Here is a 108437-nt window from a genome sequence, read left to right on the forward strand (position 1 = left end):
TGCATGGTCGCGTGCTGTACGCCGAGGAAGCCCGCCTTGCCCGACGGGGAATACGACACGAGCACCCAGGGCTCGGCCGTCCATCCGAACGACAGTGTGGCCGCTCCCGCGCCCGTGACGACGTGTGCTGCCGCGCTAGCGCGGCACGAGCAAGACCGCGCATGTTATCGTACCGCCGCAGCCGGTGCATGTGCGCATCCACTTCATCGACATGGCGAAAGCAACCATTGCGGAAACCACATCATTAACTGGATCAGCGCGGACAGCGCGGCGACCAGCATCGCCATCAGCGCGAAAAAAGAAGCATGCCTTGACCTCGGTTCGCCATCGCCAGCGCGTGCATCCGACACATACCGCCAACGCGCAAAGCCGAGCGCCGCCGCTGCCACCGAGAACATAAATGCGACGGCGCTCACGATGGAAAGCGCAAGCGTGCTCCGCTGCGCGCAGGCCGGCTGCACGAGCGCGTAATTGAGGCTTTGTGCGCCGAGCAGGACAAACGGCGCGACAACGAGCCCAAGCCAGGAAGCGAAAGAAGTCCGGATCATCACGACATCCGTGGCGCAAAGTAGATCACGAGATAAATCGGCAGCCAGGTCAATACGACGAAGTACCCTTTGAAAGAACAGGTCATCGTCGTCACCGGTGCGACGAGCGGCATCGGCCTCACGACTGCACGCGAGGCCGCGAAGCGCGGCGCGCGCGTGATGCTTGTCGGCCGCGACGAAGCCGCGCTGAAATACGTCAGAGACGATCTGATCCAGACGGGCGCGCAGGCTGACTATGCCGTTGCCGACGTGCGTGAGGCAAGCAGTTGCAAGCGGCCGCGGATCGCACGATTGAGCGGTTCGGCGGCTTCGATACGTGGGTCAACAATGCAGGCGGCTCAATCTACGGCGGTCAAAGGCTTTACGGATGCGCTGCGGCTCGAACTGATGGATGCCGATGCGCCCGTCTCAGTGACGTTGATCAAGCCTGCAGGCATTCACACGCTGTTTGTCCAGCACGCGCGCAATCACATGGACGTCGAGCCCAGATTGCCGCCTCCGCTCTACGCGCCGGAGATCGTCGCCGACGCAATTCTGTATGCTGCCGCCACGCCGAAACGCGATATCTATGTAGGGAGCGCGTCGGCGGGCACGGTCGGCCTGGCCCGTAGCGCGCCGGGCATTCTGGATCGCTTCATGGGTCGCCTCGGTGTGCGCATGCAGCGCACCGACCGGCCCGCTCACCACGACGGCGGCCATTGCCTCGAATTGCTGCGACGTTCGCCGCACAAACGCATCGTGCGCGAGAGCAGTCTGTACACGAGCGCATCGCTGCACCCCGGAAGGACAGCGGCGCTCGCGCTAGGCGCGGCGATGTTGGGTGTGCTCGCATGGAAGCGGCGTCATTGACGCGCACTGCGTCAGAAGCGCGCCACGCGTTGAGGCGCCCCGCCGATGGAATCACGCGTCACTCGGGCGGCTGCATTCAGTGCGCTCAACTGCCGTCGCCCGTTCGATCCAGCCACGCGCTGACGGCAAGTCCTGCCGCGAGCGCAATGTAGATGCCGGTGAGCGAAGGCCGAGACACATGTGCGTCGAAGCCGGGCTGCAGCCGTTCGGGCACGACGTGATAATCGACGACGTATGCAGTCGCCGCCGTCGCCGCGGCTGCCGTCGCAACGGCAACGGGATCGGCATGCGGCGCATCGGGTGACAGGCGGTTGCAGAGTGCCTCGAAAAGTGTCGCCCAGAAAACTGCGGACCCGGCGTGGATCGCGGCCCCGGACAACGTATATCGGACACTGGGTCGGGTCTGCTGGAACGCACGTCGCGGCCACAGACAGTGAGTCACCGCATTGAGCGGAGCGACCGCCGTCGCGCCCTCCGCTGAGGCCCGCCACCCGGCAAACGCGGCTGCGAAAGCACCTGAGACCAGCCCCGAACGCAGCGCGCGACGCGTGAGAACCAGAATGTTGACGTTCATTTCTTCCCTCCTTGAAAACCTCGAAGCGCTGTTGCGCACCACGGCTGGAGCATCGCGTGTTCCGCGTTTGCATCGGAGGGCGATTGCCGGGCGCCGCGCATGGGAATAGCCATTGCTGCTTCAATCGACTCACCCCTATCAAGGAGCAACCATGGCAGGCGATAACTCTTTCCAGCCGGGCGAGATCGTCAAGACGTCCGGTATCTATTCCGTCGTCCACGACGACGGTAAACAAACGTTTGAGGTGACGTGCGTCGAAGGAAAGCACTTCCCGCCTTCTCGGACTGGCAAGGGCACCCACTATGAACTGAAATACGCCGCGACGCACTCGCACCGACATGCTGAATTGAAGGGAACGGAAGCGCGTGACTAATCCGGCCCGGCAGTGCTTACCTGATGGAAGGCTGCAATCGGGCAAACGTAATGGAGATCATGATGGCAGGCGATAAAGCGAAAGGCATCAAGCAGGAAATCAAAGGCTACGTGAACAAGGCAACCGGATCGCTAACGGGAAACGAGGCACGCAAAGCCCACGGCGAAGCGCAGATCACGGAAGGCGACAACAGGAAGGACCTGGCCGATCAACAGGAGAACGGGAGGAAGGGCAAAACCGATCCGGGCAATCCTACGAATCTGTGAATCGGCGCTTGACCGAACCGGCCAGGAGACGGTGACATCGTTGTGTCTCCTGACGGGCTTTTTGCGTCAGCCGGTGCAGGTGGCTGGTGCCCGGTGCCCGGTATTTCCTATTGCGGATACGCCGAAGGCGGGCAGCCGGCGCGATGCTCACAAAGCCAGTAATAGCAGGCTGCCTCGTGCGAGGAAAAGCCGTCGCCGCGCTTATGAAGGCAGTTTCGCCATTCGATGACGTCGAGAATCGTTGGATGCGGTCCATCGATACTCCAGAGCGTCGCCATGAGATACCTGTCGACGTCGATTGGCGTACCTGTATAGATAACGGCAGGGATTGATCGCGATCCGTTCAGCATAGCTTTGGGCGTGACGCAGGCTGGAATACAGTTCAGTCTGAACTGACATATCCCATGTTTCACCCCGTAGGCGAGTCCGTAACTCCCAGGTACCGGACACCCGGGCAAATACGCCGCGCGGCGGTCGAGCGGACCACCCGCCGATGTCCCAAAGCTTTTTTTGCCGATGTCCGCAGTGAAAGTGCCAGAACATAGGCGACGGGGTGGAAGCGATCCCGCATCAGCGGCGCGCGTTTGCAAGCTCATCACGCTCTTTTGCATTGCGCTGCGGTCGGCAGGAAACAGCCTCGGTTGCTGCAGAAAGGGCCGCGGTTATGCGGGCCGCTTAAGGAGACAACCGGCAGCATGGCGCGCCACCAGACGGGAGAGCGAGCAATGCTGTCTCGCGATCCAACTAGCATCCTGCGTTCCGCACAACACCCGATGCGGGCCGCCCTACCCCCGCCGGAGGGCGTTCAAGAAGCGGTAACCAGCCGGGCATAGCCATTGCGCGTTCGTCGTTTGTCCAGCGCCCGTAACGCACGCCAAACCCAGCACTACTGGGGCAAGCCTGTCCACGGTGCTCGAAACGTGTCCACCTTGCATCTGGCGACTCGTTGACGCTGAGCGTCGGCGCGAAAGGGAAAGCCTCAAGTAGTGGCGCTCCCGGGTTTTCCGTCGAGCGTTGCGCGGCGTGGCGTGCGCAGGGGTGTTTTCGCACATTCATTGGAGAATCGATATGACCGAGACTCAGCCGCAAACGAACGCCGGTACCGTGCCACTCGAGGCAGCGCCCGCACATGAAGCTGCGAAGGACACCGGGCATCCACGCCTGCGACAGATCGCGGCGTTCGAGCATCAGGTCACGGGTGTCGCCGTCGCTGGCGACGGCCGTATCTTTTTGAACTTCCCGCGGTGGACAGAAGATGCGCCCATCTCCGTCGGCGTGTTGACCAGCGATGGCAGCGTGCAGCCGTATCCCGACAATGCCTGGAATAGTTGGCGCAACGCAAAGCGCGACGAGTTAAGCCCAAACGATCACTGGGTGTGTGCGCAGGCTATGTTATGCGACAGACAGGGTAATCTCTGGGTCCTCGATCCAGGCGCGCCCGCCCAGTCCTTCGTTGTGCCGGATGCGCCGAAGCTCGTGCGAATCGATCTCTCCACGAACAAGGTTGTGCAAATCATCGCCTTCGGGCCAGACGTTGCGCCGCAAGGGAGCTACCTCAATGACATCCGTGTGACCCCGGATGGCCGGTATGGCTTTATCACGGAATCGGGCGTCAAAGGCGCGCTGGTCGTCGTCGATCTGCAGTCGGGACAGGCGCGGCGGTTTCTGGACGGTCATTACTCGACGCAAATGGATGTGAACGTCGTCGTGCACGCCGACGGTAAGCCTTTGCGACGCCCAGACGGACGCGGGGTCGAATTTTCTGCCGATGGCATCGCGCTGTCACGCGATGGGCAGTATCTGTACTGGCAAGCCGTCAAGGGTAGAACGCTCTACCGGATCCACACTGACCTGCTGATCGATGCATCGCTGGATGACGAGCGTCTTGCTGCGGCGGTCGAAAAGCAACTTGAACACGGCCCGGCAGACGGGCTGCATATCGACAGGAACGGAAAGCTCTATATCACCGCGGTCGAAGAGCACGCGGTAAAGGTATGGGACGGTAAGCACCTGGAAACATTGATTCGTGAGCCCGGACTGCGATGGCCCGACACGTTCGCCGAAGGTCCAGACGGAAGCATCTATCTCACTGACTCCCGCATACCCGACATGCCGTGGTTCAAGCCCGGCCAGCCTGCTGCCGTCCCGTCAAGCCTATTGATGATTTGAGGCACAGCCGGCTGAGCGGCGCGCGCGTTTTTTACGGTTGGACCGCATAGCGTTGGGCGAGTCCAAATCACGGAGCTTACGCGCGGCGGTGGCGTCAATAGCGAGCAGGCTTTGATTGACAATGCTGCAACATCAACCGCCAGGCTCTGCCCGCTCAGGCCATCGCGCTCTCACCCCAGTCACCCCGAGAATGGGTGTCAGCGCCCAGCGGCATAACTGGACACGCGCCCGTTGGTGACAATTGAACTACTGCAATGCTTGAGTAGACTTTTATCAAAGCTCGCTTTGAGGATTGTCCGCCGGTCCCGGTCCTGACGGGGTCTCGTGGCTATGAGAAGAGGAAGCTTCAACGGCGAACCGCTACTCTTCGCGGAAGCGATCCCCCACCTGCCGCCTCCTCCCGCCGGGCGGCAACTTCGGCGCCGCATCCGTAGCGGCAATCGATGCCTGCTCACGACCGCCTGGTTGACAACTAGTAATCACAAACCGGAAATCGCACACCGCAAGGTGCGTGACGACTGGAAGCTACGGATCGCCGGAACACCATTTGCTCACTACGCCTTGCACTCACTGACGGAGGCATAAGGTGGGCAAGAAACTGGAAGAAGTGCACCCGACGAGCGAACGGCCCGAGCACGCCGTCGACAAGGCGGTCGAAGATACTTTCCCCGCAAGCGATCCGCCCGCGACGGGGGGCACGACGCGAATCGAGGACGATGATGCCGATGGCTCCGGCGAGGAGCAAAACAGGCAGCAGTGAGCAGTGAGCCATCGCGCGACAGCAGGCGGCAGTATCCGCGATCCAACACAGGAGAGTTACCATGAAGGCTGATATAAAACCACCAGACGAAGATTCCGCTGCAACGCGAGTCGACGGCGTGACGGAAGCGACTGTGCAAGCCGCCGTGCCGGCCGTATTGGATAAACCTACCGCCCAAACATTTTCCTTTCCGAAAAGCGAGAATTCAATCAGCCGGGAGGATGGCCGGGCATCTGCACCGTCGTTGCGGCTAATCAAAGGAGGGATCGGTGACGTCCGCGATGCGGTAGTCAGCGGATATGAGGAAATGTCGGCCTCGACCGACGCGTTTGTCCATGAAAGCCCCTGGAAGTCGATCGCGTTCGCGGCCCTCGGTGGCATCATCGTGGGCATGCTGGCAGCACGTTAGAAGAAAGACTTTTGTTGGATGCGCGGCCCGACGCACGCCGGAGGGCCGCTCGATCCGTAAGAAATTTTTTAATGGCCGCTCGATGAGAGTGTTGCTGTTGATGTCCATGCAGAACTGACCCACTGAGGGCCGTAATTTTCATCGAATTTTGACCCACGTGATTGAATGTCCTGCTCAATCTTTGAGCAGGGGATACAGAGGTGATCACGGTGGGCATATTGGCCAAGATCAGGCGGATGTATTTCCGCGAGAAGGTCCCGCTGCGCGAGATTGCGAGGCGAACGGGCCTGTCCCGAAACACGGTGCGCAGCTGGCTGCGGCAGACCGATGCTGTCGAGCCAAAGTATCCAAAGCGCGTCAGCCCGAGCGTCGTCGACGAATGGGCCGCACAGCTGACGGGCTGGCTGCGGGCGGACAGTCATCGCCCGAAGCGCGACCGGCGCACCGCGCGGTTCATGTTCGAGGCGATCCGCGGCGAGGGTTACGCGGGTAGCTACGGCCGCGTCAGCGCGTTCGTAAGGCGCTGGCACGAGGAGCAGGCCGAAGCCCCGCGCAGGAAGGCCTACGTGCCACTCGCCTTCGAACCCGGCGAAGCCTTCCAATTCGACTGGAGCTGCGAATACGCCTTCATTGGCGGGCTGCGGCGGCGCCTTGAGGTCGCTCACGTCAAACTCAATGCCAGCCGCGCGTTCTGGCTCGTCGCCTATCCCACCCAGAGTCACGAGATGCTGTTCGACGCACATGCCCGCGCATTCGCCGCATTCGGCGGTGTGCCCCGGCGCGGCATCTATGACAACATGAAGACCGCCGTGGACAAGGTCGGCCGCGGCAAGGAGCGTGCAGTCAACGCGCGCTTCGAAGCGATGTGCAGTCACTACCTGTTCGAGCCGGATTTCTGTAACCGGGCGGCAGGCTGGGAGAAAGGCATCGTCGAGAAGAACGTTCAGGACCGCCGACGGCAGATCTGGCACGAAGCGGCACTACGGCGCTGGGAGACGCTCGAGATCCTGAACGAATGGATTGCCGGCCAGTGTCGCGAAGCCTGGCACATGCGGCACCCGCAATGGCCCGAGCTGACAGTCGAGGACGTGTTGCAGGACGAGCGCACCCGGCTGATGCCCAATCCACGGCCATTCGACGGCTATGTCGAGCAGACCCTGCGGGTCTCGTCGACTAGCCTGATCCACTTCCAGCGCAACCGCTACAGCGTGCCCACCGAGTACACGAACCAACTGGTGAGCGTGCGCTGCTATCCAGCGTATCTCAGCGTCGTTGCCGGCTCCCAGGAGATCGCTCGCCACGAACGCAGCTTCGAGCGGCACATGACCTTCTACGACTGGCGACACTACATCACGCTGGTCGAGCGCAAACCCGGCGCGCTACGCAACGGGGCGCCGTTCAGCACGATGCCGCAGCCGCTGCAGCTTTTGCAGCGGCACTTGCTGAAACACCCGGGCGGCGATCGCGTCATGACGCAGGTGCTCGCAGCGGTGCGCGAACACGGACTCGATGCCGTGCTACTCGCTGTGCAAGCTGCGCTGGATTCAGGGCGTCCAAGTGGCGAGCACGTCCTGAACGTGCTGAGCCGGCTGAAGGCTCCTGTCACGAGTGCCAGCCTCGCCGATACGAAACTCCAGCTCAAGGAAGAGCCGGCGGCTGACGTGAGCCGCTACGAGACACTACGCGCCAACCCACCGGAGGATCGTCATGTCTAACGACATCATTGCCCAGCTCAAGGGCCTCAAACTGCACGGCATGGCGAGCACCTGGCCGGAGCTGCTGGCACAGGCGCGTCACACTGACTTCGAGCCGGAGCGCTTCATGAAGCAGCTGTTGATGGCGGAGACCGCCGAACGGCAGGTGCGCTCGATCGCCTACCAGATGACCGCCGCACGCTTCCCGGCTCATCGCGACCTGAAAGGCTTCGACTTCGCACAGGCGCAAGTTGATGAAGCGCTGGTTCGTGAACTCAGCGAACTATCGTTCCTTGCGAGCGCACACAACGTTGTGTTCATCGGCGGCCCCGGCACCGGCAAGACGCACCTCGCTTCGGCAATCGGAATCGAGGCCGTACAGCGCCACGGCAAGCGTGTGCGTTACTTCTCGACCGTCGAGCTGACCAACGCTCTGGAGCAGGAGAAATCCACCGGCAAACAAGGCCAGATCGCTCACAAGCTGATGTACGTCGACCTGGTGATTCTCGATGAACTGGGCTATTTGCCATTCAGCCAGACCGGTGGCGCCTTGCTGTTCCACCTGCTCTCAAAGCTGTACGAACATACGAGCGTCGCGATCACCACCAATCTCAGCTTCGGCGAATGGGCGACCGTGTTCGGGGATGCAAAGATGACGACAGCGCTGCTGGACCGGGTTACGCATCACTGCCACATCGTCGAGACCGGCAATGAATCGTGGCGCTTCAGGACCAGTTCTGCCAAGGCAAATGCAACGAGAAAAAGAGCAGCAAAACCGGCTGGAAACGAAGAGTTATCCACACCGGAATAGATGTACTACGCTGTCCCTGGGTGGGTCAGATTTAGATGAAAACGGTGGGTTAAGACTGCGTGAAAATCAACAGCCGCCTTCTCCTCGCGGAGATTTCGCTCTGTACGCCCTGGTGTCAGACTGGTGCAGCCTGGTAGTAAGGGCTGACCCAATACTTTTCGCGACAGTGGGCTGGACGATGCGCGCCGCTCACGCCTGTGAGAATGTGATCATTCGCAAACTGCCGCCGGAGCCGATCGCTAACATCGATATACGAGGCGTGCGGCCGCAGCCCCGGGGTAGTTCGCGGTCCGCGACGATACGTGCCTATTCGCGGGACCGCTCGGATTGGATGATGCGCAGCGCATCGGCCAGCGCCTGAAGCGAGAACGGCTTGGGCAGAATGGCATCAACGCCGGCCGGGCGGGCGTCGGTGGATTCCTCGCCAACCAGTCGCCCCGTCACTGCCACAATCGGTACGTTCCTGAACGATGTGAGCTGGCGCAGTTGCGCCGCGAGCCGATAACCATCCAGGTCGGGCAGGTTGACGTCGGTGACCACGACATCAAAAGCAGCGGTGCGCGCCGACTCGAGCGCCTGCGCTGCGTGGGTCGCTGAAGTGACCTGCGCGCTGTAGAGCGCGAACAGCTCCGACATTGCGGATAGCGACTCTTCTGAATCCTCGATCAACAACACACGTGCCCCCCTGAATATCGAAAGGTCGGCTGGCGCCTCGCCAGACTTCCGCTGGGCGAAAGAAGCGTCGGCGGGCAGCGTGACGACGAAGCGTGCGCCCCGACCCTCGCCGTCGGACCAGGCCTCGGCCGTTCCGCCATGTAATTCCGCGAGCTGGCGAACCAGCGACAGCCCGATTCCAAGCCCGGTCGTGCGAGGCCGTGATGGTACGTTCGGAGCCTGCCGGAAAACGTCGAAGATCGCATCGAGCAGCTCCGGCGCGATACCGACGCCCGTATCGGCGACTTCGAGGGAAACCTTCTCGGCCTCGAGCTTGAGCCGTGCCCGCACCATTCCGTGCGCAGGCGTGAACTTCAGCGCGTTCGTCATCAGGTTCCAGACGATCTGCTCAATGCGGACTGCATCCGCGCGGATGAGTACAGGGTGCGCGGGTAGATCGAGCTGCAGGCGCACGCTCTCGCGCTCGAAATCCTTGCGCATCGCCTCTGCGATCGATCGTGTGATCTCAGCGATGTCGGTCGGCGCGAAATGCAGCGAGAGCTTTCCCGTCTGGATGCGGGAAAAATCCAGCACATCGTCGATGATCTGCGCCTGCGCCATCACCGACTTCTGGATCGCATCGGCAATTTGCTGAATGCGACTGATGCGCTGCGCTTCGGGCATACGGGCGAGAATTTCCGCCTTCACGTGGATCAGGTTGAGCGGATTTTTTAACTCATGTGAAAGCACCGCAATGAATTCATCCTTCAGGCGACTCTGCTTGCGAACCTCGGAAGAATCGGCGCGCTCCCGTGCCAATGCGATGTTCTGTTGCCCTTCGGCAAGCTTCCTTCGCGTCGCGTCGTGCACAATCTTGGCAAAGCCTGAAAAGCCAGGCGCCTCCAGACGGCTGAGAAAGCCGCTGCAAAAGACACGCTCGCCGCCCTTCGCCACATGCCAGCGCTCATCCTCGGCGCGTCCGTAGCTGCGCGCCTTCCGGCTTTCCTGTGCCGGCACCCCGGCGGCGAGATCCTCGGCCGTAAAGATGACGTCAAGGGCATGTCCCAGCATTTCCTCGGCCGTGTACCCGAATATGCGGGTGGCGCCCGCGTTCCAGCTGACAATCGACCCGCCTTCGTCGAGCACGATGATGGCAAATTCATGGGTTTCCTGCGCAGCGAGCCTGAGCTTTTCCTCGCTTTCGCGGGCACGGCTCTGGGCGGCCTTCTGCTCGGAAATATCGATGAGTGCCAGGACTGCACCATCGATGCGGTCGTCGTCGGTTCGGTACGGGATGACGCGCGCCAGGAAAGTCCGGCCATCGTTGCCCTGCACTTCCTTTTCAACCGTCCGGAGCCTTTCGAAGGCTGCGCGCAAATCCTCGATCATCTCCGGATATCGGAGCCTGTGCGTCAGATGCTGAAGCGGCCGGCCCGTATCGCTGGGCAGGATGTTGAAAAGCGTCTCGGCAGGTGACGTGTACCGCTTGATGTTCAGCGTTCGATCGACGAATACGGTGGCAACGCCGACGAGGGCAATCAGGTTCTTCAGGTCGTCACCGACCCTGGCTGCCTCCTGGACCTTCACCATCAGTTCGGAGTTGACGGTGACGAGTTCTTCGTTGAGCGACTGCAGTTCCTCACGACTGGCTTCGAGTTCCTCGGATGCGGAGCGCAGCTCCTCGTTGGTCGCCTGAAGCTCTTCGTTCGATGCCCTGAGTTCCTCGGTCGAGTTCTGCGCGTCGCGCACGGAATTTCGCAGGCGGTCTTCACTGCCGGCGAGTGCAAGCTTCAGGGTATCCACGATTTCGCCGGGCCTGGCGTCTGCTACCCTTTCCGCTGGCGCAAGACCTGCCGTCGCGGGCATGTCGCACGTAATGGCGATCAGTTGCTCGTCGCGCACCGCATCGCGGTAAGTCCGCAGCGACAATGCTACGGGTAGCTCGCCCGAGGCAGTAGAGAATGGCAGGGACGCTGCGTCCTCACGCTTTCCCGACTCGAGACAGACCTGGATCGCCTTACGCAATCTGCCGTGAGCGTCATCGCGTACAACGTCGAAAAGATTCGCGACTCGCCTGTGCCGTACGTCTTCAATGAGGCAGTTCGCCGTTGCCGAGTGATGGACGATGGTGCCATCCGCGTCTACCACAATGACGGGCGGACCGAAGAGGTCAAGCGAATGCTCATGAGGAATGGTCACCTCAAGGGGCCGGTTTTCAGGCAATGTGAAGAAGCTCGGACCGGCGACAAACGGCTGGAAGGTGAAATGCGCGTACTCCGACAATCCGCCCGTTGGCGTTTTGGGCGTCGCCCGATAGAGTTTCCTCTGCTTGTTCACCGGCACAAAGTGATTTTCGGCGAGGTCAGCCGACTCAGCCGAGCCGAGCAAAAGCAGGCCGCCCGCGCGCAGCGCAAAGTGAAAACCCTCGAGTACCCGCCCCTGAGCGCGGCGGTTCAGGTAGATCAACAGGTTGCGGCACGAAACCAGGTCCATGCGCGAAAACGGCGGATCACGCAGAACGTTGTGAGGAGCGAAGATCACACGCTCGCGCAGCGATTTGACCAGCCGGTAGCGATCGCCGTCCTTCGTGAAATACCGGGCAAGACGCTCGGGCGACACATCGTTGGCAATTGCCGCAGGGTAGCTTGCCGCCCTGGCGATGGCGATCGCACGCTCGTCAATATCGCTTGCAAACACGGTCACATGAGGGATGTTGGGCAGGCGCCTCGATACTTCGTCCAGAACGATCGCAACCGAGAAGGCTTCTTCCCCCGTTGCACAGGCCGGCACCCACGCCCGCAACTCTTCCGGTTGGGGCTTCCGTCCGAGGAGTTCGGCGTACAGCCGTTCCCCGAGCGCCTCGAAGGAATCGTGGTCGCGAAAGAAATTCGTCACACCGATCAGCATGTCCGCCAGAAGTCTCGACGTCTCTTCAACCGTTTCGTCAAGGAATGCCTTGTACGCGTTCACCGACGTGAGACCGTTGACCTGCATCCGACGCTCGATCCGGCGCACGACGGTGCCACGCTTGTAACTGGAAAAGTCGTGCCGCGTCCGTTTGTGCAGCGTTTCAAGGACGGCGCCGATCGCATCCGCGTCCGCAAGAGGCGCGGCATCGCCGCGGGCGGCATCATCGTCCGTGTCGGATCCTGCCGGCAACGCGATCTGCGCCGCGCTCTTCACAAGCCCCAGAAGCCTTGGAACGATCTCGGCCACCGGAAGCACGAGATCGACGTCTCCGCTCGCAATAGCGTTACGGGGCATGTCGCCATACTCGGCTTCTTCCGGTTGCTGGGCGACCGTGATTCCGCCCCGTTCCCGAACGCGGGCAATGCCGACCGTGCCATCCGTTCCAGAGCCTGAGAGGACGACGGCGACGGCCCGGGCGCCATGGGCGTCAGCCAGGCTGCGAAAGAAAACGTCAATGCTTGTGGGCGGTAGTCGGGGCGGCTTGGGGTCGCTCAGCCGGAGGTAGCCGTCCACCATCGAGAGGTGCTTGCCCGGAGGAAGGACATAGACCGTATTTTTCTCGAGCGGAACAGGACTGTCGACCTGCCGGACCCGCAGACTGGTGACAGTCTGGATGACGTCGTGCGCATGGCTGGCGTGATCGGGCGAAAGATGCAGAACGACAACAAACGCCACCCCCGGCGAGGACGGCACTGCCTCGAAGAGCCGCAGGAGCGCCTGCACGCCCCCCGCGGAGGCGCCGACTCCGACGACTGCAAAGTCTGGCCCCACGGACGCAGGTCGATCCTTTTTTTCCATTTCCGGTTACACCTTTGGATGACATTCTTCAATTATGCATCTTCCAGCGTTCTTAAATGACAAGCAAGCGCGCTTGACACTGGGACCAGGTTCCGTTCCTCTCAGCGAGGCAGGGCCGCCACTTTCTATACCGAAGGAACTGAAAGTCCGGATTCGCAGATTGATCCTCTCGGTTCGCGCCCCGTGGGCATGGCGTACCAGGCGGCGAGAAAATGTCTCTGGATCAAAGTTCTCCATCTGGCCCGGCATGACCCGCTGACGGTTCGCAAAGCGCGGCGCCAGTTCCAGGATGGGCGCAAACACGTGCTTTGGCGCAGGACGAGCCGTATTACCGTACCGGCGCTACTCTATGTGGATCTGGATAGGTTCAAGCAGGTCAACGACCGGCTGGGTCATGGTGCCGGAGACGAAGTGCTGATTACAGTCGCAAAACGATTGCAAAACGCGATCCGGCAAGGCGAACTCCCCAACAGGCTCGGCGGCGACGAATTTGCGGTCCTGATGCTGGAGTCCAATCCTCTCGCTATCCAGGCCATCGCTCGGCAGGCGCCGACAAACATCCAGTGACAACCCATGACTGGATAACCACCGACAATCGCCCCGGTCGACCGGTCAGATGGTTGTCGAACCCCTGCTTGACGCTATCCAGCTCATCTTCCGTAGTGCGTCGTTCCGGCGCATCCGCTCAATGCTCCTGGCCCACACCGCCAGCAAGGGCAAAAGCGACGATCGAATCGCCGGACTTCGTGCGCAGACCGCCGTGCCCGCCCGCCGCAATGACGACGTACTGGCGGCCATCGTTGCCGACATAGGTGATCGGCGTCGCTTGCCCACCGGCGGGCAAGCGGGCTTTCCATAACTGCTGCCCGGTACGCTCGTCGAACGCACGGATGTAGTTGTCGGCCGTCGCGCCCATGAAGATCAACCCGCTCGCGGTAATGATATTCCCGCCGATCATGAAGATTCCCGTCGGCAGCGGCGCGTTCGTGTGCGTGTTGAACAGGTTCATATCCCGTGTCGTACCGACGGGTCGCTCCCAGGCGATCTTCCGGGTCTGCAGATCGATGGCGACGAGTTTGCCCCACGGAGGCGCGCTGCACGGGGCGTTGAGCAGGCCAAGCCATGGCTTGACCACTGCCGCATATGGACTGCCGTATTGCGGACCGACCGCGAACTCCTTCGGCTTCGGATACGCCTGTGTGCTATCCCATCCGCCCCATGGTTTCATCAACCCCCGCCGGATTGCTTCGGCCGTAGGCATTGCCTCCATCATGAAGGGAATATAGCTGGTGTTGGCGATCAACAGATGATGAACAGGGTCGATGGACGCGCCGTACCAGTCCACCACACCGTCGAACGCCGGATAGGCGATACCCGTGCCGAGCGCTGGCGGCGTGTACTGGCCGGAATAATGCGCCCGACGAAACTGTATCCGGCACCAGAGCTGGTCAATCGGTGTTGCACCCCAAGTGTCGCGCGCCGACAGATCGGCGGGCGCTAGCGACGGCATGCCGACCGAATAGGGTTGAGTGGGCGAAAGCCGCTCGCCCGGCAATGCCGGCGCAGTCGGCACCGCCTTTTCGACAACGTCGGCGAGGGGCTTGCCTGTGCGGCGGTCAAGCAGGAATAGCTGTCCCATTTTCGTGGTCTGCACAAGGGCGGGAACCCTTCCGCCGCCGGCACGCGGCAGATCCACCAGCGAAGGGCCGATCGGCAGATCGAAGTCCCATACGTCGTGATGGACTGTCTGGAAATGCCAGCGCTCGCGTCCGGTCTCGATATCCAGCGCCACGAGTGCACTCGAATACTCGTCGTCGAACGGACGGCGACCTGCTCCGTAATAATCGGGCGTTGCGTTGCCCAGCGGCACGTAGATCATGCCCAGCGAAGGGTCGGCCGTGTAGGTGCCCCAACCGTTCGGCGTGCCGCGCGTATAGGTATCGTCCGGACGCAGCGGCGCAACGGGATCGGCTTTTCCCATGTCCCACGCCCAGGCAAGTCGCCCGGCCAGCGGATCGTAGGCGCGTATCACGCCGGAGGGCTCTCCGCGCGCCTGATTGTCGTAGATCCAGCCGCCCAGTACGACTCGGTCACGGATCACAAGCGGTGGTGAGGTGATGAAGTGAAAACCTGGCGGCACCTTGCCGAGATGATCGGTCAGGCTGACGAAACCGTGAGCACCGAAGCTGTCGCAAGGTCGGCCAGTATCCGCATCGACCGCGACCAGCCGCGCGTCGCCCGTCGTTGTGATGATGCGGCGCGGACAGGCACTGCCCGCTGGCGCCTCGTAGTATGCAACGCCACGGCAGGCCAGATATTCATTGGCCGACGTGTCGGAGTGCGGGTCAAACTTCCACAGCGGCCTGCCAGTTGTCGCATCCAGCGCGATCACCCAGCGATGCGGCGTGCACAGGTAAAGCCGGTTGCCGACCTTCATGGGCGTCACCTCGAAGTTGAACTCGCGGCCGGCCGTCGTTTCGCCCTTGCGCGGCACGTCACCGGTGTCGTAGCGCCAGACCTCGCGTAGACGTCCGACGTTCGTCGAGGTCAACTGCGTGAGCGACGAATAACGGTCGCCCGCCGGTGTGTGGCCGTAATAGCGCCATTCGTTCGCGTCCGGTCCGTCGGGCGGCTGTGCCGCAGAGACGGCGGCCAGGTCGTCACCCGGCGCGGAAGACGATGCCAGCGTTTCGTTATGAATGAAGCGTTGCGATGTAACGTTCACGCCCGCCCAGAAAACGCCCGCAATGGCCAGCGCGTAGACAGCTCCCGTGCCCATCGCGGCCCGCCGCATGGACCCTTTGCCGGACAACGGGAGCACGATCCACGGCATGCTGCACCACAGGCCCAGTAGCGCCAGTGCAAAAAGGCGCGGCATCAGCTTCCAGCCATCGAACCCGACCTCGTAGAGCGCCCATGCAACGGTGCCGGCAAAAGTTGCAAAGTAGAGCCACAGGCCGGTCACGCGACGCAGCGTGATCAACGCACCCGAGACGACTAAGGCAAGGCCAGCGACGGCGTAATAGGGCGTGCCGCCAAGCACCAAGAGCCAGCCACCCGGCACTGCAAGTAGCAGGCCAACCAGTGCAACGAAGATGCCGGTAAGGCCAGGAAGGGACACGATGCGAGGCGACGCCATGATGGCAAACCGGAAGACGTGGAATGTAGATTTCAGCCTGAGCAAACAGCGCGCCCGGTGTGTCGCCGCGAGTACGCCGCACGCACAGCGGCGACGTGAGGGCCGAGTCAGTGTGCATTCGGTTGATGGATCGCGACGATCGAACGGGAAGATCCGCACGGGAAGGGAGGCCTTTGGCCTTGCACCGGAATGGTCAGCACTTATGCATTTTCGATCTGGTTCTGGTCGTGACGGCATCCGACACTCGGCGAGCCGCCGGTATGGCGTTTTCTTCGCCGCAGTCGCCGTCGCGCCACCGCACGCCTTGACCGTGGCCGCAACCAGCTCCGATTTGCATCACCGAGCGAAGTACCGACGCAGATGGTGTATGCGGTTCCGGCGCGTGGCCCGAAAACGTGACCGGGACGGGCACGATGGCTGTACTTTCAGAATCTTTGCCTGACATGACGTGCGCACGCTGGACATCGTTCCTCAGCTCGCGTACGTTGCCGGGCCACGGATACGTGTAGAGCATCTCTCGCTGCCCTCCCGGAATGCTTTTCCTGGTGCCATGCTGCCTGTTGAGCTCGTCGACAAACGCGAAGGCAAGCAGTTCGATATCTCTGCCACGCTCGCGCAACCGCGGCAAGCAGATCGGAAAGACATTGAGCCGGTAGTACAGATCGGGCCGCAGCTTGCCGCTGCGGATGGCGTGCTGAGGATCGCAGTTCGTCGCAGCGACGACGCGCATATGAGTCTGGATTTCTTCGGTCGCACCGACGGGTGCGACCCTGCCCGTATCGAGGACACGAAGCAGCTTGACCTGCGTCGAGCCCGGCATTCCGGTGATCTCGTCGAGGAACAGCATGCCGCCGTCTGCACGTTCGAAGAATCCCAAATGCTGATGATCGGCGCCTGTGAACGCGCCGGCCACGTGGCCAAATAATTCAGACTCCGCCAGATGTGGAGAAATCGCTCCACAATTCACCGCCACAAATGCGCGATCCCGCCGAAGATTTGACCGATGCAGTGCCTGTGCTGCCACGTCCTTCCCCGTACCCGACTCCCCGAGCAACAGACGGAGGTTGTTGAAGGTGCGACACGGGTGATGTGCTCAAACACTTCACGCATGCAGAGAGACTCGCCGGTCAGCGTGCTGATATCGTCCGCATCCTGCCATTCGAGGCGCCGGTCGCACTCCGCTGTCAGGCTTCGCAAGGACGCAAGGCGGGCGAGAATCGACTCAATCCGCTGAACATTGACCGGTTTGCCCAGATAGTCGCTTGCGCCCAGTTTGAGACATGCAATGGCTGACTCGACTGTAGCGTCAGCGGCAATCACGACAAACTCCCATTCGCTCGCGCCCGGACTGTTCTCTCATCAGGTCAAGCCCGATCCCATCCTGTAGTTCCGGACTGACGAACGCAACATCGGGCGGGCGCTGCAGAAGCGATGACGAGAGAAAAGCGTGCGGGACGCTCGACCACGAGCGCACGCGGCATAGAATGCCTCTCTCTCGTTCCAACGGATGTCGGCGGCCAAGCTTTTCCGCCCACCATGTCCTGCGGCTCACCAAGCCTCGTTCCGCCCGGCTCTATCGCGCCCGCGTATATGCATCGCGATCCGGGGCAACGTTGCCGGAGCGGTCATTGACTCCCTCTTGAGGACTATCGCGGGCTTGGCAACACCCGCTAACATAGAATTGCGTTGACCGACGGCTGGGCCGCGCGACGCGTACGTGCGAAATCCGTGCGTTTCGTACGCCGGGCGATGATTGAAAAGCGGCTGGCGGGCGTTCACACTCTTGCTACCGATTGCCGTATCACTCACACCATGTCTGCGCAAATTCCGGCTGTGATAGCCACCGGAACACCCGTTGAGGTGGACCGGTACCTTGTCGCTGCACTTTGGGCGGCGGAAGGTTGCCGGCCGTCCTTGTCTGATGTCGCGGACTGGCTCGCATGCCTGCAACGACGTGGAGAGGAGTTTATGCCTCATGAGTCAGCCTGCTACTTTTGGCTCTGCGAACATCACGCCGGTTATCCGCCTTGGCTATATCCGCATTAGTTCCCCCGAGTTGCAGAGACCAGGTGTCAGTTCGGCATATGCAGAGCTTAACGGAAGTGACCTGATGGACGGGCTAGATGCATCACTGAAGACCGGTGAACGTATCGTAGGTGTCACCGTTCAGGCGGCCTGCGGCGAGTTGCACATCATTTCACTGTGGCGCCTGCTAGCAGCAGCCGGCATACAAATGCAGAGCGCCAGCAGCAATTGCGCAAAGCACGCAGACTCTGAGCGGATCACGATCAGCTTTACGCCGGTCGATGCGACAAGAGCGGATTCGATTCTGAAAAGCCTTGAGGCTGAGCGCTGGATAACCCACGCGATGCTTCACGTCCTTTCGTCGTGACATGCAGTCGCTTTAACGTTACCGATGCCGCTTGCGGTGAACGCCTGGTCGATCTCAGAAAATATGCTGCATCGACAGAACGACGGCATTCGCCGAGCCGGCTGGGTTGCTGATCGGGTGTGATTGATCCCACGCGCTACGTGGGGCGGTTGCTGTGATCAGTGGATGCAGCCGGTTTGCTAGCTCGCGGCAGCAGCAAGTGTGTGCCTCATGGGTCTGTGCATCACGATGAGAGCGACTCCGCATGTTGGTGGGAGTGCATGTTACGCCTGATACGCAGAGTTCAGCGGTTGGGCTAACTTCGATCCGGACATGAGCGCGTTGCGGATGCGTCCCGATCCTGCAACGCTCATCTCCCCAATGCCCGTCTCACCCGTCCGACATCGCGACTCGTCACCGGCGACGCATCGTTGCCCCACGCGACGCGCACGAATGTCAGCACGCGTGCCATTTCCAGGTCGGTCAGCTTCCCGGCGAAGGGCGGCATCTTGTCAGGCTCAGGTCCAGTCTGCGTATGCGGCGCTTCGCCCCCTTCGATCAGTAGCCGTACAAGTGAATCGGCACTCGCGCTCAAGACGACCGGATTGCCTGCAAGCCGCGGATATCTGAGTGTTTCGCCCATACCGTTCGTTTTGTGACACCGGGCGCAGAAACTCTGGTAAACACCCGCACCGGGTAATTCGACATTCCCTGTATCAAGCGCGCGCACGCTTTTTAGCCCTATCGGCGATCGTGCATCGAAATGTCCTGACGATACGCGCGCCGGCAGGCTCTTGAGATAGAGGGCAATGGCATGCAGATCGTCATCGCTCAGATATTGCGTGCTGTCCTCGACCACCTGAACCATGCTGCCAAACGTCACGAGTCCGCCGCCATGCCCACGCCGCAGGAACGACACGATTTCGTCCTGAGAAATGCGGCCGAGTCCCGCGCCCTGATCGCCTGTCAGATTCGGCGCGAACCAGTGGTCGTTCGTGCCGCCCGTCAGGTAGCGCTGCGAATGTTCGTCGTAGCCACGCTCCTCATAGGCCGGGCCGCGCGGCGTGTGACACGCGCCGCAGTGTCCAAGCGACTGCACCAGATAGGCGCCGCGATTCCCCTGTGCGCTGCGCGACGCCTGCGGGAGGAAAACCTTGTCCGATGCGAACGCGAAGCTCCAGAATGCCAAAGCCCAGCGCTGATTAAATGGAAACGGCAGAGTGGTATGCGGCGCGGCTTTCGACACGGGCGCAACGCCATGCATGAAGTATGCGTAGAGCGCCAGCAAGTCGTCGTCATTGATTTTTGCGAATGACGGGTACGGCATTGCCGGATACAGCCGACGGTTGCCCGGCGCGACGCCCTTGCGGACCGCACGTTCGAAATCGTCGTAGCTGTACCGCCCTATTCCCGCAATGGGATCCGGCGTGATGTTCGACGACCAGATCGTTCCAAACGGCGAGCCCATCGGCAGGCCGCCCGCAAACGGCGCCGACGGATGCAACGGCGCCTTCCCCGACACACCGCCCGGCGGCGCCGTATGACAGCCTGCGCAATCAGCGGCCTTCGCAAGATATTCCCCTTTTGCGATCAGCGTCGGATCCCGCGTATCGATGCGCGCGACGAACGTTTGTGCGTGTGTACGCTGAATGAAGTCGATTCCAGTCGGTATCGCAAGCAGCAGCGCAAGCGCGCTTGCCGCAATCACGATCATGGATACGATGCGCGGCTTCATCGGTGTCACCATCGACCGCACGGCGCGACAATGATCACCGCGAGGTCGGTCGACAACAGTCCGAACATGAACATCGCACTCGACAACACGCTAACCCTTGCGAGGAACCACTCGAGTTCAACGGCACGACGCGTGCGGCGGTCCAGCGCATGCCATCGGCGGGCGCGCGTGAGCACAACGGTGCGCCACGCGAATCCGACGCCCGCCACGCCAAGCACGAAGCACCCGACGCTCAACGCGATGAGCGCTGACATCGCCCACGCAGGCGGCCCGGACGGCCGCCCTGCACTGGCGAGCGAACAGGCGCGCGTCGTCAGCACTTCGCCGATGAACATCTGCGCGACCCACGCAAGCGGTGTCGCGAGCGTGCCGAGCAGAAGCCGCCAGGAGCGAAAGCGTGCGGTGTCCTGGAGCGTGCCGTCCTCGCCTCCTCTGTTGCCGTCTTCATCGCGTGCCGGTGTCGTCGGTCCCATCATCCGCGACCTCTCAACACATACGGCGACAGGTAGAGCGTGCTGAAGATGAACAGCCACACAAGATCGACAAAGTGCCAGTACAGTCCACCGATGGTCAGCGCGAGACAGCGGCGTGCGTCGAAATAGCCGAGCGCTGTCCACAACAGAAGCAAGGCGAGCACGACGAGACCTACCGCAACGTGGGCAAGGTGAAAGCCTGTGATCGTGAAGTATAGCGAACCATACAGATGCGTCGTCAGACCATACGGGTGGTCGCGCCATTCCTTGAACTGGATGCCGGTAAAAGCCACGCCGAGCAGCAGTGCAATGCTCATCGACGCCACCGCCCGACGCAAACGCCGCCGCTTGACGTTTCGCTCGCACAGCCACACGAATAGGCTGCTGGACAACAGGATCGCCGTGTTGACGAGGCCCAGTCCGAGCTTCGGCAGCCCCTCGGGCGGCCACATGTTTCCGCTTTGCGACGCGAGATACAGATACGAGAAAATCAGATAGCCGAACAGCGACCCTTCCGTCACGATCAACGCGAGACAGCCGAACCATCCGCCCGAGCGCTGCCCGGCGCTGCCTACGGGCAGGCGTTCCGGCAGTGCGTTGTCATGCATCATTTCGCTCATGTCAGCGCCCTGCCTCGTGCACGCGCCGCGGTTCGCGCTGGATAAGGCCGCGCTCCGGCCACAGCCACACAACGAGTGACGCCGCACAACCCAGCAGCATCGTCGCTGCAACCCACCACGCCAGCATTGCGAGCGCGGCGAAAAAAAGCGTCGCGAAGACACCCAGTAGAAAAGGTATGTACGAGTCCTCGGGCATCTTGAGAATCACGTCCGGTCGTGCTTCGAGCGCGGTCGTGCCGAGCGCTTCGCGGCCATGATCGAGGATAAAGCCTTCGCGCAACGAGGACCGCCCGCCGTTCTGCCCTTCGTCTTCGATACGTCCCTCCCACAATGGATGCCTGCTCGCAATAGCCGGTACGACCGCGAAGTTATAGGCTGGCGGTGGCGATGGCGTCGACCATTCGAGCGTACCGGCATCCCACGGGTTGGCGCCGGCCACTTTGCCCCGCCGCAGGCTGTAAAGCAGGTCGGACAGGAAAACCAGAATGCCGAGTGCCAGCACGAACGATCCCGCGGACGTCACCAGATTCACCGTACTCCAGCCCATATCCGGCGCATACGTATAGATGCGACGCGGCATGCCGAGCAAGCCCGCGATGTGCATCGGGAAGAATGCAACGTTGAAGCCGATGAACATGATCCAGAACGCGAGCTTACCGATGCGCTCGCTCATCATGCGCCCCGTGAACTTGGGAAACCAGAAATACACACCGCCGATAACAGGAAATACATTGATGCCGAGCAGCACGTAATGCAGATGCGCGACTACGAAGTAAGTGTCGGTGACTTGCCAGTCGAACGGCACCGATGCCGTCATTACACCGGATACGCCACCGATCACGAACAGCAGGACGAATCCCGCAAAGTAATAGAACGGCACACGAAACACCGGACGTCCCGTCCATATCGTCGCGATCCACGCAAATGTCGCGATAGCGCTAGGTATCGAAATCGCCATGCTTGCCGCACCGAATAGCGACAGCGCGAGTGCGGGAATCCCCGTCGCGAACATGTGGTGAATCCAGACGACGAACCCGATCAGCATCGTCGCGATGGTCGACAGGGCGACGGGGCCGTAGCCAACCAGTGGCCGGCGACAGAACACAGGCAACCCATCGGAGACAATACCCATGGCAGGAAGCACGACGACGTAGACCCATGGGTGCGCGAAAATCCAGAACAGGTGCTGCCACAGCAGCGCCCGTCCGCCGTTCGCGACGTCGAAGAAATGCGTGCCGATGCGGCGATCCATCCATAGCATCAGAAACGCGAGACTCACGGACGGCACCGCGACGAGGTTGCCGCATGAAGCGGTCATCGTGCCCCACACCAGCACGGGGACGCGATCGAGCGACATGCCGGGCGCGCGCATTCGCAGCAAGGTCACGGCGAAGTTCACCGAACCCACCGTTGTCGAAATGCCGAGCAGCAGCATCCCGAGCGCGTACACGTCGATGTTCGGACCCGTGTCGTAGGCGAGGTTCGAAAGTGGCACATAGTTGAACCAGCCTGCATCGGGCGCCTGCCCGAGCGGAAAGCTCGCATACAGGAAGACCGCCGCGAACAGAAAAATCCAGTATGAAAACGCGTTGAGGCGCGGAAACGCCATATCGCGAGAGCCGAGTAGCAGTGGCCATAGGTAGTTCGAAAAGCCCGACAACACGGGCAGGGCGTAGAGAAAGATCATCGTCACGCCGTGCATCGTGAAGAGCTGGTTGTACTGTTCCGGAGTGAGGACGGTGCTGTCCGGACGCGCAAGTTGCACACGCATGATCAGCGCTTCGATCCCGCCTGCGATCAGAAAGATGAACGCGGTGACGATATACCGGATGCCGATGCGTTTGTGGTCGACTGTAGAGAGCCAGCCGCGCCAGCCAGCAGGCGTTTCCCACAGTTCGCGCAGCCGTCGCTCGTCGGCACTGCCCGGGACAACCTCGCCGCGTAACAGCGTTCGCTCAAGTTGTGGCGTCGTGGTCGATGATGAATTCACCATGTCGGTCATGCGTCTCGTGTCAGTGCAGTGTTGCAAGATACGCGGACAGTGCAGTCGCTTCGGCCGTCGTCAGCGCGATGCCTGGCATCAACGAATCGGGCTTGATGCGCCGTGCGTGCTCAATCCAGTCGAGCTGATTCGCGGGCGTGTTGGTTAGTGCGCCTGCCGCTATCAGTCTGCGTGAATTCAGGTGCGTAAGATCGGGCGCCTGCACGCCCAGCGCGTCGGTGCCGCGTATTGCATGGCAACCCGCGCAACGTTCCTGAAAGATCTGCTGGCCGTGTGTCGCGATTCCAGCGGGAACGGATGCCGCGGCCCGCGCCTGCTGCCGACGCCACGCATCGAAATCCGGGCGATCCTGTGCAACCACCTCGAAAGCCATATGCGCATGCTGCGCGCCACAAAACTGCGAGCATTGCCCGCGATAGATGCCCGGCGAATCGGCCTGAATCCATTGTTCGTTGGGTTCACCGGGTATCGTCTGTGTCTTGCCTGCAAGTTGCGGCACCCAGAAGGCATGAATCACGTCGGCGCTCTTCAATATGATCTTTACGGGTTCGCCGACAGGAATGTGGATCTCGTTCGCGGTCACGACGGCCGGGCCTGCGGCTGAGTTGTCATAGTCGATCTTCCACCACCAGTCATAAGCCGTGACGGTCAGCGTGAGCGCCGGGGCGCGGGGTGGCGCCGCCACCGAATCCAGCGTGACGAGCGTGTAGGCAAGCGCTGCGATGAGCAGCACCGACGACACGCCCGTACCGGCATAGATCCAGCGCAGCGCGACCGTTTCGCCTTGCGCGAAACGCTCATTGGATGGCGCATGCCGGTGGCGGAAAATCGCAATCGCGAGTAGCAGCGCAACGATCGCGATTACCGACGTCGACAATGCAGTGAGCGCCCATCCCAGATGCATCGACGGTTCTGCGGCGGGGCCATGCGCGAGCAGAAAGTAATCAAGGGGCGCGGCCGATGCATCGCAAGTTGCAGCCTGCAGCGCGAATGTCAGCGCGACGGACGCGGCCATTCTCGTGGCCAACGCAGTATCTACACGGACACGAGCGATGTCTTCGGGTTGTAGACGCATTCCATTGCACTCCGACATTCAACATCTGGTCCTTCGTGACGCGACGCGCGCCCGCCTGTTCCAGCAAGAAACGGGCTCGACCCCAGTCGTGCTCGAATGAATGCTTACCGAAAGGAAGAAGACCGCAAAGTCGTTCGTTTCCGTGTAAACCGGGGTATCCGAGCAGGAGGTCATCGCCCGATTTACGTCACAACGTGCGTTATTTACACGCGATGGAACGCGGGGGCGGGCTCAGCGTCGGGTGGTTTCCCGAGCGCCCGTACGGTGCGAAGAGCGGCACGTTAAGTGCTAACTGGAGAAATTCGCCACGCAGAGGCGGTGAATTCCACGACGCGATTCAGGCGGCATTGATAACGCCGTCTCCTCCCAACCACTCATTCTTTTCTGGCGTAATCTATGTCCGCCCATCCAGGCTCAGCCGAACATGAACACGAACCGCCGCGCCACGCTAGCGAGTCAAAGGATCCGGCATCGCCTCAGAGCAGCCAGAACACGAGCGATAACGACGAACATGGTGACAACGGAAAAGATAACGGCAACGGCAAATCGGGCGAGCGCAAACGCCCCGGCAAACTGCCGCTGATCATTCTGGCTGTCGTTGTGGTCGTGCTGCTGATCATCGCATTCATCTGGTGGTTCGCCACCCGCAACCAAGTCAGCACCGACGACGCTTACACCGACGGCAACGCGATCACGCTCGCACCGAAAGTCTCGGGCTATGTCGTCAATCTCGCAATCGACGACAACGTGTATGTGCATGCCGGCCAGCTTCTGCTCGTGATCGACAAACGCGATTACCAGGCACAGGTCGATGCCGCGCAGGCGCAGTTGGGACTGGTCAAAGCTCAGTTCGACGCCGCACAGGTGCAGCTCGACATTGCGCGCGTGCGTTTCCCTGCCGAATACAGGCAGGCCAAAGCGCAGGTCTCGTCGGCGCAGGCAAGTTTCAGACAGGCGCAGGCCGCCTACGACCGGCAACACGCTGTCGACCAGCGCGCGACGTCGCAACAGAACGTCGACACAGCCGATGCGCAATGGCGCAGCGCAAGCGCCAGCGTTACTCAGGCACAGGCGCAGGCCCAAACCGCTAGCCTCGTGCCGCAGCAGATCCGCCAGGCGCAGGCGACGGTCGAAGAACGCCGCCGTCAGGTCGAACAGGCTCAGGCGCAACTGGAGCAGGCCCAGCTGAATCTGTCTTACTGCGAAGTGCGCGCGCCCTCGGATGGGTGGGTCACGAAGCGTAACGTGCAGCTAGGCACCTTCCTTCAGGCAGGCGTGTCGCTCTTTTCGATCGTAACGCCGCGTGTCTGGGTCACCGCCAACTTCAAGGAATCGCAACTGGAACGCATGCGCCCAGGCGACAAGGTGAAGATCGAAGTTGATGCATACCCGAAGCTCGATCTCGAAGGCCATATCGATAGCGTGCAGCTCGGTTCGGGTTCGCGCTTTTCTGCATTCCCGGCGGAGAACGCGACCGGCAACTTCGTGAAGATCGTGCAGCGTGTGCCGGTGAAAATCATCATCGACAGCCAGATGCCGCAGGGCCAGCCGCCGCTTGGGCTTGGGCTGTCCGTCGCACCGAAGGTATATCTCCGATGACGGACAACCCATCCGCCAACAACGGTGGTGCACAGTCGAACTGGCGGCCCGCAGCGAACCCGTGGTTTATCGCGATCGCCGTCACGCTCGCCGCATTCATGGAAGTGCTCGACACGACTATCGTGAACGTCGCGCTACCGCATATCGCGGGCACAATGTCGGCGAGTTACGACGAGGCGACCTGGACGCTCACGTCCTATCTCGTGGCGAACGGCATCGTGCTGCCGATTTCCGGCTTTCTGGGCCGCATGCTGGGTCGCAAACGCTATTTCCTCATCTGCATCGTCGCGTTCACGATCTTCTCGTTTCTATGCGGGGTGGCGACGAACCTCGGGCAACTGATCATTTTTCGTGTGCTGCAAGGGTTCTTCGGCGGCGGTCTGCAACCTAACCAGCAGTCGATCATCCTCGACACCTTTCCGCCCGAACAGCGCGGACGCGCATTTTCGATCTCCGCTGTCGCGATCGTCGTGGCGCCTGTGCTGGGGCCAACGCTCGGCGGCTGGATCACAGACAATGTTTCGTGGCGCTGGGTGTTTCTGCTGAACGTGCCCGTCGGCGTGTTGACGTCGCTTGCCGTGATGCAGCTTGTCGAAGATCCACCGTGGCGTGACAAACCGGGCACGAAGGTGTCGATCGACTATATCGGCATTACGCTGATTACGATCGGCCTCGGATGCCTTCAGGTCATGCTCGATCGCGGCGAGGATGAAGACTGGTTCGCGTCACCTTTTATCTGTACCTTTGCGGTGCTGGCCGTGGCAGGGATTGTCGGCGCAGCGTTCTGGCTGCTGTACGCGAAAAAGCCGGTTGTCGACCTTGCGTGTCTAAGAGACCGTAATTTCGCACTCGGATGCATCTGTATCGCCGCATTCGCGACAATCCTGTATGGCAGTGCCGTGCTCGTGCCGCAACTCGCACAGCAGCAGCTCGGATATACCGCGATGCTCGCGGGACTGGTCCTCTCGCCCGGTGCGCTGCTGATCACGATGGAAATTCCCATCATCAGCAAGCTGATGCCTTACATACAGACACGTTTCTTCGTGATGACGGGCTTTATTCTGCTCGGCTGCGCGCTGGTCTATTCGCACACGCTTACGCCCGACGTCGACTACATCACGCTCGTGAAAATGCGCAGCGCGCAATCGCTGGCAATCGGATTTCTGTTCGTGCCGATCACCACACTCGCCTATCTGACCGTGCCGCAACGCCTGAACGATGACGCATCCGCGCTATTCACGATGTTTCGCAACGTGGCGGGATCGATCGGCATTTCGCTGTCGACGGCCATGATCCGCGAGCGGACACAAGCGCGCATGGCACACCTGAGCGTGCACATGTCGCCGTTGTCGCAGAACTATAACGACGCGCTGCAGCAGAATGCGCATGCGATCACTGCGCTGAACGGCGCGCCGACGCCGCAGGCGCTGCAATCCGCAATGGGCCGGCTGTACGAGACGTTTGTCCAGCAGTCGACCATCCTGGCTTACGTGGACGTGTTTGCGATCCTCGCCGTGTTCTGCTTTGCCTGTGCGCCGATCACCATGCTGTTCTCGCCTGTAAAAGCGTCTGGCGGCGCCGGGGGACACTGAGATGCGACTGGCCTTCCGCCCATTGATGCTTACGACAGCCATCGCTGTAGCCGCAAGCGGGTGCAGTGTCGGGCCGAATTTCAAGGCACCCGACGCAGATGCGCCTGATGGATGGCACGATATCCAGCAGAGCGCGGTGAAGCCTGATGCACGGTCTTCACCCGTCTCGGTTCCCACCGTCGATGCAGACCCCGACCCGGACTGGTGGCGCAGCTTCAACGACCCTACGCTGGAGAGCCTGATCGCGCGCGCGATGCAGGGCAATCTGGATTTGCAGCAGGCGGTATGGCGCATCGTCGAGGCACGCACGCAGGTACAGGGTGCAGCCGCACATGGCCTGCCCAACATCAGCGCGACGGCGAGCTATACGCGCGAGCAGCTCGGCGCCAAGGGCTTTCTGCAATCGCAAGGCGTGTACGACGATGTGAACCGGCTTGGCGCACCCGACTCACCCATCAATACGATCGCGCCCGGAACTGGCACACAGGTGCAGCAGGCGGCCAACGGCGCGCTAAACCAGATCACCAGGCCGATCAATCTGTGGCAGGCTGGCTTCGACGCGTCATGGGAACTGGACCTGTTCGGGCGCGTGCGGCGCTCGGTCGAATCGGCGAACGCGCAGGTGCAAGGCGCGGAGGAGAGTCGCAACGATGCACTGGTCTCGCTCGAAGCGGAAGTGGCACAAACGTATATCCAGCTACGCGGCGCGCAGACGCTGCGCGCCGTCACGTCGAGTCTCGTCGACGAACAGGGAACGATCGTCGCCTTGACGCAGAGCCAGGCGCGCGTCGGCCTTGCAAGCGAACTCGATGTGAAAACCGCGAGCGCACAACTCGCGCAGACCCGTGCGCAACTGCCACAATACGACCAGCAGATCGAGCAGGCGATGAACGGCCTTGCATATCTGATCGGCGCGGCGCCCGGCGCGCTCGACAGCGAACTGGCAGCACCGTCGGCGATTCCGCCCGGCCCCCCAACGATTCCCGTCGGACTGCCATCGACGCTCGCCCGGCGCCGGCCGGACATCCGCCGTGCGGAAGCCGCACTGCATTCAGCCACCGCAAACGTGGGCGTGGCCGTCGCGCAATTCTTCCCGGATGTGGCGCTGACCGGGCAGATCGGCACGCGGTCCACGAACGCACGCGATCTCGCGCGCTGGTCGCATCTGTTCTGGTCGTTCGGACCGTCGGTGTCGCTGCCCGTTTTCGAGGGCGGTGCGCTCGTGTCGAACCTGCAGCTCTCGAAGGCCGAGCAACGCGTAGCCGCGCTTGACTATCGCAAGACGGTGCTGGGCGCGCTGCGCGATGTCGACACTGCGCTCGCCGTCTATCGCACGGACCAATCACACCAGAATGCGCTTGCTGACGAAGTCGTTACGCAGCAGGCCGCCTTCGATCTTGCCCGCGATAGCTACAGGAAGGGCCTGGTCAGCTTCATCAACGTGCTCGATGCGGAACGTCAATTGTCCCAGGCGCGTCAACAGCAGGCTCAGGCAACCATGCAGGTTTCGACGGATCTCGTCGCGCTCTATAAATCGCTCGGCGGCGGCTGGCAGGAGACGGCGATCGGCCGTTTGTCGCCACGCTGACGCGTGAAACAGCCGGCCGCACGATGCAAACGGGCGATATCCCGCGGTGCGCCGCTTGCTGCATGTCAGGTTCATGAAACAGGCAGAAAAACCCATAAACTCAAACTTGTGACGACTGGCGCAATCGTACTGACTGGTGCGCTCGCCATCGCTCCGCTCGCTACCGCACAAGCCGAAGCCGCATAGACCACAGCCACGGATCCGTTGGCGCAGTCAGACAAGGATTTTGTGCAGACGGCGTCGATGGCGTCATCGATTAAAATCGATGCAGCCAAACTCGCCACGGCAAGCTCTGAAGACAAGGATGTGAAGTCTTTGGTCCATCATATGATGCTCCACCATTCCAAACTGACAAGCCAGCTGAAAACGGCAGCCCGGCGCGGCGTGACATTACCGAAGGACAATTCGGATACTCCTCGGGCCGCTGAAACGCTTAAAGGCAAGGCGATCGACTAGGCGTATATATCGAAGGTCGGTGTAGAGGGGCGCAAGGAAGCGATCGCTGTGTTCCAGAAGGAGATTGCAGAAGGCCATGATCCGAAGCTCGAGAAGTCCGCGCAGGATACCCTGCCGACTATTCAGAAACACTGTCAGATGGCGCAGGACCTCGCCGCGAAAAAGGCGTAGCGCAATAACTCGCGACGCGCATCTGAAGAAAACCCGTGCTGATCGAGGACCTGCTTTACCTTGTGTCGAACCTGAAGCGACAACGGCGGAAGAAGACATTCTTCCCCGTTCGATGACGACGCGTTCGTTCGCACATCTTCACCATCCAACGTCGTTTCAAAATGCGCGGACCAGACGACGAGGCGAGTGTCTTCCGAGGAACCTTCGGGCCGAGATTCCGCGGAGTAGTTGCGCACCGCCATCGGCGTTGATTCGATCGGTACCGGTAGAAATGCCGCTCAGAAGCGTTTTCGATCAGCCGCTCGATCTGCTTGCTGCCATCTTTTTCTTCTGCCATACGCAGGCTGCCTTCGATTTGACGCTCCTTCGCCCAACACATTGCGTGCGGCATGAGTGAATGCCAATACGACGAGTTTGCATGCGTCGACCAGCTGCTCGCGGCGGCCTAGCGGGCGGAGTTGCGCAGTTTCTCCGCGCGGGCCACGATTACCGCCTCAAGCTTCGTCAACGAATATCACTGAGGCGCTCTCGTTTCGAGAAAGCGTTCGAGGGCATGGATGTCGATGACTGGCGCATCCTCGACGGGTCCTTCAACGATAGCTCAGGCGAACACGTCCGCTTCCCCGAGGAGATGGGTGGTGCGGGGTGGATGACGCGCCTGATGCCAGTGCGCGACGAGCTGCTCGGCGGCGATGCTCGCCCACTTTATCTTGGGTGGCTCGAGTGGGAGTGAAGACAGTCGCTTTGATCCAGTTAAGTGTGTTGCCGGTTGAGGAAATGCGGGCGAAACTGCGCATACTGCTACAGGGAGGCAGCCGTGAAGCGGGGCGAACGCTTCGAAACGCTTTTCTCAAATGGTAGAATTTCAGGAATGCAAAGCAATTGAATTTGCCCGGGCGCCGCCGAATAATCAAAATGGAATCAAGGGTCGCCTCTCATCGTGCCATCCGTAACAAAAGAGAGCAGCAAGCACGCCAGGCGGCCAAGCCCCGTCGTCGTGCGGGACGCACGCAGTAGCTCACACACTTCTCGAGCAGGAAGACACGGCGTGGTCAGGCATCCATGCACAACTGCGACTCACAGCGGGCAGCGCCCAGCATCAGGCATTCCAGAAGTCGCAATATCTCGGCGAAGCCTACACACACGCCACGCGGGACACCGTATTCCAACGTCGTCTGGCACAATTGATGTCGAGTCGCGGCAATCGGTGAGCCTGGCTTCCCAAGCTGCAAAAAGCGGGGCTATTTGGGAAACTCACCCCTTCGGCTCCGTCGCCTGCTACATCATTTCCGCAAATCTGGGATGAACGCCGAGCCCGGATCGCACGTCGGCATTGCCAATTTTCGGCGATTTGAGCAAGTCCTAATAACTTGGATGCCTGATAGAAAATTGCGCTTGCCTTGTTCGCCGCCCCGATTGCGTGCACCCGTACCAAAGGGCTGACATCTGGACGGTTCAGAAGACTTCAAGGGAGGTTTGAGACATTCGGTAGGCTGACGCATCGCCCGACATGCGCCGTCGATACTGGAGGCATCAGCACATGCCCGGTCATGCAGGCGCTCGCGACAGCGATCTCTTCCTCCCTGCCTTCTGTCGATCTTCTGCCTCTCGCCTCGCATCAGTACCCATTGCATCTATCGCATCGACCGTTCGACTCAACGAACATCATTGGAGAAAATACGACGCAGCGTGTACTTATTACAGCGATCCGCCGGTCATGCATATGCGAGACATCGCCATTGAACGGGATCTGCAGCGTGCCCATAGAGTGAGGCAGATGCTCAGTCGCAATCACGCGGTTCACGGCATGCCGGATGCTCCCGCCGTGTGCATCGATCACGCAGCCCTCTAGCTGGGAGATTCCATGAAGACCTTGCAAATCTCGCCCGGCCGGCGGGCCTTCGTGCGCACTGTTGCCTTAACCGTCCCCGCTGTTCTGGGTGCAGCCGCTGTCGCGAGAGGGGCACATTCCGCAGGGGACCCCGACGCGGCAAGCTCCACCGAAAGTGGCTATCGACCGAAGTACTTCCGCCCGGACGAATGGAACTCCCTGAGCGCGCTCGTCGATCGGCTGATACCGGCAGACAACGAAGGCCCCGGTGCAATCGAAGCGGGTGTCCCCGAGTTCATCGACCGACAGATGAACACACCATACGGCCATGGACATCTGTGGTATATGCACGGACCCTTCGTGCCCGATGCGGGTCCTGAGTTCGGCTATCAACAGCCGCACGCACCGCGCGAGCTCTACCGGCTCGCGCTGAAAGATCTCGAACAGTACGTCGCAGACAACCACGGTGGCGCGACTGTATCTCTGGACGCAGCGCAGCGCGATGGACTGCTCGTGCGACTCGAGCAGGACAAGCTGACACTGGCGGGCGCGCCGTCGGGTGTGTTCTTCAGTCAGCTGCTGCAGAACACATATGAGGGCTATTTCTGCGACCCGGTGCACGGCGGCAATCGCGACATGGCAGCCTGGCAAATGATCGGCTTCCCGGGCGCGCGCGCCGACTACATGGACTGGGTTCGCCAGTACGGCGCGAAATATCCGCTTCCGCCTATCTCCCGGCGCTGATTCGTCACGACGCCGTCCCGCACGGCTATGTTTGCAAGAAAGGAAGCTATATGAGCGATACCACGATGAAGGCCATCGACGTTGCCATCGTTGGATTCGGCTGGACCGGCGCCATCATGGCAAAAGAACTCACAGAGGCTGGTCTGAGCGTGGTGGCGTTTGAACGCGGACATTATCGCGACACTTACCCCGACGGCGCATATCCCGACACCATCGATGAACTCACCTACCTGCAGCGCTGGAAGCTGTTCCAGGACATGTCGATGTCGTCCTTCACGTTTCGCCACAAGATTGCGGATGTGGCGCTACCTTACCGGCAGATCGGCGCATTCAAGCCGGGGGAAGGTGTGGGCGGCGCGGGCTTGCACTGGTCGGGTCAGCAGTGGCGGGTTTTGCCCGAAGAACTGCGCCTGCGAAGCCATTACGAAGAACGTTACGGCAAGCGCTTCGTTCCCGACGACATCACGATTCAGGACTGGGGTGTCACGTATGAAGAGCTGGAGCCGCATTTCGACTTCGTCGAGAAGATGATGGGCACATCTGGCAAGGCCTATTGCATCAATGGTCAGGTCACTGGCGAAGGCAATTTCTTCGAGGCAAGCCGCTCGTCCGATTACCCGCTGCCGCCGCAGGCCGACCACTACACCGCACACCTCTTCAAGGTCGCGGCACGCGACGCGGGGCTGCATCCGTTCTCCGAGCCATCGGCGAATGCCGCCGCGCCTTATACTAACCCCTACGGTTGCCAGATGGGACCATGCACGTTTTGCGGATTCTGCTCGGGATTCGCATGCTACAACTATTCAAAGGCGTCGCCTAACGTCAACATCCTTCCCGCTTTGCGACGCGAGCCGAAGTTTGAACTGCGCGACCGGTGCTTCGTCAGCCGAATCGATCTCGACAACGACAGGAAGCAGGCGACGGGTATCACGTATGTCGACGCGAACGGCAACACCGTGCATCAACCCGCGTCGATTGTGATTGCGAGCACGTTCGCCTACAACAATGCGCGGCTCTTTCTGCTGTCGGGCATTGGTACGCCTTACGATCCGGTCGCGGGCAAAGGTGTCGTGGGCCGCAATGTTGCATACCAGACGATGTCGACCGTGCAGATGTTTTTTGCACCCGGCAAGAACACAAACATGTTCATCGGCGCCGGCGGCAACGGCGTCGCGCTCGACGACTTCAACGGCGACCACTTCGATCATGGCCCTCTGAACTTCGTCGGAGGGGCTCCGGTATGGTGCAATCCCGCGGGCGCCAAGCCTATTTCGGGAATCGCCACGCCGAAGGGCTCGCCCAGATGGGGCAGCGCGTGGAAGAAAGCGGTCAAGGAGTCGTATCTGAACTATGCGTCGTTCGACGTGCACGGTGCGAACATGGTGTACCGCGACGTCTATGTCGACCTTGACCCGACGTATCGCGACCATTTCGGCATGCCGTTGCTGCGCTTCACGTTCGACTGGAAAAACAACGATATACGGATGAGCCGCTACGTGACCACGCAGATGCTCGAAGTCGCCCGCGCGATGAATCCGCGGTCGATCAATGTGAGCGTGAAGAATATCGGCGATCACTTCGACGTTCGTCCTTATCAGACGACGCACTGGGCCGGCGGTGTCGCAATGGGTACCGATCCGTCCATCAGCGTGCTGAACCGCTACCTGCAGAGCTGGGACGTCCCGAACGTTTTCGCGGTGGGTTCCGGCGTGTTCCCGATAGGCATCGGCTACAACCCGACCGGCCTCGCAACCGCACTCGCCTACTGGTCGGCGAAAGCGATCCGCGAGCAATACCTGCGTGATCCGCGCCCTTTGATGTAGCGCCGCGGAGGTGCAGTCATGAACCGTCCACGCCTCGTCGCGATGGTATATGCGGCCGCCGTCGCGGGGCTGCCCGGCTATTTGCGCGCCGACCCCGCATCCATTCCTGCCAACGCAACCGCACCAATCTCGCCCGGATCCGCCTCATCGAGCGGGCCAGGTGAATCGTCCGTCGACCGGCGAACGCGCGCCGAGCAGCCGAACTCCGCCGATCCTGCGGCCGCGCTGACGGGCAAAACCTCGCCGCCCGCCGCCGTGATGAAGACCCCGCCCCCGGACGCGACGCTTGCCGCGCAGGCCGCCGTTGGTCATGCGCCCGACCCGCTTGTCGCGCGTGGAGCGTATCTCGCACGTGCTGGCGATTGCATTGCCTGTCATACCGCAAAAGGCGGCAAGCCGTTCGCCGGCGGACTGGCAATAGGCTCGCCGCTTGGCACCATCTACTCGACGAACATCACGCCGGACCCGCGCTACGGCATCGGCAACTGGAGCTATGACGACTTTTCCAGGCTGATGCGTCACGGCGAAGTCAAATCGGGCTATGTCGTGTATCCGGCCATGCCTTACCCGTCCTACGCGCGTCTCACCGACTATGACATGAAAGCGCTGTATGCGTATCTCATGCATGGCCTGCAACGCGTCGCCCAGCAGAACCGCAACAACGACATTCCGTGGCCTCTGTCGATGCGATGGCCGCTCAAGCTGTGGCGGGCCGCCTTCGCGCCGGATGCCGCGCCATTCCGAGCGTCGCCGCATATGTCGCCGGAAGTATCCCGCGGCGCGTACCTCGTGCAAGGGCTCGGCCACTGCGGCAGTTGTCACACGCCGCGCGCAATCACGCTGCAGGAGAAGGCGCTCGACGATGCGGGCGGCAGCGTTTATCTATCTGGAGGCGGCTCAATCGACGGATGGATTGCGCCGTCCTTGCGCGCCGAACACGGCGGCGGACTGGCGCGCTGGTCGACCGACGACATCGTGCGGTTCCTGAAAACCGGCCGCACCGAAGGCACCGCGTCATTCGGTGCGATGAACGATGTAGTGGTCGATTCGACGCAATACCTCACTACCGACGACGTGAAAAGCATCGCCCTGTATCTGAAGTCGCTGGGACCACACGCTGGCGATGCGCCCACCTACGCCTACGATCCGCGCATTGCCGACGCGATGTACCACGGACGCCCGCCGGACGAAGGCGCGCGCATCTATCTGGACCGCTGCGCGGCTTGTCACCGCTCCAACGGCACAGGCTACGGCAAGGCGTTCCCCGCTCTCGCGGGCAATCCTGTTCTGCAGACTCATAACCCCACGTCTGCGATTCATATCGTGTTGTCGGGCAGCGCACAGCCGGGCACAGCCACCGCGCCTTCGTCTTTGACAATGGCACCTTATGCAAACCTGCTGCACGACGACGAAATTGCCAGAGTCGTCACATTCATCCAGACCGCGTGGGGCAACCGCGGCGGACCTGCATCAGCCACCGACGTCGCAAAGATGCGCGAGAAGGCCGAACCCGTTCAAGCCGCAGGATTTACCGCGCCGATGCAGCGCGACCTGCGGCGCGCTGAGCCGGGCCGCAGCGCCGAATCGTTTTCGAGCGGCGTCGCGCCGGGTCAATGACATTGCGCTGGCGACGGGCAGATCCGTCTACGCTGACGAGGCCGACATCGGGGCAGTGCTCTGAGCGGCTTGAGCGGCTTCTGCGCCTTAGGCAGTCTGCGGCGCACTTTCCGCGAGCGCTTTGATGTCTTGTGCGGTGGCGGCATCCAACGGCCTATAAACGATCATGCCCAGGTCGGGTCGGCCATCCACCGAGAACGCCGAATACTCGAGTTCGATCGGCCCCAGCGTGGGGTGCGATAGACGTTTCGCGCCGCCATCGGCATGGCTGTGCGAGCCGTTCTCGCGCCACAGAGCTTCGAATTCGGCACTGCGGCTGCAGAGTTCCTCGACGAGTGCACCCGCCTCCGAAACGAGCCCGGCTCGCGCGACAACGGCTCTGAACGCAGCCACCACAAAGCGTGCGACGCTGGGCCAGTCGTGTTGCTTCGCACCCACATGCGGATCAGTGAACAGGAAGCGCAACAGGTTGCGCCCGTCGGGCGGCAGCGCGCCGTAATCCGTCAGCACGACGGTGGCCGCGCGATTCCACGCGACCACGTCCCACATCGCGTTCTTGATGATGGCAGGACTGGATGGCCGCGAATCGAGAAAGCGCTGCAACCGCGGATTGACGTCGCTGACTCTCTCCACGCGCTCCGTGGCCCGCAGCAACGGCTCCCAAGCGCGAACATGCCGCCGGGCGCAGATGCTCAAGTAACTTCACCATATTATCCATCCGCCTTGAGCCGCAGACACGAAGCTTGCCCACGGACGATCGGCGAACTGCGTGCGAAAACTACAGTGCCATGCACCTGCCCGAACAAGAACTGCGCTTTGGCAAATCTGCTATGCTGATTTTCACGACGATGAACATTTCCCTTCCGGACACGCTGAAAAGCTTCGTCGACGAACAGGTCTGCGAGCGGGGCGAAGGCACCAGCAGCGAATATGTCCGCGAACTCATCCGTCGCGACCAGCAGCGGCAGCATTTGCGTGCTCTTATGCTTGACGGCGCGGCATCGGGCGCGATAGCGCCTGTCGATGCACGGTATTTCGACTCACTGCGCGCTCACGTGTGTAACGCGCGTAAATGAAGTCGAAACCTGTCGTTCCGACCCGACAGGCGCAGCAGGATCTGGAAACCGAGATCGACTATTACCTTTTCGATGAGAGTTCGGAGGCCGCTGCGCTGGGATTCATCGCTGCTGTCGAGGAGGCCTCCCAGAAACCAGGCAAAAATCCCGACCTGGATCTCCATGTTACGCCGAACTCGACCTGCCCGGACTCCGGTCATGGCCACTTAAGCGTTCCGCACCTTGTCTTTTACGTGGATCGTGATGATCACGTTGAAATATGGCGCGTGATTAATGCCGTACGTGTTATTCCGACGTGGCTGCTCAACCAGAACGGGTAAAGGCGGACAAACGGAGTCGGGCGTACGTTAATCTGACGCGTGCGCGGCCCCGTATGGTGAGATTTTTCGGGATTACCGCGGCCGGAGCGAGACACATTGAGCAGTGAAACGGTATCCCGATATTCATGCCACATTCTGTGTGCAACAATCACTCATCCGCTTCTATCGCATTCCCTGCCGATTCCCATGGACACGCTTGCAGTTACCCCTCAGGTGCTCACCGGTCGCGGCGTCTCGTTCTTCTTTCCTGGTCCTCGAGGGATGGTCGAATGCGTGGTCACGATCAGGGCCCTGCAGGACTGCTTCTGGCTTGAACCCCACGCCGACGACATCAGAATCCTCCGTGCGTTCCGGGATGGCTACGGACGTATCCGCGCGATCGCCGAGCGAAAGGTGCTTACGCATCCAGCCACCCACCTTGAACTGACAGCCGCCGATTTTGCGCGCCCATGAACGTGTAACCATGCCGATAGTTTTCGACCGCGAAGCTCGGGCAGAAATGCTGTGTTACCTCGTAGTCGGCGAACTTGTGGCCATGGCACGCACCAGTCACGGGCTCAGGACGGATCATCTGGTCGAACTCTCGCTCGTCTGGATGCGCGCCAACGGCGCCGATCCAGAATGGCGGGACCGTATCAACATCGTCCGCATGGCGGTCGACCTGGCACCCGACGTTCTCGTGACATTCGAACTCACGACCGAGAAAGCCGTGGCATCGCTCTTCACGAATGGCGGGCGTCTCGACTATCGCGTGCCACTCGTTGGGCAGATTCACAGCCACTGGGCTGCGAGGCTGCAGTGTACGTAGACAGGCTTCGTAGCCCGACATGCGTTACAAGTTTTTCCTGAGAAATCCTCGCCACAAAAAAATGCCCACAGCCTGTGCGACGGTGGGCTTCAACACACATCAAAAGTCACGAATACCCGCTTCTCTAGGATCTGTCCACACCACATAGAGTCCGCCAACAGAGCAAGCCGTACGGCCGAAAGCGGTCAGGCGATCCGCTTTGCCGCGTTATCCGGGCTCGTCCGTCACGTCCGGCCGGTCTACCGGCATTGACAACGTCCTTGAATGCCTTGCCTGCGGTGAACTTGACCGTCTTCGCCGCCGGAATGGTGATGGTTTCGCCTGTAGAGGGATTGCGACCAGTGCGTTCGGCGCGGGCACCTGTCTAAAACGAGCCGAATGCGATCCGCTGGACTGTTTCGCCACGCGTTACCGCCGCCATCACGGCCTCGAGATTGACGTCAATGATCTCGCCCGTGCTGGCCTTGCTTGCGGCCACCGTCGCCGCAACTGCATCAATCAGCTCGTGTTTGTTCATCTGTATGCCTCCCCCGAAGCAACTACGTCCTCGATGCTGGCGGACCGGACGCGACCGACCGCACGTGCGCTGGCCCGGCAACCCGCGAGTTCAAACGAGGCACCCGTTCGTCTGAAGCCCCCTTACTGTCGGCAGGATTTTTGGCGGAGCTGGACTGGTCGTTCGGTTGATCAGACAGTTAGTTGCGCTCACCTGCCGAGCGGCGTTGAGTCTGCACGGGCAGAGCGGTCTGCTTCGCGCCGGAATCTTGAACCGCGATGATTAATCACACACACAACCGGGCTTCACACATGCAACAGCGACGCCTATCCGCACGACGCTCGTGGGTGCACGGCAAGGGACTCTTCACGGTACGCCCCATCGCGGCCGGCGAGCGGCTTATCGAGTACACAGCCGGAGGCAGGCCGCAGCGCGCCACGCTGGCCACACTTTCGTCTTCGGACTCTCGGACGGTCGCGTGATTGATGTGCAGTCGCGGTGGCAACAGCGCACGCTTCCTGAATCACGCATGCGCACTGAACTGCGAAGCAGTCGGGTCGGATAATCGTTGATCGGGCAACAGTATAGGTGCCGCCGTCACTCACCCGGATATCGGCAAACCATGCTCAGCTTTTCAGACGGTTGACGTCGGCTGCACCGAATGACCCTTGCCGGCGTTGCTGGATGCCCCTTCGCAACTCGTTACCGCCACTCATCCGGTTCGCCTCGGCGGCCGATTTCAGAACCGCAACGGCCGACTGTGCGAGACGACTACCATCTGGTGTAACGCCTAGTCGAACTGTCCGCGTCCCTGCTCTAAATCCTCTCCTCCGCGGCGTGCTCACGATCGAATTCCGGCTCACTATCCCATAGCGCGACATTTTTCTGCGCAACGGCGACAGGCCTCCGCGCATTGCTTACAGTGTTCGTGCTGGTGCTGGTCGCACTCAGCCGCGCACGCATCGCATATCGACGCGCATAACGCGCAAACTTCCTTTGCACGACTGCTGTCGCGAGCCATGACAGCGGACGCCAGGCGGCATATGTCCGCACAGTCCATGTCCAACCTGATGCATTCAGCCATTTCGGAAACGTTCTGTTCCGAAAGGCATGCGGCTGCGCAATGGTCGCAAGCGCTAGCGCATTCGTCACAGGCTTCAATGCAAGATTGCTGTTTCTCGAGTGCCATCTGGTCCTCCGCAATGTCTATGATTTTCCGTGCCTTCCTGCCGGTCTCTTGACCGCCGCATGACGCGTACCCGGAATCGCAAACCTCACCTAGTTGGTAGGATCTATCCCGCACGCCGCAGAAGTAGATTTACATCTTTTCCTTTACGCCAGAACGGATCAACCACCAGTTGACCGGGTAGCTGGTCGCAAATCCTGCGAGCATGGCGAGCTGCATGGCAAACCAGAATTCTGGACTGGCAACTTTCGCGATTCCCCCGTAGGCCGGCTTGAACCACAGGAACTGGATGATGGCCATAAGTCCATACATGCCCAACTGCCATGCAGTAATCGACGCGATATCCGCTTTGACGGCCGCCACCAGACCTGCGCCTATCGACAGCCCCCGCATTGGCTTAATCGTGAAGTACTGAAAGACGATGCCGAGCAGAAAGGCGACGATGAAATCGGGGATCCAGATGGCAAACGTTTTTTCGTTAAACACCGTGTGCCAACCAAACCAGACCGCCAAGGCGGGGAAGGCAAAAGCCGACCACTCTACAATGATGTCTCCTAGGATACAGCCCGCACCGCAGTGGCTCGTCCCTTTCATCACCATCGCGGCGAACGGCTGCCCGTCGGCCTTCAGGCTGGCGTCCACGGTATTTCGTCCCCACGCGTAGTAGGCGGCAAACCAGACGACTGTGCCGAACAACGCTGTCAGGGGCCAGACGACCTTCATGATCCACATTGTCTGGGGGTGTCGAACTTCATCAACGACGATCGCAACGGCACAGATCGCACCCAAAATGATCCACGTTGCCGATAGCGTATTCGGCCAAGGTGGGAAGGTTCCGTAAATCATCGGTATTTACTGCTGGCGCGTGAAATGCCTAGCCGACAGCAAGGCGCGTTCCGTTCCCTAGGCCGACGTTTTCCGTCGCGAACCATCGGCGCCACCGTGTTGCGCGATGTCCTCCGACGTTGATATAGCGGAAGGGAGAAGAAGGCCAAGCTCCGGGCGTCGAATCACTGGCTGGAAGGTTGCGCACAAAACCTACATAATTCTTGGCGAGTTTCATCGGATACCGCAAGGCGCAATGTTTTCGGCGGTTATCTCGAATCAGGAGACCACCGTGACCTTTCTGGCTGAGAAAGAATCCGCACTGGCGCTCGCGGATCGCCATATTCGGGAAGCAGTGCAGCGCATTGCCCTGCAGGAAAGGCGCATTCAGGACCGTCAGGGGGACTGAACGAGCAATCGGCGAGGACAGCGGCATGAGGATTACATACTTTTCAAGTTGGCTCGCAAAGCTGCGGAGCATCATCCGTTCCGGAGCCTTGCAAGACAAGAAGCATGGGACGGCTTGGTTATTGCTGCGGGGAAACCAGAGCATGGATGGACGAGGGAACTAAATGACTCTGTCGGACTTCATCGAAACCAACCTGGCCCCGCTCGTCGAAGACTGGACCGCATTTGCGCGCAAACTGACCCCCGCAGACGGACAACTCGACGAGGAGCAGCTGCGAAACTCAGCGCGTGCGCTCCTGATGGGGATTGCAGCCGACATGCGGGAGCCGCAGACATCAGAGCAGCAGCAGATAAAATCCTACGGCCAACGTCGGCACCCAGACTCGGACTTCAACCAGATCGGTCGCGGGCACGCCGACGAACGGCGCGCGCACGGCTTCGGGATCAATGCCCTGGTAGCGGAATATCGTGCGCTGCGGGCAAGTGTCCTGCGCAGATGGCAGCAGACCTGCCGGCTCGATGCAGCAGCATTTGAGGAGATGATCCGTTTCAATGAGGCAGTGGATCAGATGGTTGCTGAGTCGGTTCAGCAGTTCTCGAAGACGACGGAGCGTATCAGGGATATGTTCGCGGGCGTCCTTGCACACGACCTGCGCTCGCCAGTAGGCGCGATTGTCAATTCGACCTATGTGATTCTGAAGGACGAGAATCTGTCGCCAACCAGCGTTCGGGCGGCTGCGAACCTGCAACATGGCGCGGAGCGGGTAAAGATGATGATTGATGATCTTTTCGTCTTCACGCGCACACGCCTCGGAGACGTGCTTCCGGTTGATCCCGCCCGGCACGACCTCGAGCGCATCTGCCATGGCGCGGTCGACGAGGTGTGCGCCACGCATCCCGACTCACATATCAGGGTGCAAGCCCGGGGCGAGCTCATGGGCACATGCGACGGCGCACGCATGAATCAGCTCGTCGTCAATCTGGTCGCAAACGCCGTTCAGCATGGCTCAGGACCGGTCCGCGTCGAAGTGGTGGGCGACGGCGAGCGCATAAGGATTGCTGTCTCAAGTGGAGGGGAACCAATACCGGCTGACGCACTGCCCACCCTCTTCGATCCGTTGACGCGCGCAGCCCCTTCGCCTGAGCGCAGGCGCGTTTCGCCCGGCATGGGACTTGGCCTGTATATCTGCCGCTGCATTGCGCACGCCCACCGGGGAACGATTACGGTTGCATCTGATGAGCGCGCAACGGTTTTCACGGTGGACATCCCGCGGTTCTTCGTGCCGAAGCGTTGATCCGGGTTACGACGCGGGGCTTTCCCGTCCGTTGCCGCCTTTCGTTCTTCAGCCACTGAAAGAATACGCATGATGCTCGCCGGTGCGATCCGCAACCCGTCCCTGCATACTCGGTAATTGATCACCACCGATTCCTACCATAGGATTCGACAACGAGACGCGCGGCACTATCGTCGCAACCACTGCCTTCACTTCTTCCGCGACTATTGCGATGGCTGAATTCATGCGCATCGCGGTCCACGAGGTAAGCACCTCCATTAACCGCTTGTGGCCGGCTCGAGGCCGTGCCAGCGGCAATTAGCTTACCGAACAACGGCCATTGAGCGAGGGCGGACGAGGCCACGGTCAGCCAAACTGGACGACGACGTTCATCGGCGGATCGTGGCGCCGCATGCTGCCGGACGCGGTTTGGGTACGGAGCGAACAGCAGCGATCCGGCCCGAAGCGGCCCCTCGCATCGTCGCGCCGATGCCCCTTGTTCGCCAAGGATGGTCTCCTTGATATTGAGTCGCCGCGATCTCTCCCTAGCGAAGCGGATCCTATTGTCCGTGAGCGGTTGTGGCTCGCCTCCGTACGCCTTCCAGCATCGCTGGTACCCATTGCTCGGCCGGGCAGCGGCTCCAGGTGTCGGGAAGGAAAATCATCGAATCGTCACCACTCGCCTGCCGGGCCTTCTCCAGCTCGAACAATAGCAGCGTGCCCGCGGCGTAGGGGCAACCACTCACCGTTCCACTCGATGTCGCTTGACGAAGGACCACGCCCGGCGCAAAAAGGCAGCGTCGGCTGGCCATCTCGGGTGTGAGTCTGCCGCACCGTGGCGTCGAGATAAAGACCGCGCATTTGATTCAGGCCGAGCGCGCCACGGAAACACGATGAACCCCTCGCCGAGTGTCAGCGGTTCCGCTTCGGCAGTCGAAAGTGCCTAGTAACGATCTGCAATCAACCACGCGCGGCGGTCGGACTCAGCGGACGCCGGGCGCATGGGATGCGCTTTAGTGAGCACTTCGACGCACATCAATCCTGGAGGATATATGGCAAAACCCAAGGTCGGCGGACCGCAAACAGGCGAAGGCGCTTCTCGCGACACGCCGACGCGCAACGTGCCCTTAGTGAGGGCGACAAGGAAAGATCGACCGAAAGCTTGATGAACTTGACTAAGCGTCCGGTGAAGTCAGGTTGAGGTTCGTGGCCTGCGCATAGGAGCATCGTGTCCATCATGAAGCGTGATAGAGACGTGACACGATGGCGGACGACGATCGGATAGATGATGGAGTGGTGCGGGCAATAGAGCGTCGCAAACACAGCCGGGAATTCAAGGAGATGGTGGTGCGCGCGGCGATGCAACCGCACGTATCGATTGCGGCGGTGGCGCTGCATTACCGCCTGAACGCGAACCTGCTGCGCCGATGGGTGGTGGCAGCGCGACAGCGTGCGGGCGACGATCCGGCGCCGGATGAAGCACAGCCGCCATCGACGGCGGCATTCGTGCCACTACAACTGCAAGCTCCAGTTGCTGCAACTGATCGGGCGAGATCCGCATCGAGATTCGTCGCGGTGCTGCCACGATTACGCTCTACTGGCCCGTGTCGGCGGCCGATGATTGCGCGGCCTGGCGACAGGGGTGGTTGCGATGATTCGCATCGACGCGATCTGGCTGGCAACTGAGCCGGTTGACATGCGTGCGGGCGCCGATACGCTGCTCGCACGCATGGTCATGGTATTCGGCGCGGCGCGCCCCGCACCATGCCTATCTGTTTGCCAACCGACATGCGACGCGAATGAAGGTGCTGGTCTACGACGGCCTGGGAATCTGGCTGGCCACGCGGCGCCCGAATCGCGGGCGGTTTATATGGAGCAACGGCGAGCAGTCCGTTGCATTGCCGCTGAATCAGTAATAGTTACGGGCACTGGTCACCGGGCTGCCGTGGCGGACGAGCATGGCGAATAGGCATGAGATAGCGCGGTTGTTACCTTCATCGACTGGCAGCCCGACCCGGAATCCGCCGCGAGTGACCCTGTGCCCGCGCTAGCGGGCCGATGTCATGGAACTCCGATTTGATAAAATCGCGACCGCTTTTCACGCCGACGATAGTTTGAAACACGACCTATATGCTGTCGCTGACGCAAGCTGGTCGCTCGCGAGCGCCGTTTCGACACCGGCGCGATTTGGCGCGTCTGAATGGCGCTTCGTGCGCAAGCGACACACGACTTTTCGCTTAACCTGGTGTGTTGACTTGAAGGGGAAACGCCTCCGCGGGCCGTGTCGTACCCACTATCCCCCATCGGCTACTGCGCCGACACACCCTTCTTCGAGGCGAGATGCTGCGCCATCTGCGAAAGCTTCTGGATAGTCGGCAGCGCCTCCGTGGCGGCCTTCTTCAGCTTCGCGTCGTGACCGTCAGAGATTTCCCTCTGGAACGCGGCGACGGCTTTCGTATGTCCCTGCACGCCGACCTTCAGGATGTACGTCTGATCTAACGCCTTGCCGTGCACGTTTTTTGGCGATTCGAGTATCGACCTATCGGAATTGTCTTTCGGCACAGTCACGCCGTGCGGCGCGGCCATCTCCAACTCGACCGTGAGCTTGGTGTGATCGACCATCATGTGCTGCGCGAATGATTTCACGTCCTTGTCTTCGGAGTTTTTCATCGCGAGCTTCGCTGCGTCGATTTCGGTCGATGACGACATCGACGCCGCCTGCACGAAGTCTTTGTCGGGCTGCGCCAGCGGACTGACGGCGGTCGTCGAAGCAGCTTGCGTTCGCGCTAAGACGGGCAATGTGGCGAGAGGCAGTACAGCGAGCACCGCGGTAGTCAGGCACGACCGGACGAACGGATGTTTCGCCTTCGTCATCATTGACCTACGTTACATGAAAAGTTGCGGACGCATGTGGTGAGCCCGCTAAGGTTGACGCCTTCGTGGCCAGCAAGCGTCGCGCCGCTGGTCGCTCGACGCGTTCAGCGCGGGGCCGTTACGCATCGATATTTCATCCAAGTCCTTTATTTGCATGCGTGCGTTACTGAACGCGTATCAACGTTCGTGTGTGGTTCCGGGCGGCACGGGGTTTTTATCCTGCGTTGATTTCAAGGCGTTCTCCGATTGTGAGTGTTTCTGCTTCTCCCTCTCGTCTTGCCGATCCTGATCCGTCTCGTCGTGCTCATGCCAAGACAATCCATCGGGCTTCCGAGACGTTGCGGGGACTAGTTTGCCGGGCCAATTGGTTTCTTTTGCCCGGGAAAGCTGCGAATGCTTTTCCATCGCTCACGCTCCATCAAGATGTAAAAATTTCGAGGTCCATGCATTTCCCTGGTCACCAAGGCAGCATGAACATGTTCCTACCGGACAGTCGGCCTGCCCTTCGTATAGCGCAGCATTTCGCATGCCGCGAGGTCTGCTCCAATCGCCGCGGCGCGATGATCCCCAATGCTGCAGGCTTCGCCCCAGCGAATCTTAGCCTCGCCGCATTCCGCTTTCAATCGTACGACGGATGCGGGGACCGGCTCGTGCCGGACGCGGAGGAGCGCGCGGGCTCAAGTGGCACTAAAACTTCGCATTGTTTAGCAACTTATCGCTCCCCATTCTGATACCATAGGATTCCTACGCTAAATGGTTAAGGACACGTGGAACTACAGAGGTCCGAGTTCGGTCCCATTGAGGACGGTCATCATCGTTTTTCCTGAAATCAGAGGTCAGGCATCGGCCGGCCATCGGGTCAGGCCAATGGCCACGTCCAGCAATCATCGGATGTCGGCCCTTTCTGTTTCGATATATTCGTAATTTTTGGGACAACGTTCCAGCGTGCGCAGGCTGACCACCGACGCGCGTTCAGCGGTGATCCAGCTCCAGGTGCAGCGACCGCGCGCCCTGCTTTGTCCACGAAATCGCCCGCGCTGCAAGCCGTTTTCGTCGACAAGGTAGAACGCTATTTACCGCGACAGCGACTCCGGCCAGTGAGTCGCTTGCGTGAGCCCCGGGCTTCGAATAGCGGCCAAGACCGAGGAAGACAGACACGAGGCCAGCAGCAGAAACGGAGCAATCTGCATGGGTAGCACATACGACCTGGTGACATCGAAATAGTGGCAGGTAGCCAGTGGACCCAGCACGGCGCCGAGCGAATATCCCGAAAAGACAATCCCATAGAACAGACCAAACTTTTCCATACCAAGGTAGGCGCGCGTCAGAAAAGAATGGAGGTCGCCCTCTGCTCCAATCGCAAGGCCGACGAGAATGAATGCGGGAACGCCCTCTCATACGACTCGAGACGCAAAGTACAGGCACGCTGCGAGGGGCGCGTGCGATCGCAAGCGCCAGCTGCGGCACAAAAACTGCTCATAGCCTGCAAGGGTCCTTCCGGCGAGCGCATTCGCGGCGACGAGCGTGATCATGAAAGCCTACGAAAAGGAACAGACCGACCCGGAATTGACCGTTGAAGACGACGCCGAGCGTTCATGGATGAAACGCCTCGGCCCGGGATTGATCGCAGGCGGAGCAGACGACGACCCAAGTGGGATTGCCACCTACATACAAGCTGGCGCGCAGTTTGGACTTGGTCTGCTCCTGACCATGTTACGTACCTACTCGTTGATGGTCGCGATCCAGTCTGTCGGCGGGCGGCTCGGACGTGCTACTGGCCGTGGTCTGGCGACCAATCAACGCCGCCACTATCCGGCGCCCATTCTCTATGCGGCCGTCATGGTGCTGATCTTTGCAAATACGGTGATGCTGATGGCAGGCAGTCGCACTGTGATGGGACAGTTTGCGCTAAACGGCATGCTGCTGTGGATCGGCCGGCTCGCGACGGTCGTCATGGGGCTCGCTGCAATCGGAATGTTCTGGCCCACCTGACCATGGACACGAGCCGATGATGGATGCACGATGAAGGTCAACAGACGACATCACACCTCCGGCCCGCCTCGCGCGATTTACTATGCCCTCGCATCCAACATTGCCGTTGCCACCTGCAAGTATGGCGTCGCGTTGCTGACCAACTCGGGTGCCGCACTGGCCGAAGCGATCCATTCCAGCGCCGACTGCCTCAACCAGATCATCATGCTCTACGGCCACCGCCGGGCGCGCGCCCGGCCTGACGAACAGCATCCATTTGGCTTCGGACGGGAACAGTACGTCTATGGCATGCTCGTCGCGATGCAGCTTTTTGTTGTCGGTGGTCTCGCGTCGGTTGCGGTTGGTGTGTTTCGTGCGCTTCATCCTTCGCCGCTCGACAGACCATGGCTGGCAGTGGGCGTATTGTGCGCTTCGGGTGTCATCGAAGCCATTGCGTTGCGGGCGACCATTCGTACCATCGAGCCACGCCATCGCGCGCATGGCCTGTTCAACTGGTTTCGCGAAAGCGGACGCGCGGCAGTGATGCTCGCGGCGGGAGAAGATTTCGCGTCAGTCGTTGGCGTGGCAGTATCCCTTATCGCCGTCGTCGCATCCATGCTGAGCCAAAATCCCCTTTTCGACGCGCTCGGCGGTATTGGCGTGGGCCTCGTGCTGATGGGGACGGCTTTATTCTCAATGCGCGAGATCAAGTCATTGCTCGTTGGCGAGTCCGCACATCAAGGCGTCCGCGACGAGATGGACGCATGGCTGCGAACACGGCCCGAGATACGGAACGTGGTGAGTCTCGTGGCACTGAAGTGGGCAGACGATCTTGTCATCGCCGTGCAGGCAGAACTTGAGACTGAAGGCCGTGCGAGCGACCTCGTGCGTACGATCGGCCGCATCGAAAATGACTTGAAGTCGCAATTTCCCGCTGCGCGGTGGATCTACTTCGAACCGGAACTGCGGGAGCACGGACGCAACCCGCTTTGAGGCATGTACGTTGCTGGGCGCAAGATACAACCCGTGGGTCGTTGCAGCGAGGCGAGCGAGGGGCAGAAACACGAGAACAGTCGCCATCAGAAGCGTACGTCCGCCCCAAATGACGCACGGGCTGGGCGAAATCATCCGAAAGATCCGCTTCTATCAATCGCTGTCCGGACATGAACTGGAGATGGCGATCGCAGAAACGCCGCTGCCCGTTGTTCCCGGACCAACCGGTGCGCTCTTCGCGATTGATCGCCATCACGTCGCGGCCGCGCTGTGGCGTACCGGAATCAAATCGATGCCTGCATTGCAGGTCGCCGAGCTGTCGTGGCTGTCACATCACGCGATTTCTGGCTGACGATGGGCGACCACCGCTGACAGATCCCGACGACGCAAGGGGTAACGCATGAGCTTTGCGGATATGCCCGCGCATGTGTGGGATCTTGAGGGTGTCCATACCGCAGCCTTGCGGCGGTCGTGCGTGATGCAGGTAGGTACAAGAAAACCGCCGTTCGCTCGAAGGATTCCGATGGGCGGACTTCTTCCGCACATATATGTAACGCCCGGAAACCGAACACAAATTCGCTTTTGCACAGCGACGGGTGGTCAAACTCGCCAAAAAGGCGCGGCGGCCGTCGGACTGCCTAATTTCATTGGAAAGATGGCTGCCTGGGAAAGCTCTGGCCACAGCGTGCGTGTTGCCGTTCGGCTCTCAACGTCGATAACGGAGGCTGACATGAACGCATTCATCACCCTATTCAGCGAGGTCAGTGGCGTTAATTGCATTACTTCGCCCGGGGCGTCCCGAGGTTCGCGTCCCGGCTCTTGAGTCTGCCCGCGCGGATGGCGGTGACCGCGTTCGCAACGGCAAGCGCAACGTTGACAACTTCTTTCTGCATGTCCTCGTCCGCATCAAGCGTCACGTGACTCGTCGCGTAGGGTTCGTAATAGCCGACAAACCGGTCGAGCCGCGACTTGCCTCCAGCTTCGAGGAAACCCATCCAGTCCAACCAGTCCGTCAGCGCGCGGCGCGACTCTTCGATGCCAGCCACGTCGCCATGCACGACCAGTCCATAGGCACGGCCCGCGAGGTGCTTGGGATAGTCCCATCCGGCAAGCTCCAGCTGTTTCGCTTCCTTCGGGTCTTTACCGTGCGTACTTGTCGGATCGGGATTTCCGCCATCCGCACACACTAGCCTGTCCATGAGCAGCTTGAGCGGGCTGCTCACCTGATACCAGTAGACCAGCGTGACGAAAATCACGGCATAGGCTGCCACGAAGCGCTCATAAATTTCGTTCATCCAGTCATTCACCATGCCTAGCGAGTGGTTGGGATAGCAGCTACACGGCCAGTGACACAGTGGCATAGCGGTCGATACACATCCCTTGCATGGGTGGATATGCAGATCTCGGTCCGACGTGAGAATCGAAAGGTCCAGAAGGTCGACGTGGAAGGTCTTCGATTCGAGTGTGGTCTGGACCAGCTTCGACATGCGAAAGCTTTTCGACATCTCGCCAGGACATGAATGATCGTTACGCGACGATGCATTGACTATCAGGACTCGACTCGCCGATGCCGGGTCGGCCTGCCTGCGCTGCGCGCCCTTGATCCGCTCACTTGCATCACGCCATTCGACGGACAGGTCGTAATCCGGGTCCGCGAATCCGGGACCTGCCTTGACCGTAACGGGGGCCTTGCGTCCTTCCTGATAAGCGTTCCACGCGATTTCTTCGAGCCGGGCAAGCGACGCGTCCTCGATACGAAATGCGGGGTCATAGAAACGGTTCATGAACCGTTGCCGGAAAGGCTCGCGCGACATCTTGTCTGTTACCTGCCCCTTACGAACTTCCACCGTCGAGCCCTGCACAGGCTTTTTTTTACTGTCATCGTTGCTTGCTGACATCGCGTTCCCCGGACCTTCAAACTGCCATGACGCGGCATTTCCCAGTTTGCCAGCAATCTCTGGACCAGTTAGCGGTCAATTACGTCAGTCGCTTTGGAATATTCCTGACGTGAAGTTCTTTCAGACGATGCCGATCGGATTTTTGCTGAAAGCCGAGATCGACAGGAGTCACCGATGCAAACACGAGAAATCAGGTTCAGAAGCACGGCCGGCTGGGCGGCCCGCAGGCCTGCTTGCCGAAGTTCTCGACCTTTTCTCTCGGCATGGTTGAAGGCATAAGTGTGTCCATATGGGTCCAGGCGCAACACAGTTGACTCGAATTCCGTCCTTGGCGAGTAACTGTGCAAGACTACCAGTGAAATTCTGGAATGCGCCCTTGGTCGCCGCATGTGCGAGTATGCCCCGAGGTTGTCTGCATTCATCGATGTTGTATTGATGATTGATCCACCGGTTCATATGTTTCCGACTGTTGAACGCACGATCTCTAACATCGCACCGATGTTTGTATCGAACGTCCTGTTCCATTCTTCGTCCGTGGCCTCATCCAGCGAGTAGGTCACCTGATAGGCCGCATTGTTGACGACGGCGTCGATCCGGCCAAATTCCCTCATCGCTCACTCGACGAGCGCATCGCATTGCGTGGTATCAAGGTTGTATTGAAGCGAGCAGCCTGATGCCGTTGTTGTGAACAGGAGGCTTCGACACGCGAAGCCTCTCTCGCTTCTGCACGCGGAAGCAATCCGGCTTCGGCTGTATGCGCGTATCCGTACGCCGCAGCCCGCATTCGCACGAATTCCTCCTGATCGCGTGCCTGCTGCGAAATCCCATGGTTAGGACGGAAATCTGGGCGACGCAGGGAGAGCCGACGATACGATCGCTCGCGCAATGCATTGCCCAGCTGTCGTCAACTTGAGATGTCGCGTACCGTCAACCGATATCTCGCACGTAACAAGCTGCATCTGTAGGAGTGAGGTGAGATCGGTGCCATCGAAATCGATCGAATCGTAGGCGCTTTTGATGAGAAGCAAGGTCGACATCTCGTGCGGGCTTAACATTACCGTCTCCTCATTTTGTCATGCGACTGTAACGGTCATTGCAGAGTACGTGAAAACTTCCTCACCGTTAAGTCCGTCGACCTGTCTGAATCGCATGGGTTTCGTACATGTTTGCCTTGCTTGCTTCTGCGGCTTACGTGCTGGTAAAAAAATTAATATCATGGAACGGCGTTGTGCTTGCTCGCATACGGACTCTGGATATTGTCAAGTCCTGCTTTAATAAAGGCACGAACGGTCTCAGCAGTGGCCTCCCCATCCGATGTCGTTTCGAACTGCGCAGACCGGACGACAACGCTAGTGTCGTCCGAGGAATCTTCGATCCGAAACTCCGCGGTGTAGTTGCGCACCGCCATCGGCGTCGATTCCATCTGGTAACGGAGAAATGCCGTTCGGAAGCGCTTTCGATCAGCCGCTCGATCTGCTTGCTGCCATCATACGCGGGCTGCCTTCGTGCTCGGCTTCGCTCTCGACCTTCTCCAGCATGGGGTTCCATGCCCCCACCACGCCGAACCGGCCGATGTCAATCCAAAGCACATCCGGCATCTGCGAGACCTGTGCTCGTTTCATGGCGGTATTCATTTGAAGCTACTTCGTTTAACTCATCGCGTGCGGAGAAATGCGCAAACGTCGATCCTGCGCGGTTTATCGCAACCTGCGGGATACCGAGCCGTATAGGGTACTGATGAGAAATATGGCGACCAGCGATTACTCCGGAATTGGGTACGTCCATTGCACACCTTGACGCAAGATCGATCTCAGAGAGCCCATCATATTCAAATCTGTTAATTCCGTCGAAGAGCGCAGCGCCAAGGTCCTGTCCGAGCTCAATCATCTGGTCAACATGACCGCAGTCGAACTGGGACTACTGGTTAGAGACAGACGAGTCGCGCCGCGTTAGCCAGAGAGGCAGCAACACCAACTCTACGCGGCACCGATCAGGGCGATGGATCGTCGCCTTTTGCGTAAGAAAAAAATGAACTGAACGACAGCGATACGCAACACATGCCCGAGGCAATCGGATACATCAAGCGTCATCTGGCGCAGACGCCGGAACAATCCGGGAGCAGATCCTGCACCCGCTTTCGGCACGTTCGTGCCAATCTTTCAACGCGAGGTCACCTGACGCGACACTTTCGAGCACAGTTCGCTGCAAGCGCAGCAGCTGCACGCCTTGTCCAACGGCAAAAAAAGAGCCCGCAGTTACGCGGGCTGCCCAATAACACCCGACAGCATCGCGGCGCCACCAGACGGGAAAGCGAGCGTTGCTGTCTTTAGTCCAAGAGCATGCGGCATTCCGCAACTGCGTCATGACTGCGCGAATGGCTTTATAGATAGGGGAACGGCGGCCGCCTTCCGACGATCCAGAGGCACTATCAGATGGAGGGGTATCGCGCTGTGAAGAAGGGCGAGTCGCAATAGCCTGCTTTTCGATCCCGGCTCTCAAGCCGTCGCGTGAATGACGATCTTGCCGTGTACATGGCCGCGCTCGACGCGCGCCAGCGCGGCGGGCGTTTCATCGAATGGATACTGGCCTGAGACGACAACTCGCACCGCGCCGTCGTCGATCAGTTCACCGATCCGCGTCAGCACCTTTGCCTCGGGATGGGCGGTATAGCGCAATGCGGTCGCGCCACGTTCGCCGGCCTTGACCTGCGACGGTTCGCTCAACGTCGACACGAGCCGGCCGCCTTTGCGCAGCACGTTCCATGAACGCTCCTGCGTCTCGCCCCCGACGAGGTCGTACACGAGATCGACATCGCGGACTGCATCCTCAAAGCGCTGCGCCCTGTAATCGATCACACAGTCGATACCAAGCGAGCGCACGAAGTCGATGCCGTCTCCCGATGCCGTCACCCAGACCTCGGCCCCCGTCAGCTTTGCAAACTGGACCGCGAAATGCCCTACTCCGCCCGAACCAGCATGGATCAGCACCTTGTCATCGGCGGCCAGCATGCCGTGCTCGAACAGTCCCTGCCATGCCGTCAACGCGGCGAGCGGAACGGCGCTCGCCAGCAGATGATCGAGTGTGCTGGGTTTTCTCGCCAGCGCCGTCTGATCGACGATTACGTAATCGGCGTGCGCGCCTTGTCCTTGACCGACGAAGGCATAGACGTACTGACCCGGCTTCCAGCCTGCGACACCCTCGCCCACAAGGGCAACCGTGCCTGCGCAGTCACGGCCTAGCGTATAAGGCAATGCGTCCGCGCGAATTAGCGGATAACGCCCCTCGCGGGTCTTGATGTCGACAGGATTGACGCTCGAAGCGAGTACCTTGACAAGCACCTCGCCGCGCCCCGGACGGGGTACAGCGAGCGTGTCGAGTTCGAGTGCCTCGGGTCCGCCGAAACGTCGGATGCGAAACGCTCGCATCGTATCGGGCACGGCGGGTGCGCCCGCCTCGCGCAATGTCGCCGACGCCAGATCGGTTGTGGATGAAGTCATATCGTTAGCTCCTCGGGCCGTGGCCCTCATCAGGTTGCGTTTGTATTCGCACGCATTTGATAACGCGCAAGCGTTATTCCCACGCATCATGACAGCGCTAACTTCCAGCCGCTTTCGACGCGACGCCCGAGCTCTCGTAATCCGCGTCGGCGATACGGCGGCGGCGGTACACCTATGATCCCGGGCGCTTCCTATTTACGTCGATCGGCCTGCCGACGATCATTGAAGTGCCCGATGCAAGTGCCTACGCACCCTATACCGCATTGCAGGTTCGCCTCGATCTTGCCGTGGCCCGTCAGGTATTCGCCGAAATGGAAAATACGGCGCGTGGCGCAGGTTCCGCAAGATCGGGGTTCGCGATCGTGCCGCTGGACGGCGGTTTGCTCGACGCGTTGGCAAGCCTGGTCGCGCTTCTCGGGGAGCCGGACGATGTCCGCGTTCTCGCGCCTTTGTTGCAGAAGGAGATCGTGTACCGGCTGCTAGCGGGGCCAGCCAGCGATTATCTGCGGCACACGTTGCGGGTCGGATTGCCGTTGAATAAGGTCTCGACGGCGGTCGCGTGGTTGAGAGTCCACTATGCAAGCGTGTGCCCGGTAGAAGAGCTGGCCCGGATCTGCGGAATCGGCGTAGCGACGCTTTATCGTCAATTCCGCGAAATGACGCCAATGACACCGATCCAGTATCAGAAGCTGCTTCGCCTGTGCGCGGCCCGTCGGCTGATGCTAAGCTAAGAACTGGACGCCGCTAGCGCGGCCATGCGGGTCGGGTATGAAAGTCCAACGCAATTTAGCAGGGACTACGGCGCTTGTTCGGCCACCCCCCGAGGCGTGACATCGCAGCCATGAGAAACGGCAGACCAATGGCCGCCGGACGCCCCAATGTCGAAACAGTTCGTGAGGTAACGCTGACCGGTGCAGTTCGTACACCTGGCGCTGAAAGGCATACAGCACAGCGCAGGTGACGCGGGCGCCAAGCTCCGGCTCTAGCACGTCGCCGTATGGCCACTGTAATAAGGATCAATGGATCCGTGCCACGCCTGGCCGATGTTTTTTCCCGCTCCTCGAAGTAGCGCTGGTCGGTGGTTTCCCGATCGCCGGATCAGCTCCTCGATCAAGCGGCGTGAGCGCGACTTTCCGCGGCCGGACGTCGCCCCAGATGCTGATCGTAGGCGAGATCCATCATTTGCTCGCCCGGACTTACCATGAGCAGCGCTCCTCTTAGAACTGCTGAGATTTATTGGCCAACGATTTGCAGATTAGCATGGTTCTCGTCGGGACCGGAGATGCCGCTCTAGTGCTTCCAGACCGATTAACAGTTGATCAGCCTCTACAGACCTTTCGGGATTCCGAGGTGGAGCGAAAGCGAAAATCTTCGCAGACTCATAGCTGTACTTGTGAACGTCTCGCCGCTACGAAAACCATTGGATCCGTCTCGGTGTGAAGTTGTCCAGTTCGTTCTTGAGATAAGCGGAGGATTGACTGTCGCCGTAGCTACGATGCTCAACGATGCAGTTGAGCTGCTGATCCGGAACGACGATGAGTGCATGGATACCTCCAGCCTTGAGCGTGTTGACTCCGCACCTGTCTGATATCGATAGGTCGTGGTCGATTGCACCTCGACCCTTCTGGAAGAGGCGTTTGGCAACTGGTTGGGTAGAATCGCGGCTCGGTACCAGACCAACGTAGATTTGATCTGGGAATTGGGCACCGGGCTGAGCATCCCTGGCACTACAGCCGTAACTATTTCATGACGCGCTTTCGCTCGACCAGGCGCTTTTGCGCGACGACTTCCCCGATCCGTCGACAGTCCAGGCGGCACAGAGCCGCGCCGCCGTCATCACCGAACTGGTGGCACGCGAACGTCCGACGCTACGCGTACTACTTCGACAAGGCCATCCAGCGAATGCAGGCACACATGTCTCGGGGTACACCCTGAAAATCGGACCACTGACACCCGGCTGATGTCCGGCTTATGAAGATGCCTCGATGGACCACGGTGTCGGTGCGGGCACGGCACACGGTGGCGGAACATCGATCGATTTGAAGTCAGCGGGACTCACGATCTCCAGGTATTCCATGTCGTCGGAATAGTCGAACAGAAAATGCACGATGCCCGGCGCCTGGTGTACGCAGTCGCCTGCTTCGACCAGCGTTTCACGTTCGCCGTACATGAAGCGCGCCCACCCTTTCAGCATGATGACGATATGGAAATCTGCTTCATGACGGTGCCATCCGGTGCCTGCCTCTGGTGCGCGATGCGCCCTGACGAGTTGCACAACGACCTTTCCGCCTGTTGCCTGCGCGATGCCCAGATCGCGATATTGGAAGAAGTCGCGCAGGCCCCCTCCTTCGAACGGCGTATCGTCGCGCTTCACATGGGAAAACCGGGTTACGGGTTCGACGGACATCGCACACCTCCTGTTGAGAAGTTGGGCGTGAGATCAAGCATTTAGCATTCCAATGCGGAGTCCTGACTCACTGGCGTGCAGCGCGTACCGTCGCGCGCACTGCTGTATTCGCCGTTCATCGTCTGCAATGGACGCCTCATGCCTCGGTGTATCGAGTCGGAAATGATCGCGGGCTCGTAAGCCGCCGATATCGGCCGAGGGAAATACAGAACGATCGTGCGCATCAAACCCAGTTCGGATGCCCGCGGCCCCGTCCAGAGACTGGGCTGTCAGGCCCTTCCACCTGAGCGTCGTTACATGCTCGGTCGGCACCTCCGACCGAGCCTCTGGTCGAAGGACCTGACAACGCACAAGCAAATCGTCAAGCATCGCGTAGCTGATACTGCCTATGAAGCCCTAGCAGGCTGCGGAAGTACCGCTGAACGCGTCATCGCGCAGGGCTCGTGAAGCGTTGATAGAAGGAGGCCAACTATCCGATGGAGATTATGCGCGGCGCCGACACATTCACCGAGAGTCTGTTTTCCATGCGCAAGCTGGACGACTTCATTCCGCCGTCACATCCGCTGCGTGCGATTCGCGTCATGGCGAACGAAGCACTCGCCAAGATGGATCGGCTGTTAGCCGACATGTACGAAGCCGACATAAAGGGCGGGCGGCCGAGCATCGCGCCGGAGAAGTTGTTGCGGGCGATGCTGATCCAGGTGCTTTACAGCATCCGCTCGGAGCGGCAATTGATGGAGCAGGTGCAATACAACCTCCTGTTTCGTTGGTTCATCGGCCTGGCAATGGATGACGTGGTGTGGGTGCCCACGGTCTTCACGAAGAACCGCGAGCGGTTGATCAAGCACGATGCCGTGATCGAATTCTTCAACGAAGTGGTGGCCATCGCTCAGAAGAAGGATCTGCTCTCGGGCGAGCATTTCAGCGTAGACGGCACGCTGATCCAGGCGTGGGCGGGACACAAGAGCTTCGTTCGCAAGGACGATGACGATCGGGATGACGAAGGCAGCAGCGCGGGCGACTTTAAAGGTAGCAAGCGCAGCAACGAGACGCATCAGTCCAGTACCGATCCTGATGCGCGGCTCTACCGGAAAGGCAAGACGGGCAGCGAATTGCGATACATGGGCCATACGCTGACCGATAACCGGCACGGTCTGGTGGTCAACGCGCGCGTGACACGCGCTGACGGGCATGCTGAACGTGAAGCGGCCAAGATCATGATCAACGACGCGCGGCAAGCACTACAGGGTGCGGGCGCAGAGATCACGTTGGGCGCGGACAAGGGTTACGACGCACAGGAATTCATCGAGGCCTGCCACGAGCTGAAGGTCATACCGCACGTAGCGCAAAACACCTCGGGGCGGCGTTCGGCGGTGGCCGATACGATTGCCTCGAGCGCGGGCTACGCCATTTCCCAGCAAAAGCGCAAGCTGATCGAACAAGGCTTTGGATGGGCGAAGACCGTGGGTGGTATGCGCCAGGCGATGGTGCGCGGGTTGAAGAAGGTGGATCAGATGTTCGTGTTGAACATGGCCGCATACAACCTCGTGCGCCTGCGATCCTTGGCACAAGTCCGTCCGTAGTGACGGAAGACGCGGAAATGAGGCCAGGAATTGGCCTCAAAACCCTTAAAAGAACGTTGAATTCGCATTGAATCGCACATGCGAAAAATCTTGCGACGCGAGTCACGTAATTGGAGCGGAGCCTCTATAACTCGGGTGTACTTCAGCACCCTGCTAGAGGGCATCTCCAAGGGTTTCGGCTGGAGCGACGTGAAGAATATCGATCTACTCGCGATCACAATCCTTTTTGACTTGGAGGTCACGACTCACCATGAATCTGATACTCGTCCGTAACGGCACAATGAAAAGAAAGCCATCACGGACTCCACCGTCACACGCTTTGACGGACGCTTTGTTGCCAGAAAAGAGGATAAGGTGTCGTGTTCAAATCCCTACATCGAGCCCGACGTCATCAGCGCGCTTCGCCCGCCATCCTATTTCATCAGCCTGTCAATAAAGACAACGGCACTGCGTCTGGGTCGGCGCGCGTTCGGTCATGAGCGCCGCTCAGTTCATGAATAAACGCCTCGGGCGTCGCACCCGTGAAGTTGCGAAATTCTTCGATGAGGTGGGCCTGATCGTAAAAGCCCGTTTGTGCGGCGATGCTCGCCCAGTTCGTGCAGCAGTCCGCACGCGCCAGGTCCGTCGCACGCGAAAACCGCATGAGCCTGGAGAACATCTTCGGGCTCATGCCAACCGTTTCGATAAACACGCGCCGCAGATGCCGCTCGCTGATGCCGAGCTCAGCCGCGACCTCGTGCACACTGGCGTCGAGCAATTTTTTTCCAGCTTCGCGCACGAGCAGCGGGTGATCGCTATGTAGATGGTCAGGCAAGCGCCGGGCCGCAATCGCGCGTTCGAGAATACACGCAGCGTCGTTGGGGCTTTCCGCCGACGCAAGCTGGTCGTATATCGCTTGCGCTTCGCCCGCGCCCCACACGTCTTCCACCGGCACGGTATGGCCCGCAACGGCGGACGCCGGCATCCCGAGCACCGCGGCGGCAGTCCCCAGTTGAAGACGCGCGAAGACGGTCCATTGTCCCTTGCGAATCGTCTTGCGTGTGACGTACCGACGGGCACCGAGCACATGCATATCCAATCCCCGATTCGCCGACGGTCCCACCCTGACGACGAGATGCACCTCGGGGCGAGGAATCGCTACCCTCGGCTCGTTCGCAACGCATTCGTCGACGATCATCGATTCGATAAGGGACATGGGGTACCTGCGCGAAATGGAAGCGGGATGCATGGCCGTATAGTAGACGACGTCCAGCCATCGCATGACGCGGATTCGCTCTGTCCGTTTTTTCCAATACACGGCGGCCATGGCCCGATACAGTTTTCGTATCTCAATCCTTGGCTGGAGACCTCGCATGACAATTCTCGTGACCGGCGCAACCGGAAAAGTCGGTAGCCGCCTCGTCAAACGACTGGCACGGCGCGGCGATCGCGTGCGTGCTCTGATACGCGACCGCGCTCGTGCGGCTCAATTGAACACGAACCAGATCGAACTCGTCGAAGGCGATCTTCTCGATCCCGATTCGCTGCGGGCGGCTGTGCGCGGTGCGGATGCAATCGTCCACTGCGCGGCGTTTTTTCGCGGTGCAACGCCGGAGCAAGCTCATAGCGTCAACGATCTGGGAACGCAGTCGCTTGCCGTCGTCGCGCGCGACGCCGGTGTGAAGCGGTTCATTTTTCTGAGCACAGGCCTCGTCTATGGGTCAACCTGCGGACACCCTGCATCGGAGGACGACGCTTGTGCGCCGACTGTCGCCTACCCGGTGAGCAAGCTGGCCGCCGAGGGCTTTCTTTTAGGCCTGGAACACCTGGATGTGCGCGTGCTGCGTCTGCCGTTCGTCTACGGCGACGGCGATCCGCATATTGCGGAAATCGCGCCGCTCATGCAAGGATGGCGCCCTACCCAGCGGATGTCGATCGGCCACCATGCGGACATCGCTCAGGCCGTGATGCGCCTGCTCGACAAGACGGACCCGGCGTACCGCATTTATAACGTGGCCGACGACGACGCGCCCGAGATCGCCGAGCTGCTGGCGACGGTGGGCGCCGCGCCGCCGGACGGATCGGCGGCCGAACGTGGCGCGGCATTCGATGCGCTACTCGATGGTCGCCGCATTCGTGACGATCTCGGCTTCACTGCGACTTTCCCGCGTCTCGCGGATGCGATTGCGGCGGGCGCCCTCTAGCACCGTCAAATGGCTGATTTCACACCGGCTGCCTTTTCCACGCTGAGCTAGTGCGGGTAGCCGCGTCTGATGAAGCGGCTACGACTTCCGGTCCATTTGCCGACCCTCGCGGCCGTCCGATCTGCCTCGAGGTCACGCCGACAGTGCGCGGGGTCAGCCGTTCAACATCCTGCCGCCATCTACGACAAAGCGTGCGACCGTGTTTATGGATTTCATCGCTGAAGCGATTGCAGACATCGACAAGCTCAATGCGGGTGGATCTTCCGGACTGGATTCGCGCTAGACACATGCCGGTCGGTGGCGCGGCGTTCACCGCACGCGCCGGTACCATGGCCACTGCAAGCGCAATCATTACGAACCACGACATCTTTTCCTTTTCACAGCCGCATCAGACCACCGTCAACTACCAACGTCTGCCCCGTTACAAAGCGTGCATCGTCGCTGGTAAGGAAGGCAACGGGGCCGGCGATGTCGGCAGGCGTGCCGAGCCGCTTGATCGCCTGCATCATGTAGACCTGTGCCTTCTGCTCGTGCGGCATGCCGCTGGCGCCTTCGGTGTCCGTGATGCCGGGATGGATGGCGTTGACAATGATATTGTCGGCCGCCAACTCGTTCGCAAGCGCGCGCACCAGGCCGATCGCCCCCAACTTGGATGCGACGTAGTGCGAGAATCCCATGCCGGGCGGCGTCACCATATCGACGGCATCCGAACCGATCGTGACGATCGCGCCGCCGCCGGCTTTGCGCATCAGCGGCACGATCGCACGGGCGCCGAGCACGTGCGCATCGAGATTCACAGCCAGCACACGCCGCCATTCGGCGGATGTCATTTGATCGAGCGTCGCCAAGGGATAGATGCCAGCAGCGTGCACCAGGATGTCGGCCCGACCGAATGCCTGCTCGACCTCACCGGCGACCTTGGCCCAACCTTCTTCGCTCGCCACGTCAGCAGCAATTGCGATAGCGTCATTGCCGATCGCCTTTGCGGCTTCGTCGGCGCTCTCGCGGTTGACGAGCACTACCTTGGCGCCCCTCTCGGCAAGAAGATTGGCGATACCGCGACCGATGCCCTGTTTGCCACCGGTGACGATGGCGACCTTGTTTTGATGCGTCTTCATGGATTTGCTCCCTGGTTGGATTGTGGGTCTGCTAGCGCGCGCAGCCGCGGCTCGCCGATTTCTGATAGCAGGTCTAGTTGGGTAGGTTTCCAGCCCAGTTCGGTTCGTGTCCGCGGATCGCGCGAGCGGCTGCACGCCGACTGGAGCAGCGCCCCGAACGGGCCGAACACCTCGGCCGCTTCGTCCATCGTCAGGCTGCGAGTTTTGACGCCCAGGTCGCGAGCCACGGCCTCGGCGATCCAGCGATACGGGATTTCGCCGGCAACGGCGTGATACAGCGAGCCGGCTTTTCCGAGCTCGATGGCGAGCGAGAACAGCCGCGCGAGGTCGGCGCTATGCACGTTGGAATAGGCAGCCAGTCCCGAACCGATGTAGCAGGCGGCACCTGTAAGCCCGACGGAGCGGTACACGCTCGCCACCGGGCCGTTGTCGCCGGTCCCCAATTCACCGGCGGACGGATCACCATGCTTCGCAGGCCGTGCTCTGCGGCTGCGCGGACGATCCCCTCAGCCTCTACACGGGGCAGCGCCAACGGCTCCGGCACGAAGGGATCGTCTTCGGCAAAGCTGTCCGGGCTCCATGCCCCGCCAGTGCGCTGCATGAACACGCCGCTGCCCGACAGGAAGATAAACGTCTTGCCGCCTCCGGCGAGTGCGTCGCACAGCCTTCGGATGATGGCCGGCTCGCGCTCGAAGGCAACCCGCGCGGCGTAGACGGTCACGTCGGCCGATTGCGCCGCAGCGAGCACCGGGGCCATGTCGGCATCAAGATCGCCACGAACCGCCTGGATTCCAGCCGCTTCCAGGGCGAACGCTGAGCGCTCGGATCGCGCCAGCCCCAGCACCTTGTGCCCTTGCGCTACAAAGTGTCCGGCGAGACTGCCCCCGGCAAACCCGGATGCACCGATGATGCAAATTTTTCGTGACATGGAAAGCTCCTTGCCTTTCAGCGTAGGGCTTCTACATCTCTCCGAAAAGCCTATATTATTCGATATGACCTATCTATGGAGTCGATACTTTGCTTGACGGCATCTCACTCGATCACCTGCGCACCTTCGTTGCCGCTGCGGACAACGGGAGCTTTTCCGCGGTCGGCCGTGCCATCGGTCGCGCTCAATCGGTGGTCAGTCAAACCATTGCGAATCTGGATGCGCAGCTTGATGTCACGCTGTTCGAGAGGGTCGGCCGCTACCCCAGGCTGACGACGCAGGGAACGAACCTGCTGGCGGACGCGCGCCGCATCGTGACGGGCGCTGATGCACTGAAGGCCAAGGCACGCAGCTTCTCCGCTGGACTGGAGCCCGAACTCGCCATCGTCGTTGACGTCATGTTTCCGCAGCAGTGCCTGACCGATGCGCTCCGCAGCTTCAAGGAGCGCTTCCCATCTACGCCACTCAGGCTTCATGTCGAAGCGCTAGGCCGCGTCGCCGAACTCGTGCTAAAGGGCCAATGCAGCCTCGGCATCACCGGGACACTGCCTTTCCTTCCTCCGGGGCTCGCAGCCGAACCGCTGTTCAGCGAGGAAATGGTGACAGTGGTCGCGCCAGGGTCCCCGCTGGCCAACAGACGAGGCCCCGTTGCACTCCGGAATCTGCTCGACGAAACACAACTCGTGCTCACTGATCGTTCCTCGCTGACGGACGGGGTCGACTACGGCGTGCAGGGGAAGAACATCTGGCGGCTCGCCGATCTTGGAGCGAAGCATGCCTTCCTGCGTGCCGGCCTCGGATGGGGACACATGCCGCTCTGGCTGATCAGCGAGGACCTGAAGGAAGGCCGCCTGGTGTGCATCGAGTTGGAAGGGCCGTCCGCAGGTGTGATGCCTTTCCAGGCTGCCTATCTAGCTGATCGATTGCCAGGCCCGGCAGGTAAGTGGCTGCTGGAGCGCTTCCAACATGCCTAATCGCCGCAGCAGATCAGCAAGGAATGGGGATACCCTTTCAGGGTTTGCGCAATCTGGCCTGCTGGGCGACGCTGTTGCCTTTGGCGCGCCAGGGTTTGGGATTGGCCTACGTGGCTGACGGGGAAGCAGTCTTCTTCGATCGCCTCCTTGCTAACTAACGTATCCTTGCGAAACCGGAGATGAATGCCTGCACCCGCACCGGTCTTGTACGCGACATCTCCCGCTAGCATGCCGAGCAGGTTTTCAGTTGCGGCCGCCGTCAAAGCGATATTTGAAATTCTTGGTCACCTTCTTGAGATGCTTCCCTTCAAACAGCGTCCACAGATTGTGGAACTTCCATGCGATCAAGAGCGGCATCCCGACCAGTTCGGCGTAGCTGAGCAGGCGCTTGAGATCGACATGCCGTCGTCGTGCAGGGCGGCCTGACCGGTCGTGTGCGCAGCGCGATGCCGCAAGCGGGCGAGGTGGTGCTGTCGCGTCCGCGCGGCAATGCGATCCAATCGCGTTGAGAAGCGGACCGCATGTCGCGCGATGCCTTTGTTGCCAATGCGCAGGCTACGGGCGACGCGCCCCGTATGCGGCCACGGATGACGCTTCTGCCGCGCACGCCGGCAGCACCGCTAAGAATTACCAACAGTCCTTTACATCGGGAGCAGTAGCACGAGCGTGTCGTTCTGTCCAAATGCAGAAGCGAACCGATCGTTAACGCCTTTGCAGACGTCAAGTGGACCTACAGCGCCCGGATGGCCTAGGCTTGCTATCGCCAAAGAATCTTAATGCCCCCTGCTACCCTGCGCTGCCCGCACATAGTTACCGCGAAGGCGCGGGCTAGCGCCGACTTGCTTTGAAGTGTCCTGACACGACAACGTACATCTTCTCCGACAGGGTTCTCAGCTTCATTCAAGCCTCGCCCGACACCTGAGGATGACCGCGATTCGCCGTAGCCGAGGCGAAGTATGCCTCCAGCGCCTCAGTCGATCGATTTCCTAGTGTGGAAATCTGCTCAAGCCAGTCCGGCTCAAGGGGCCATTGACCTTGCTTGATGCTCGGATAGATCGTCTCCGCAAACGCATGCAGTGCCTTGGCACCGATGTTGCCGCTGACACCGAGAAGCCGGTGCAAGGCAGCATGCGTCGACTCAATGTCATGCGCTGCCACACTGGTCGCAAGATGCGCCTGAAGAGAACGGATCTGTTCAATAGCGCTGAGAAAACTCTGATCCAACAGGTCGAGCGATGTGAGTTCATCAAGCTGCATTTCATCAAGCAGCTGGTCCCCTTTTCTCGCCCCTGCACTAACGGCGCCGGTCACGGGCGCAGTCAGGTCGGAACCGGCGTCCTCGACAGTCGAAGATTCCACTCGGGCAAACTGTCTCGCGAGGCATGCATGAAGCAAGCCGATCTGCACTGGCTTGACCAGCACCTCGTCCATACCGGCACGCAGGCACGCTTGAACAGCGCCCACGTCAGCGTGACCCGTAAGCGCAATGATGGGCACGCCGGACGCGGCATCGGCGCGTGCGCGGATCGCCAGCGCCGTCGCTACGCCATCCATGCCCGGCATGTTGACGTCCATCAGGATGGCATCGACGCCTGGCTGCCCGTCCAATCGTCCAAGGACGGCCAAACCGTGTTCTGCTTCGATGACACCGGCACCGAAGCGCTCAAGATAACTTTTTGCCACCAGTCTGCTATAGGTGTCGTCATCGGCCACGATGACCGTACGGCCCGAGAAGCCATCGAACATCTGCTTCGAGCGGTGGCGCGTACCGCTTTCCAGAAGCGCCCTCAGCGTCGTGATCAACTGCACCGCGCCGCACGTTTTGCTAAGCGTGAGATCCATGCCGGCTCGTTGCGCGAGAACGCGTGCAATGCCGCGATGCTCCGCGGTGTAGCCCGCAATCGGCACGTTCCTGTTGATACCCGTGCTGTCTGCACGGATCTTCTCGGTGGTCGTGTAACCGTCCATCACCGGCATATTGATGTCCATCAATACCAGGTTCCAAGCCGGCGGCTGCCGCAACAGCGCGAGTGCTTCCTCACCGTTCTCCGCCTCGCTGACCTGCACGCCCACTTTGGACAGGACGAGCGACACTCTCGCCCTCTGGTCGGCATCGTCGTCCACCACAAGGATGCGCTTGCCGTTGAAGAACGCCCTCGATTGCTCGACGACCTCGCGTTCGTGCGCCGCGATCTCTTCTCGCGAGACCAGCGGGAATTGCAGTGTGAATTGCGTGAATTTTCCGACTTCGGAATCGCACGATATCTTGCCGCCAAACGAACGCATCGCCCGATGACAGTACGCAAGGCCCAATCCCGTGCCCGCAGGGTTGCCCGTCGTCTGGAAAGGCTTGAACAGCTCCTCCATGACGCCTGGCGCAATACCAGGCCCGGTGTCGCGAACGGTTACCTGCTGGCGATCTACTGTCAGCGTTATTGCGGCAGACGGATGTGAAGCAATATGATGAAGCGCGTTCCTGATCAGGTTGAACAACGCGAACAGGTAGACCGTTTCATCGATCTTGAATGTAAAGTCCTCAATGACGCTCAGACTGACCTTGCTGCGTTCCTTTCTGTCACCGAAGCCGTACTCCTCGATTGCCTTACGCGTCGTTTCCGCAGCGCTCAGATAGACGAGGTGATCCGGGCGTATGGGCTTCGCACTTACCTCGTCCAGTGTCATCGCGATGATCCGCAAGCCGCGGTCGATTGCCAGTTGGCCGTAAGTGAGATGGTGAAACAATAAAGCGGTGCCGTCGGGTGACACCCGGGACGATCCGTTGGTGCCTGTGATGACAGGAAGCGCCTCATCCACGCGATCGAGCACATACCGCAACTGGCTGAGCGGATTTCTCATCTCGTGGGCAATCGTGCCTGCCAGGGCGCGAAGCGCTTCATTTCGGGCCTGCGCGGTAATCCCCTTCATGTTGCTGTAGCTGAAGGTCACGCCAGCGCAAATGCCGAACGTGAAAATCGGCAGGTACAGATACAGAAACAGATGCGAGTCCAGATGGATGGATTGAGGCACCGTCATCCATGCACACAGCACAGCGAGACCGCCCCCCAGGAACACGTTGAGCGACAGAACCACAAAAGAGGGAAATATGGCAATCAGGAAGAAGACCATGCCGAGTTCGGCCATGGACCACAGTATCGAATAGTGACTGGTCAGCAGGTAGTACGTGAAAAAGAACGGTAGCGAGTACGCTACCGTTGCAAAGTAATACCAGGGCAGCAAAGGCGCCATCGCGGCGGGCCAGAAGCGGCGCAAGAGCAGGAGCATACTGGCAGCCATGCCCGCAATGCGCATCCCCAGGCTTTCGTTCGGTTGGGGATCGACGTACGTCCACCAGAACCAGTAAACAGGATGTCCAATGGCGCCGATTACGCCCACGGCCAGCACGCTGTAATCCGACAGATGGTACGACTCAGATACCCGTTTGCTGATATAGCCAATGACCCTCGCGATGGCTTTCATGTTGTTTTTCAGCTGTTGTGATTCAGCCTCAGAATCTGAAGCTGCTTACGTTAAATGACATGCCGGCACTGCCTACCCAGCATAACACCCGATCACCCCGGTTGAGGCGGCCGTCGTCTCTGGCCAATGATATGGCGGCCGGAATCGAAGCCGAAACAAGGTTTCCCGTCTCCGGGTAGATGTGGTACATCTTGTCGTCGATTCCAGCCCGGACGCCGTAGCCATGCCACGCGGCCTTCGAAGAGGCATGCGTGAAGACAATGTCGATATCACTCTTCGGGATGGGAAGTTTTGAAAGCACCTCGGTAATCTCATCCGAGTTCTTGTGCAGTTCGTGACCGAAAGATGTAAAACGCATGTCTCCGTTCCTCCCGATCCGTTCAGTCGGGTGACAAAAGCCCTCATAGCCCGGAATCGGAATAGTACAGAGGTCTGCCGCCTGTGGCTTGCCCCGGAAAGCAAAGCTGAAATTGTCGGGCTCGTTCGCGACGATCAGTGTCGCCGTCGCCGCCTCCCCGATGGTGAACGACGGCAGCGTGTATTCCAGCTGCGCCTGGTTCTTCAGCATAAAATTCGCGGGATAGAGCGGTCCGCCGTTGAGCATGTTGAACTCGGCATTGACGATCATCGCGTTGCGATACTGGCCAGACTTGAAGAGACTATCGGCAATCGACATCGCTCGAGTCCAGCTCATGCATGCATCGACCACGTCGAAGCACTCGGCGTTGTCGAATCCGAGCGTGCTGGCCATCATGTGGCTATTGCCCGGCTCGAGAAAACCTCTACCGATACCGACGAAGATAAACAGTTCGATATGCTCCGGCCTCAGGTAAGTCTCGGACAGCGCTTTGCGCGTCGCCATGGCGACGTGGTCAATCGGCGACTCATGGCTGTGGCACCAGCGGCGGTTGACGAGGCCGCTACGGTCGAGCAAGGTCTTTACGGTTCGCATAGCTCTGTCGATGTCGCCCTCAAACCCGGCCGAATGAAACCGGATCATGTCGACAACCTCTTCGTTGGTGACGGTTCTGGAAGGAAGGCTGACTGCTACGTTTTTGATAAGCATATTGAGTCCGTGAATGAAATCGTGAACAAGATCATGTTTGTGCGGATGCACGCGGAGGCCTTGTGTCAGCTTCCGGCCTATGCGGCGTGGGTACCTTAACGTGTCCACGGTCAATCACAGAATTCGTTGTTTCGTCCTCTACCCGAAGAACAGGGAGTCATGGTCCAGGCCTTCCCCTCTGTCCACGAAGCACCGTCGTGACGAATTGTCTATCGCGGATGGCTGGCCCTTATCCAGTTAGTGGGACACGTTGGATGGGCGCGCTGGTAAAATGGCGATTTGTCGACCCTGCATCGGGTAGCGATGCCTCTGCCAGAACGGACGGCAACCGTTTCAAAACCTTGCGCGCTCGGTCGTTGCCAGCCGAGGTCCGTCACGCGTTTGGGTGTGGCCACTGGTAGCCGCAGGTCGCGGGCGACCGCCTGTCGTCGGCGATGACGGTATTGGCTCATCGTGGATCCCGAACTTCCATCCGGTCGTGCTGTCGAGGCGTAACACGCTTCGTTGTGAAGGCTATCGCGCGCATTGTCATCGCTGAGTCATTGATGTCGCGACGTTCTGCCACGACCGCCCGAGCGCCGACTACACGCGTAACCGAGCAGTATGCTGGAGGGACGGCGACGCGGATAAACATGGCCCGCTCGACGCTTTTCGGGCGGGCGAATGTCGAGTAAGAGGTTGTCCAGGCGTCAAAACAGGGAAGTGCTGCGCCTGCGTTTGGTATGCGAGCGTAGCCAGCGCGAGATCGCGACGACGATCGGCGGTCCGAGCGCAACGGTCTGGGACTACCTGGACCGTGCCCGCCGTGCACAACTGGGCTTCACGAAGGCCATGTCGATGGACGACGCGGCGCTTGAGGCGCTGCTTTTCCGCTGCCACCGTCGTTGAGTCGGACACGTCCTCTGCCCAACTGGCCGCTCGTACCTCGCGAGCTTGGCAGGCGAGGCGTAACGCGGGACCTACTCTTGAACGAGTACAAGGCCCAGGATCCCGAAGGTTACGGCTAATGTTGGTTCTGCAAGCACTACGAGCACTGGGCAAATCGCCGCGCGCCTGCCGAGGGACGTGGCGGTGCGGGATCAGTAGATCCCTGTGTCCATGTCACCGCGTCACTTTCGTTATGCCGGATACGCTGCCGGGTCCTAGCGTTGCGCGCGAGGACGAACCTCAACCGTCGACGTGAACGGAACCGAAAAGACGAATTCGTATCCGGTGGCCACTTTCATTGACGCTGAGACTGGCGCCTCCGACTCGCCCTTCCGGAAGGTCGCAACGCGCCAGATGGAGCCTCGCGAGTGGCAACGGACTTCCTGGATTTCCTGCTCGACGGCGGCGTTATCGTGCATGACGCCCGGTTGCAGGTGCCTGATATACGACGCGCAGTTGTCGAGCGTCACATGCATGGAAGGGGCGCCATTCGCGTATTCGTAGACCAGGGTACCGGACGTCCCGTCTGGACTGAACGCGGTAGTCAGGCGCAAAAAACCGGCCCGGCTATCGCTCATTTCAACGACATCGAATACGCCCGTCATTTGCGGGGCAAACGATATGGTGGATGGTACTCCTCGAGACGGGTTGACCGCACAACTTGCAGCCAGGCCGCAGCACAGGGAGATTGTCGTGGTTCGCCAGACGTTGCGATATAACCGAAAAATGTTCATGGTACCCTGTCATTAACGCATTCTAGTTTTGTCTGCTCGGCGTGCATGGGTATGGAAGTCTGCCAGACCGTTTTGCCCCACCTAACCAAAACGTTATCGGCCGCATTCTCAGAATCTGTATGTCTGGATACATCAGGAAGTCCCGACGATGCAATATGCATTAACGGGTCACAGCACACCGGTTTCCTGTTATAGACAAATCACGAGCGTCAGTCGACTGGCCGCTCACCAAGCGGAACACGCTCGCGCCATACATTCATCCTCTCGGGACGATGGACGCGGATATCCACGCAAGCGCTGTCGGGTTTTATGTCAAAAAGCGATCGTGCGGCGAGCGCGCTTACCGGTGTTGGATGTTTTGCCGACTAGGCAAGAGGAACGCAACCGTCGCCTGACGACGACCGTCCCGCAGATGTGATTCGGAGCAACTGCAACGGCGCACACGCCGGAATGGCTGACGGGGTCGAATGTGTCCAATGAATTGGCATCCGACGTTTGCGAGCATCGAGCCGCTAGCGTGGGCTCCTCGGCCGATACGGTTGGCGAAACAGCCTGTAACCGGATGCTGTTGCGCTCGAGGTAGGTGGCGAACTGATGCAGATGGAAGCGGTAGTGGAGAATGGTACGTGGCCGAAGCCGCTTCTCCTCAACAAGAAACGCCATGAATAGCGGAGCCTCTCGTTCGAACGGGTTATCTGGCTTGTGTGGACGACTTGGGCCATCGTAACCCTCAACTACCAGGCGAAGCATTTGGCAAATAGGATTGCGAACCTCATGAGAAAACTTGCTCCGCCGGGCAGCACTGCGTCCACGCCCATGTCGACAAATCCAAGTCTGTACAAACGGCTCGACGTAATCGCTTAGCTGCGCGAAATCCCTCGCACCGCGCGCCTTCGCGTACTCCCCAAAGCTCACCAGCACGGGCACGCGATGCAACACACTACGGGCCGTGTAGTGAGCCTCTGTCAGCCAAGTGACGTATTCCTCAATCGCCGGAGCGAGCCATGACAAACGAATGCGGTCGACGGTCTCTGGACGAAAGTGATAGTGCTCGAGCATGACAATCTCCCAAGGAAAGTGGGAAATCACCATGCCACAGCAAGCGCGTTATGTTGCCTCGCAGTGCAGCAGAGCGGCTCTCAACGTCCGGATGAAGACGAATGGCCACATAACGGTCTCGGGCACAGAACATCGATTTTGTTGCTGGGAACAAAATCGAACATCACGCGGCCTGGACAGCCGCCCAGCCATTCGAAGGCGCGCCGGTGACAGGCCAGCCAGGTCTCGACCGTCTGGTCCAACACGATCTCGGCGTACTGGTGCCGCGACCATGCCAACGTCATCACGAAGATCCACGTCTTGAGCGGGATGCCGGACTCGTGCGTGAGCACCGGCCCTGCGCCGAAGTCGACCTGCACAGCATCGGCCGGGGCGAACTCAAGGATCGTCGTCGCCCTGACGCCGCGCTCGGCCTTCAGGTTCAGCAGCATACGGCGCACCGCCGAATAGCTGCCCGCGTAGCCATGGTTGCGTTTGAGCGCGTTGTGAATCGTCGTGCCCTGCACGTCGGCGTCGAACCAGCCTCGTACCAGGTCGCGAAATGGCTCAAGCGTCGAGATGCGGCTGCGTGGCACCTTGGGGTCGCGCCCAAAGATACCGGCCAGCTCAGCGTCATCCGGCAAGGGCCGCCCGGGATCAAGCCAGCCGTGAGCGAGCGCGACCTGCCGTACGGTCTTCAGCTTGCCGCGCCCCATCAGGTGTGCGCCGGCAATGTCGCGGTCGGAATCGCCCTGACGCATGCGCGCCAGGACCTGTCGATATTCAAACACTTCGAACCTCCTGTTACTCATCGGCCCTCCGGGCAAAGACGCCGAAGGTACCGGGTTACGGAAATTCGAAATGCGTTTCGGGCTAGGGCCCGACGTGGCAACGAGCCTGCAGCGTGGCTCGATTACGCCGATCCTGAGGTGGCTCCAATACGCCGATCATCGAGTGGCCCGATTGCGCCGATCATGCACTGGCTCGATTACGGCGATCATCAGGTGGCTCGATTACGCCGATCCCGGAATGGCCTCATTACGCCGATCCGTGACACGCGGCATGCTGCGCATCGGTTGTTCATGCGACGCAACCGCAGCAGCCACAAATCATTCGCGATCTGCCGATCTCTGAGGCAACCCTCATCCAGGAAAACGCCGGTAGCGGCCGCGTAACCGGTGTGCTCATCAACAATTCGGGCCGCCCGCTCCAATCGGTTGTCGTCAACTTCTCGATTCTGGACGACCAGGGTGTGCAGATCGCCACCGCTACTGCTGCAGCCATGGGAGTAAAACAAGACGGCCGATGGCGATTCGCCGCAACATACGTCGGCGCACAGGGTGTTGTTGCAACTGCGAAGATCGGCGACATCATGGCGGTCTCACAGCCGTAGAGCCGAAGCGTTCGAGCGAAGCCACCGAGCGTCCCGGTGCAGATCGTTTTTTTCGATCGGCCTAGCACGCGACGTGGCTCGCATAGCCAGCGCCCGTTTGATTTAATCGTTATCGGTTCTCCCCGTTTCGTATCAGTGCCGTTACGCCTTTTCTCGCATCGGAGCGCCGCACTCGGCACACACGTAATGGGCATAGCCACGCGGATCTTTTCCGGCATCAATCAATCCGGCAGTCCGCACGGATTCCCATTGCTGCGAGTATGGCTGATCGTTCTCCGACGTTGTTTCAGCGCCGTCATGGCCGTTCTGACAGAAGAAGTGTCGAGTGGTCCGCATCGTCATTTCCGTTTCCTTTAGCGTTTTTCGGTGATCAAGGATTCCACGACTCGTTCACAACAGTGTTACCGGCCCGATCGGTCTGGATGACGCTGATCGTCCGTTGGAAGCCACGAATCGCAATATGGTCCGTGAGCTTGACCTCCCCGGTGATATCACCTTGCGCATTGACGATGACATATAAATCGACATCCGTTTCCTGCAAGGGACCCTTCATATACGATCGCTCATGCTTCAACGACTCACCCGCTTTCAGAACAAGCTTTTCTTGCCATGCGGTCATCTGGTCCTCTTTCGATTGATGATAGTTTTCCGTTCTGCCCAACTCCTGTCTTGAGCGCATGTGTCGCTGCGGGTTCGGGAATTTCCTTCCGCGAGCGCAAACACTATGAGCGACTTTGCTCCTGCCGCGCGTCCAGTGGTGAACGTTGCGATGCCGACCGGGGTCGGCATCTTCTGCCTTTGGACTACAAGGGTTTCCCTGATGCGGACTTGCCAAGCCTTGTTTCGACGTTGGCGAGTAGCGAGATCAGCTTATCCCTCGGCCCGCAACTGGGGTAGCCGTCACGCAACTTCGTGGCGATCGAGCGAATCGCGTCAAGCTGGGCGGCACGCGCCACGATCGGCTCCCGGTACTTGCCGTAATAAGCCCCATTGAACTGCTCTGATGACATCTCGTCTCCCGGATACTCGAGCTGGAGCCAGTCATCGAGGGTCGAGCGGACCCGACCGATGGTTTTTCGTTGAGGCCCGGGGAACGACTCGTGATCTAAGGCGTATAGCAAGGGACCGATAGTCAGATGTGTTTCCAGCGACATCCGCTTAGCAGGACGCCACAACGAACTCTGACCGGCTCCGCGTCCACCGTACGGCAGTGCGCCGTTGCGTGCCACCCCGCCTGGCGCGGGCATCGGGCGTGGGCGACGGGGTGCGCCGGACGCCTGCCGCGCCGGTCCGACGAACTGCGAGAAATACGATGCCGATTCCCCATCCCAGCCACGCTCGCCGGAAGCCTGCAATCGTTCGAGCTGTCCTGGCAGTCTGTCGGCCAATGTCTCGTCCACGCAAAAGACATAGGGAACCGCCGATCCCGGGTTATGCAGGCCGTCCCATTTCGCGCTGACAATCCGGATGTCACGCTGCTGGGCCCATGCGCGTCGCTGCTCGACATCAACGTGAGGATACGGTTCATCGAGAAAGACCCAAGCGCCTGTGTCGCCGTCGAACCAGTACGATTGGTGGTCCCTTCCTGGCAGGCCGTCGAACACGCGCATGGGTCGCTCCTGCTTTTGCGTCGTCGCCGGCCGCAGTCCGGTTACGGCCATAAAATGCAGGGTGCGGGCGGCCGTCAGAAGTACGTCACGCGCAGTCGCCTGACTGTTGAGATCTATCCGCCGTTCGAGGTGGTCAGCTGACTCAAGGTGGAACCAGCCTAGATTGCGGGCAGCAGTGATCTGATGCCGCGCGATGATGTCGCCGAGGGGTTTCGGAAGCTGGATACTGAGCGTTTCCCGACCGGCCTCCGACCGCCCCGCGGCCCAGTACGCAGTCAGAAAAACCTTGAAACCTTGTGCGATTCGGGCCTGCAACTGCTCCTGCGCGTGCCGGATGTTCTGATAGCCCGCTTCAACCGCGGCGGTATCAAGAGCGAGATGGTGTCGGATGTTGCGCTCGCGTTTGATGTTTTTTGCGAGGCGCTTGATCCCGTCCAGAGTGGACGGTTTTGAAAAACCAGAAGACATGACAGTTCTCCGGCCCTGCTGCAGCGTCACCCGTCCACCGCTACGTTCCAGGGCCAAAGAAGGCCACATGGAAAATGGGTAAAACAGGCAGTGCCGTTTCCAGCTTCGCGAAGACGGGTAGCGGGCGCCTGCCGGGGCGCCGCGCAGACATCATACCTCGCAGGGGCGAGAATTCACAATCCAACTTTTGAACAAGCCGTTGAGTCGTGACGACACGCTGAGACTTTCAACAGCGTGAAGGAGCGCTACCCATGTTCAGTCAATCCAGTTTCACCTGCCCTCTCGTCGATGTCCGGGTGACAGTAACCCGCCAGACGTTCGCGCTGCCGGCCATCGGAACCTTCGCCATGATCATCCAGCGCGACTACGGCTGCTCACGTGAGCGGACCTGCGACCACCGGATGACAACGGCGTGCCGCGTGCGTGATTTGAACGCGGCCGGGTAACAGCGAAACCCGCCGCGTAGCTGTCGCGGTCTGACTACGTTGAGCCGCTGCCGCCTGTCGGCTGTAAGCTCCGTTTTTTTGGCGCGCACTGGTCGGGGCGCGACTTCGCGGCTTTCAGCGCGCGAAACCCGCTTCAGTCCGGACGGCGCGGAATCCGTCGGAGCGGGCGCGGTATCCAGATATTGTTCATCAGTCTCGGGACCGCCGCAACCAGGAGCAGTTCGCCTGGCGCCATGACGACAAATCCAAGTAGCGAACGGGGGTCGAACCAGAGCCCCAGTCTGACCACCGCCGCGATGCCGGCGCCAAAGACTGCCAGTCCGAAGACCGGCAACCACCTGAGCAACATCTGGCGCCTTGGCGACAGAAATGCACCGTCGTCAATCCGGCCGAAGCTTTTGATAGGCCGCAGGCCGCGCACCGAGCCCGTCAGCGTCGGGACGACGCGGGTTGAAGTATGCAGCGCCTCGAGGATGACCCCGTTTTTCCCTTCCCAGTAATCGAACTCGATCAGCCAGCCTTCGCCGTCACGCCGCGGCCTGAGCTTGATCGCCTCATGGGTGCTTTCCAGCACCTTCAGATCGAGCAGTTTCGCACCGGGGTACTCGATTTTCAACGGGTTGGTGCTCACGACGTCGCCCGGCTCGATGGCCTTCCGCCCCGCATTCCACAGGCGGATACGCGAGCGGGTCAGGCGTTCGACGGCCTGGCCATTGTGCGTAACAGCGAGCCCGTCAACCGGGTCGAGCTTTTCGATGACGGTCACCCCTTCCGCCGAATAAGTGAACAATCGGCGCTCGAGGTAACGGTTAATGCCAAGGGCGCCGACGCTGCCGGTGGCCAAGCCGGTGCACAGGACCTGCAAAATGCTCATGATTCAGATGCCCGCTTTCGTTGTTGAGATATTTGCTATATCGGCGCTTCACCGGCGATGTTCAGGCCCCTGGTGACATGGCGCAGCCAAACATCTCGCTACCGACGCCCAACAATGACCAACGAAAAGGTCGGAGCCCCAATCATCCGACCCTTCACCTTTTTGGCGCCACTTCCCGGCGCTTCCGGAAGATGTCCAGAAATGAAGGGGTAGATAGCCCCAATTATCTACCCCTTCATTTGGGAGATTAATTCCGGGCCCCGGGCGCCGGGCTCGGTGGTCAGTCGCGCTTCCGACGATTCAATAAGGGCCAGATTGTTAAATAAAATTACGTCAACTAACTTCTACTTCGCCGACCACCCTCTCGACACTCACTTTCTTGAGCATTCGTCGCTCGCCGCGATTCTAGTAGATCCAGCCATCAACGTTCGTTGCTTTCCGGTGGAGTAACTCGGGCGGAGGCTGAGCAATTTGGCTCGATTTCGCGACGAAGTCGCAATGGCCCCTGTTTTCTGGTCACTTAGCTTTGCGGCCGGCAGGCAGCTTCTCTGCTTGAAGCGTGTCCTCAGGCGGCAATCCGAAGCCGGCGCCGCTCGGGGAGCCTATCCAGGCGAGTCCCTGTGTCGAGAGTGCGATGCGGATCTGCTCCTGCCCTTCCGGTTCGTCAAGACGGTAGATGTCTTGGTCTCCGTAAGCCCACCAGGCCGCTTCCATTGGCGGCTCGAAGAAAAGAATGACGCTTTCTGTACCGGCCTGTCGAGAATGCCACCGCAATGCGGTACCCGCGTCATACCCAGCGCCCACCAACTGGCTCATCAGGCGAGCCGCAACGCCATGGGTCTCTTCATGATGCGGCGTTTTGAGCGCGACATCCCACATGGCGTCCAGATCTGAATGCGCATCCACGACCGCGCGACGATGCGGTGGGCGCAGGTCGATAACGGAGACATCCTGTTTCAGCGTTAATCGGGCGAGCATCCAGTTCTGCAAGTGCTGATGGTCGGTGTACACACTTCCTTTTCTGACTTCGGCGAACCGGAGCGCAGTCTCCCAAAGGGCTGCCGCCGCCGTATCTCCCGCGTAGAACATGCCATGGTGACCGTCACGCCAGGCCAAGCGAGCTTTCGAATTGGGATTCGAAGCCGTTGCCGGGTACGCGGCCGGGTAAACGTGCCAATAGGCGCCTGCCTTGATGGTCCCGAGCTCGATCCGAGCCAACACACTGTTCTCACCAGTGTGCATTCGAATCTCCGCGAAACTCCTCTTTAGCCGCGTTTAACACACGCTGCGGATCACGCACAAAGACATCCGCCGGCGTTTCGCCGGAAAGTAGCGCATGTGGTGAATAGAGCCAGAATGCACGTCGCCAGCCATTCCGGTCTTCTTCATCAGCTGGAAGCACTTTCAACAGATCGGCAACCGCTGGACGTATCGCACCATGGGCATCGAACTGGAAGTCGGGATGCCTGTAGGTTCGTTCGGCAGCTACCCATACTCCCAACAGCGCTCCGTTTGAGCGTTGACGGGCGGCATATTGGTGCGGGTTGCTTCGAGATCCTGTGCCGGCCATCTCGGCTACGCGCTTCCCATCAGGCCAGTTCATGGACAGAAGCTCATTACGAAATGCAATGGCCTCTTGATGTGCGTCGCCTTTCTCCACAGACGGCGCTTCGGCGGATGATGGATCATCATCACAGTCGGCAATTTTCTCAGCAACGATCGAATCGAGTAGCTTTAAGAGATCCCTGTGAGAGCCTTCGGCTGAGATCCACAGCGCATGGTCAATAGCTGTATTCCAGTGAGGTATGAGATCGCGCCACGAATTGAAGTGCAGATGCTCAACATGGGCCACATCACCATCTTTCGCCTTGAAGAAAAGCAGTGGCGCTTCATGAGGGTAGCTCCCGCCGAAGTGCACCAGCTGGTTCCTGAATTCGGAATCAGTTCGCGCGAGGTGATACACGAAAGAAAAAACGTACGTTGCCATCGAAAAAGTGAACGATGGCTGGCCGTGAATACGCCGCGTAAAGACTCGCAACCGCGCACTGTGATGCGGCTCCGAGGCTACCACTTCCTGCATGTTCACATGCCCCATCGCGACGACAGGGAGATCCCCTTTTCGGGCAACCTCGACGAAGTCGATCGACGACATAATTGACCTCCTTGATTCGACACGGCCCGAAACAGGACGCGTACTACCAGTCACCCAAGTGTAGTTTATGATAGGCTGGTTAGCAAGGTTAGGCTGGTTAGCCTATGATGAAGGACCGTAGTTGCGTGAGCGGCGAACGCTTCGCAGGGATCGCGCCAACGCCTTCAATGGTGACAAGTCCGTTAGTACCATTGCGGTTATGGGACGGGTCGCCAAAGCGCGCTGCGCTCGCAATTTACCGACCCGTCGACGTTGTGTGTGCCGGGTCGACAAACGACGTAGGGACGCATCCCACGCCAATGCAAAACAATTGAAGAACGATGGCATCTAAAATAGAACGTACGTTCTATAACGTCTTATCTAACATATGGTTCAGCCGGGCAAAAGCTTGTGAAAACACCGGGCCGACTCGCCGACCCTATGCTAATCGGCGTTGCCAAAGTGCCAATGCCATGTAACTTCGCCATCATTGGCGCCCTGCTAGCAGGTAAAATTCAGCGCAGACCAACATAAACGTAAGAAAAAAATGAGCGCCCAACCGCAACTCGTCTCCGTCAGCACCTTGAAGAGCAAGGCTGGACGGGACTCCAGCCAGACCCTGAAAGAAGCCGCCGCTAACGAGTATGTCTTTGCGGTTGTTGGACCCGCTGGTTCGGGCACCAGTTGGGTCGCAGAGGCGCTCAGAACGCTGCTTACCAGCGGGGGCTTCCAAGCTGACATTCTCAAGGCTTCGTCGGTCATCGAGACTTGGGCTGACAAGCACGGTTATGCGATTGACAATAGTTCAAAGCTTAAACGCGCGGAGTCCCTGCAAGATTTGGGGGACAGATGTCGCCTCGAATCAGAGGACAGGGCCGCAGTGGCGATACGTCTCATGCAGCCGATGCGAAAACTGCGCAAAGAGAACGGGCAAAAGCAGGCGTACATCATCGACTCCCTGAAACATCCGGCCGAGACTGCCCTGTTGCGTCAGGTCTATCAGGATGCGTTTTGCCAGATCGGCGTCGTGTGTAGCGAGGACGTGCGCAAGGAGCGCCTGCGACAATCCAAGTGCTCTGATTCGACAATGCCGCAGATCGAAAACTTCATGCGGCGGGATGAGAACGCTCGCGACGATCACGGCCAAAAGGTTACAGACACATTTCACCTTTCGGATTTTTTTATCGACAATACGCCATCCCGATTCGTGCGGGAGGGTAACACGGATGTCCCCAACCCCAAGTGGGACGTCGCCGATCAGTTGGGGCGTCTCGTCGACATCCTGACGCATAAGTCGGTCGTTCGCCCTCGCCCGAACGAAACAGGGATGTTTCATGCTCACGGGTCAGCAATGCGCAGCGCATGTCTGTCTAGGCAGGTTGGTGCAGCCCTGATGGACGCAGCCGGCAATGTGGTGGCCACCGGTACTAACGAGGTGCCGCGAGCCGGTGGCGGCGTTTACGCGGGCGGTTTCCGGATGGACGTGCTTAACGATCACGAATACGACCATCGCTGTGCCGTCGCGGGCGGTCATTGCCGCAATACTGAAGAGCAGCGGAAGATTATCCAGGAAATCATCGATGACATTCCGGAGTTGAAGGCCATAGACGATGGCGTGGCATTGCAGGCCAAGCTGGCGAAAACTCGGGTTGGACGACTGCTTGAGTTTAGTCGGGCGGTTCATGCGGAGATGGACGCACTGCTCTCCGCCGGGCGACAGGGAACATCGACCGTCGGAACGCGGATGTTTGTAACGACCTTCCCTTGCCACTATTGTGCACGGCACATTGTCGCGGCTGGGGTAGATGAGGTGCAGTTCATTGAGCCATATCTCAAGAGCAAGGCGTTGAGTCTGCACGGTGATGCTATTACGACCGATGCTGCCGACTGGCAACCGCCGAGCGAAACGGTTCATAATGATGCTAACGGCAAAGGTCACCCGCCGCCATTCGTGCTGTTTCGGCCTTTTACCGGGGTGGCGCCACGGTTGTACAAACGAGCATTTTTGAAAGATAGATCTTTGAAAGATTCTGCAGGTAGGATGGAATTCGGGAATTCTGATGCATCGATTCGCCCTGAATTGCTGCGATTCAGTTACATGGACGTTGAAAACCAGCTCATAGGAAATGGTGGTCACGATGACTAGAAGCGTGCTTTCACGAAAGCATCTTAAACTGGTTGTGACTGACGATCCGGAATGCGCGGAACTGGTGCCTGAAGACAGCGTCCAGTTGACTCTGCCATTCGATGACGGGAAGGCTGTCATCTTAATGCACGAAGCCGACCTCCGAGCGCCAGAGGCGTTTGAAGTGTTCCTTGGGCGTTATCAGCCAAGATGGTTACTCGATGTTCGTGTCGCGCCTCGCATGGATTTCATTGCTCCGGGTCGGGCATTGGCTCTTCGGCATCTTTCGATGCGGAACGTTACCTATGTTGACGTTCTCGGGCATGTGAGCGACACATCCGCATGGCTGCCGTTTGTGGAGGCGCTATTGCAGGGTTCCGGCGGTGCGGAGGGGCCGTACGCCATCATTTTCGACGAGGAGTGTAGATTGCGCGAAGCTCGCTCGTGTCTACCGTCGATGCTCTATCAGATGGACTCGTCCGATACCGTCAGCGTTTCGACTTATGGTCGCAATCTGATCGCACTATAAGAAAGGCGAGACGCCGCTTCCACGACGTCTCGCTATGTTGCGCCAGTTCCTGTTGGTCCTGATATCCGGCCGAGCCGACTCGGCCAGATTTCGGTACCACCGAATTTCGAATAGATCGTCGCTCGTCTTCATCACCGATGAGACATATCGTCGATACTGCCCTCTTCCGAGGGTCCTTGAAATTGTCGTTGGATATTTATGCAAACCGCTGAAACACTATCAGATAAGGCTGTATCCGAGAAAGACAGCCTCCCTCCATGGGCAAAACAGCGGCAAATCATCGTCGGCCGCGCTTTATGAGATCGGTAGCGGTGCCTGCCTCGTGCCGGAAACTTCCCTAAGCCAATTTACCCATAGCAGTATTCCCCCGCCATATCTGCGCTTTGACGCTTCCGACAGTCCACGCGCTGCGAGCGCTTCGATTTGGTCGGCTACTTCCACCGGCCCTGCATCAGGACGCTGCCTAATTAACTCCATCGCGACCTTCATTGTGGGCTGAGCAAGCACCTTACTCGCGAGCCAGTAAACTTCGTTTCCTTTCGGCGCTCGTTCTAGCAAGACAGGCTCTTTACTCGATTGAATCAGTCTTAGACCAACCAATACATATAGTGCATTTCTATCACTGGATTGCACCAAATATCTGTCCGACTGCAATGCCGCCAAGACCTCTAAAACGCGGCCAGGCGGCGCTTCACCGACGAAGGGGCGAATACCTGATCGGCGCCGACGTTCGACTCTCAACTGAACCAACCCGTGCAGTGCCCCTTGCTTTACTTGGTGGCTTAGTAAGTTTGCACCGTCGACTGACACAATACCGAATGTTTGCAACCAAGATACGAGGCGGTTTGCTATCGCACCGACCGTTTGATCAGCATACTCGCCAGGGGCGAATTCGGTCGACAAAGTGGATTTCACGGACATCATTGAGACACCACGAAATCCTTTGCCAAATTGTTCAATTAACTTTCGCAGTAGTGCGTGAGAAGCAAGAAACTTAAACATTGCCGCAAGCGTTTCTCTCTCTGACGAATGTAGAAGTCGAAGCCTTGCATTCTTTCGATCATATTGACATGCTCCCATCATCACCAAATCCCTCGCAACGTTGTCGACAGTTCCATCTTGAAGTCCAAGATGTCGAGAAATAGTCGAAACTTGGGTAAACGTAGACAGCGACTCCACGACAACTTTAGCTGTAGCCGGCGACGAAACGGGAACGTATCGCGTTGGAATAGCAGGAACTTGTTTGGATAAAACATAGTCTCGGAAGATGTCCCAGTAAAGAACGAGCTTCCCAGAGTTGCGCACAATCAAACGGCGCTGCATTAGAGCCGCTACCGTTCCATCACCGAATTGTTCTGCCACTTTGAAGTGATCCGCTGGTGACTCGCGCGCGATCCGCTCAAGGCATGCAATTTGCGTTGCATCAAGATCGGATAAATCTCTTTGAAACAACGCTTCAACATCGAGCGCACGATCAAGAAGCTCACGCTGCCGTGCAGGCTTACTCTGCAATACTTGGAAGACATGGACACAAAGTTTTTTTAGCAACCATGGATATCCTTGGCAATGCTCAGAAAGGAGCCTCTTCAGACCGTGCTCCATCGGCTGATGCAGTTCTCGCGAAAGGCGTCCGAGAAGTTGCAATATATCTCGCTTTGAAAACAACGGAAGCTCAAATTCTCGCCGACGATCCGAAAATGAATGCCACACGTGGTACGCCGGATGATCGGCAGGAATCGAACCGTCCGTCTTCCAAGAAAAGCCAAGAACGACGTTCTCCCCAGCGGATTCAATAGCAGCGCACAGACTTTTCACTTGCACGAACAGATCGGCAAGCTCCTGCTTCGTCGTGATTTCTTCAAACTGATCAAAGAAAAGTACTATAATCTTATCTTGGTCTTTCAATTTTGCAAGGGTCGACTGCAGTGACTCATCTGCGAAAGGATGTCCAGCAGATGCGACCCGGCAACTTCCAACGGTACCGTCAACGAAGGACGCCTTGATCGCTTCGTCGAAGCATCGCTTAAGTGCAAGCTCGGGATAGCGCGGCGAGCTGGCGGTGCGGCAATCGACGGCGTAAAGAAATATGCGATCCTTGTTTTTCCCTTGAGAGCACAGGGCTTTCAATTTGATCAGGAACGAGCTCTTTCCCCAGCCAGATGGGGCTTTGATCGCCAATAGGCGCGTGCTCGTAGATCCATTTCGCACTTCATCAAGATATCGAACGATATCTTTCAAAAGATCATCACGACCGACAAAGTCTTCAGGTCGTGACGGGCGATAGTCTGACCAGTCATCCGCGACCGGAACAGACGCAATACTATCGAGCTCCTGACGCAAAGACGCATCACTTAAAGCGCCGATCGCGACCAGTTCGTCTGCTCCGGCGACCCACTGTAAGGACCGCAAATTAGAATCGCGCTCCGAAAGCTGTTGCACGACGGCCTCGTTTGTGATTTGTCGACCGGATTTTGCATCGAATGCAAGAACTGTGTCCGCAACTCCGGACGTTTCTCCAAGTGCCGAAACGGCCCAGAACTCGCCTATGTCAGTTATCAACAGTGTTCGAGTCGCGAGTATCAGTGGTGATTTCGGCAAATCAAGTTTTTCTGGTGAAATTACTTGCCCTACTGAAATCAATAACTTAATGAGTTCAACAGGATCGTAGACCCTGAGTTGCTGTCGTTTTTCTATGCTTTTAGAACGAAAGCTCTCAACCAGTCCCGACGCGTCTTTCCCCAGCTTCGCCGTGCTAATGAGCCAAGCAGACTGGAAGTCGTCTGTCATGAGCGTGCCAAGAAGCTTCCGCAAAACTTCCGCCGAGATCGTCCGGTCACGGTAGGCCTTACATTCTACGATCACCTTAGCACCCGACTGTCGGTCAGCGGCCACTACATCTAGTTCACACCCAGTGATTCTGACGCTCGTATTCACGTGGTCGTGTTGCATTGCGACAAGTACCCGTTTGGATAGGGCTTCGAGCAGGTTCCCTCGCGCAGTACTCGAATCGCCTTCCTTTACGGTTACTTCGATTTCAAGCTCTAGCGTCTCAAGCATGGTCTTCTCGTTGTTATTGTTCAGCAGGTGACTTCCACCCAGATGATATTAGGCATCGATTCTACGGGATAGGCGCGGTTGCGAGCTACGCGTTCTGGCGATAACTTACATTACGACACTTTGACGCGTAGATTGCAGTACTCAGGAGGGCACCGGATCTACGTGGGCACGTTTGACACCTGGATACACGCTTATCCGGCAAGGGAGGGTTCCGGCCGCCCGTGGCTATGGCTGGGCGATGGCCCACCGGACATCTCATTCAGTCGATCAACGCGCAAACAAGGGACTTCCCAGCTAGGGGCGAAGCACGCTTGGGCGTCCGTTTCGCCCAAAAACTCCGCTTGTCGGATGGGGTTAAGTGGTTGATTGGCAAGGACATCACCATAAGAGCTAACCGCCATTTTCGACGCGAAAAGGACGGTCACCCCTGTAGGAGAGCGCGCCAAAACGGGGGGTGGAATCGATCTGCACCAACGCCGACGGCAAGGCGCTCTCATCCGGACGGTCGACGGCGTGTCGCCTGGCAGGAAGGACCGCGTGACGGTTGTGCAGATCGGCGAGACTTGGCTTATGTTTGGCGCGGTGCCGGTGGCATGCGCCTGCTGCACACGATGCCTTCCCTTTCCGATACGGCCGATGTCGCCCATGGCCATTCGACAAATCGCCCTGCCGCCTTTGATGTGGCGCTCCCGTCGCTGTCGTTCGCGCAGGCCACTGGCCTGCCCGCGTTCAACACAAGCCCGGGCCCAAACAGAGGTAGGAGTAATCGTTCGAATCGTAAAATTCTCGTGGTTCGAACGGAAAATGGCCTCCAGCTTGCATAACGATCGCGCGACATCCCAGGAAACGGCGGACCCTTGTTGGGCAAGCGTCTCCGCCCTGCAACCGCCAGATTTCGCACGATTCGAACGATCACCCCGGGCCGCGGCTACTTTCTGCTGCGCAACGAGCTGCGGCCCAATGAGCATCGAGGTCGAGCAGCTCCACCGCTGGATCGCCGGTTATCCGCTTACCCGAAAAACCGAATCTGAATGTACTGATCGTCCCCCGAGTTTTTATACGCCGTCTCGTACTTCTGAATGAACACGGTCAGCGCTTCCTCGTAGGTCTGGCCGCCGGCGGGGTCGATCATCAGCATATTGGTGCCTGCGGCGCTACCGTCGCCGCTCATTCCCTGCACGATGCGCGAATGCAGTCCCGCGCCGGGATTGACGGAATTCATCGTTCCGACCCACGTCAGGCCATGCGACTGGAGCTGATGGAGCCAGCCATCGACGCTGAGGTTGACCGGCGCGAGATGCGACAGTCGGGCATTGCTCAGAAAGGGGCCGAACTGGTCCGCCGGCAAGGCCTTGTTTGCGTTGAAGAGATCGACGTACTGCTGCCCGACCTGTCCGAGCGCCGTCGGAATATCGTAGGATGCCTGATCTTTCCAGGACTTCATCATCGTGTAAGCGGTGGCCCAGCATGTCAGCGACGATGGCTGAGCAAGCACTTCGATCGTTCCTTCCACCTGAAACGGGAGCGGCATGGCTGTCTCCTTGGGTTGAGTTCAAAGGTTTATGTCGGGATGAGATGCGCAGGACGCTCCATTACGCAGTCTTTGACTCTTGGCTTCCGGTCTTGCTGGCATCGGCGCTGCGCGCCTTGAAAATCAGATAGCCCGCGTGGCTGAACGCCAGCAGTTCGATGAAGGTGTTGCCGGGATCCGGCATGGTCTTGAAAACATCATCTTCGTGTCCCGGAACGACCAATAGCCCGGAGATCGCGCCCAGCATCTTGAGAAAGTAGCCCGACAGAAGCAGTCCGCTGATGATCAGATGCTGAAGCCGGCTGATATCGACCTGATTCTGCGTGCCTTCGTTCTCGCCCATCACGAGGTCGATCCACCTTGCTTCGGCCGGACTCTGATTCTTGTCCAGCAACGCGGGTGTGACGAGTTCCTTCGGTTTGACGGGCGCGTTGTCGGACTGCTCGTTTTCTTTCTCGCCTTTGTCTTTCTTGACTGTCAGGACCGAATTGCGCAGGAGCGGCGAAACCGCGAGGTTGATGCCCAGTGCGGCCCAAAGCGCCGTGCCCATGGTAGGGAACAGATCGAGGTGTTGCCCCTTCACGACCAGCCACGCGGCGTTGAACCATGCCACCACGGCCAGCGAGCCGAGCAGCAGCACGCTCCACGCCAGCTGCTGGGTGCGCGACAGACTAAAGCTGTTGCGGCTGTCGATCAATGCGCCGAACCAAAGGCCCTTCTGATACAGCCCCACGGCGGCGATCAGCAACATGAAAGACGCCATGATGATCAGCCATGGCCACTCCAGCGAATACGTTTTGTTATCCGAATCGATGACGCTCGGAAAGATCCGGGAAAAGTGGTCCAGGAAAGCCGGCACTTTCGGATTGACGGAATGCACGATGTTCCACATCCACAGGGTGACGTAAATGCTCGCGACGCCCCATATCACGAAGAGCATCGTGGCCCACCGCTTTTTGGGCGCGGGAATAGCGTCGGACGAAGCCGCGCCCTTTCCTTGCTTCGCGCCCTGCCCGGCGCCCGCCGCTTGCGCCGCCACCGCGCCGGGCTTCGGCCAGAATCCCGGGTTCACATCGACGTCCTTCCCGGGCGCGTCGGGATCGAGGCTGTCAAAGAAGAACAAGCGCTTCGGCACGCCGTCCGGCGTGTCCTGGATCGACCCGGAACAGCGGTCCACATGCGATGCGGGCAGGAACGGCCAGTTGAGACCGAGGCCCGACTGGTCGTTGGGCGCGAGCGGCTGGGCGGGATCGAAGGTCCACAGCAGGACATAATTGCCGTACGATGGTGAAGTAGCCGCGTTCCTCACCGCGCCCGCGCAGCTTTGCCACGCGGCGTCGGTGGACGGGTCCGCCGGCCTGGCTCCCGCGTCGGGTCGCGGAAACCCGGCGCCATTGAGCGCGAGGATCGATGGCGCGAGCATGTCGCGAGCCGTTTGCAAGGTCGACGAGAGGCCATCAGCAGCCTTCCAGTCGCGCGTGAGCCACCACAAGATGACGATGGTATTGGACGTCGTTTGAGGCGTTGCCATGTCGTAGCTCCCGAAAAGACCGCAAAGAGACCGCTAAAAAACCGCGCCGGCTTGGTTGATGTCGATCGCCGCCGAGATGCCAAGAATCCTGCCTCTGGCGTCGTTGGCCTCCATGCCGATTTCATCGATCTCACCGAAGTAGTCCTGCAAACTCGCCGGCGGCTCCGCCGGCTTGTCGGCAGTGCTGCCACCGCCCGGTGCCGTTTTCTGCCAGCGCATCAGCGTCATCAGGCGCGCTCTGCCGCGTCCGCTGAGATCGATCGTGTCCTGTCCTGGCTGCGCAGCGGGCCAGATCCGTACGGCGCCATGCGCCTCGTACGGCTTTCCTGCGACGATGCGATAGATCGCCACCGGCGTCTCGCGCTCCCGGTCGAAGGCGTCGCGCACATAACGCGTGACGATCAGCGCGACTTCGCCGGCGAGTTGCGAGTCGGAGCGGGCGGGCAGCCAGCGCAGTGCGTTCAGCGGGATCGGATCGAGCGCATCGCCTTGTATGCTGAGCACCGGCCATTGCGATTTGCCATCGGTTCCCACCGTCATGACGAGCGCGGAGACCGGACACGCGCCGTGCACAGCGCCCTCTTTGGTCACGACTTCGAACGTCGACACGTCCTGCGTGAATTGACACCACTGCGGCGCGGTAAACGCGGTCAGCCTGACGCCGTAAGCGCTCGGCTGCGTGGCCGGCGGCCAGTCGACCGGAACCTGAGCGCCCAGCACTGGCTTCACCCGCGCATAGACGGGGGCTCCCGGAAGGAAGCTCTTGCCGCCGGCCAGCAAGGGCAGGCAGGCCACCGTCAGCCACGCGCCGGCCTGCGAGCGCACCGAACCATCCTCCGTTCTGTCGTCGATCCACAATCGCACGGAGACATCCACCACGGGTTCGTACGGGTCGGCGCTTTCCTCCGGCGGATCGCGCTGGGACAGCACCAGGCGCAATCGCGCGACGCCGGCCGGCATCATCTTCGATAAGAAGCTTCCGGCCGGTCCGAGGTCGCTGTCGAGCCTGATCGCGACCCGGGCTGTTTGCAGTTCCGCGACGATGCGCAGATATCGCAAGGTCGTCGGAACGTTGCCATGCGTGCCCGGCGCGACCTGCACCACGGCATTGACGGGCGCGCTCGCGTTCAGCACCGGAAAGTCGATGACGACGCCCTCATGCACACCTTCGGGCACGGGCTTGTCATTGTCATCGGACGTTGCCGCGCCAGTGCAGCGCAACAGCAAGTCCTGCCCCGTTACCGCGATGCCCGAATTGGTCGACGTTTCGATGGCTTCGAGCCGGCGGAATTTCAGGCGCGCCAGCGTCCACGGCGCGATGCCCGGCGTCACCGATGCCCCATCGCTCTGCGGCACCGGCGTCACGACGAAGCCGGAGCGGCCGAATCTCGGCGCTTCGGTTTCGCGGTCAAAGGTGTAGCCGAGCGGGCCGTCCAGCCGGATCGGCACCGGCACGCCGTCATGTCCCTCACCGGTCAGCACTGGATCCGGTCCGATCTCGGGCCAGAAGCGCTGAAGGTCGGCAGGCCCGATGCGCCTCCAGCTGGACGTATCCGGCTGGCCGGCGTTCGCGTGTTCATTCGCGGCGCTCGCAAGCTCGCTTTCACGTTTGGCCTGCATTTGCCGCTCGGTCGCCCAGTCGAGCCTCTGTTTGGCGATCTCGACTTGCCGTTCGGCGATGCCTCTTGCGACCGGATCGGTAATGGGCGGAGGACCATCCAGTTTCTGTTTGGCCGCGTCGAAATCCTGCTGCGCGCCGGCCGCTTCCGCGGTGGCGATCACCATCAGCCGCGACCACGCCTGATCCGCGAAGTCCGCCTGCGCCCGCCGCAACTCCAGTTGACAGGCCGCGTTTTGCGGATCGCCCGCACACGCGGCTTCGGCGTCCTTCAGCCGGTTCGCCCGGCGCGCCGCCTGATCGGCTTCGAAGGCGCTGGCCCAGAACACCGGCACGTCCGGCAGCGGGTGCCGCGCATACTCCAGCGTGGCTTCCAGACCATCGCCGATATGGAAGTCCGGAAACATCGGCTCCGAGAAGATGGCCAGCAGCGGTGGCACCACGGCATCGGACAACAGACATTCGGTGAGCGGAAGCACGAGCATCAGACCGGGCCGCTTCGGCACGCGGCCGGTATCGCGGTCCCGGACGAGCAAGGTGTGCCACTGCACATCCGACGAACGCGGAATGCGATGGCTAAAGCGCACGAGGTCGATGTCCGGCCGCATCGCCGCATAACGGCTAGTCGCGCGCAAGGCGAATCGCCACCAGTTCGCGCCGCCACGATATTGCAGATCCTTGAGGAACATCGGCGACAAGCTCGCGTGCTGCGTGCGGGCGGGCGGCAGCACATGAGCGAGTTGCAGACGCGCCTCCTCGATGACGCCGATATCGTCCACCCGGCGATCGATGAACGCGATGTCCTCGAAATCGCGCGTCGCCGCCTGGTCGATGCGTAAGGCCTGATCGCCCAGCTTCGACAGGTCGGGCAGCGACGGCAGGGTGCGACCGCGCCAGCTCCAGCGCTGATTAAGCAACGCAACCTGACTGACATAGCGCAACAACTGGTAGTTCATGGCGCGGCCGTGCGCCTCGTCGCCGGGATCTCCGACGTATGTCAGAGGCAGGCGCGTCGTGGCGACATCGCCGCGATCCGGACGGATGGTGCGCGTGATGTCGAGCGGATCGTATTGGTCGGCCAGCGGCGGCATGGCCGCTGTGGCAACTTCGATCGTCAGCGTGAGCGGCGCGCCCAGCCGGAACACGTTGTCGGTGTCCGATGCCGACGCCGATGCCGGAATATCCGCATGGCACAGCAGTCCTTCCCACACGCCCGGGCCGAAGCGCGCTCCCGGCTTCGGCTCCGCGAAACGCTGCCGGTTCAGCGGGACCGCGCCGTAGAAGCGCAACTCATAGATGGAACCGGCCACGACACTCACGGTATCGACGACGGCCTGCGGCTCGCCCGACAAGAAGCCGTCCTGCTCCGCGACCTGCACCTTGAACACCACCTCGGGGGCGGTATCGTCCGCTGCGCGGAAGGGGTTCGCGAAAGCCTTCGTTCCCGTCCACTCCGCATTCCTGATGAATCTGCGACCGAGCGATCTGCGCCGGGGAAACAACTGCACGCATTCCACCACCAGCCGCTCGACGGCGGGATCGTCGAGTGTCAGGTCGGCCCCGGGCACGCTCGGTTCGAGCACCAGCCGGTCATGCACGCGATTCAGGGCGCGCGTGACGTCCGGCGTCATCGTCCAATTGATCCAGCGCTCATACGTGGAGAATTCGACATCGGGACGGCGCAGTACGAAGCTTATCGTTCTGTTGTTTCTTTTCGTGGCCGGAAGGATGCCGTCGAGCACGTGAATCACGCGCTTCTGATGCGCTGTCTCGCCGGGCGGAAGGAGCCGCGCGTCGGGAATTGCATAGGCCTGGTCGTGATCCAACTGCACGCGTCCGATGGATGCAGCCGGCGGCGTGAGATATGCATCGACGCCTTCGAGCGCCGGACGGTTCAGACCGATGCCGAAGCTGCGCCAGTCCGACATATCGACCGCATCCTTGCTGATGCGGCCGTCCCCGGTTCCCAGCGTCGAACCAAGCAAGGCAAAGCTGGCCGGACGCTCGACGAAGGCGTCGGGCGGCTGCTCCGTCAGCAAGGCCACGCCGTGTGCGCCGAGCGTCAGGCGTATGCCGAGCGAGCTATCCTGCGGCCAATATTTGGCATCGATCCGGGCCACCGTGATGCTGAAGCGGGATCCATTGGCATGGCGGCCGAAAATTTCAATGTCCAGACTCGGGCGCGCAGGCAAAGCGCCTCCGCCGCTCAACGTCGAGCCAGCCGGCAAGCCGCCTATATCGATCTGCACTGCTCGCTGCGACGGGTCCGCCGTGTCGAATTCGAGCACGCCTTCGGTGGCTTCCTTGTTGCGATAGAACAGCACGGCCTCGTTTGGCCGCAGGGTTATGGGAGCCGGTGCGATCGGAATCTCGGACGCGAGCGGCGGCACGTTCTCGGGTATGCCGGGCAGCGCCGGATCACGCGCGCGCAGGTCAAGACGCGGCGCGCTCACGGGCGTCGTGCGCCGGTAGTCGATTTGCCGTATAACTTTGTCCGCTTTCAGGCCCGCCGGAAGATCGTCTTCCAACTGGCCTTTCGACAGGATGATCCTGAGGCCCGCCTGATATACCGGCTTCCCGTCTTCGATGCTGGTGAAGGTTCCGTCGTGATTGTCGCGCACTTCATTTTTGGCGACCTGCTTGCCGTCGTCTCGGACGAACCAGGTATCCTTGCCGCGCATCTTCGTGGCAATTTCCGCTTTATCGCGCAGGCAGACCGGCAGCGCGCCGCCATGACCGATCAGGTAGGGAAGAAAGAAGTAGAGCTTGCCGAAGCACAACGATGGAAGCTTGACCTTGCCGCGCTCAAACGGCGGGAAGGCGTAGGCCTGAGTGCGTTTGCGGGCACGCGTCGAATCGGGCTGCTGATGCAGGGGATCATGCACCATCTCGCCGATGAGCGTCCGGTTGCTGTACGTGACACACCCGCCGCGTACGCCGCCCAGTTCGCACACCGGAACGGGCACGGGATCGTAGGGCTCCGGACGAACCAGCGTGGAATCGTTGATAAAGTCGATTGCGGCCGGTCCCTGCTGAGTGGAATCGAAGACATGCATTTCTGCGACGTTCAGACTGTGCCAGGCGTCGTCGGTCGGCCATACGATCGTGTCGCGCGGGTCGCTCGTGCCGTTCGAGCGTCCGGCGAGCAGGCCCAGCCCCGCGAACATGCTCCAGAGGTCTTCCTTGTCGTCGACCGGCTGCGGCTGATCGACGGGAAAGATAATCGGCGCGGCCTTCATCGTGATGCCCCGTCCGGTGGCCAGACCCGAATCGGGCGGCACGAATGCGTCGGCGGCGGCATTGGCGTTTTCGATGGCGCGCCCGATGGCCTGATCGAAGAGGAAGGCAATGTTCGAATCGGCGTCCGTAAAACCTTTGATCGCCGCGCGAGCCGTGGCGAGAGACGCAGGCACCCACGCCTTCAGAACATTGGAGATTTTGCTCAGCGGCGGAACCGGCGTGGGCGGCGCTTGCCCGTCCGTGACCGCGACGGCCTGAACCGCCGCCCATGCGGTTCCGGTCGGAAGCACGCCGGCCAGAATGTATTGCATGAACGCAGACGCATACAGCAATGCGGCATGGTCACGCAGCGCCTGCCCGGATATGCCGGCGAACAACCGTTCGACCACACCCTCGGGCAGCCCGCTGAACGACACGGCCATCATCTGACCGGCCGGCGGATTCTTGAGCGACAACTCCACATACGCATGGCGCTGCAATGCCGGGGCGTGCGTGATAGCGTTGTCGTACTGCTTGTCTTTGCTGAACCTCACCGAGAACGTCCCGGCCGAAGATCCGGCATCTCCCTTGATAGTCAAGATGACTGATGATTCGCCGCCATCGAGCGGGCATTCAGCCGTCACGTCGTCCACCGTGCCATCGCCGAATTTCAGTGTCGCGACCAAAGTCATGCCGGCGGTCGAGTTCTTCAGATTCAGACCGATGTCCAAGGACTGCGCGGAAGCATCGGTCAGCTTGCTCAGATCGAGCAAGCCGGATTGCAACGAGGCGTCGGCGACGAACGACTTCGCGGCGATGTCCCAGCGCACGCCGGACAGGCGCAAAAGCGGCAGCGGGTCCGGACCGAGCGGCAGATCCGGAGGCGGCCCGGCCCACCATGAGATGAGCCACTTGCGCGCATCATCGGGCGCGTGGATGTCCCTGAGCGTCGTCTGCACGCGCACGGAGGCATCGCGCGAAATGCCGGCCAGCACGCAGATGCGCTCGTCGGACCAAACCTGGAATGCACTGCTATCGAAATCCGGATGAGCGGCTAGCGCGGCCTCGCGCGCCGTCAGTCGCAACAGGAGGTCGCGCTTGTCCTGCGTCGCGCCGCCCCGCGCGACGGCGACGGGCATCGGAATGGCGCTCGCGGTCGCCCTTGCGGCGGGCGCGAGAACCAGCCAATAGACGGTCGCCAGCGCCTGGCGCAGCGCCGCCCGCTTGCCCGCATCCAGAAGCGTCCGATGCACCTCGTAATAGCTGGCCGTGTCGCCGGTGCGCGGTTCCGGCGCGGCGAGCGCGACGGGAATGTTCGCCATCGCCTGCTCCAGTCCCTCCGAAATCAGACGCGCCGGGTCGAGAATCTGCGCGATCCGCGAGGCGAGCGTCGCCATCCAGTCGTCATCGGTCGCGCGCCCCCAGCCTGTCGCGCCCTGAATAAGGAAGTGCTTTTCGAGCATGATCCGGTCGCCGACTTCCGCCGCCTGCCTGACGCGACGCACACAGGCGTTCGCAGCAAGGGCGGGCGCATTGACGGGATCGTACTGGACGGTCCAGTCGTCGGCGGCAGCCTGAGGATTGTTTGCGCTCACCTGATACGAAATTGAAGGATCGCCGGGCGCAAGCCCCTTCAGATCGAAAACCGGTACGACGATGACATCGAGATCGCCGCACTCAGCACCCAGTTCGAGGCAGGTCCACACGGAATGCGCCTCCGCGAGCGGCGCAGGCAGCATGGTGAAGCTTTCCACATAGCCGAACAGCGTAGGCACAGAGACCGCATCGGCAGGGGTTTCGAGGCTGCGGGGATCGAACGGCTTGCCGTCCGGCGGCGCTTTCAGCGCGAGGACCGTTTTATCGCGCTGCTTCGCGAACGCATCGGGCACCTTGTCGATCCAGCCAATGTCGCGCCACGGCGTCGGCGTGACGCTGTTCCCGAGGGTTGTCGGATCCGCGATCGTCCAGGCTTTCCACGCGGCCTGGTCGCCAGGATTCCAAGGGTCGGCGCGGCCTGCCTTCAGCCAGCGCCACGGCAGCAGCGACTCCACATCGCCCGGCCGGGCGCGATCCGCGCCTTCGCGCCTGATCGACGCGCTCACGCGCACGCCGACGAACCTGCGCCGGTTCTGCGGCTGTCCGTCCTGCCGCGTAACGATATCGGGCAGATTGTCGATCTGCACATTTATCTGAATGGTTCGCGCCGTGGCCATAATGCGTAGTCATGCGTAAGATTGGGCGTACGCTTCTTTCTGATGCTCCTGCTTCTTCTCGCCAAGGAACGTGTATTCGACGTGCTCGGAGGCCGAGACCGTATAGAACATGCTGATCTTCACCTTGATGGTCAACACGCCCGACGCGATCATGCGGTCGCCGTCATACGTGACCTGCAACAGCAGATTGATGCCCACCGTGATCATGCCTAGCACGTCGACACAGCCGCGCACCAGCAGGAACACCGACACCGCCGTGGTCGAGCCGCCGGGGCCGGTGGTCCACGTCAGTGCGATCGAGCAGCCGACCTGCACCCACACGCCGCCCGAAATGACGCCGAAGCTGAAGCCCAGGCCCACGCCCGCCACGATGCCGACTTCGAAGGTGAACGCCAGCACCGGCGAGGGACGCGCCATCGGAAGGAAAGACAGCCGCGAGGTCAGGAAGCCGCCGCCGTTGAGAATCCACACGTTGAGCGTGAACGGCGCGAGCTTCGCGCCCACGCCCAGTTCGGTGACGATCTCGAACTCCGGCAGCGCGGACACGCCGAACAGCACATGCAAGGACAGGTCCGAGATGCCGAACACGCCTGTCTGCAACGGCGGCAGCACCATGTCGAGGCGCGCCGCCACGCCTGCCGGCATGCCGCCGACCATATACGGCACGATCTCGAAGTCCCCGCCCTCGCCGGTCTTCTCGATCAGCGTGGTGAGAAACTGAAGCGTATCGGCCAGTTCGACGCGGTCCGGCTGGATGTTGAAATCGATCTTGCCGCTCTGATCGAAAAGCAGCCCGGTCTGGTTGAAGGTGACCAGCGTCTGACCGCCGCAGACCAGACGCCAGTCGCCGAACAACTTGCCGTGCATGCTCTTTTGCGTGCCCGCGCGCCCTTCGGACAGACGCGCGGACGCCGTGAAGCGCGCATCGTCGATCATGATCTGCACGGGGCCGAAGTCGAGCAGCGGCGCGGGATCGGAGAATGGCACATCGACATCAGCTTCGAGCCAGGCGGCCAGTTCCACGCTGTCGAAGCCGTGACGAACCTTGACCGCATCGCTGTCCGACAGATCGGGAAAGGGCAGATTCTTGAACAGACCGTCGAGCCTGATGCCGGAAAAGTCCGGAAACAGTTTCGATACGTCGAGACTCTTAAGTGCATCGGGCACGAGCTGATCGCCTATTGCCGATGCAGGCAGGCGAATGCCGAAACTCGAGAGCAGCGCATCGGCGGAGGACGCAGCCGCACCCAAAGCCGCGGCGGTGTCCGCAACGCGATTCACCAGCCCCAGGGCCGGCGTCATGTCGACGATTTTGCTCGCCTCCTGAAACACATACGCGACCTCCGGCCGATTGAAGCCCAGCCGGTCCGCTTTCGGCGGATCGCCGAGCGCGCGAAACAGCCGCAGGGTATCCGCGCCCCGCTGGAAGACGCGCTGCACGTCTTCGGCGGCGGTTTGCGGATCGGTGCCGATGGCGTCGCGAATGCTGTCCTGAACCGCGCCGGCGAAACGGCGCACGCGGCTGTCGACCTCTTGCGAAATCGCCGCGACATCGGCGCTCGCCTGCTTCTGGAGATTCGCGAGCACATCTGCGCCTTGCGCCGATACCTTGTCGATGGCGCTCTTGATCCGATCCTTCAGTTGTGCCTGATACTGCTCAAGGCTCGCAATCTGATTGAAGGCGGCCTGCGCACCGTTCAGCAGTTCCATCATCTTGCCTTCGATCGCCTTGCAGTCCGCGGTGATCGACGCGATCAATTGGTCGATGGCCGGATCGATGGCTTTCTCGAAGCGATCTTCGATCATACGGACCGCGAGCGCCAGCTTGTTCAGCTCGCCGTTCAGCGTCGCAAGCGCATCCTTTACATCGTCGCTCGCCTTCTTGACCGCCGCGGCCACCGCTGCCGCCGACGTATCGACGATGCCTTTGGCGTCGGCGTCGAGCGTATTGAGCAGATTGTTCAGCGCCTCGCACGCCGCTTCAACTGCGGACGCTGCATCGTTACTGAGATCCACGAACGGTTTCTCGATGCCGTTCAGTACGTTCAAAGCGGATTCGGTCGTCAGCTCAAGCCGATTGGTCAAGGCATTGGAAAACGCGAGCAAGCTGGCCTGGAAATCTTGCAGCCGCGTTTTCAGATCAGGCGAAATGGCTGCGGTTGCCGCTTCGACTTCCGCGAGCAGCGCGGCGAAGTCGGACAGCCAATGTTCGACTACCACGTACAGCCGCTTCGCTGCCGCAGGCGCGCTGCTCTGCTGCGCGGCCTGATTGCTCACCGCGCGAAGCGCTTCGCGAAGCGCGGCGTTGGCGATATCCGCCTGTTGTTTGACGATCTTCAGGTCTGCATCGATGAACAACACGAATGCGTTCACGGCATTGCCGACCTGATCGACAACACCGTGAAGCGCATCGCCCGCGTCCTGCGACAGCTTCCCGGCCTCCTTGTTCACGCCGCGCAGATCCGCCGAAATCTGGCCGAGCACAAGCAGCGCGGCGTCGCGCGCCTGCGCAATGCCGCCCCGCACGCCGAGCACGCCGCGCTGAAGCTCCGACTGCGCGGATTCCGACAGCTTGTCGGCCGGAAGCGCGCGCGTCAGTGCATCGAGGGCGGCCTGCATAGGATCGGTGGCGGTCTTCCCGAACTGTTTGACGGCGTCATCGACCATCTGGCAGCCGCGAGCCATCTGCATGTCGAATTGCGCGCGCAGCCGGTTTTTGATCTCCGCGCAGGGATCCTTGCCCGAACCGATGACGCCCTTCGGCAAGGCCTTCACCTGGTCCCACGTCTGCTTCAGGCTGGGCGACTGGAAGATGTCGTTCAGCGCGCTATCGACTTTCGCTTTCGCGGCGGTTTTCCAGTCGTCGATCTGCTGATCGCCGAGCGCGGGCAAAGCGCCGAGCGCGGCCTGCACCGCCCCGGTCACGCGATCGAACTGCGCTTGCGCATTCACCGTGAATTGCGCCATGCCCACGCCAAGCTGCGGCGCGCCCTGGGACGGCTGGGATGCGGAACGGCTCGGCACCGAACGGCCTATCGTCACGTTGCGCAGCAGCGCGACCGGCCCCTTGTCCTGACGGCCATGCGTGATGGACACGGCTTCCTTCGAAGGCGTGAGGCCGATCGTGAGCTTCTCGAAGCCCGGCACGTGTTCGCGTTCGGCAGGCAGCATCGCATCGATCAGATCGCCGGATGCGCACTCGCACTTGGCGCTGCACGGCACTGGCAGATCGATGAAATCCACCTCGCGCACGGCATGCCACGCGTCCGTGTCGTCGCCGGTTTCTCCCGGCAAGACCGACGTATAGAACACCAGCTTTTCCGGCTCGGCGATTTCCAGCGCCTTTTCCTCATTGCCCTCGCCCATGACGATCAGGCGAATCTGTGGCTTTGGATAGATGAAGCTCGGATCGTCGGGATTGGACGGCGGCGGCGCGCCGCCGTTGCCGGACGGCGTCAATTGCTCGAACGCCTTGTTCCACAGCGGAACCTGCCAGCCTTCGTTGCGCACATCGCCGCCCCAGCTACTGTCGACCCGGATCCTGCGGCTGACGAACTCCGCGCCCGTCAGGCATCCGGCCGCCTCCAGCGCATTGCCTTTTTCCGGATAGCGGCGCAGCGGTTCGAGCAACTCGACATACTCCTCCACCTTTCGCGGCGTGGGACGCCCGCGCAATTGATCCTGTTTGAGGCCGATCGGCCGGATGTTATAAAACTGTGCCGATGGCACCACCGACCGTTCGTAGACGATCACGTGCTTGGCCCGATTCCACAGCGCGCCGATCCGCCCGATGCGTTCGAGCGCATAGCGATGCACTCGGCCCATCGCGGTATCCGTTTCGATGGCCGACTTCTTCTGGTCCCACAGGCCGCGCTGATGCGCCCAGCCGCCGAGCGCCGACAGATGGATCCCCTGCAGGCGGCCGCCGCCGGCATCGACCCGCGCGTAGACGCTGCGCAGAATGTTGGCGCTTTCGAACGCCCACGGCACGCCGCCCGGAAAACTTTCGTTGTCGTCCGTCGACGTGCTGAACGTTTCCGCGAGTCGGGGATCGAGGTCCGCCGGAAGGCTGCCCGGAATCGGCCAGCGGAACGGCGTACCCGGCCCGTTCTCGCCCTTCCTGGTGCGCAGCCGGAACGCCACATCCTGGTCGATGGCGAGATCGTCCATCGCTTCGCCCTTCCACAGACGATCGACGGCCAGACGACGTCGCTCGGCTTGCAGCAGCCGGTTGAACGCCTTGACATAGGGCCGCGTTTTCGGATGGCTGTTGGCGACGCCGGCCGCCGGCGCACCGATCACCGCGCCGATTTCGGCGAGCCGCAATCCCGGCGCGGACGGCCTGATCCGCGTAACGATCCCGTACATCACTTCCATGCGCAGATCGCGAAGACCGACGCCCGGCGCGCGCTGCCCCGCATAGCCCATCAGCCGGCGCAGATTCCAGCCGGGTTCGGCGTAGCGCGTATCGAAGTAAGACGGATCGAGATCGAGCCGCGTCGGGGAGCCGAACCGCGCGGCAGCCGACAGCCCTTCTCGGATGTCGGGCGGAACGCTGCCGTCGGCGCTCCGATTCTTCTCCATCGCTTCGCCCATCACCTGCGGCGGTAGCAGCAGGCTGATCGTGTCGGCGTCGTTGACCACGCGCCAGGACAGCCCGTTCTCGCCGGCGGCGTTCCATACCGCGACCTCGTCGGCTTCGCTCGTCTGCGCGGCGGAGAGCGATGGCGCTCGTACCAGCGCCACGCGAAACGGCGCACGGTCGATCACGAGCAGCGCGTCGATTAGCGTGGATTCCTTGGTCTTGCCGTTTCCGGGTGCGTTCGTTCCGGGCGCGCCGTTGGCGGGAGGTGCGGCATTCTTCGCGGCATCGGCAGGGGGCGTCGCAACGGCCTCCTGCGCGACCTTGGCGGGCGCTGGCTTCCCGTCGGCGGCGCGAGTCCCAATGGTCTTGAGCGATAGCTGAAGCGTCTGATTGCGATGCCGCGTCACCGTCTCGACCGCATACAGCGTCCAGCGCGCGCGATCCTCCGGCGTCGCGCCGCCGAGCGGAATCAGCAAGGGCGTGTCGGCATCCGCGCCGCGGTCGGGCAAGGCGTCACGCAGACGGTCGTCCGTGGTGATGCGCGCGTCGTCCGGCAGATCGTCCTGACCGGCGGGTCGGACCTGACTCACCGGCAACTTGAGTTGCGCGTCGATCCCGGAATCGATGACGTCCGGCGGCCCGGCGAGGTTGAGATAACGCAGCACGCCGGCTTGATCAGCGAGCGTCGTGGGATTGAGCATTCCGGCCGCCTTCGCGGCGGCAAGCGATGCGAAACCGATCTCCAGTGCGCCGATCCGCACCCACGCAATATCCTTCGCCTCCGGCACGAGGCGAATGCCGAGCAGCATGCCTTGCGCGACATCGTCGGCATCGAGTTCGCTGGAAGCGGGCTGATAGCATGGCCAGTCCGTGCATTGCGCACTCTGTTGCGTCACCGCGTCCGCGTAAAGCGGCGCGCCGATACGCGCCTGGAAGGTCATCGTCTTCTGGCTGGTGAGAATCAGGCGGGGGAAACTCGCGCGGGCAGCAAGCTCCAAGACCGCGCTGTCGCCCGAAGACGTGCCGTCGACAGTGGGTTCGGCTGCATCGCCCTGCCACATATCCGCGATGAAGCGTGGCTCCAGCACGTCGAAGCGAGCGCTGATGGTGCCCGCTTCGATCTTGCGATCGAACGGCTGTAGGTCGATCAGATTGCCGACGAAATGCCAGATCAGCGGCGCTTTGTCGTCTGGATTCGAGAGCATCGGCAGCATGGAGATCGGCGCGGCGTCGCGCACTTGCCGCAAGCTGGTATCGAGCGATGCAATCCGTTTCGCGAGCACGCCGAACACAGCCGGCGTGATCGCTTTCTGCTGAGACGAAGATGGCCGCGCCGTCAGCACCCAGCGGACCGTAGCGGCGGGCATCAAAGACCAGTTGATCGACGCGACGGGCTGCTCCTGCGCGAAATGCAGATACGGATTGGGGGGCCATGCGGCGTCGACCGGCACGAACGTTGGCCTGAAGCCCTTTGTTATGCCATATCCGGCCTCGAAGCGCAGCGCGAGACTGTTCGACCCGCGTCCCGCGCGCACGCGCCGCACGAAGCGAAGACCGAGTTCGCGGACCGCGGACCCGTCCGACGAAAGCCCGTAATGAAGTTCGTCCAGCAACGGCACATCCATTACTACGGGAACTTCGGAACCCGCTCCGCCCGGATTCGCTGGATGCCGTGCGCGCGCGCCTTCCTCGGACAACTGGCCGAGCCAGCCGCCGTGGATCGTCGGCGACCATTTGCGCGACGATGCCGGCGAATCCTTCTTGTAGACCTGCGTCGTGAAACCGATGCGCATGCTGTCGAACCACGGCCCGACGCTCGCTGTCCGGTGCGGCTTGTTCGCCGCCCCGCCATTCGCGGTGGCGGCGTTCGGGTCGGGGCGAAACAGGCGGCTCGCCGGCGTCGATTTGACGGCGTAGAGCCGAAGCATCGCGCGGGGTTCCTTGTCATGCGTGAAGTGGCCGTTCAGCGGCAGACGCACCTGAGCCTGAACGGCGAGTGCGAACATACTTCCCTGCGCGGCCGTCTGCATGGGATCTGTGAAGATGATCACGCGCGAGCCGAAAGGCGTGTCCGCCGCGACGCTCTGCGGCGGCCCGGGCGCGTCGCCCGGGCCGATCGCTTTCGGATCGACGAAGCGGCAAGTGTCGAGCGCCAGCAACGGGCCGCCGCTGAGTGTCTGCCCTCGCTGCACAGGATCGTCCGTCGATGTCTGCCGCGTCGGCTGCGGCGCATCCGGCTGATTGCGCTCATCGTAAAAGGACATCCGGACGATGTCGCGAAGCGGAACCGCGAAGTTCATGCGCGAGACCGGCTTGCCGTCCTCGCCGCCCGGCACCTTGACCTCCTCTGTCAGCAGCGCGCGCAGCTTGTCCTGAAGATCGCTGGGGGAGCGGACGTCTTCCTGCTCGTCCTCGTTCAGGAGCGGTTGCGCGCCGGGACCGGTCTGATCGTAGCAAGTCGGTTTGAACCAGGCGTCGAATTTGTCGAAATCGTCGAGTGGATGCGGCAGGGATTCGCCGATGCGCCGCTGCACGATCAGGCGTTCGAGCACCGCCAGATTGAATACCCGGTAGCGCCACTGCGTCGAGGCGTCCGGCATCACGCATTCGCCGACCACGATTCCTTCGTACGCGCTCGCCGATCCCGACACGGCCGCGCCCGGCCCGCTTCTCACGGCGATGAATGCAATCCTGAAGGTGCGCGGGTCCGCGCCGGGTTCCGCATCGAAGTGATTCGGCCTGTCGATTGCTTCCGTATCCGCCACGGGAACCTCCGGCGATTCAAAGTTGACGCCGCACCTGCCGACACGGCGAATGCGCGGTCGGTCAGGAATGGTTCGATATACGAAGCAAGACGATCCCGCGCCGGCCGTGGCACGTGCACCGGTCGGGCCAGCGGCGGGACCGGCATGAAAAGAACAAGAAGCGGAAGTGGCTTTCGGTACGACGAGATTCAAGGCAAAAGTAAAAAGTACTTCTGATTCCTGATATAAAGATCAAAACGAACATAGTCGATGGCGCTCGTTCGATTAAGATCTTTTTTGACCCGCCCGTGCTGCAGACACAGCTCAGTTGTATTCGTCGCCGTTCGAGACTCTGTATGTCTTACCGTTTTCCACGGTCGTCATGGGCTGCACATGGCCCGCGCTTGCGGTCCATTCCACATTGGCCTGCGATCCCCCTCCTTCGAGCGCGGTCGCCGCCAGCGCCGCGCTGGTGTCGTCGACTCCCAGCGGGAAACTGTCGAAGTCCGGATGATCAGGGCTTTTGATAACGCGCTTCTGATTCGGCGTGGCGTCGTCCGAGACGGTGAGCTGCGTGGCGCTGCCCATATCGTTGAACAAAGAAAAATAGACGAAACTCATGATGGCTGTCTCCTCACGAAACCGATCCAAACGGTCAATCAGTAGATATCGAATCGGGTTGTTGCCTTGCACAGGCGACCATGCCACCAATAACAACGCAGTTGTTTCGGACGTGCTCACCGAAGCCCGAACCCTTGAGCGTAAAACGAGGGTGCCCTCCTCGGATTTTTCCTTCTTACCGGTTCGATACGCTTGCCTCGGTGTCTCTTTAAAAAAGAGAAGGTGAACCCATTGGCCGCTCACACCGGTTGTGACTATGTAACGTGTTTTTTCGAACTGAATATGTGGGGCAGCGCACATTCAAAAGACCAAACAGTCTGGTGTTCGAAAAGTGTTCTCCTATTTAGCACTGACAGTATCTTCAAGCATGTTTTTGGCTAGCGCGACGGTACGTTTCCGTGCCCACAAACCAGCTAGAAACTGCTTCGCTTCATGTGCCTGGGCGAACTGCGTGGGCGTCAGATATCCGAGTGAGCAGTGAGGCCGTTCGGTGTTGTACTCGTTTCTCCATTCTTCAATCAGGCGTCTGGCGTGACCAGTGCTCATTCAGGCATTCGTCACGGAAGCGTCCGTTGAAGCTCTCGATGTACGCGTTCTCGACGGGCTTGTCTGGCCGGATGAACGACAGCGTAACGCCGGCCCTCGTAAGCCCATGCATCCGGCATCTGAACAACACTCGTCCGCCGCCAGCAGGCAGGCGCCGCACCGAGCAGTCCGGACATGGAACTGATCCCTTGCTGGCCGTTATACCGGGTGAATGTCATGAGGGGAGTCGTTGCCGATCACCGGTGCCGCACTTTCCGTGTCGCTATATAGGCGTCAAACAGGCCTTCATGCAGCCGGCTGAGTTCCTGACGCAAGTTGACCAGTTCTTGCTGGTTGCCTTCGTGCTCCCGGCGCTAGGATTTCGCCCAGCAGGGCACACGCGCGCGACACCGCCTGGTCGCGCTGCACGCGCGCCTCACGCAGTCGGTCCGCGAGCGCCGGCTTGATCACCAGCAGCCGGGACCCACGCGTAATCGTCGACTTCGCCGCTGCCGGGAAACTCCGCATCGAAGCGCCGCCGTAGCGCGTCAAGCGACGCGTCGCGCAACACGGACAGCACTGTGGCGAACCGGCGAGGTGCCAGCCAGGCCAGCTCGGCGAGCAACGGCCATGCGGCATCCAGTCCGTCCATCCGGTAGCGCGCCTCCGTCATCCATGCGAGCGGGGCCGGGATGCGCCACCATGACTCGATGCCGTCGACCGCTTCACGCGCCGCCGCCCACTCGCCCGCGCGCAGCCACAACGGTGCCGCGTGCATTTCAGCTTGAGTCTCAGCATGACTGTCGACATGATGATCGGCGCCGCGAAACGGCAGGGCTGCGGCCCGCTGCGCCAGCGACGACCAGCACTCCTCCAGCCATGCACGGCCGGTCTGCGCCGACAGCACCCGCCGCGCAGCGGGTACCACTTCCTCCACGAGGTGACGGCGGGCAATGGCCAGTGACGCATGATCCGCAAAGGGCGTCGCCGATGCGTGCTCCAGTTCCCGCACCAGCACGCGCATCGCACACAGCGTGTCGTCGTCCGGAAATTCGGCGGCCAGCTGATCCAGGGCCGTTCGCGCGCCATCCCCGTCGCGCCGCTGCAACTGATCAAGTACGGCATTGCGCAACATCACGTCACGGCTGTCGGCACAGATATCGAGCTGCTGCATGGTCGGCTGCATCGTCATTGCGCTCAGAAGAGTTGATCGTCCAGAGCGCTCAGGCTAAGCCATTTCACCGCACTGCGGAAGGCGCGACCGTCCTCATTGACGGACTCGATGATCACACGCTGGCCGCTCGCCTCGGCGATCACTCGCACGGTCCGCGCGCCATAGCGCATCAGCGCGCCAATCGGCGGGCAGGCCGGCGCCGCCTGACGCCCAATTTGCCCGACCCATCCAACCCGCCCGGTGCGTACCTTGCGGCCTTTGTTCTCGCGCGGTTTGGGTTCCATCACGCCTGGCCCCGCTTCTTCCGCCGCGCGGCGGTCTTGCCCGCCGTCGCGCCTGCTGTCACCGGCGCGGCCGCTGACTTGCGGGCCGAACGGCTCGCTGGCGGGCGCGCCGCCGTGGACCGTGCCGGGCCGGCTTTCGCACGGGCCGGCTGCACCTCGCGGGACGCCGCCTCGCGCGCCCCGGCCCGACGCTCCGCCTGAAGGTCCGCCTGCCGCAGGGCCGCCAGCTGTTGCTGCAGCGTCACGTTCGCGGCCTGCACGGCGTCGAGCCGCCCCTGCAGCACGCCCGCCTGATGCCGTGCATTGCCGAGCTGCGCCTGCAGCGCCTCGACCGCACGCTGATGCTCGGCGTCGCGCCGGTCGGCCCGCTTCGTGGCCTCGTCGATTTCCTTCTGCAGTTTCGCGGCCGCGCTGCGTTCCCGGTCGATCTCGAGCAGCGCGCGTTTTTCCGTGGACCGCAGGCGCTCGTCGGCCCGCTCCGCCGTCTCGCGCAGCTTGTCCAGATCCCGCGAAAACCCCTCTCTCACCTTCTCCAGCTCCCGATCGCGCGCCGCCGCTTCGGCTTTCAGGCGCTTGACCTCCGCTTCCAGCGCCTGGCGCGCCGCCTGCCCCTCGGCCTGCGCCTTCTCCAGCTCGCGGACCTCGACCTGGGCGGCCAGCAGCGCGGCGGTGCGCTGCTCGAGCGCCGTCTCGGTGCGGCCCAGTTCGTCGCGCGCCGCGGCGACGCGCTGTTCCGCTGCCGCGCGCGCTTCTTCCACCTCTGCACGCAGCGCTTCCAGTTCCGCCTGCGCCGAGGCCGTCGCGCGCGTCCACAGCGTGGCGACCAGCTCGCCGGCGGCGGCACCGAGATCGGCGGGCAGGTCCGGGTGTTCGATGCGCACGCGGCTCTTCTCGCGCAGTTCGGCCCAGAACTCGCCCAGCACCGCCGCGGGCGTGCCCATGCTGCCGCGCTTCACCAGCTGATACAGGCGGTTCGCGGTGGGCGGCTGGCCGAAGCGGAAGAACAGCAGTGCGCAGACCTCGCGATAGAGCTCGCGCGTCTTCGGGAACGCGACCTTCAGGCGGTCGATCTCGGCCGCCAGGCGGGCTTCGTCGGACGGGAGGTCGGGAGCAGCGTCGGACATGGGCCAGAAAAGGTGATTTGGAGCGTTGATAATACAACGTAATACGCACAAAAACCAACGTACTTTGGATTGTAATTTGACATTACGCCCATAATGTCGAAATAACTAAGTCAAGCTGCAAAAGCGCCACGCGATAAGTGTGCGGTGCGGCCCCTTTCCCGACCAAGCTCACCTATCGCCCATGTCGTCGCCGGACCATCCTGTCGCGTTGCAGCCCGCCCCGCTGGAAACGCTGGCGATTCCCGCCGCACTCGACGGCCGCACGGGCGCGAACCGCGCCACGGGCGGTGTTGCCCAGATCGCCGCGGCGAACGATCTCGATGCGATCCGCGCCTGGCTCGCACGCTTCGCCGACAAACCGACCACCTTCGACAGCTACCGCAAGGAAGCCGAACGCCTGCTGCTCTGGTCGCTTGTGCAACTGCGCAAGCCGCTCTCGTCACTGACCCACGAAGACTGCCTGCGCTACCAGCGCTTCCTCGCCGATCCACAGCCCGCCGCTACATGGGTGGCCAACGCGGGCGCCGGCGGCGGGCGCAAGCATCCGCGCGGCGACGCGCGCTGGCGGCCCTTTCATGGGCCGCTCTCCCCGGCGAGCATCCGCCAGGCAACCGTAATCCTCAACGTGCTGTTCTCGTGGCTGGTGCAGGCCGGCTATCTGGCCGGCAACCCGCTCGCGCTCTCGCGCCAGCGCACCCGCAGGGTCGCACCGCGCATCACCCGTTATCTCGAGCCTGGCCTGTGGCAGGAAGTGAAGGACAGTATCGAAGCGATGCCCCGCGGCACGGCGCGCGAGCGCGCGCATTACCACCGCGTGCGCTGGCTCTTTACACTGCTCTATCTGGGTGGTCTGCGCATCGCCGAGGTCGGTGGCAACACGATGGGGCAATTCTTCGTGCGGCGCGACGCCGACGGCACGATGCGCTGGTGGCTGGCGGTGCACGGCAAGGGGGACAGGGAACGGCTGGTGCCAGCCACGCGCGAACTGATGACGGAGCTGTCGCGCTACCGGCAGTCGCTGGGGATGACGGCCCTGCCCTTGCCACATGAGGACACGCCGCTCGTGCTGCCGATCGGGAAGACCGCAGGAAAAACTGCGGGAAAGACGGCAGGCGGCACGGCGCAACGTCCGGCGGGCGTAAATGCCGCTGACCCGTCACGCCCCCTGACCCGGGCCGCCCTGCATACGATCGTCAAGTCGGTGTTCGCGCAGGCCGCGCAACGGCTGCGCGATCGCGGTGGCGAGCACGCCGCGCGCGCCGGGCTGCTCGAGCAGGCCTCGGCCCACTGGCTGCGGCACAGCGCGGGCTCGCACATGGCCGACCGGCAGGTCGATCTGCGACACGTCCGCGACAACTTCGGGCATGCGTCGCTGACGACGACCAGTATCTACCTGCACGTCGACGACGATCGCCGGCATCGGGACACCGACGAAAAGCATCGCATCGACTGGTAAAGTGAAGGCTGGCGGGCCGTCGCCCGGCCGCAGCGAGGCCACCGCTGCGGCATGGCAACCGGGGGTCAACCCTGTATCAGCCCGTCCCGGCACCTCCCGGAAGACTGTCAGAACGCAGCAACGTCAGAACATGGAAGCCATCGAATCCGAACCACAGGTCCTCGCGAACCGTCGCGGCGTGGCCTTTTCTGTTGTGCACCGGGGCACCCCCGTCGAGTGCGTGATCACCCTCGCCGCGCTCGAAGCCTGCTTCTGGCTGGAGCCGGGCGCGGACGATGCGCGAGTCCTGAAACGGTTCAGTGATGGCTATCGCCGCATCCGCGCCATCGCCGAACGAAGGTTGCTGGCGCGTCCAGCGACGAGGATTGAACTTACCCTAGAGGACTTCGTCCATCCGTAACGCAGCCGTGCGCGTGCGAACGGCACACCCCGCCGCCTTTCGCCGTTCCCGGCTCCCGTCGCTTTGACGGCGCACGCGCACCGCGGCCCAACCCTGTTGCTGGTTGGGCGACGACTACCTACGCGGCTTTGACCGCGTCCTTGAACGCCTTGCCCGCGCTGAACTTGACGGTTCTGGCGGCGGGGATCGTGATGGTTTCGCCCGTAGACGGATTACGGCCCACACGCTCGGCACGCGCGCCCGTGGAAAACGAGCCGAAGCCCACCAGCTGGACCGTCTCGCCCCGCGTGACGGCAGCCGTTACCGTCTCGAGGATGGCATCAATCGCTTCGCCCGTACTGGATTTGCTGTCGCCGGTACTGGCGGCAATGGCGTCGATGAGCTCCTGTTTGTTCATTTGAAGACTTTCCCTCTGTATAGACTCCCGCGCATTGCGGGCCGAGCGATCACCCTATCGGACAGACGGGAGCAAAGCGACCTGCCATCTTTGCGTCATTCATGCCTTTGCCTCGTACCTTCCGGCTGACGGCACCGCCCGAAGACAGGGTTGCTGGCGAAGCTGGTGCGTGATCTGTCGGCGCCAGCCGGTTAGTTGCGTTCAGTTTAATGACGCGGGTTGAAAGCGTCCGCCTGCAGCGCTAAGCTTCGCAACTCGCGCAATCGCCTGATTGCACGCGGCGACAGACGGAAACGATTCAATGCAACGACGACGCATCACCGCACGACGCTCACCGGTACATGGCAGGGGCGTGTTTGCCCTGCTGCCTGTCTCGGCAGGCGAACGGCTCATCGAGTACACGGGCGAGGTGACCAGCTGGCGACGCGCGGCGGCCCGTCAGCGAGCCGACGACGGACACACGTTTGTCTTCGGTCTGTCGGATGGGCGGGTGATCGACGGCAGCCGTGGCGGCAACAGCGCACGCTTCATCAACCACGCATGCGCCCCGAACTGCGAGGCCATCGAGACGGATGAGCGCGTCTTCATCCATGCGCTCGTCGACATCCAACCGGGCGATGAACTGTTCATCGACTACGGACTGAGCGTCGATGCCGAGATCACCGACGAGATCCGCGCCCACTATGCATGTCGTTGCGGTGCGCCAGGCTGCCGTCGGTCGATGCTCGCGGCCACAGCGGATTCCGAATGCGACTTTTCGGATGCCTGATTACGACCCCACAGCGACGATCACGTCGGCCTGAGCGGTCGCTCAGCAGTTCGCCTTCCTCCCATGCCGTATGTACACGATTCCCGGAAGACTCCATGCTGTATCTCCACTGTACGCAGAAGCTGCTCAATCGTCTGAAACCCGAAGTGGTCGAAGTCGGAAGCAGTACCACGAAGCTTGGCAGTTGGTACGCAACTGTTTTGCATTGGAAGCGGCAGCAGATTGCAATGCTTGTGAATGAGCGAACGCTACTGCCGGTGCTGATGCCTTTGGCTCCGGCGACCAGCCTTTCAACCAGGTTCCCTGATACTCTGGCAGAGGTACTGGCCGTCCACGGGGTACCGCATTCATTCATCGAGTCGGAAATGTTCCAGATGCAGGTCGTCAAGTACGCCAGGACGCAAAATCGCAGCGTGGTCGGCATCATGACGCAGTTCGCATATCTCGCCGAAGGCTATCGTGCCCACGACAAGATGAACGATTTCACTGCACTGTCGCTAAAACTGGCGCACACACCATGTGGCCCGCTTTACAAGGGACCGGTGTTCCCGGACAGAGCATTGAAAGAGCTGATGAGCGTTGAGTGAACGGTCGCTTGATCGCGAGCTATCGCGGCGTAATCCGGTTCAAGCGGCCCGGAAGCTCAACCCCGGCTTGGCCGACCGCTGCCCGATGCGGTCGGCTGTAGCCGGACCCGGAGCGGACGGTCAGTCCTCTCGACAACGGACGGTCCGCGACAACAGATTTTTCGTTCGGCACAGGGAATTCTGGCCGTTTGGCTTGTTCTACGACGCCGATATAATGACGCTGCGGCGGGGGAAGGACACTCCAGCAAGGGACACCAGAGGGCAATGCTTACCGCGCCCAGGGACTTGGGTACCGTTTGCGTAATAGTCAGGCGCAGACCTTGCCCCGCGGCGCCTCTCAGTTCAAGCGTGTCACTATCGTATCCGGTAAAGCTCGGTTTTCCAGTCGAGCAAGAATTCTGCAACTCGCTTGGAATGTTCCGGATTTCCGTTCAGTCCCATCCTCTCAGTCGCAACGTTATCCAAGTATGCCGCAATGGGAGAAGCGCCCGCGCCCTCTTGCAACATGGAGAAAACTTTCGGCAAATACCTTTGGTATTCGTCACGTGTAGCGGGATTGGGCGCAACGCCAATAGGGTCCCATACGTAGTACAAAACCTCATCTACTCTTTGGTATAGTTCCAGCTCGGTATCGCCCGGTTTCTGTCCCATAACACCTCGTTTCGCTTTCGACGGCCGCCCAAGTAGCACCAGAGCAAAGCCATTCCGTCTTGATCGCCACGTCTTAGTTCGGGGGCGGAGTTATTACAAGACTTGCGTCTACGCCGCCACGGCGTGCTTTCTCAACACACTTAAGCCAGTTCCCCCAAGCTGCAGGATCGGCGGTTGTCCCATCTGAAAGAAGACTTAGATCTCCCAACAGCGAACCGAGATCATCGGAGCTTGTCCGTCGGTAGAGTTCGATAATAAATTCAAACATCGCAAGATATGCTTCTTGCGTTGTTAGGCGATCATTTTCCATAGCTAGCGGTTCCGCTCAAGTCGTAGCTCGACAAAGGGCTCTGCAGGGCTCTGTCACGTTGGCGAGGTGGTCACGTAAGATGTCGCGATGAAGAAGACAAAATCGCTCTATCACGGCCATCGGTTCCCGGCAACGGTTATTAGCCACGCGGTTCGGTGGTACTTCCGGTTCCAACTCAGCCTGCGTGATATTGAAGAACTGCTATTCGAGCGCGGTGTCATCGTCAGTTACGAGACGATCCGCCGCTGGTGCGATAAATTCGGCGCGGGCTTCGCACATCGCGTCAAGGCGGC

86 protein-coding genes and 9 pseudogenes are annotated in these 108437 nt (G+C 60.7%); 46 read left to right on the forward strand and 49 right to left on the reverse strand.

Going from position 1 to position 108437, the window contains the following annotated elements; all coding sequences use genetic code 11:
• Window positions 1–203 precede the first annotated feature (203 nt).
• On the reverse strand, window positions 204–548 hold the full coding sequence (locus KFO72_RS10690; RefSeq protein ID WP_225032005.1) for a hypothetical protein: 345 nt from the start codon (window positions 546–548) through the stop codon (window positions 204–206).
• A 69-nt stretch (window positions 549–617) separates the two neighbouring features.
• Here KFO72_RS10690 and KFO72_RS10695 point away from each other — a divergent pair, with 69 nt between their 5' ends.
• The gene (locus KFO72_RS10695) at window positions 618–1397 is read left to right on the forward strand and encodes an SDR family NAD(P)-dependent oxidoreductase (protein WP_318248437.1); all 780 of its coding nucleotides are present in this window, start codon (window positions 618–620) and stop codon (window positions 1395–1397) included.
• 85 nt (window positions 1398–1482) lie between these two features.
• On the opposite strand, the gene KFO72_RS10700 is transcribed toward KFO72_RS10695, so the two are convergent.
• Entirely contained in the window at window positions 1483–1971 is a 489-nt protein-coding gene (locus KFO72_RS10700) for a hypothetical protein (protein ID WP_225032006.1), read from the reverse strand.
• A 151-nt stretch (window positions 1972–2122) separates the two neighbouring features.
• Between KFO72_RS10700 and KFO72_RS10705 the strand changes: the two genes are divergently transcribed.
• The 7 genes from KFO72_RS10705 to istB all read left to right on the forward strand — a co-directional run bounded on the left by KFO72_RS10705 (window position 2123) and on the right by istB (window position 8453).
• Entirely contained in the window at window positions 2123–2344 is a 222-nt protein-coding gene (locus KFO72_RS10705; RefSeq protein WP_225032007.1) for a hypothetical protein, read from the forward strand.
• A 50-nt stretch (window positions 2345–2394) separates the two neighbouring features.
• Entirely contained in the window at window positions 2395–2610 is a 216-nt protein-coding gene (locus KFO72_RS10710) for a CsbD family protein (protein ID WP_412101771.1), read from the forward strand.
• A 1068-nt stretch (window positions 2611–3678) separates the two neighbouring features.
• Window positions 3679–4779, forward strand: coding sequence for an SMP-30/gluconolactonase/LRE family protein (locus KFO72_RS10715; protein WP_225032008.1), 1101 nt, complete (start codon window positions 3679–3681; stop codon window positions 4777–4779).
• 586 nt (window positions 4780–5365) lie between these two features.
• Window positions 5366–5539, forward strand: coding sequence for a hypothetical protein (locus KFO72_RS10720; protein WP_225032009.1), 174 nt, complete (start codon window positions 5366–5368; stop codon window positions 5537–5539).
• 61 nt (window positions 5540–5600) lie between these two features.
• Window positions 5601–5948 (forward strand): glycine zipper domain-containing protein, encoded by a 348-nt coding sequence (locus KFO72_RS10725; RefSeq protein WP_225032010.1) that lies wholly within the window; start codon window positions 5601–5603, stop codon window positions 5946–5948.
• Window positions 5949–6184: 236 nt separating this feature from the next.
• Window positions 6185–7663, forward strand: coding sequence for an IS21 family transposase (gene istA / locus KFO72_RS10730; RefSeq protein ID WP_263627369.1), 1479 nt, complete (start codon window positions 6185–6187; stop codon window positions 7661–7663).
• Entirely contained in the window at window positions 7656–8453 is a 798-nt protein-coding gene (istB, locus tag KFO72_RS10735; protein ID WP_225032011.1) for an IS21-like element helper ATPase IstB, read from the forward strand. The genes istA and istB overlap by 8 nt, the downstream gene beginning before the upstream one ends.
• 306 nt (window positions 8454–8759) lie before the next feature.
• Here istB and KFO72_RS10740 read toward each other — a convergent pair whose 3' ends face one another.
• Window positions 8760–12875, reverse strand: coding sequence for a chemotaxis protein CheB (locus KFO72_RS10740; RefSeq protein ID WP_225032012.1), 4116 nt, complete (start codon window positions 12873–12875; stop codon window positions 8760–8762).
• A 189-nt stretch (window positions 12876–13064) separates the two neighbouring features.
• Between KFO72_RS10740 and KFO72_RS10745 the strand changes: the two genes are divergently transcribed.
• Window positions 13065–13442, forward strand: a complete 378-nt coding sequence (locus KFO72_RS10745; protein WP_225032013.1) for a GGDEF domain-containing protein — start codon at window positions 13065–13067, stop codon at window positions 13440–13442.
• Window positions 13443–13560: 118 nt separating this feature from the next.
• Here the strand turns inward: KFO72_RS10745 and KFO72_RS10750 are convergent, their stop codons facing one another.
• Entirely contained in the window at window positions 13561–16014 is a 2454-nt protein-coding gene (locus KFO72_RS10750; protein WP_225032014.1) for a membrane-bound PQQ-dependent dehydrogenase, glucose/quinate/shikimate family, read from the reverse strand.
• A gap of 193 nt (window positions 16015–16207) precedes the next feature.
• Complete coding sequence (locus tag KFO72_RS10755) at window positions 16208–17068, reverse strand: sigma 54-interacting transcriptional regulator (protein ID WP_225032015.1); 861 nt, start codon at window positions 17066–17068, stop codon at window positions 16208–16210.
• A gap of 921 nt (window positions 17069–17989) precedes the next feature.
• On the opposite strand from KFO72_RS10755, the gene KFO72_RS10760 reads away from it, so the two are divergent.
• Complete coding sequence (locus KFO72_RS10760; protein ID WP_225032016.1) at window positions 17990–18406, forward strand: hypothetical protein; 417 nt, start codon at window positions 17990–17992, stop codon at window positions 18404–18406.
• Between the two features lie 349 nt (window positions 18407–18755).
• Here the strand turns inward: KFO72_RS10760 and KFO72_RS10765 are convergent, their stop codons facing one another.
• The 5 genes from KFO72_RS10765 to coxB are packed head-to-tail and all read right to left on the reverse strand — an operon-like array spanning window position 18756 to window position 24230.
• Complete coding sequence (locus KFO72_RS10765; protein ID WP_225032017.1) at window positions 18756–20120, reverse strand: c-type cytochrome; 1365 nt, start codon at window positions 20118–20120, stop codon at window positions 18756–18758.
• Between the two features lie 5 nt (window positions 20121–20125).
• The gene (locus KFO72_RS10770; RefSeq protein WP_225032018.1) at window positions 20126–20596 is read right to left on the reverse strand and encodes a hypothetical protein; all 471 of its coding nucleotides are present in this window, start codon (window positions 20594–20596) and stop codon (window positions 20126–20128) included.
• Window positions 20593–21213 (reverse strand): heme-copper oxidase subunit III, encoded by a 621-nt coding sequence (locus KFO72_RS10775; RefSeq protein ID WP_225032019.1) that lies wholly within the window; start codon window positions 21211–21213, stop codon window positions 20593–20595. The genes KFO72_RS10770 and KFO72_RS10775 overlap by 4 nt, the downstream gene beginning before the upstream one ends.
• A gap of 1 nt (window position 21214) precedes the next feature.
• On the reverse strand, window positions 21215–23215 hold the full coding sequence (gene ctaD / locus KFO72_RS10780) for a cytochrome c oxidase subunit I (RefSeq protein WP_225032020.1): 2001 nt from the start codon (window positions 23213–23215) through the stop codon (window positions 21215–21217).
• Between the two features lie 10 nt (window positions 23216–23225).
• A complete protein-coding gene (gene coxB, locus KFO72_RS10785) occupies window positions 23226–24230 on the reverse strand; it encodes a cytochrome c oxidase subunit II (RefSeq protein WP_225032021.1) in 1005 nt (334 codons plus the stop codon).
• A 456-nt stretch (window positions 24231–24686) separates the two neighbouring features.
• On the opposite strand from coxB, the gene KFO72_RS10790 reads away from it, so the two are divergent.
• The 8 genes and pseudogenes from KFO72_RS10790 (at window position 24687) to KFO72_RS10825 (ending at window position 35711) form a co-directional block, all read left to right on the forward strand.
• On the forward strand, window positions 24687–25889 hold the full coding sequence (locus KFO72_RS10790; protein WP_225032022.1) for an HlyD family secretion protein: 1203 nt from the start codon (window positions 24687–24689) through the stop codon (window positions 25887–25889).
• A complete protein-coding gene (locus KFO72_RS10795; protein ID WP_225032023.1) occupies window positions 25886–27481 on the forward strand; it encodes a DHA2 family efflux MFS transporter permease subunit in 1596 nt (531 codons plus the stop codon). Before KFO72_RS10790 ends, KFO72_RS10795 begins: the two co-directional genes overlap by 4 nt.
• A 1-nt stretch (window position 27482) precedes the next feature.
• Window positions 27483–29069: an efflux transporter outer membrane subunit gene (locus KFO72_RS10800; protein WP_225032024.1), complete on the forward strand. Its 1587-nt coding sequence runs from the start codon at window positions 27483–27485 to the stop codon at window positions 29067–29069.
• 108 nt (window positions 29070–29177) lie between these two features.
• Window positions 29178–29696 (forward strand): annotated as a pseudogene (locus tag KFO72_RS10805) (DUF4142 domain-containing protein).
• Window positions 29697–30249: 553 nt separating this feature from the next.
• Window positions 30250–30429, forward strand: coding sequence for a hypothetical protein (locus KFO72_RS10810; RefSeq protein ID WP_225032025.1), 180 nt, complete (start codon window positions 30250–30252; stop codon window positions 30427–30429).
• Window positions 30430–31560: 1131 nt separating this feature from the next.
• Window positions 31561–32271 (forward strand): gluconate 2-dehydrogenase subunit 3 family protein, encoded by a 711-nt coding sequence (locus KFO72_RS10815; protein WP_225032026.1) that lies wholly within the window; start codon window positions 31561–31563, stop codon window positions 32269–32271.
• 50 nt (window positions 32272–32321) lie between these two features.
• Complete coding sequence (locus tag KFO72_RS10820; RefSeq protein WP_225032027.1) at window positions 32322–34094, forward strand: GMC family oxidoreductase; 1773 nt, start codon at window positions 32322–32324, stop codon at window positions 34092–34094.
• An 18-nt stretch (window positions 34095–34112) separates the two neighbouring features.
• A complete protein-coding gene (locus KFO72_RS10825; protein WP_225032028.1) occupies window positions 34113–35711 on the forward strand; it encodes a cytochrome c in 1599 nt (532 codons plus the stop codon).
• Window positions 35712–35798: 87 nt separating this feature from the next.
• Here the strand turns inward: KFO72_RS10825 and KFO72_RS10830 are convergent.
• Window positions 35799–36347 (reverse strand): annotated as a pseudogene (locus tag KFO72_RS10830) (transcriptional regulator); the annotation flags it as partial.
• A gap of 212 nt (window positions 36348–36559) precedes the next feature.
• Between KFO72_RS10830 and KFO72_RS10835 the strand changes: the two are divergent.
• The 4 genes from KFO72_RS10835 (at window position 36560) to KFO72_RS10850 (ending at window position 37915) form a co-directional block, all read left to right on the forward strand.
• Complete coding sequence (locus tag KFO72_RS10835; protein ID WP_225032081.1) at window positions 36560–36787, forward strand: type II toxin-antitoxin system ParD family antitoxin; 228 nt, start codon at window positions 36560–36562, stop codon at window positions 36785–36787.
• Window positions 36784–37107: a type II toxin-antitoxin system RelE/ParE family toxin gene (locus KFO72_RS10840; RefSeq protein ID WP_225032029.1), complete on the forward strand. Its 324-nt coding sequence runs from the start codon at window positions 36784–36786 to the stop codon at window positions 37105–37107. Before KFO72_RS10835 ends, KFO72_RS10840 begins: the two co-directional genes overlap by 4 nt.
• Window positions 37108–37293: 186 nt before the next feature.
• Window positions 37294–37560 (forward strand): DUF1488 family protein, encoded by a 267-nt coding sequence (locus tag KFO72_RS10845; RefSeq protein ID WP_225032030.1) that lies wholly within the window; start codon window positions 37294–37296, stop codon window positions 37558–37560.
• Between the two features lie 82 nt (window positions 37561–37642).
• Window positions 37643–37915, forward strand: coding sequence for a hypothetical protein (locus KFO72_RS10850; RefSeq protein ID WP_225032031.1), 273 nt, complete (start codon window positions 37643–37645; stop codon window positions 37913–37915).
• Window positions 37916–38162: 247 nt separating this feature from the next.
• Here KFO72_RS10850 and KFO72_RS10855 read toward each other — a convergent pair.
• Window positions 38163–38432, reverse strand: a pseudogene (locus tag KFO72_RS10855) (HU family DNA-binding protein); the annotation flags it as partial.
• 290 nt (window positions 38433–38722) lie between these two features.
• Here KFO72_RS10855 and KFO72_RS10860 point away from each other — a divergent pair.
• A pseudogene (locus KFO72_RS10860) lies at window positions 38723–38980 on the forward strand (SET domain-containing protein); the annotation flags it as partial.
• 293 nt (window positions 38981–39273) lie between these two features.
• Here KFO72_RS10860 and KFO72_RS10865 read toward each other — a convergent pair.
• The 3 genes from KFO72_RS10865 to KFO72_RS10875 all read right to left on the reverse strand — a co-directional run bounded on the left by KFO72_RS10865 (window position 39274) and on the right by KFO72_RS10875 (window position 40906).
• The gene (locus KFO72_RS10865; protein WP_225032032.1) at window positions 39274–39600 is read right to left on the reverse strand and encodes a four-helix bundle copper-binding protein; all 327 of its coding nucleotides are present in this window, start codon (window positions 39598–39600) and stop codon (window positions 39274–39276) included.
• A gap of 129 nt (window positions 39601–39729) precedes the next feature.
• Window positions 39730–40443 carry a DUF4396 domain-containing protein gene (locus tag KFO72_RS10870; protein WP_225032033.1) on the reverse strand — a complete coding sequence of 238 codons (714 nt, stop codon included), beginning with the start codon at window positions 40441–40443 and terminating at the stop codon, window positions 39730–39732.
• A gap of 28 nt (window positions 40444–40471) precedes the next feature.
• Window positions 40472–40906 carry a hypothetical protein gene (locus tag KFO72_RS10875; RefSeq protein ID WP_225032034.1) on the reverse strand — a complete coding sequence of 145 codons (435 nt, stop codon included), beginning with the start codon at window positions 40904–40906 and terminating at the stop codon, window positions 40472–40474.
• 88 nt (window positions 40907–40994) lie between these two features.
• Between KFO72_RS10875 and KFO72_RS10880 the strand changes: the two genes are divergently transcribed.
• The 3 genes from KFO72_RS10880 (at window position 40995) to tnpB (ending at window position 44020) form a co-directional block, all read left to right on the forward strand.
• Window positions 40995–42125, forward strand: a complete 1131-nt coding sequence (locus KFO72_RS10880; protein WP_225032035.1) for a sensor histidine kinase — start codon at window positions 40995–40997, stop codon at window positions 42123–42125.
• 1242 nt (window positions 42126–43367) lie between these two features.
• On the forward strand, window positions 43368–43790 hold the full coding sequence (locus KFO72_RS10885) for a transposase (RefSeq protein ID WP_225032036.1): 423 nt from the start codon (window positions 43368–43370) through the stop codon (window positions 43788–43790).
• A gap of 14 nt (window positions 43791–43804) precedes the next feature.
• Window positions 43805–44020, forward strand: a complete 216-nt coding sequence (gene tnpB / locus KFO72_RS42470) for a transposase (RefSeq protein ID WP_225032037.1) — start codon at window positions 43805–43807, stop codon at window positions 44018–44020.
• A gap of 391 nt (window positions 44021–44411) precedes the next feature.
• On the opposite strand, the gene KFO72_RS10895 is transcribed toward tnpB, so the two are convergent.
• Together KFO72_RS10895 and KFO72_RS10900 are read right to left on the reverse strand one after the other, a co-directional pair.
• Window positions 44412–44978 (reverse strand): DUF4142 domain-containing protein, encoded by a 567-nt coding sequence (locus KFO72_RS10895; protein WP_225032082.1) that lies wholly within the window; start codon window positions 44976–44978, stop codon window positions 44412–44414.
• Window positions 44979–45155: 177 nt separating this feature from the next.
• Window positions 45156–45383 carry a hypothetical protein gene (locus KFO72_RS10900; protein ID WP_225032038.1) on the reverse strand — a complete coding sequence of 76 codons (228 nt, stop codon included), beginning with the start codon at window positions 45381–45383 and terminating at the stop codon, window positions 45156–45158.
• Window positions 45384–46508: 1125 nt separating this feature from the next.
• On the opposite strand from KFO72_RS10900, the gene KFO72_RS10905 reads away from it, so the two are divergent.
• The 3 genes from KFO72_RS10905 to KFO72_RS42265 are packed head-to-tail and all read left to right on the forward strand — an operon-like array spanning window position 46509 to window position 48294.
• Window positions 46509–46970, forward strand: coding sequence for a divalent metal cation transporter (locus tag KFO72_RS10905; protein WP_225032039.1), 462 nt, complete (start codon window positions 46509–46511; stop codon window positions 46968–46970).
• 30 nt (window positions 46971–47000) lie between these two features.
• Window positions 47001–47942, forward strand: a complete 942-nt coding sequence (locus KFO72_RS10910) for a cation diffusion facilitator family transporter (RefSeq protein WP_225032040.1) — start codon at window positions 47001–47003, stop codon at window positions 47940–47942.
• Between the two features lie 10 nt (window positions 47943–47952).
• A complete protein-coding gene (locus tag KFO72_RS42265) occupies window positions 47953–48294 on the forward strand; it encodes a ParB/Srx family N-terminal domain-containing protein (protein WP_318248438.1) in 342 nt (113 codons plus the stop codon).
• Between the two features lie 427 nt (window positions 48295–48721).
• Here the strand turns inward: KFO72_RS42265 and KFO72_RS10920 are convergent, their stop codons facing one another.
• From KFO72_RS10920 to KFO72_RS10935, 4 genes are all read right to left on the reverse strand, one after another.
• Complete coding sequence (locus KFO72_RS10920; protein ID WP_318248439.1) at window positions 48722–49756, reverse strand: flavodoxin family protein; 1035 nt, start codon at window positions 49754–49756, stop codon at window positions 48722–48724.
• Window positions 49757–50008: 252 nt separating this feature from the next.
• Window positions 50009–50365 carry an SDR family oxidoreductase gene (locus tag KFO72_RS10925; protein WP_412101772.1) on the reverse strand — a complete coding sequence of 119 codons (357 nt, stop codon included), beginning with the start codon at window positions 50363–50365 and terminating at the stop codon, window positions 50009–50011.
• Entirely contained in the window at window positions 50293–50451 is a 159-nt protein-coding gene (locus KFO72_RS42475) for an SDR family NAD(P)-dependent oxidoreductase (RefSeq protein WP_412101773.1), read from the reverse strand. The genes KFO72_RS10925 and KFO72_RS42475 overlap by 73 nt, the downstream gene beginning before the upstream one ends.
• Window positions 50452–51300: 849 nt before the next feature.
• A complete protein-coding gene (locus KFO72_RS10935; protein WP_225032043.1) occupies window positions 51301–51474 on the reverse strand; it encodes a hypothetical protein in 174 nt (57 codons plus the stop codon).
• Window positions 51475–51767: 293 nt separating this feature from the next.
• Here KFO72_RS10935 and KFO72_RS42480 point away from each other — a divergent pair.
• Window positions 51768–51872: pseudogene (locus KFO72_RS42480) on the forward strand (hypothetical protein); the annotation flags it as partial.
• A 463-nt stretch (window positions 51873–52335) separates the two neighbouring features.
• On the opposite strand, the gene KFO72_RS10945 reads toward KFO72_RS42480, so the two are convergent.
• The gene (locus KFO72_RS10945; RefSeq protein WP_225032083.1) at window positions 52336–53265 is read right to left on the reverse strand and encodes an NADP-dependent oxidoreductase; all 930 of its coding nucleotides are present in this window, start codon (window positions 53263–53265) and stop codon (window positions 52336–52338) included.
• 224 nt (window positions 53266–53489) lie between these two features.
• Here KFO72_RS10945 and KFO72_RS10950 point away from each other — a divergent pair, with 224 nt between their 5' ends.
• Window positions 53490–54068: an AraC family transcriptional regulator gene (locus KFO72_RS10950; protein ID WP_225032084.1), complete on the forward strand. Its 579-nt coding sequence runs from the start codon at window positions 53490–53492 to the stop codon at window positions 54066–54068.
• Window positions 54069–55306: 1238 nt separating this feature from the next.
• Here KFO72_RS10950 and KFO72_RS10955 read toward each other — a convergent pair.
• Complete coding sequence (locus KFO72_RS10955; protein ID WP_225032044.1) at window positions 55307–55744, reverse strand: cupin domain-containing protein; 438 nt, start codon at window positions 55742–55744, stop codon at window positions 55307–55309.
• Window positions 55745–56229: 485 nt separating this feature from the next.
• Between KFO72_RS10955 and KFO72_RS10960 the strand changes: the two genes are divergently transcribed.
• On the forward strand, window positions 56230–57327 hold the full coding sequence (locus tag KFO72_RS10960; protein WP_225032045.1) for an IS5 family transposase: 1098 nt from the start codon (window positions 56230–56232) through the stop codon (window positions 57325–57327).
• 421 nt (window positions 57328–57748) lie between these two features.
• On the opposite strand, the gene KFO72_RS10965 is transcribed toward KFO72_RS10960, so the two are convergent.
• Entirely contained in the window at window positions 57749–58522 is a 774-nt protein-coding gene (locus tag KFO72_RS10965; protein WP_225032046.1) for a helix-turn-helix domain-containing protein, read from the reverse strand.
• A gap of 157 nt (window positions 58523–58679) precedes the next feature.
• Here KFO72_RS10965 and KFO72_RS10970 point away from each other — a divergent pair, with 157 nt between their 5' ends.
• The gene (locus KFO72_RS10970) at window positions 58680–59510 is read left to right on the forward strand and encodes an NAD-dependent epimerase/dehydratase family protein (protein WP_225032047.1); all 831 of its coding nucleotides are present in this window, start codon (window positions 58680–58682) and stop codon (window positions 59508–59510) included.
• Between the two features lie 377 nt (window positions 59511–59887).
• Here the strand turns inward: KFO72_RS10970 and KFO72_RS10975 are convergent, their stop codons facing one another.
• The 3 genes and pseudogenes from KFO72_RS10975 to KFO72_RS42485 form a co-directional block, all read right to left on the reverse strand.
• Entirely contained in the window at window positions 59888–60628 is a 741-nt protein-coding gene (locus tag KFO72_RS10975) for an SDR family NAD(P)-dependent oxidoreductase (protein WP_225032048.1), read from the reverse strand.
• Window positions 60625–61038: a hypothetical protein gene (locus tag KFO72_RS10980; RefSeq protein WP_225032087.1), complete on the reverse strand. Its 414-nt coding sequence runs from the start codon at window positions 61036–61038 to the stop codon at window positions 60625–60627. Before KFO72_RS10980 ends, KFO72_RS10975 begins: the two co-directional genes overlap by 4 nt.
• A gap of 80 nt (window positions 61039–61118) precedes the next feature.
• Window positions 61119–61556, reverse strand: a pseudogene (locus tag KFO72_RS42485) (NAD(P)H-binding protein); the annotation flags it as partial.
• An 89-nt stretch (window positions 61557–61645) separates the two neighbouring features.
• Here KFO72_RS42485 and KFO72_RS10990 point away from each other — a divergent pair.
• On the forward strand, window positions 61646–62530 hold the full coding sequence (locus KFO72_RS10990; RefSeq protein WP_225032049.1) for a LysR family transcriptional regulator: 885 nt from the start codon (window positions 61646–61648) through the stop codon (window positions 62528–62530).
• Window positions 62531–63430: 900 nt separating this feature from the next.
• Here the strand turns inward: KFO72_RS10990 and KFO72_RS10995 are convergent.
• Together KFO72_RS10995 and KFO72_RS11000 are read right to left on the reverse strand one after the other, a co-directional pair.
• Window positions 63431–66007, reverse strand: a complete 2577-nt coding sequence (locus KFO72_RS10995) for a response regulator (RefSeq protein WP_225032050.1) — start codon at window positions 66005–66007, stop codon at window positions 63431–63433.
• A 28-nt stretch (window positions 66008–66035) separates the two neighbouring features.
• A complete protein-coding gene (locus KFO72_RS11000) occupies window positions 66036–67073 on the reverse strand; it encodes a 3-oxoacyl-[acyl-carrier-protein] synthase III C-terminal domain-containing protein (protein WP_225032051.1) in 1038 nt (345 codons plus the stop codon).
• 678 nt (window positions 67074–67751) lie between these two features.
• Between KFO72_RS11000 and KFO72_RS11005 the strand changes: the two genes are divergently transcribed.
• A complete protein-coding gene (locus tag KFO72_RS11005; protein ID WP_225032052.1) occupies window positions 67752–67961 on the forward strand; it encodes a sigma factor-like helix-turn-helix DNA-binding protein in 210 nt (69 codons plus the stop codon).
• A 254-nt stretch (window positions 67962–68215) separates the two neighbouring features.
• On the opposite strand, the gene KFO72_RS11010 is transcribed toward KFO72_RS11005, so the two are convergent.
• The 3 genes from KFO72_RS11010 to KFO72_RS11020 all read right to left on the reverse strand — a co-directional run bounded on the left by KFO72_RS11010 (window position 68216) and on the right by KFO72_RS11020 (window position 70584).
• Window positions 68216–68734, reverse strand: coding sequence for a hypothetical protein (locus KFO72_RS11010; RefSeq protein ID WP_225032053.1), 519 nt, complete (start codon window positions 68732–68734; stop codon window positions 68216–68218).
• Window positions 68735–69046: 312 nt separating this feature from the next.
• On the reverse strand, window positions 69047–69793 hold the full coding sequence (locus KFO72_RS11015) for a hypothetical protein (RefSeq protein ID WP_225032054.1): 747 nt from the start codon (window positions 69791–69793) through the stop codon (window positions 69047–69049).
• Between the two features lie 80 nt (window positions 69794–69873).
• Window positions 69874–70584, reverse strand: a complete 711-nt coding sequence (locus KFO72_RS11020; protein ID WP_225032055.1) for a DDE-type integrase/transposase/recombinase — start codon at window positions 70582–70584, stop codon at window positions 69874–69876.
• Between the two features lie 332 nt (window positions 70585–70916).
• Between KFO72_RS11020 and KFO72_RS11025 the strand changes: the two genes are divergently transcribed.
• Window positions 70917–71165 (forward strand): FxLYD domain-containing protein, encoded by a 249-nt coding sequence (locus tag KFO72_RS11025; protein ID WP_225032085.1) that lies wholly within the window; start codon window positions 70917–70919, stop codon window positions 71163–71165.
• Between the two features lie 141 nt (window positions 71166–71306).
• Here the strand turns inward: KFO72_RS11025 and KFO72_RS11030 are convergent, their stop codons facing one another.
• The 3 genes from KFO72_RS11030 to KFO72_RS11040 form a co-directional block, all read right to left on the reverse strand.
• On the reverse strand, window positions 71307–71507 hold the full coding sequence (locus tag KFO72_RS11030; RefSeq protein ID WP_131542617.1) for a hypothetical protein: 201 nt from the start codon (window positions 71505–71507) through the stop codon (window positions 71307–71309).
• 28 nt (window positions 71508–71535) lie between these two features.
• Complete coding sequence (locus tag KFO72_RS11035; protein WP_225032056.1) at window positions 71536–71784, reverse strand: hypothetical protein; 249 nt, start codon at window positions 71782–71784, stop codon at window positions 71536–71538.
• A gap of 184 nt (window positions 71785–71968) precedes the next feature.
• Entirely contained in the window at window positions 71969–73243 is a 1275-nt protein-coding gene (locus KFO72_RS11040; RefSeq protein ID WP_225032057.1) for a DUF5623 domain-containing protein, read from the reverse strand.
• 251 nt (window positions 73244–73494) lie between these two features.
• On the opposite strand from KFO72_RS11040, the gene KFO72_RS11045 reads away from it, so the two are divergent.
• A complete protein-coding gene (locus KFO72_RS11045) occupies window positions 73495–73689 on the forward strand; it encodes a hypothetical protein (protein WP_225032058.1) in 195 nt (64 codons plus the stop codon).
• A gap of 133 nt (window positions 73690–73822) precedes the next feature.
• Here KFO72_RS11045 and KFO72_RS11050 read toward each other — a convergent pair whose 3' ends face one another.
• The 3 genes from KFO72_RS11050 to KFO72_RS11060 all read right to left on the reverse strand — a co-directional run bounded on the left by KFO72_RS11050 (window position 73823) and on the right by KFO72_RS11060 (window position 76715).
• Window positions 73823–74563, reverse strand: coding sequence for a hypothetical protein (locus KFO72_RS11050; RefSeq protein ID WP_225032059.1), 741 nt, complete (start codon window positions 74561–74563; stop codon window positions 73823–73825).
• A 516-nt stretch (window positions 74564–75079) separates the two neighbouring features.
• Window positions 75080–75805, reverse strand: a complete 726-nt coding sequence (locus KFO72_RS11055) for an RES domain-containing protein (RefSeq protein WP_225032060.1) — start codon at window positions 75803–75805, stop codon at window positions 75080–75082.
• The gene (locus tag KFO72_RS11060) at window positions 75792–76715 is read right to left on the reverse strand and encodes a hypothetical protein (RefSeq protein WP_225032061.1); all 924 of its coding nucleotides are present in this window, start codon (window positions 76713–76715) and stop codon (window positions 75792–75794) included. The genes KFO72_RS11055 and KFO72_RS11060 overlap by 14 nt, the downstream gene beginning before the upstream one ends.
• A gap of 526 nt (window positions 76716–77241) precedes the next feature.
• On the opposite strand from KFO72_RS11060, the gene KFO72_RS11065 reads away from it, so the two are divergent.
• Window positions 77242–78840, forward strand: coding sequence for an anti-phage dCTP deaminase (locus tag KFO72_RS11065; RefSeq protein ID WP_225032062.1), 1599 nt, complete (start codon window positions 77242–77244; stop codon window positions 78838–78840).
• Window positions 78833–79348, forward strand: a complete 516-nt coding sequence (locus KFO72_RS11070; protein ID WP_225032063.1) for a hypothetical protein — start codon at window positions 78833–78835, stop codon at window positions 79346–79348. The genes KFO72_RS11065 and KFO72_RS11070 overlap by 8 nt, the downstream gene beginning before the upstream one ends.
• Window positions 79349–79642: 294 nt before the next feature.
• Here the strand turns inward: KFO72_RS11070 and KFO72_RS11075 are convergent, their stop codons facing one another.
• Window positions 79643–82405, reverse strand: a complete 2763-nt coding sequence (locus KFO72_RS11075) for a restriction endonuclease (RefSeq protein ID WP_225032064.1) — start codon at window positions 82403–82405, stop codon at window positions 79643–79645.
• Window positions 82406–83041: 636 nt separating this feature from the next.
• Between KFO72_RS11075 and fliP the strand changes: the two are divergent.
• Window positions 83042–83163, forward strand: a pseudogene (fliP, locus tag KFO72_RS42490) (flagellar biosynthetic protein FliP); the annotation flags it as partial.
• Between the two features lie 251 nt (window positions 83164–83414).
• Here the strand turns inward: fliP and KFO72_RS11085 are convergent.
• The 3 genes from KFO72_RS11085 to KFO72_RS11095 form a co-directional block, all read right to left on the reverse strand.
• Window positions 83415–83936 carry a papain-like cysteine protease family protein gene (locus KFO72_RS11085; protein ID WP_225032065.1) on the reverse strand — a complete coding sequence of 174 codons (522 nt, stop codon included), beginning with the start codon at window positions 83934–83936 and terminating at the stop codon, window positions 83415–83417.
• 61 nt (window positions 83937–83997) lie between these two features.
• Window positions 83998–85467 carry a hypothetical protein gene (locus tag KFO72_RS11090; RefSeq protein WP_225032066.1) on the reverse strand — a complete coding sequence of 490 codons (1470 nt, stop codon included), beginning with the start codon at window positions 85465–85467 and terminating at the stop codon, window positions 83998–84000.
• A 33-nt stretch (window positions 85468–85500) separates the two neighbouring features.
• Complete coding sequence (locus KFO72_RS11095; RefSeq protein WP_225032067.1) at window positions 85501–91626, reverse strand: hypothetical protein; 6126 nt, start codon at window positions 91624–91626, stop codon at window positions 85501–85503.
• Between the two features lie 387 nt (window positions 91627–92013).
• Between KFO72_RS11095 and KFO72_RS11100 the strand changes: the two genes are divergently transcribed.
• Entirely contained in the window at window positions 92014–92526 is a 513-nt protein-coding gene (locus KFO72_RS11100; RefSeq protein WP_225032068.1) for a hypothetical protein, read from the forward strand.
• Here KFO72_RS11100 and KFO72_RS11105 read toward each other — a convergent pair whose 3' ends face one another.
• The 6 genes and pseudogenes from KFO72_RS11105 to KFO72_RS11130 form a co-directional block, all read right to left on the reverse strand.
• The gene (locus KFO72_RS11105; RefSeq protein WP_225032069.1) at window positions 92527–99867 is read right to left on the reverse strand and encodes a hypothetical protein; all 7341 of its coding nucleotides are present in this window, start codon (window positions 99865–99867) and stop codon (window positions 92527–92529) included.
• A 303-nt stretch (window positions 99868–100170) separates the two neighbouring features.
• Window positions 100171–100467: a hypothetical protein gene (locus KFO72_RS11110; RefSeq protein WP_225032070.1), complete on the reverse strand. Its 297-nt coding sequence runs from the start codon at window positions 100465–100467 to the stop codon at window positions 100171–100173.
• Between the two features lie 339 nt (window positions 100468–100806).
• Window positions 100807–101126, reverse strand: a pseudogene (locus KFO72_RS11115) (integrase core domain-containing protein); the annotation flags it as partial.
• Between the two features lie 302 nt (window positions 101127–101428).
• Window positions 101429–102166, reverse strand: coding sequence for a hypothetical protein (locus tag KFO72_RS11120; protein WP_225032071.1), 738 nt, complete (start codon window positions 102164–102166; stop codon window positions 101429–101431).
• A gap of 23 nt (window positions 102167–102189) precedes the next feature.
• Window positions 102190–102450, reverse strand: coding sequence for a hypothetical protein (locus tag KFO72_RS11125; RefSeq protein WP_225032072.1), 261 nt, complete (start codon window positions 102448–102450; stop codon window positions 102190–102192).
• Entirely contained in the window at window positions 102450–103574 is a 1125-nt protein-coding gene (locus tag KFO72_RS11130) for a DNA-binding protein (RefSeq protein WP_225032073.1), read from the reverse strand. The genes KFO72_RS11125 and KFO72_RS11130 overlap by 1 nt, the downstream gene beginning before the upstream one ends.
• A 181-nt stretch (window positions 103575–103755) precedes the next feature.
• On the opposite strand from KFO72_RS11130, the gene KFO72_RS11135 reads away from it, so the two are divergent.
• Together KFO72_RS11135 and KFO72_RS11140 are read left to right on the forward strand one after the other, a co-directional pair.
• Window positions 103756–105030 carry a tyrosine-type recombinase/integrase gene (locus KFO72_RS11135; protein WP_225032074.1) on the forward strand — a complete coding sequence of 425 codons (1275 nt, stop codon included), beginning with the start codon at window positions 103756–103758 and terminating at the stop codon, window positions 105028–105030.
• A gap of 130 nt (window positions 105031–105160) precedes the next feature.
• Window positions 105161–105430, forward strand: a complete 270-nt coding sequence (locus KFO72_RS11140) for a DUF1488 family protein (RefSeq protein ID WP_225032075.1) — start codon at window positions 105161–105163, stop codon at window positions 105428–105430.
• A gap of 118 nt (window positions 105431–105548) precedes the next feature.
• On the opposite strand, the gene KFO72_RS11145 is transcribed toward KFO72_RS11140, so the two are convergent.
• The gene (locus tag KFO72_RS11145; protein ID WP_225032076.1) at window positions 105549–105827 is read right to left on the reverse strand and encodes an HU family DNA-binding protein; all 279 of its coding nucleotides are present in this window, start codon (window positions 105825–105827) and stop codon (window positions 105549–105551) included.
• A 301-nt stretch (window positions 105828–106128) separates the two neighbouring features.
• Between KFO72_RS11145 and KFO72_RS11150 the strand changes: the two genes are divergently transcribed.
• The 3 genes and pseudogenes from KFO72_RS11150 to KFO72_RS11160 form a co-directional block, all read left to right on the forward strand.
• Entirely contained in the window at window positions 106129–106596 is a 468-nt protein-coding gene (locus KFO72_RS11150) for an SET domain-containing protein (RefSeq protein WP_225032077.1), read from the forward strand.
• 95 nt (window positions 106597–106691) lie between these two features.
• Window positions 106692–107183 (forward strand): DUF6933 domain-containing protein, encoded by a 492-nt coding sequence (locus KFO72_RS11155; protein ID WP_225032078.1) that lies wholly within the window; start codon window positions 106692–106694, stop codon window positions 107181–107183.
• 1048 nt (window positions 107184–108231) lie between these two features.
• A pseudogene (locus KFO72_RS11160) lies at window positions 108232–108437 on the forward strand (IS6 family transposase); the annotation flags it as partial.

The organism is Paraburkholderia sp. XV (assembly GCF_020177535.1).
GTDB lineage: Bacteria > Pseudomonadota > Gammaproteobacteria > Burkholderiales > Burkholderiaceae > Paraburkholderia > Paraburkholderia caribensis.

What these genes read in the sequence shown, in the direction of transcription:
- KFO72_RS11070 (WP_225032063.1), top strand. Translation starts at nt 78,833, where the DNA reads ATGACTAGAAGCGTGCTTTCACGAAAGCATCTTAAACTGGTTGTGACT.
- KFO72_RS10840 (WP_225032029.1), top strand. Translation starts at nt 36,784, where the DNA reads ATGAAGTCGAAACCTGTCGTTCCGACCCGACAGGCGCAGCAGGATCTG.
- KFO72_RS11135 (WP_225032074.1), top strand. Translation starts at nt 103,756, where the DNA reads ATGTCGTCGCCGGACCATCCTGTCGCGTTGCAGCCCGCCCCGCTGGAA.
- KFO72_RS10710 (WP_412101771.1), top strand. Translation starts at nt 2,395, where the DNA reads ATGGAGATCATGATGGCAGGCGATAAAGCGAAAGGCATCAAGCAGGAA.
- KFO72_RS11110 (WP_225032070.1), bottom strand. Translation starts at nt 100,467, where the DNA reads ATGAGTTTCGTCTATTTTTCTTTGTTCAACGATATGGGCAGCGCCACG.
- coxB (WP_225032021.1), bottom strand. Translation starts at nt 24,230, where the DNA reads ATGGCCGCGTCCGTCGCGCTGACATTCGCGCTGCAGGCTGCAACTTGC.
- KFO72_RS11030 (WP_131542617.1), bottom strand. Translation starts at nt 71,507, where the DNA reads ATGACGATGCGGACCACTCGACACTTCTTCTGTCAGAACGGCCATGAC.
- KFO72_RS10750 (WP_225032014.1), bottom strand. Translation starts at nt 16,014, where the DNA reads ATGGCGTCGCCTCGCATCGTGTCCCTTCCTGGCCTTACCGGCATCTTC.
- KFO72_RS10820 (WP_225032027.1), top strand. Translation starts at nt 32,322, where the DNA reads ATGAGCGATACCACGATGAAGGCCATCGACGTTGCCATCGTTGGATTC.
- KFO72_RS11100 (WP_225032068.1), top strand. Translation starts at nt 92,014, where the DNA reads ATGCGCCTCCGCGAGCGGCGCAGGCAGCATGGTGAAGCTTTCCACATA.
- KFO72_RS11065 (WP_225032062.1), top strand. Translation starts at nt 77,242, where the DNA reads ATGAGCGCCCAACCGCAACTCGTCTCCGTCAGCACCTTGAAGAGCAAG.
- KFO72_RS10885 (WP_225032036.1), top strand. Translation starts at nt 43,368, where the DNA reads ATGGCGGACGACGATCGGATAGATGATGGAGTGGTGCGGGCAATAGAG.
- KFO72_RS10875 (WP_225032034.1), bottom strand. Translation starts at nt 40,906, where the DNA reads ATGATGCTCCGCAGCTTTGCGAGCCAACTTGAAAAGTATGTAATCCTC.
- KFO72_RS10920 (WP_318248439.1), bottom strand. Translation starts at nt 49,756, where the DNA reads ATGTCGCGCGAGCCTTTCCGGCAACGGTTCATGAACCGTTTCTATGAC.
- KFO72_RS11020 (WP_225032055.1), bottom strand. Translation starts at nt 70,584, where the DNA reads ATGAGTAACAGGAGGTTCGAAGTGTTTGAATATCGACAGGTCCTGGCG.
- KFO72_RS10880 (WP_225032035.1), top strand. Translation starts at nt 40,995, where the DNA reads ATGACTCTGTCGGACTTCATCGAAACCAACCTGGCCCCGCTCGTCGAA.
- ctaD (WP_225032020.1), bottom strand. Translation starts at nt 23,215, where the DNA reads ATGACCGACATGGTGAATTCATCATCGACCACGACGCCACAACTTGAG.
- istA (WP_263627369.1), top strand. Translation starts at nt 6,185, where the DNA reads ATGTATTTCCGCGAGAAGGTCCCGCTGCGCGAGATTGCGAGGCGAACG.
- KFO72_RS10835 (WP_225032081.1), top strand. Translation starts at nt 36,560, where the DNA reads ATGAACATTTCCCTTCCGGACACGCTGAAAAGCTTCGTCGACGAACAG.
- KFO72_RS10850 (WP_225032031.1), top strand. Translation starts at nt 37,643, where the DNA reads ATGGCACGCACCAGTCACGGGCTCAGGACGGATCATCTGGTCGAACTC.
- KFO72_RS10870 (WP_225032033.1), bottom strand. Translation starts at nt 40,443, where the DNA reads ATGATTTACGGAACCTTCCCACCTTGGCCGAATACGCTATCGGCAACG.
- KFO72_RS10845 (WP_225032030.1), top strand. Translation starts at nt 37,294, where the DNA reads ATGGACACGCTTGCAGTTACCCCTCAGGTGCTCACCGGTCGCGGCGTC.
- KFO72_RS10955 (WP_225032044.1), bottom strand. Translation starts at nt 55,744, where the DNA reads ATGTCCGTCGAACCCGTAACCCGGTTTTCCCATGTGAAGCGCGACGAT.
- KFO72_RS10895 (WP_225032082.1), bottom strand. Translation starts at nt 44,978, where the DNA reads ATGACGAAGGCGAAACATCCGTTCGTCCGGTCGTGCCTGACTACCGCG.
- KFO72_RS10715 (WP_225032008.1), top strand. Translation starts at nt 3,679, where the DNA reads ATGACCGAGACTCAGCCGCAAACGAACGCCGGTACCGTGCCACTCGAG.
- KFO72_RS10795 (WP_225032023.1), top strand. Translation starts at nt 25,886, where the DNA reads ATGACGGACAACCCATCCGCCAACAACGGTGGTGCACAGTCGAACTGG.
- KFO72_RS10705 (WP_225032007.1), top strand. Translation starts at nt 2,123, where the DNA reads ATGGCAGGCGATAACTCTTTCCAGCCGGGCGAGATCGTCAAGACGTCC.
- KFO72_RS11060 (WP_225032061.1), bottom strand. Translation starts at nt 76,715, where the DNA reads ATGTCGTCGATCGACTTCGTCGAGGTTGCCCGAAAAGGGGATCTCCCT.
- KFO72_RS10740 (WP_225032012.1), bottom strand. Translation starts at nt 12,875, where the DNA reads ATGGAAAAAAAGGATCGACCTGCGTCCGTGGGGCCAGACTTTGCAGTC.
- KFO72_RS10800 (WP_225032024.1), top strand. Translation starts at nt 27,483, where the DNA reads ATGCGACTGGCCTTCCGCCCATTGATGCTTACGACAGCCATCGCTGTA.
- KFO72_RS11125 (WP_225032072.1), bottom strand. Translation starts at nt 102,450, where the DNA reads ATGGAACCCAAACCGCGCGAGAACAAAGGCCGCAAGGTACGCACCGGG.
- KFO72_RS10815 (WP_225032026.1), top strand. Translation starts at nt 31,561, where the DNA reads ATGAAGACCTTGCAAATCTCGCCCGGCCGGCGGGCCTTCGTGCGCACT.
- KFO72_RS10700 (WP_225032006.1), bottom strand. Translation starts at nt 1,971, where the DNA reads ATGAACGTCAACATTCTGGTTCTCACGCGTCGCGCGCTGCGTTCGGGG.
- KFO72_RS11050 (WP_225032059.1), bottom strand. Translation starts at nt 74,563, where the DNA reads ATGAGCATTTTGCAGGTCCTGTGCACCGGCTTGGCCACCGGCAGCGTC.
- KFO72_RS10965 (WP_225032046.1), bottom strand. Translation starts at nt 58,522, where the DNA reads ATGTCCCTTATCGAATCGATGATCGTCGACGAATGCGTTGCGAACGAG.
- KFO72_RS10865 (WP_225032032.1), bottom strand. Translation starts at nt 39,600, where the DNA reads ATGGCACTCGAGAAACAGCAATCTTGCATTGAAGCCTGTGACGAATGC.
- KFO72_RS11085 (WP_225032065.1), bottom strand. Translation starts at nt 83,936, where the DNA reads ATGCCGCTCCCGTTTCAGGTGGAAGGAACGATCGAAGTGCTTGCTCAG.
- KFO72_RS10690 (WP_225032005.1), bottom strand. Translation starts at nt 548, where the DNA reads ATGATCCGGACTTCTTTCGCTTCCTGGCTTGGGCTCGTTGTCGCGCCG.
- KFO72_RS10945 (WP_225032083.1), bottom strand. Translation starts at nt 53,265, where the DNA reads ATGCGAGCGTTTCGCATCCGACGTTTCGGCGGACCCGAGGCACTCGAA.
- KFO72_RS42475 (WP_412101773.1), bottom strand. Translation starts at nt 50,451, where the DNA reads ATGAGGGAATTTGGCCGGATCGACGCCGTCGTCAACAATGCGGCCTAT.
- KFO72_RS10925 (WP_412101772.1), bottom strand. Translation starts at nt 50,365, where the DNA reads ATGGAACAGGACGTTCGATACAAACATCGGTGCGATGTTAGAGATCGT.
- KFO72_RS10900 (WP_225032038.1), bottom strand. Translation starts at nt 45,383, where the DNA reads ATGGAAAAGCATTCGCAGCTTTCCCGGGCAAAAGAAACCAATTGGCCC.
- KFO72_RS11150 (WP_225032077.1), top strand. Translation starts at nt 106,129, where the DNA reads ATGCAACGACGACGCATCACCGCACGACGCTCACCGGTACATGGCAGG.
- KFO72_RS10905 (WP_225032039.1), top strand. Translation starts at nt 46,509, where the DNA reads ATGAAAGCCTACGAAAAGGAACAGACCGACCCGGAATTGACCGTTGAA.
- KFO72_RS11035 (WP_225032056.1), bottom strand. Translation starts at nt 71,784, where the DNA reads ATGACCGCATGGCAAGAAAAGCTTGTTCTGAAAGCGGGTGAGTCGTTG.
- KFO72_RS11095 (WP_225032067.1), bottom strand. Translation starts at nt 91,626, where the DNA reads ATGGCGAACATTCCCGTCGCGCTCGCCGCGCCGGAACCGCGCACCGGC.
- KFO72_RS10765 (WP_225032017.1), bottom strand. Translation starts at nt 20,120, where the DNA reads ATGAAGCCGCGCATCGTATCCATGATCGTGATTGCGGCAAGCGCGCTT.
- KFO72_RS10970 (WP_225032047.1), top strand. Translation starts at nt 58,680, where the DNA reads ATGACAATTCTCGTGACCGGCGCAACCGGAAAAGTCGGTAGCCGCCTC.
- KFO72_RS11000 (WP_225032051.1), bottom strand. Translation starts at nt 67,073, where the DNA reads ATGCTTATCAAAAACGTAGCAGTCAGCCTTCCTTCCAGAACCGTCACC.
- KFO72_RS10810 (WP_225032025.1), top strand. Translation starts at nt 30,250, where the DNA reads ATGGATGTCGATGACTGGCGCATCCTCGACGGGTCCTTCAACGATAGC.
- KFO72_RS10995 (WP_225032050.1), bottom strand. Translation starts at nt 66,007, where the DNA reads ATGAAAGCCATCGCGAGGGTCATTGGCTATATCAGCAAACGGGTATCT.
- KFO72_RS10825 (WP_225032028.1), top strand. Translation starts at nt 34,113, where the DNA reads ATGAACCGTCCACGCCTCGTCGCGATGGTATATGCGGCCGCCGTCGCG.
- KFO72_RS11130 (WP_225032073.1), bottom strand. Translation starts at nt 103,574, where the DNA reads ATGTCCGACGCTGCTCCCGACCTCCCGTCCGACGAAGCCCGCCTGGCG.
- istB (WP_225032011.1), top strand. Translation starts at nt 7,656, where the DNA reads ATGTCTAACGACATCATTGCCCAGCTCAAGGGCCTCAAACTGCACGGC.
- KFO72_RS10760 (WP_225032016.1), top strand. Translation starts at nt 17,990, where the DNA reads ATGAGTCAGCCTGCTACTTTTGGCTCTGCGAACATCACGCCGGTTATC.
- KFO72_RS11120 (WP_225032071.1), bottom strand. Translation starts at nt 102,166, where the DNA reads ATGCAGCAGCTCGATATCTGTGCCGACAGCCGTGACGTGATGTTGCGC.
- KFO72_RS10775 (WP_225032019.1), bottom strand. Translation starts at nt 21,213, where the DNA reads ATGAGCGAAATGATGCATGACAACGCACTGCCGGAACGCCTGCCCGTA.
- KFO72_RS10725 (WP_225032010.1), top strand. Translation starts at nt 5,601, where the DNA reads ATGAAGGCTGATATAAAACCACCAGACGAAGATTCCGCTGCAACGCGA.
- KFO72_RS11055 (WP_225032060.1), bottom strand. Translation starts at nt 75,805, where the DNA reads ATGCACACTGGTGAGAACAGTGTGTTGGCTCGGATCGAGCTCGGGACC.
- KFO72_RS11045 (WP_225032058.1), top strand. Translation starts at nt 73,495, where the DNA reads ATGTTCAGTCAATCCAGTTTCACCTGCCCTCTCGTCGATGTCCGGGTG.
- KFO72_RS10935 (WP_225032043.1), bottom strand. Translation starts at nt 51,474, where the DNA reads ATGAATACCGCCATGAAACGAGCACAGGTCTCGCAGATGCCGGATGTG.
- KFO72_RS11015 (WP_225032054.1), bottom strand. Translation starts at nt 69,793, where the DNA reads ATGCTCGAGCACTATCACTTTCGTCCAGAGACCGTCGACCGCATTCGT.
- KFO72_RS11155 (WP_225032078.1), top strand. Translation starts at nt 106,692, where the DNA reads ATGCTGTATCTCCACTGTACGCAGAAGCTGCTCAATCGTCTGAAACCC.
- KFO72_RS11010 (WP_225032053.1), bottom strand. Translation starts at nt 68,734, where the DNA reads ATGAACATTTTTCGGTTATATCGCAACGTCTGGCGAACCACGACAATC.
- KFO72_RS11075 (WP_225032064.1), bottom strand. Translation starts at nt 82,405, where the DNA reads ATGCTTGAGACGCTAGAGCTTGAAATCGAAGTAACCGTAAAGGAAGGC.
- KFO72_RS10910 (WP_225032040.1), top strand. Translation starts at nt 47,001, where the DNA reads ATGAAGGTCAACAGACGACATCACACCTCCGGCCCGCCTCGCGCGATT.
- KFO72_RS10745 (WP_225032013.1), top strand. Translation starts at nt 13,065, where the DNA reads ATGGCGTACCAGGCGGCGAGAAAATGTCTCTGGATCAAAGTTCTCCAT.
- KFO72_RS11040 (WP_225032057.1), bottom strand. Translation starts at nt 73,243, where the DNA reads ATGTCTTCTGGTTTTTCAAAACCGTCCACTCTGGACGGGATCAAGCGC.
- KFO72_RS10790 (WP_225032022.1), top strand. Translation starts at nt 24,687, where the DNA reads ATGTCCGCCCATCCAGGCTCAGCCGAACATGAACACGAACCGCCGCGC.
- KFO72_RS10770 (WP_225032018.1), bottom strand. Translation starts at nt 20,596, where the DNA reads ATGATGGGACCGACGACACCGGCACGCGATGAAGACGGCAACAGAGGA.
- KFO72_RS10975 (WP_225032048.1), bottom strand. Translation starts at nt 60,628, where the DNA reads ATGAAGACGCATCAAAACAAGGTCGCCATCGTCACCGGTGGCAAACAG.
- KFO72_RS11140 (WP_225032075.1), top strand. Translation starts at nt 105,161, where the DNA reads ATGGAAGCCATCGAATCCGAACCACAGGTCCTCGCGAACCGTCGCGGC.
- KFO72_RS11090 (WP_225032066.1), bottom strand. Translation starts at nt 85,467, where the DNA reads ATGGCAACGCCTCAAACGACGTCCAATACCATCGTCATCTTGTGGTGG.
- KFO72_RS11145 (WP_225032076.1), bottom strand. Translation starts at nt 105,827, where the DNA reads ATGAACAAACAGGAGCTCATCGACGCCATTGCCGCCAGTACCGGCGAC.
- KFO72_RS10960 (WP_225032045.1), top strand. Translation starts at nt 56,230, where the DNA reads ATGCGCGGCGCCGACACATTCACCGAGAGTCTGTTTTCCATGCGCAAG.